The 115,343-nt window shown below is 70.6% G+C and carries 100 protein-coding genes (1 of these 100 running past the window's edge); 44 read left to right on the top strand and 56 right to left on the bottom strand.

Annotated elements, in window-relative coordinates; translation table 11 throughout:
- The 14 genes from ACWICD_RS00500 to ACWICD_RS00435 all read right to left on the bottom strand — a co-directional run.
- Positions 1 to 14: the 5' end (the start) of a DUF5684 domain-containing protein gene (locus tag ACWICD_RS00500; RefSeq protein ID WP_454138980.1), read on the bottom strand. Its footprint begins 1,444 nt before the window's first position; the window shows 14 of its 1,458 coding nt (coding positions 1-14); its start codon is at positions 12 to 14; the stop codon falls past the left edge of the window.
- Positions 11 to 2,524, bottom strand: coding sequence for a transglutaminaseTgpA domain-containing protein (locus ACWICD_RS00495; protein ID WP_454138979.1), 2,514 nt, complete (start codon positions 2,522 to 2,524; stop codon positions 11 to 13). Before ACWICD_RS00495 ends, ACWICD_RS00500 begins: the two co-directional genes overlap by 4 nt.
- A complete protein-coding gene (locus tag ACWICD_RS00490) occupies positions 2,521 to 3,888 on the bottom strand; it encodes a DUF58 domain-containing protein (protein WP_454138978.1) in 1,368 nt (455 codons plus the stop codon). Before ACWICD_RS00490 ends, ACWICD_RS00495 begins: the two co-directional genes overlap by 4 nt.
- Positions 3,885 to 4,850 (bottom strand): AAA family ATPase, encoded by a 966-nt coding sequence (locus ACWICD_RS00485; RefSeq protein WP_376131049.1) that lies wholly within the window; start codon positions 4,848 to 4,850, stop codon positions 3,885 to 3,887. Before ACWICD_RS00485 ends, ACWICD_RS00490 begins: the two co-directional genes overlap by 4 nt.
- Positions 4,851 to 4,885: 35 nt before the next feature.
- A complete protein-coding gene (locus tag ACWICD_RS00480; protein ID WP_454139227.1) occupies positions 4,886 to 10,846 on the bottom strand; it encodes an Ig-like domain-containing protein in 5,961 nt (1,986 codons plus the stop codon).
- A complete protein-coding gene (locus tag ACWICD_RS00475) occupies positions 10,846 to 11,985 on the bottom strand; it encodes a serine/threonine-protein kinase (RefSeq protein WP_454138977.1) in 1,140 nt (379 codons plus the stop codon). Before ACWICD_RS00475 ends, ACWICD_RS00480 begins: the two co-directional genes overlap by 1 nt.
- 126 nt (positions 11,986 to 12,111) lie before the next feature.
- On the bottom strand, positions 12,112 to 12,765 hold the full coding sequence (locus tag ACWICD_RS00470; protein WP_376131052.1) for a spermidine/putrescine ABC transporter substrate-binding protein: 654 nt from the start codon (positions 12,763 to 12,765) through the stop codon (positions 12,112 to 12,114).
- 47 nt (positions 12,766 to 12,812) lie between these two features.
- Entirely contained in the window at positions 12,813 to 13,313 is a 501-nt protein-coding gene (locus tag ACWICD_RS00465) for a hypothetical protein (RefSeq protein ID WP_454138976.1), read from the bottom strand.
- The gene (locus tag ACWICD_RS00460) at positions 13,310 to 14,296 is read right to left on the bottom strand and encodes an ABC transporter (RefSeq protein WP_454138975.1); all 987 of its coding nucleotides are present in this window, start codon (positions 14,294 to 14,296) and stop codon (positions 13,310 to 13,312) included. Before ACWICD_RS00460 ends, ACWICD_RS00465 begins: the two co-directional genes overlap by 4 nt.
- A gap of 98 nt (positions 14,297 to 14,394) precedes the next feature.
- Complete coding sequence (locus ACWICD_RS00455) at positions 14,395 to 15,012, bottom strand: hypothetical protein (protein WP_454138974.1); 618 nt, start codon at positions 15,010 to 15,012, stop codon at positions 14,395 to 14,397.
- 218 nt (positions 15,013 to 15,230) lie between these two features.
- Positions 15,231 to 19,103: a DNA-directed RNA polymerase subunit beta' gene (rpoC, locus tag ACWICD_RS00450; protein ID WP_376130853.1), complete on the bottom strand. Its 3,873-nt coding sequence runs from the start codon at positions 19,101 to 19,103 to the stop codon at positions 15,231 to 15,233.
- Between the two features lie 65 nt (positions 19,104 to 19,168).
- The gene (gene rpoB, locus ACWICD_RS00445) at positions 19,169 to 22,666 is read right to left on the bottom strand and encodes a DNA-directed RNA polymerase subunit beta (protein WP_376130856.1); all 3,498 of its coding nucleotides are present in this window, start codon (positions 22,664 to 22,666) and stop codon (positions 19,169 to 19,171) included.
- Positions 22,667 to 22,914: 248 nt separating this feature from the next.
- Complete coding sequence (locus tag ACWICD_RS00440) at positions 22,915 to 24,606, bottom strand: 5-oxoprolinase subunit B/C family protein (RefSeq protein WP_454138973.1); 1,692 nt, start codon at positions 24,604 to 24,606, stop codon at positions 22,915 to 22,917.
- Entirely contained in the window at positions 24,600 to 25,355 is a 756-nt protein-coding gene (locus ACWICD_RS00435) for a LamB/YcsF family protein (RefSeq protein ID WP_376130862.1), read from the bottom strand. Before ACWICD_RS00435 ends, ACWICD_RS00440 begins: the two co-directional genes overlap by 7 nt.
- A 211-nt stretch (positions 25,356 to 25,566) precedes the next feature.
- On the opposite strand from ACWICD_RS00435, the gene ACWICD_RS00430 reads away from it, so the two are divergent.
- The 3 genes from ACWICD_RS00430 (at position 25,567) to ACWICD_RS00420 (ending at position 27,567) form a co-directional block, all read left to right on the top strand.
- The gene (locus tag ACWICD_RS00430) at positions 25,567 to 26,433 is read left to right on the top strand and encodes a spermidine synthase (RefSeq protein WP_376130865.1); all 867 of its coding nucleotides are present in this window, start codon (positions 25,567 to 25,569) and stop codon (positions 26,431 to 26,433) included.
- 91 nt (positions 26,434 to 26,524) lie between these two features.
- Complete coding sequence (locus ACWICD_RS00425; protein WP_376130867.1) at positions 26,525 to 27,049, top strand: hypothetical protein; 525 nt, start codon at positions 26,525 to 26,527, stop codon at positions 27,047 to 27,049.
- Positions 27,050 to 27,078: 29 nt separating this feature from the next.
- Complete coding sequence (locus ACWICD_RS00420; protein ID WP_376130870.1) at positions 27,079 to 27,567, top strand: SprT-like domain-containing protein; 489 nt, start codon at positions 27,079 to 27,081, stop codon at positions 27,565 to 27,567.
- A gap of 4 nt (positions 27,568 to 27,571) precedes the next feature.
- Here the strand turns inward: ACWICD_RS00420 and ACWICD_RS00415 are convergent, their stop codons facing one another.
- Complete coding sequence (locus ACWICD_RS00415) at positions 27,572 to 28,336, bottom strand: 2-phosphosulfolactate phosphatase (protein ID WP_454138972.1); 765 nt, start codon at positions 28,334 to 28,336, stop codon at positions 27,572 to 27,574.
- A gap of 33 nt (positions 28,337 to 28,369) precedes the next feature.
- Here ACWICD_RS00415 and ACWICD_RS00410 point away from each other — a divergent pair, with 33 nt between their 5' ends.
- The gene (locus ACWICD_RS00410; RefSeq protein ID WP_376130876.1) at positions 28,370 to 28,867 is read left to right on the top strand and encodes a hypothetical protein; all 498 of its coding nucleotides are present in this window, start codon (positions 28,370 to 28,372) and stop codon (positions 28,865 to 28,867) included.
- A 357-nt stretch (positions 28,868 to 29,224) separates the two neighbouring features.
- Here ACWICD_RS00410 and ACWICD_RS00405 read toward each other — a convergent pair whose 3' ends face one another.
- A complete protein-coding gene (locus ACWICD_RS00405) occupies positions 29,225 to 30,694 on the bottom strand; it encodes an ABC transporter permease (protein WP_376130878.1) in 1,470 nt (489 codons plus the stop codon).
- The gene (locus ACWICD_RS00400) at positions 30,691 to 31,464 is read right to left on the bottom strand and encodes an ABC transporter ATP-binding protein (protein WP_454138971.1); all 774 of its coding nucleotides are present in this window, start codon (positions 31,462 to 31,464) and stop codon (positions 30,691 to 30,693) included. The genes ACWICD_RS00405 and ACWICD_RS00400 overlap by 4 nt, the downstream gene beginning before the upstream one ends.
- Positions 31,465 to 31,598: 134 nt before the next feature.
- Between ACWICD_RS00400 and ACWICD_RS00395 the strand changes: the two genes are divergently transcribed.
- Positions 31,599 to 32,288: a hemerythrin domain-containing protein gene (locus ACWICD_RS00395; RefSeq protein WP_454138970.1), complete on the top strand. Its 690-nt coding sequence runs from the start codon at positions 31,599 to 31,601 to the stop codon at positions 32,286 to 32,288.
- Positions 32,289 to 32,314: 26 nt separating this feature from the next.
- Here the strand turns inward: ACWICD_RS00395 and ACWICD_RS00390 are convergent, their stop codons facing one another.
- Complete coding sequence (locus ACWICD_RS00390; RefSeq protein WP_454138969.1) at positions 32,315 to 32,953, bottom strand: response regulator; 639 nt, start codon at positions 32,951 to 32,953, stop codon at positions 32,315 to 32,317.
- Positions 32,950 to 34,122 (bottom strand): sensor histidine kinase, encoded by a 1,173-nt coding sequence (locus tag ACWICD_RS00385; RefSeq protein WP_454138968.1) that lies wholly within the window; start codon positions 34,120 to 34,122, stop codon positions 32,950 to 32,952. Before ACWICD_RS00385 ends, ACWICD_RS00390 begins: the two co-directional genes overlap by 4 nt.
- A gap of 453 nt (positions 34,123 to 34,575) precedes the next feature.
- Between ACWICD_RS00385 and ACWICD_RS00380 the strand changes: the two genes are divergently transcribed.
- The 6 genes from ACWICD_RS00380 (at position 34,576) to ACWICD_RS00355 (ending at position 42,020) form a co-directional block, all read left to right on the top strand.
- On the top strand, positions 34,576 to 35,424 hold the full coding sequence (locus ACWICD_RS00380) for a nitrilase-related carbon-nitrogen hydrolase (RefSeq protein ID WP_376131496.1): 849 nt from the start codon (positions 34,576 to 34,578) through the stop codon (positions 35,422 to 35,424).
- Positions 35,421 to 36,884, top strand: a complete 1,464-nt coding sequence (gene hydA / locus ACWICD_RS00375) for a dihydropyrimidinase (protein ID WP_376131499.1) — start codon at positions 35,421 to 35,423, stop codon at positions 36,882 to 36,884. Before ACWICD_RS00380 ends, hydA begins: the two co-directional genes overlap by 4 nt.
- A gap of 1 nt (position 36,885) precedes the next feature.
- Positions 36,886 to 37,902, top strand: a complete 1,017-nt coding sequence (locus ACWICD_RS00370; protein WP_454138967.1) for a TIGR03842 family LLM class F420-dependent oxidoreductase — start codon at positions 36,886 to 36,888, stop codon at positions 37,900 to 37,902.
- Between the two features lie 188 nt (positions 37,903 to 38,090).
- Positions 38,091 to 39,041 (top strand): ABC transporter substrate-binding protein, encoded by a 951-nt coding sequence (locus ACWICD_RS00365; protein WP_454138966.1) that lies wholly within the window; start codon positions 38,091 to 38,093, stop codon positions 39,039 to 39,041.
- 117 nt (positions 39,042 to 39,158) lie between these two features.
- On the top strand, positions 39,159 to 40,475 hold the full coding sequence (locus ACWICD_RS00360) for an aminotransferase class III-fold pyridoxal phosphate-dependent enzyme (protein WP_454138965.1): 1,317 nt from the start codon (positions 39,159 to 39,161) through the stop codon (positions 40,473 to 40,475).
- A gap of 45 nt (positions 40,476 to 40,520) precedes the next feature.
- Positions 40,521 to 42,020, top strand: coding sequence for a CoA-acylating methylmalonate-semialdehyde dehydrogenase (locus ACWICD_RS00355; RefSeq protein WP_454138964.1), 1,500 nt, complete (start codon positions 40,521 to 40,523; stop codon positions 42,018 to 42,020).
- Positions 42,021 to 42,454: 434 nt separating this feature from the next.
- Here ACWICD_RS00355 and ACWICD_RS00350 read toward each other — a convergent pair whose 3' ends face one another.
- Together ACWICD_RS00350 and ACWICD_RS00345 are read right to left on the bottom strand one after the other, a co-directional pair.
- Positions 42,455 to 43,693, bottom strand: a complete 1,239-nt coding sequence (locus ACWICD_RS00350) for an IS256 family transposase (RefSeq protein ID WP_454139226.1) — start codon at positions 43,691 to 43,693, stop codon at positions 42,455 to 42,457.
- 125 nt (positions 43,694 to 43,818) lie between these two features.
- Complete coding sequence (locus ACWICD_RS00345) at positions 43,819 to 44,265, bottom strand: Lrp/AsnC family transcriptional regulator (RefSeq protein WP_376131455.1); 447 nt, start codon at positions 44,263 to 44,265, stop codon at positions 43,819 to 43,821.
- 79 nt (positions 44,266 to 44,344) lie between these two features.
- Between ACWICD_RS00345 and ACWICD_RS00340 the strand changes: the two genes are divergently transcribed.
- The 3 genes from ACWICD_RS00340 to ACWICD_RS00330 are packed head-to-tail and all read left to right on the top strand — an operon-like array spanning position 44,345 to position 47,827.
- Complete coding sequence (locus ACWICD_RS00340; RefSeq protein ID WP_454138963.1) at positions 44,345 to 45,877, top strand: DUF6421 family protein; 1,533 nt, start codon at positions 44,345 to 44,347, stop codon at positions 45,875 to 45,877.
- Entirely contained in the window at positions 45,870 to 46,652 is a 783-nt protein-coding gene (locus tag ACWICD_RS00335) for an SDR family NAD(P)-dependent oxidoreductase (RefSeq protein ID WP_454138962.1), read from the top strand. Before ACWICD_RS00340 ends, ACWICD_RS00335 begins: the two co-directional genes overlap by 8 nt.
- Before the next feature lie 38 nt (positions 46,653 to 46,690).
- A complete protein-coding gene (locus ACWICD_RS00330) occupies positions 46,691 to 47,827 on the top strand; it encodes a threonine aldolase family protein (RefSeq protein ID WP_454138961.1) in 1,137 nt (378 codons plus the stop codon).
- Positions 47,828 to 47,854: 27 nt separating this feature from the next.
- Here ACWICD_RS00330 and ACWICD_RS00325 read toward each other — a convergent pair whose 3' ends face one another.
- Positions 47,855 to 48,442 (bottom strand): NUDIX hydrolase family protein, encoded by a 588-nt coding sequence (locus ACWICD_RS00325; protein ID WP_376130895.1) that lies wholly within the window; start codon positions 48,440 to 48,442, stop codon positions 47,855 to 47,857.
- Positions 48,443 to 48,481: 39 nt separating this feature from the next.
- Here ACWICD_RS00325 and ACWICD_RS00320 point away from each other — a divergent pair, with 39 nt between their 5' ends.
- The 6 genes from ACWICD_RS00320 (at position 48,482) to ACWICD_RS00295 (ending at position 58,343) form a co-directional block, all read left to right on the top strand.
- The gene (locus ACWICD_RS00320; protein WP_454138960.1) at positions 48,482 to 49,153 is read left to right on the top strand and encodes an alpha/beta hydrolase; all 672 of its coding nucleotides are present in this window, start codon (positions 48,482 to 48,484) and stop codon (positions 49,151 to 49,153) included.
- Positions 49,150 to 49,887: an alanine racemase gene (locus ACWICD_RS00315; RefSeq protein WP_454138959.1), complete on the top strand. Its 738-nt coding sequence runs from the start codon at positions 49,150 to 49,152 to the stop codon at positions 49,885 to 49,887. The genes ACWICD_RS00320 and ACWICD_RS00315 overlap by 4 nt, the downstream gene beginning before the upstream one ends.
- Positions 49,884 to 50,918: an alanine racemase gene (locus tag ACWICD_RS00310; protein WP_454138958.1), complete on the top strand. Its 1,035-nt coding sequence runs from the start codon at positions 49,884 to 49,886 to the stop codon at positions 50,916 to 50,918. Before ACWICD_RS00315 ends, ACWICD_RS00310 begins: the two co-directional genes overlap by 4 nt.
- A gap of 264 nt (positions 50,919 to 51,182) precedes the next feature.
- Positions 51,183 to 52,793, top strand: a complete 1,611-nt coding sequence (locus tag ACWICD_RS00305; protein ID WP_454138957.1) for an ABC-F family ATP-binding cassette domain-containing protein — start codon at positions 51,183 to 51,185, stop codon at positions 52,791 to 52,793.
- Between the two features lie 65 nt (positions 52,794 to 52,858).
- The gene (locus ACWICD_RS00300) at positions 52,859 to 57,577 is read left to right on the top strand and encodes an ATP-dependent helicase (protein WP_454138956.1); all 4,719 of its coding nucleotides are present in this window, start codon (positions 52,859 to 52,861) and stop codon (positions 57,575 to 57,577) included.
- Positions 57,570 to 58,343, top strand: coding sequence for a DNA-formamidopyrimidine glycosylase family protein (locus ACWICD_RS00295; RefSeq protein WP_454138955.1), 774 nt, complete (start codon positions 57,570 to 57,572; stop codon positions 58,341 to 58,343). The genes ACWICD_RS00300 and ACWICD_RS00295 overlap by 8 nt, the downstream gene beginning before the upstream one ends.
- An 832-nt stretch (positions 58,344 to 59,175) precedes the next feature.
- On the opposite strand, the gene ACWICD_RS00290 is transcribed toward ACWICD_RS00295, so the two are convergent.
- Both ACWICD_RS00290 and ACWICD_RS00285 read right to left on the bottom strand, forming a co-directional pair.
- Positions 59,176 to 60,669, bottom strand: a complete 1,494-nt coding sequence (locus ACWICD_RS00290; RefSeq protein ID WP_454138954.1) for an HNH endonuclease signature motif containing protein — start codon at positions 60,667 to 60,669, stop codon at positions 59,176 to 59,178.
- Between the two features lie 528 nt (positions 60,670 to 61,197).
- Entirely contained in the window at positions 61,198 to 61,941 is a 744-nt protein-coding gene (locus ACWICD_RS00285; protein ID WP_454138953.1) for a formylglycine-generating enzyme family protein, read from the bottom strand.
- A 76-nt stretch (positions 61,942 to 62,017) separates the two neighbouring features.
- Here ACWICD_RS00285 and ACWICD_RS00280 point away from each other — a divergent pair, with 76 nt between their 5' ends.
- The gene (locus tag ACWICD_RS00280) at positions 62,018 to 62,425 is read left to right on the top strand and encodes an LbetaH domain-containing protein (protein WP_376130920.1); all 408 of its coding nucleotides are present in this window, start codon (positions 62,018 to 62,020) and stop codon (positions 62,423 to 62,425) included.
- A gap of 439 nt (positions 62,426 to 62,864) precedes the next feature.
- Here ACWICD_RS00280 and ACWICD_RS00275 read toward each other — a convergent pair whose 3' ends face one another.
- Positions 62,865 to 63,320, bottom strand: a complete 456-nt coding sequence (locus tag ACWICD_RS00275) for a MarR family winged helix-turn-helix transcriptional regulator (protein WP_454138952.1) — start codon at positions 63,318 to 63,320, stop codon at positions 62,865 to 62,867.
- A gap of 43 nt (positions 63,321 to 63,363) precedes the next feature.
- Between ACWICD_RS00275 and ACWICD_RS00270 the strand changes: the two genes are divergently transcribed.
- The 3 genes from ACWICD_RS00270 to ACWICD_RS00260 all read left to right on the top strand — a co-directional run bounded on the left by ACWICD_RS00270 (position 63,364) and on the right by ACWICD_RS00260 (position 64,639).
- Complete coding sequence (locus ACWICD_RS00270; protein ID WP_376130925.1) at positions 63,364 to 63,618, top strand: hypothetical protein; 255 nt, start codon at positions 63,364 to 63,366, stop codon at positions 63,616 to 63,618.
- An 82-nt stretch (positions 63,619 to 63,700) separates the two neighbouring features.
- Positions 63,701 to 63,871, top strand: coding sequence for a hypothetical protein (locus ACWICD_RS00265; RefSeq protein ID WP_376130928.1), 171 nt, complete (start codon positions 63,701 to 63,703; stop codon positions 63,869 to 63,871).
- Positions 63,872 to 63,928: 57 nt separating this feature from the next.
- Positions 63,929 to 64,639 carry a LysR substrate-binding domain-containing protein gene (locus ACWICD_RS00260; RefSeq protein WP_454138951.1) on the top strand — a complete coding sequence of 237 codons (711 nt, stop codon included), beginning with the start codon at positions 63,929 to 63,931 and terminating at the stop codon, positions 64,637 to 64,639.
- A 461-nt stretch (positions 64,640 to 65,100) separates the two neighbouring features.
- On the opposite strand, the gene ACWICD_RS00255 is transcribed toward ACWICD_RS00260, so the two are convergent.
- From ACWICD_RS00255 to ACWICD_RS00240, 4 genes are read right to left on the bottom strand one after another with little or no spacing between them, the layout of a single operon-like run.
- Positions 65,101 to 67,590, bottom strand: coding sequence for a CHAT domain-containing protein (locus ACWICD_RS00255; RefSeq protein ID WP_454138950.1), 2,490 nt, complete (start codon positions 67,588 to 67,590; stop codon positions 65,101 to 65,103).
- 37 nt (positions 67,591 to 67,627) lie between these two features.
- Positions 67,628 to 69,304 carry a S8 family peptidase gene (locus tag ACWICD_RS00250; RefSeq protein WP_454138949.1) on the bottom strand — a complete coding sequence of 559 codons (1,677 nt, stop codon included), beginning with the start codon at positions 69,302 to 69,304 and terminating at the stop codon, positions 67,628 to 67,630.
- Positions 69,305 to 69,323: 19 nt separating this feature from the next.
- Complete coding sequence (locus tag ACWICD_RS00245) at positions 69,324 to 69,794, bottom strand: hypothetical protein (RefSeq protein WP_454138948.1); 471 nt, start codon at positions 69,792 to 69,794, stop codon at positions 69,324 to 69,326.
- Positions 69,784 to 70,401: an RNA polymerase sigma factor gene (locus tag ACWICD_RS00240; RefSeq protein WP_454138947.1), complete on the bottom strand. Its 618-nt coding sequence runs from the start codon at positions 70,399 to 70,401 to the stop codon at positions 69,784 to 69,786. Before ACWICD_RS00240 ends, ACWICD_RS00245 begins: the two co-directional genes overlap by 11 nt.
- 200 nt (positions 70,402 to 70,601) lie before the next feature.
- Between ACWICD_RS00240 and ACWICD_RS00235 the strand changes: the two genes are divergently transcribed.
- Complete coding sequence (locus tag ACWICD_RS00235; RefSeq protein ID WP_454138946.1) at positions 70,602 to 71,342, top strand: glutamine amidotransferase-related protein; 741 nt, start codon at positions 70,602 to 70,604, stop codon at positions 71,340 to 71,342.
- A 1-nt stretch (position 71,343) separates the two neighbouring features.
- Here ACWICD_RS00235 and ACWICD_RS00230 read toward each other — a convergent pair whose 3' ends face one another.
- The 6 genes from ACWICD_RS00230 to ACWICD_RS00205 form a co-directional block, all read right to left on the bottom strand.
- Positions 71,344 to 72,150, bottom strand: coding sequence for a tryptophan-rich sensory protein (locus ACWICD_RS00230; RefSeq protein ID WP_376130832.1), 807 nt, complete (start codon positions 72,148 to 72,150; stop codon positions 71,344 to 71,346).
- 54 nt (positions 72,151 to 72,204) lie between these two features.
- On the bottom strand, positions 72,205 to 72,690 hold the full coding sequence (locus ACWICD_RS00225) for a glutaminase (RefSeq protein WP_454138945.1): 486 nt from the start codon (positions 72,688 to 72,690) through the stop codon (positions 72,205 to 72,207).
- Positions 72,687 to 73,886 carry a cation:proton antiporter gene (locus tag ACWICD_RS00220; RefSeq protein WP_454138944.1) on the bottom strand — a complete coding sequence of 400 codons (1,200 nt, stop codon included), beginning with the start codon at positions 73,884 to 73,886 and terminating at the stop codon, positions 72,687 to 72,689. Before ACWICD_RS00220 ends, ACWICD_RS00225 begins: the two co-directional genes overlap by 4 nt.
- A gap of 28 nt (positions 73,887 to 73,914) precedes the next feature.
- Positions 73,915 to 74,784, bottom strand: coding sequence for a class II glutamine amidotransferase (locus tag ACWICD_RS00215; RefSeq protein WP_376130823.1), 870 nt, complete (start codon positions 74,782 to 74,784; stop codon positions 73,915 to 73,917).
- 1 nt (position 74,785) lies between these two features.
- On the bottom strand, positions 74,786 to 75,622 hold the full coding sequence (locus ACWICD_RS00210; protein WP_454138943.1) for a MarC family protein: 837 nt from the start codon (positions 75,620 to 75,622) through the stop codon (positions 74,786 to 74,788).
- A gap of 162 nt (positions 75,623 to 75,784) precedes the next feature.
- Positions 75,785 to 76,597 (bottom strand): transposase, encoded by an 813-nt coding sequence (locus tag ACWICD_RS00205; RefSeq protein WP_454138942.1) that lies wholly within the window; start codon positions 76,595 to 76,597, stop codon positions 75,785 to 75,787.
- Positions 76,598 to 76,750: 153 nt separating this feature from the next.
- Here ACWICD_RS00205 and ACWICD_RS00200 point away from each other — a divergent pair, with 153 nt between their 5' ends.
- Positions 76,751 to 77,362, top strand: coding sequence for a MarC family protein (locus tag ACWICD_RS00200; protein WP_454139225.1), 612 nt, complete (start codon positions 76,751 to 76,753; stop codon positions 77,360 to 77,362).
- Positions 77,363 to 77,389: 27 nt separating this feature from the next.
- On the opposite strand, the gene ACWICD_RS00195 is transcribed toward ACWICD_RS00200, so the two are convergent.
- A complete protein-coding gene (locus ACWICD_RS00195) occupies positions 77,390 to 78,958 on the bottom strand; it encodes an SLC13 family permease (protein WP_454138941.1) in 1,569 nt (522 codons plus the stop codon).
- A gap of 208 nt (positions 78,959 to 79,166) precedes the next feature.
- Here ACWICD_RS00195 and ACWICD_RS00190 point away from each other — a divergent pair, with 208 nt between their 5' ends.
- On the top strand, positions 79,167 to 80,780 hold the full coding sequence (locus ACWICD_RS00190; RefSeq protein WP_454138940.1) for an L-lactate permease: 1,614 nt from the start codon (positions 79,167 to 79,169) through the stop codon (positions 80,778 to 80,780).
- A 380-nt stretch (positions 80,781 to 81,160) separates the two neighbouring features.
- On the opposite strand, the gene ACWICD_RS00185 is transcribed toward ACWICD_RS00190, so the two are convergent.
- Both ACWICD_RS00185 and ACWICD_RS00180 read right to left on the bottom strand, forming a co-directional pair.
- Positions 81,161 to 82,321 carry a cystathionine gamma-synthase gene (locus ACWICD_RS00185; RefSeq protein WP_454138939.1) on the bottom strand — a complete coding sequence of 387 codons (1,161 nt, stop codon included), beginning with the start codon at positions 82,319 to 82,321 and terminating at the stop codon, positions 81,161 to 81,163.
- Complete coding sequence (locus ACWICD_RS00180; RefSeq protein WP_454138937.1) at positions 82,318 to 83,361, bottom strand: PLP-dependent cysteine synthase family protein; 1,044 nt, start codon at positions 83,359 to 83,361, stop codon at positions 82,318 to 82,320. The genes ACWICD_RS00185 and ACWICD_RS00180 overlap by 4 nt, the downstream gene beginning before the upstream one ends.
- Before the next feature lie 229 nt (positions 83,362 to 83,590).
- Between ACWICD_RS00180 and ACWICD_RS00175 the strand changes: the two genes are divergently transcribed.
- Complete coding sequence (locus ACWICD_RS00175; protein WP_376130805.1) at positions 83,591 to 84,055, top strand: CinA family protein; 465 nt, start codon at positions 83,591 to 83,593, stop codon at positions 84,053 to 84,055.
- Between the two features lie 3 nt (positions 84,056 to 84,058).
- On the opposite strand, the gene ACWICD_RS00170 is transcribed toward ACWICD_RS00175, so the two are convergent.
- The 3 genes from ACWICD_RS00170 to ACWICD_RS00160 all read right to left on the bottom strand — a co-directional run bounded on the left by ACWICD_RS00170 (position 84,059) and on the right by ACWICD_RS00160 (position 85,629).
- Positions 84,059 to 84,940 (bottom strand): SDR family oxidoreductase, encoded by an 882-nt coding sequence (locus ACWICD_RS00170; protein WP_376130802.1) that lies wholly within the window; start codon positions 84,938 to 84,940, stop codon positions 84,059 to 84,061.
- Between the two features lie 68 nt (positions 84,941 to 85,008).
- Positions 85,009 to 85,329: a DUF7882 family protein gene (locus ACWICD_RS00165; protein WP_376130799.1), complete on the bottom strand. Its 321-nt coding sequence runs from the start codon at positions 85,327 to 85,329 to the stop codon at positions 85,009 to 85,011.
- 24 nt (positions 85,330 to 85,353) lie between these two features.
- A complete protein-coding gene (locus ACWICD_RS00160; protein WP_376130796.1) occupies positions 85,354 to 85,629 on the bottom strand; it encodes a hypothetical protein in 276 nt (91 codons plus the stop codon).
- 163 nt (positions 85,630 to 85,792) lie between these two features.
- Between ACWICD_RS00160 and ACWICD_RS00155 the strand changes: the two genes are divergently transcribed.
- Positions 85,793 to 86,125, top strand: a complete 333-nt coding sequence (locus ACWICD_RS00155) for a DUF7882 family protein (RefSeq protein ID WP_376130793.1) — start codon at positions 85,793 to 85,795, stop codon at positions 86,123 to 86,125.
- A 75-nt stretch (positions 86,126 to 86,200) separates the two neighbouring features.
- On the opposite strand, the gene ACWICD_RS00150 is transcribed toward ACWICD_RS00155, so the two are convergent.
- Positions 86,201 to 86,791 (bottom strand): hypothetical protein, encoded by a 591-nt coding sequence (locus ACWICD_RS00150; protein ID WP_376129571.1) that lies wholly within the window; start codon positions 86,789 to 86,791, stop codon positions 86,201 to 86,203.
- A 151-nt stretch (positions 86,792 to 86,942) separates the two neighbouring features.
- On the opposite strand from ACWICD_RS00150, the gene ACWICD_RS00145 reads away from it, so the two are divergent.
- Positions 86,943 to 87,971, top strand: a complete 1,029-nt coding sequence (locus tag ACWICD_RS00145) for an alcohol dehydrogenase catalytic domain-containing protein (protein ID WP_376129679.1) — start codon at positions 86,943 to 86,945, stop codon at positions 87,969 to 87,971.
- 41 nt (positions 87,972 to 88,012) lie between these two features.
- On the opposite strand, the gene ACWICD_RS00140 is transcribed toward ACWICD_RS00145, so the two are convergent.
- The 4 genes from ACWICD_RS00140 to ACWICD_RS00125 all read right to left on the bottom strand — a co-directional run bounded on the left by ACWICD_RS00140 (position 88,013) and on the right by ACWICD_RS00125 (position 90,854).
- Positions 88,013 to 88,681, bottom strand: a complete 669-nt coding sequence (locus ACWICD_RS00140) for a hypothetical protein (RefSeq protein ID WP_376129574.1) — start codon at positions 88,679 to 88,681, stop codon at positions 88,013 to 88,015.
- A 421-nt stretch (positions 88,682 to 89,102) separates the two neighbouring features.
- The gene (locus ACWICD_RS00135) at positions 89,103 to 89,678 is read right to left on the bottom strand and encodes a hypothetical protein (protein ID WP_454138936.1); all 576 of its coding nucleotides are present in this window, start codon (positions 89,676 to 89,678) and stop codon (positions 89,103 to 89,105) included.
- Positions 89,679 to 89,734: 56 nt separating this feature from the next.
- Positions 89,735 to 89,980, bottom strand: a complete 246-nt coding sequence (locus ACWICD_RS00130; RefSeq protein WP_454138935.1) for a hypothetical protein — start codon at positions 89,978 to 89,980, stop codon at positions 89,735 to 89,737.
- Positions 89,981 to 90,095: 115 nt separating this feature from the next.
- Positions 90,096 to 90,854, bottom strand: a complete 759-nt coding sequence (locus tag ACWICD_RS00125; protein WP_454138934.1) for a sulfite exporter TauE/SafE family protein — start codon at positions 90,852 to 90,854, stop codon at positions 90,096 to 90,098.
- Between the two features lie 77 nt (positions 90,855 to 90,931).
- Between ACWICD_RS00125 and ACWICD_RS00120 the strand changes: the two genes are divergently transcribed.
- From ACWICD_RS00120 to ACWICD_RS00090, 7 genes are all read left to right on the top strand, one after another.
- Positions 90,932 to 91,618, top strand: coding sequence for a FadR/GntR family transcriptional regulator (locus ACWICD_RS00120; RefSeq protein ID WP_376129585.1), 687 nt, complete (start codon positions 90,932 to 90,934; stop codon positions 91,616 to 91,618).
- Positions 91,619 to 91,650: 32 nt separating this feature from the next.
- Entirely contained in the window at positions 91,651 to 92,580 is a 930-nt protein-coding gene (locus ACWICD_RS00115) for a transporter substrate-binding domain-containing protein (protein WP_376129588.1), read from the top strand.
- Complete coding sequence (locus ACWICD_RS00110; RefSeq protein ID WP_454138933.1) at positions 92,577 to 93,545, top strand: amino acid ABC transporter permease; 969 nt, start codon at positions 92,577 to 92,579, stop codon at positions 93,543 to 93,545. The genes ACWICD_RS00115 and ACWICD_RS00110 overlap by 4 nt, the downstream gene beginning before the upstream one ends.
- Positions 93,542 to 94,300, top strand: coding sequence for an amino acid ABC transporter ATP-binding protein (locus ACWICD_RS00105; RefSeq protein WP_454138932.1), 759 nt, complete (start codon positions 93,542 to 93,544; stop codon positions 94,298 to 94,300). Before ACWICD_RS00110 ends, ACWICD_RS00105 begins: the two co-directional genes overlap by 4 nt.
- Entirely contained in the window at positions 94,297 to 95,550 is a 1,254-nt protein-coding gene (locus tag ACWICD_RS00100) for a M28 family peptidase (protein ID WP_454138931.1), read from the top strand. Before ACWICD_RS00105 ends, ACWICD_RS00100 begins: the two co-directional genes overlap by 4 nt.
- Positions 95,551 to 95,644: 94 nt before the next feature.
- Complete coding sequence (locus ACWICD_RS00095; RefSeq protein ID WP_454138930.1) at positions 95,645 to 96,271, top strand: TetR/AcrR family transcriptional regulator; 627 nt, start codon at positions 95,645 to 95,647, stop codon at positions 96,269 to 96,271.
- Entirely contained in the window at positions 96,268 to 96,888 is a 621-nt protein-coding gene (locus ACWICD_RS00090) for a TetR/AcrR family transcriptional regulator (RefSeq protein WP_376129603.1), read from the top strand. Before ACWICD_RS00095 ends, ACWICD_RS00090 begins: the two co-directional genes overlap by 4 nt.
- A 223-nt stretch (positions 96,889 to 97,111) precedes the next feature.
- On the opposite strand, the gene ACWICD_RS00085 is transcribed toward ACWICD_RS00090, so the two are convergent.
- Positions 97,112 to 99,604 carry a tetratricopeptide repeat protein gene (locus ACWICD_RS00085; protein ID WP_454138929.1) on the bottom strand — a complete coding sequence of 831 codons (2,493 nt, stop codon included), beginning with the start codon at positions 99,602 to 99,604 and terminating at the stop codon, positions 97,112 to 97,114.
- A 120-nt stretch (positions 99,605 to 99,724) separates the two neighbouring features.
- Here ACWICD_RS00085 and ACWICD_RS00080 point away from each other — a divergent pair, with 120 nt between their 5' ends.
- Positions 99,725 to 100,861: a hypothetical protein gene (locus ACWICD_RS00080; RefSeq protein WP_376129609.1), complete on the top strand. Its 1,137-nt coding sequence runs from the start codon at positions 99,725 to 99,727 to the stop codon at positions 100,859 to 100,861.
- A gap of 199 nt (positions 100,862 to 101,060) precedes the next feature.
- On the opposite strand, the gene ACWICD_RS00075 is transcribed toward ACWICD_RS00080, so the two are convergent.
- Both ACWICD_RS00075 and ACWICD_RS00070 read right to left on the bottom strand, forming a co-directional pair.
- Entirely contained in the window at positions 101,061 to 102,371 is a 1,311-nt protein-coding gene (locus tag ACWICD_RS00075; RefSeq protein WP_376129612.1) for an FtsX-like permease family protein, read from the bottom strand.
- Positions 102,368 to 103,063 carry an ABC transporter ATP-binding protein gene (locus tag ACWICD_RS00070; protein WP_376129615.1) on the bottom strand — a complete coding sequence of 232 codons (696 nt, stop codon included), beginning with the start codon at positions 103,061 to 103,063 and terminating at the stop codon, positions 102,368 to 102,370. Before ACWICD_RS00070 ends, ACWICD_RS00075 begins: the two co-directional genes overlap by 4 nt.
- Positions 103,064 to 103,215: 152 nt before the next feature.
- Here ACWICD_RS00070 and ACWICD_RS00065 point away from each other — a divergent pair, with 152 nt between their 5' ends.
- The 5 genes from ACWICD_RS00065 to ACWICD_RS00045 are packed head-to-tail and all read left to right on the top strand — an operon-like array spanning position 103,216 to position 108,298.
- Positions 103,216 to 103,425, top strand: a complete 210-nt coding sequence (locus ACWICD_RS00065; protein ID WP_376129618.1) for a heavy-metal-associated domain-containing protein — start codon at positions 103,216 to 103,218, stop codon at positions 103,423 to 103,425.
- On the top strand, positions 103,425 to 103,592 hold the full coding sequence (locus ACWICD_RS00060) for a hypothetical protein (RefSeq protein ID WP_376129620.1): 168 nt from the start codon (positions 103,425 to 103,427) through the stop codon (positions 103,590 to 103,592). Before ACWICD_RS00065 ends, ACWICD_RS00060 begins: the two co-directional genes overlap by 1 nt.
- Complete coding sequence (locus ACWICD_RS00055; protein ID WP_454138928.1) at positions 103,589 to 105,862, top strand: heavy metal translocating P-type ATPase; 2,274 nt, start codon at positions 103,589 to 103,591, stop codon at positions 105,860 to 105,862. The genes ACWICD_RS00060 and ACWICD_RS00055 overlap by 4 nt, the downstream gene beginning before the upstream one ends.
- 4 nt (positions 105,863 to 105,866) lie before the next feature.
- Entirely contained in the window at positions 105,867 to 107,996 is a 2,130-nt protein-coding gene (locus ACWICD_RS00050; RefSeq protein ID WP_454138927.1) for a heavy metal translocating P-type ATPase, read from the top strand.
- Complete coding sequence (locus ACWICD_RS00045; protein WP_376129629.1) at positions 107,993 to 108,298, top strand: metal-sensitive transcriptional regulator; 306 nt, start codon at positions 107,993 to 107,995, stop codon at positions 108,296 to 108,298. Before ACWICD_RS00050 ends, ACWICD_RS00045 begins: the two co-directional genes overlap by 4 nt.
- 8 nt (positions 108,299 to 108,306) lie before the next feature.
- On the opposite strand, the gene ACWICD_RS00040 is transcribed toward ACWICD_RS00045, so the two are convergent.
- From ACWICD_RS00040 to ACWICD_RS00030, 3 genes are all read right to left on the bottom strand, one after another.
- Positions 108,307 to 108,522, bottom strand: a complete 216-nt coding sequence (locus ACWICD_RS00040; RefSeq protein ID WP_376129632.1) for a hypothetical protein — start codon at positions 108,520 to 108,522, stop codon at positions 108,307 to 108,309.
- Entirely contained in the window at positions 108,509 to 108,844 is a 336-nt protein-coding gene (locus ACWICD_RS00035) for a DUF7882 family protein (protein WP_376129635.1), read from the bottom strand. The genes ACWICD_RS00040 and ACWICD_RS00035 overlap by 14 nt, the downstream gene beginning before the upstream one ends.
- Positions 108,845 to 108,923: 79 nt before the next feature.
- Positions 108,924 to 110,666, bottom strand: coding sequence for an alkaline phosphatase family protein (locus ACWICD_RS00030; protein WP_454138926.1), 1,743 nt, complete (start codon positions 110,664 to 110,666; stop codon positions 108,924 to 108,926).
- Between the two features lie 264 nt (positions 110,667 to 110,930).
- On the opposite strand from ACWICD_RS00030, the gene ACWICD_RS00025 reads away from it, so the two are divergent.
- Positions 110,931 to 112,073, top strand: coding sequence for a DUF1611 domain-containing protein (locus tag ACWICD_RS00025; protein WP_376129637.1), 1,143 nt, complete (start codon positions 110,931 to 110,933; stop codon positions 112,071 to 112,073).
- A gap of 73 nt (positions 112,074 to 112,146) precedes the next feature.
- On the opposite strand, the gene ACWICD_RS00020 is transcribed toward ACWICD_RS00025, so the two are convergent.
- From ACWICD_RS00020 to ACWICD_RS00005, 4 genes are all read right to left on the bottom strand, one after another.
- Positions 112,147 to 112,836 (bottom strand): ABC transporter ATP-binding protein, encoded by a 690-nt coding sequence (locus ACWICD_RS00020; protein WP_376129640.1) that lies wholly within the window; start codon positions 112,834 to 112,836, stop codon positions 112,147 to 112,149.
- A complete protein-coding gene (locus tag ACWICD_RS00015; protein ID WP_454138925.1) occupies positions 112,833 to 113,924 on the bottom strand; it encodes an ABC transporter permease in 1,092 nt (363 codons plus the stop codon). Before ACWICD_RS00015 ends, ACWICD_RS00020 begins: the two co-directional genes overlap by 4 nt.
- 183 nt (positions 113,925 to 114,107) lie before the next feature.
- Positions 114,108 to 114,683, bottom strand: coding sequence for a TetR/AcrR family transcriptional regulator (locus ACWICD_RS00010; RefSeq protein WP_376129645.1), 576 nt, complete (start codon positions 114,681 to 114,683; stop codon positions 114,108 to 114,110).
- Between the two features lie 72 nt (positions 114,684 to 114,755).
- Positions 114,756 to 115,109 carry a hypothetical protein gene (locus ACWICD_RS00005; protein WP_376129648.1) on the bottom strand — a complete coding sequence of 118 codons (354 nt, stop codon included), beginning with the start codon at positions 115,107 to 115,109 and terminating at the stop codon, positions 114,756 to 114,758.
- Between the last annotated feature and the right edge of the window lie 234 nt (positions 115,110 to 115,343).

The raw sequence follows: 115,343 nt of genomic DNA, 5'->3' as shown, positions 1-115,343 counted from the left end.
GCATCGATGGTCATGGCGTGGGACGCAGGGGCCGCAGCCCCGAACGCCTCCCCCTCTCGGCGAAGAGCGTGCGAGCACCTTTCGCGGGTGCCAGCGGGCGGATGATCGATCTCAACGATACGGTCGCGGCGACCCTGCGCCGGATTCCGTTCGCACCGATCAGCGCGTGTCGCTCGGCGTGGACGGTCCGCCAGTAGGCGTCGACCGCTTCGGGCGAGGGCTCTCCCGCCTCCCCCGCGAAGACGGCCTCGTCGGCGGCCGCCGCCAGATCGGCGCCCGCCGACGTGCCCAGGGCGGCCGCGACTTCGCTGCGCGTGGCGCTGCGCGGCACATCACGGCGTGCGTCGATCGCGGCGTCCACGTACTCCTCCCACCCGCCCGCGACGCGCTCCGCGGCCGTCCCCGTCGTCCGGCGGGCACGACGCCGCAGCCGTTTCGCGGTGATGACCGCGAGGAACGGGCCGAGCACGAGGAGCAGCACGAGCAGCACCATCCCGGAGATGCGCAGCACGGGCCACAGCCACGCGAGGTCGGGACCGGCCGCCTCATCGGACGGGTCGGCGGCGACGGAATCCTGCTGCACGGGTTCGGGTGGGATGATCTCCTCGACCGAATCGGGCAGGACTTCGGTGACGACCTCCGGGTCGCGCTGCTGCGTCACCTCGAGGCTCGGCGACTGCGCGTGCTGCGGCGTCGCGTCGATCGGGATCCACTCGCCGCCCGCGGAGCGCACTTCGGCCCAGGCCGCGAGATGCTGCGCGCGGCAGACGCCGTCGTCGCACACGCTCAGGTCCGCGTCGTCCGAGGCCAGGCGCGTGCCGACGACGACGCGTGAGGGGAATCCGAGCTCGCGCGCGATGATCGCGACCACCGTCGCGAACTGCTCGTCATCGCCGATCGCGGCGACGAAGTTGCCGGATGCCGCGGCACGCGGGTCGGCTTCACGCTCGAGCAGCCGCGTGAACAGGGCGTCGATGCGTCCGAGCGAGTGCCCCGACGCGCTCGGCTGGAACCGGTAGCCCGACAGCCCGCTCGCCCATACGGCGGTGCCGTCGGCGCCCAGCGACAGGGCGTGGCTGAGGTATCCGCGCTCGCGCAGCAGATCGACCGCCGCCTCGAGCGCGACGCCGTCCGATCCCGACGCGTGCTCCTCGACCCAGGTCCGCACGCTCGGCGGCATCGTGTCGAGCCCCGGCGCACCGGGCGCCTGCGCCTGCGCGAGCGGGATCCGCGCCGGCTCGACCCCCGTCATCCGGTACGCGTCGCCGGATTCCAGTCCTCCGCCGGCCGCCTGGACGCCCGCGGTCGCCTCCGCGCTGTAGTAGAAGCCGTCCGCCAGCAGCGCCGCCCGGGGCCCGTCGAAGTCGACGCGTGCCAGCCGGCCGGCCGTCGGCATCCACAGTCCGTCCCAGCGATCGATCGTGACGCGCAGTTCGATCGGCTCTCCGTCTCCGGCCTCGAGAGCGGATGCCACGCGGACGAACCGCCCGTCCCCCGTCCCCTCGCTCGTGCGGAACACCTCGCCGTCGTAGTCGTCGAGCGTCGCCAGCCGCACGCGGTCGGGAGTGCGCGCGGTCAGCTCGACGGTGAAGAGCACGTCGTCGGCGCGTTCGTCCTGGAAGAAGCCGCGGTACTGCGTGAGCGGACTGAGCTCGGCCGCCAGATCGATCTCGGGGCCGATGGCGCTGCGCAGCACGTCCCGGTCGATCCCCCGGGCCGCGAACGGCACGACCGCGACCGCGACGACGACCGAGACCGCGATCATCCCGATCCCGAGCGCGGCCCGGCGACGGTCGGCGGGGGTCGCCCGTCGTGCGACGCGCACGCCGCTCGCGACCGCCGCGCGCTGCAGAGCGCGCACCCGCTCATCGTGCGCGCGCCAGGCGAGCCACAGCAGGCACGCGAGCAGGCCGGCGACGCCGAGCGCCGTCTCGACCGGCGCGTGCAGCGTCACGGGCCCGAGCATCAGGGGACTGCTCACGTCAGCGTGGCCGAACACCAGACCGAACGACACCATCGCCAGTGCGACGGGGATCGCGACGTACGCGCGGCGCCCCTCGCGCCAGGACAGCCGCAGCAGCGCGGTCGTGCCGACGAGGAAGACGACGAGCGCCGGCACGAGCAGGTTGCGGTAGGAGCCGACCGGCAGTTCGACCGTGAGAAGGTCCTTCCACGCGACCGCGGTGCCCGCCGTGAGCTCGCCGAGCCCCCGGACGAGCTCCACCGGGGTCCCGAGGCGTGAGGGGACGGCGAGCGGCACGCCCAGCACGATGAACGCTGCCGCGACGACCCCGGCGACGAGCCAGCCGCTCCACCGGCGACGCGTCGCCACCACCGTGATCCCGACCGCGACGCCGACCGAGACCGCCACGAGGACGACGAACGCCGGCTCGCGGTAGATCGGCCACGCCGACACGCCCGCCGTCGCGACGACCGCCGCCGCGAAGAGGGAGCCCGCGACGATGCGCGGCGGCACGCGGCCGCCCGCCTTCGCGGCATCCCGTCGTCGCTGCGCCCCGCTCACCCCGAAGCCCCTCTCAGCAGCAGCCCCCGCAGGTCGTCGAGTGTGCCGATGGTCATGACGGTGAGGCTCGACAGCGTCTGCACGCGGGGGTGCGCGCGCTCGTCGCACACGACGGCGACGACCGCGGTGTCGGCGGGGAATGCGAGGGCGGCCTGCTGAAGACGCGTGAGCGTCATGGCCGAGCCCGTCACCAGGACGGCGATCGAGATCCGCTCGCCGGACTCGGCGGTGAGCCGGCAGACGTCGCCGAGGGCCATCGTGTTCTCGAACATGCGCACGCCGCTGAAGCCGTCGAGCATGGGCCGGGGCGAAGCGGCGGGCAGGTGGCGGATCGTCCGCAGGCGTCCGCGCACGGCGCGCGGGATCTCGGATCCCGTCACGATGACGACATCACGCGCATCGCGGACGGCCTGCACGCCGAACGACGCCGCCGCCGAGACGGCGAGTTCGAACTCGTCGGCGTCGCGGAACTCGTGCTCGGCGACGGCGAGCACGAGCGCCATCCGCGACCGGCGCGACTCCTCGTACTGCCGCACCATGAGTCGGCCGGTCTTCGCCGTCGACTTCCAGTGGATGTGGCGCCGGGCGTCCCCGGCGACGTAGGGGCGGATCGCATGGAAGTTCATGTCGGCGTCGACCGTGCGACGCGTGGGGGCGCCTTCCAGGTCGCGGATCAGCCCCGCACTCGTCGACGGGATCGACGTCGTGCGGGGGTGGACGAACACCTCGTGCGCGTCGGCGAACGCGTGCTCGCGCCGCAGCAGTCCGACGGGGTCGCTGCGCACCGTCGTGGCGGGACCGACGCGCACGACGCCGCGCCGCAGCCGCGGGATGTCCAGCGGCTGGGCGACCGTGTGACCCGGGCGCAGCAGCGGCACGCCGAATTCGACCAGGCCCGGCCCGACCGGGATGTCGATGCGGCCGGGCAGAGCCATCCGCCGGCCCGTGTTGCGGACGACGACGTCGCCCGACAGCCCGTCGCCCGCGATGATCCGCTCGCGCGCGAGCGACAGGTCCACCTCGTACGAACGCGACCCGAACAGGAACGGGATGCTGGCCAGCAGAAGCAGCAGGGCCGCCGCGCCGGCGACCATCCATTCGACCCAGCCGAACACGAGGCCGGCCGCGAGACCCGCCGTGGCGGCCAGCAGCACGAGCGCGCCCGCCGGTCGCACCGTGCGGGCGACCCAGATCGTGCTCGCCGTCGCGGCACGGGCGAGAGCGCGCCAGGCACGCGTCGACCAGACGACGACGTTCACGATCCGCCCCGACGAGATCGACGTCGCGGTCACCGAGGTCGCGTGGGTGCGCCCCGCCGCGCCTTCGGTCGAGGTCCGTGTCAGTCGCGTGTCGGTGAGGCTCATACGGCCTCTCGGCGCGAGGGCGGTGCGATGTCGAGCAGCACCTGCCCGACGACCGCTTCCTGCGTGACGCCGTCGAACTCCGCTTCGGCGTGCAGGATGAGCCGGTGCGACAGCACGGACACGGCGAGCGCCTTGACGTCGTCGGGCGTCGCGTAGGTGCGCCCCTGTGAGACGGCGCGCGTGCGGACGGCGCGGGTCAGGGCGAGCGCACCGCGGATGCTGACCCCGAGGCGCACCTCGTCGGCCGAGCGCGTCGCGTCGACGAGGCGCGCGATGTAGTCGAGCACGAGCGCGTCGACGTACGTCTGCGCCGCGAGGTCTGCCATGCCGACGAGCGCATCGGGGGTGATGACGGGGGCGAGGTCGGCCGTCGGCGTCGCGGCACCGTCGAGGATCCGCACGGTCGCCGCGTGGTCGGGGTAGCCGAGAGAGGTGCGCATCATGAACCGGTCGAGCTGCGCCTCGGGCAGCCGGTAGGTGCCGGCCTGCTCGATCGGGTTCTGCGTCGCGAGCACGATGAAGGGGTCGCCGACCGGACGCGAGACGCCGTCGATCGTGACGCGCCCTTCCTCCATGACCTCGAGGAGCGCGGACTGCGTCTTGGGCGAGGCGCGGTTGATCTCGTCGGCGAGGACGATGTTCGCGAAGATCGGGCCGGCGTGGAACTCGAACACGCCCTCCTTCTGGTCGTACACGCTGATGCCCGTGATGTCGCCCGGAAGCAGATCCGGTGTGAACTGGATGCGGGTGTTGGTCCCTTGCACCGACTGCGCCATGGCGCGTGCAAGCGAGGTCTTCCCCGTTCCGGGGACGTCTTCGAGCAGCACGTGGCCGTCGCTCAGCATGGCCGTGAGGACGAGCTCGACGGCGTGCCGCTTGCCCAGAACCGCGCGCTCGACGTTATCGGCGAGCTGGGCGAACGTCTGAGCGAACCAGGTCGCCTGCTCTGGGGAGATGGTCATCGCGGATTCCTCGATCGATCGGTCGTCGGCATGGGTCAGGGGGCTTCTTCGGGGTCCGGCGGCAGGTTGGGGTTGCAGGACGCGCCGAAGGTCGCCGACGCGGGGCTGAGCCCCCACTGCGACCAGCTCGCCGTCACGCCGATGCCGTCCACGCGGATCGCCCCGACCGGCACGGCCCACGTGCCCGCCTCGTGCGGCACGACGGCGCCCGCCGCGTCGTAGTAGACCACACGGGAGGCGTCGAACTGGAACGCCGCGACGGTGCCGCCGGGACCGTTCGACGATGTTCCCGTCGGCGTGAGCGCGCCGCCGCCGACGCACGGCGACGCGAGCTGCCACGACGCCTGCAACTGGTAGGGAGCGCTGCCCGGGGCAGGCGCGACGGCGGACCAGTCCGTCGCGATGCCCCAGAACTCGTGCACGTAGCGGACGCGGATGCCGGGATCCTGGCCGAACGTGCCGCTGCCCGGGGACCACGCGTCGAACTGCACCCTGTTGCGGTTGGGGACCGGCTCGCTCGAGCGCGGGGTGTCCCGGATCACCCACTGCGCCCGGCCGGCCGACGGCACGACGTCGGGCGTGGCATCCACGACGAAGGTGTACCCGCGCGGAGCACGACCGGACTGCGCGGCGCGCACCGTCTTCGACGTCTCGGCGCGGGCGAAGGCCTCGTCGCCCCAGAAGGATTCGACGCACAGGACGAAGCGGTACTCCTCGCCGTCCGCGAGACCCGAGAAGGTCGCGGACGACCCGTCGGTCGTGACACGGCACGTCTGACCGTCGCGCACGATGCCGTAGCGCAGGCTCGAGCCGGTGCCGTTGAGCTGCGCCGACGCGCGCGCGGTCACGGTCGACGTGCCGTCGCCGTTCGACGTGGACTCGAGCACCAGGTCGGATGCGAGCGGGGCGCCGACGCCGTTGCCCCAGCCGATCGTCGAGGCGCCGGTCGGGCTGCCGCCGAGCCCCGGCGGCAGCTCGAAGCGCGAGTACGGCGTCACCGTGATCGGCGAGCGGGCGTTCGTGCCGAGGCGGTACGAACGCACGTCGAGCGTGCTCGACCCGCGGCCCACGGGCACGCGGACCGTGTCGCCCGTCGCGCTCGTGATCTCGACCGAGCCGGTGTCGCGGTCGAGTCCCTCGACCGTCAGGGCGACGATGCCCCCCTCTGCTCCGGCGGGCACGGGCCGGACGGTGACGGATGCCGGTGCGGCGGGTGCATCGTAGGCCCACGCGACCGTGCGCACGGAGGCGACGGACTGGCCGACCGCATTGCGCGCGAACGCCTCATAGGTGCGCGGTTCGCCGTTCGGCGCCGAGATCTCCGGGCACGCGCCGTCGGCAGGGCAGCGCGCGACCTCTCTGCCGTCGGACACGACGACGAAGCCCGTGAGCTCGGGATACGCCGCGCGCGCCGCGCCGGGGTCGATGCGCAGCGTGACCGATCCGTCGGCGTAGCCGGTCTGCGCGATCGAGGCGGGCCCCTTCGGGTAGCCGAGCAGGTCGAACACGATGCGGCCGTCGCGCTCGCCGTTCGTGCGGCGGCCCTGCGCGTCCTGCACGGAGAAGGCCGCGGTGCACGTCGTTCCCGCCGTGTCGGCGGTCCACGTCGCCGAGACGATGGTCGCGGAGACGCGGGCGAACGTCACGCCGCTGCACGAGCCGGCGTCCCGGATGGCGGCCACCTCGAGCGGAGTGCGCGGCAGCGGATTGACTTCGCCGGCAGCGCCGATGACCGTGAAGGTGCACGAGGACCCGGAGGCCTGCGAGCACTGCTGCGTCACCGAGCCGCCGCGCGGCAGGGTCGACGGCGCAGCGCCGACGCGCAGGATGAGCCGAGCCGGTGTCACATCGGCGTGGCTCGTGACCGACACGACGGCTGCCTCGTCGAGTCCCGGCACGGCGCGATCGGCGCCCGTCACGGTGACGATCGATCCGTCGAGCGAGGCGGTGAACGAGGTGCCGGTGTAATCCAGGGCGTAGGCGATCCCGGCCCAGTCGTCGCGCAGCTGCCAGGTCGTCATCGACCGCAGGTCGAACGTCGTCGTCTCGCCGGGGCCGACGGTCACCGATCCGGCCTTGAGCTCGGGCTGGGGGTCGCGCGCGCGCACGGTGATCGGCACGGACAGCTGCGTCCACTCGTCCTGCCCCTCGAGGCGCACGGCCACGCGACAGGCGTCGGTCCAGGGTGCGCCCGCGCCCGCGTCGTAGCGCACGCGTGTGCCGGCTTCGACGACGCACGCCGAATCGGGGCGCGCACCCGACGCGGTCGCCTCGCCGCCGACCTCGAGCCGGCTTCCGCGCGGCCTGGCGACGAGATCGGCCATGTCGAAGGTCACCGATTCCAGCTCGACGACCTGCGGCGCGGCGATCCCCGCGCGAAGGGCCAGAGTGACGTCGCCGTCGCCGGGCACGCGCAGGAACGCGTACGTGGTCACCTCGCCCGCGGCGCCTTCGCCCGACACGGCGAACGGGATGAGCTGCGTCCGAGCCGTGAGCGGTCCCCGGATCCGGGGCCCCGCGACCGAGACGTCGTCCGGATCGCCCCACAGCGAGAGGTCGAGGTCTTCGACCGTGCCCGCCGACCAGGCGACCTTGCCGCTGAGCACATCGACGCCGGTGGGGAACTCCTCCCGGGATTCGGCCGTCAAGACGGTGTCGCTCACGACGGGGTAGTCCGGCACGCTCTCGCGGACGACGCTGACGACGATGAGCCCGCGCGCCGTGTTGCCCGACGTCGACGCCACGTCATAGAGGAAGGACATCGTGCCCGGCTCCTGACCGGCCTCGACGACGACCGTCTGCTCGTCGACCGACAGCAACCGGGCCGCCAGACGGTCGAACTCGGGATTGGGCTCGCCCTCGACGAGCGTCTGGGGCAGATCCGGCCGCACGTCGGTGAGCGCGAGACGGCCCCCGACGGGGTCGATGTCGTTGGCGAGCGGCCGGACGCGGATCGACTTGCCCTCGCCCGCCTGCACCTGCACGTAGTCGGTGTAGGTCACCGGACTCGGATTCGACTGCGCGTCCAGCACCCCGATGCGCACGCGCGCATCTCCGCTCTCACCCGACGGATCGACGACGCGGTACGTGAACGACACCTGTCCGCGGTCACCCGCGACGCTCGTGTAGACGATGGACGTGCCGTCGGCGGACAGCGACGCCGACCCGCGCTCGGGCTGGGTCACGATGCTGTCGAGCGTCACGGTGTCGCCGTCGGGATCCATCTCGAACGGCGTGAAGTCGATCACGGTGGACTGTCCGCTGAGCACCCGGCCTTCGAGCCGCTCGGGCAGCGGTGCACGGTTCGCCTCGTCGCCCAGCACCTGCACCCGCACGGTCGCGACGTCGGCGAGCGCGGGCGAGCCCGTCGTGAAGACGGCGTAGTCGATCGTGTAGTCGCCCGGCTCGGTCGGGGCGAGATAGCGCAGCAGGTCTCCCGATGCGAACGCGAGGGCGTCGTCGGTCGACGAGACGACTCGCGACGGATCGAGCACGGGCCGCCCTCCCGCGGGAGCGACGTCGTTCTCGAGCACCGGGATGTCGATCTGGGTTCCGGCGCGCACGACGACGCGGTCGTCCACGGCGATCGGCGCGAGCTCGGGCGCGGGGGGCAGCAGATACACGGTCGCTTCGCCCTCGACGCGTGCGCCGGCGTCTTCGGTGCCGTCGCTCACGACGTAGCGCACCGTGCCCAGGCGCCCCGAGGCCCCCGACGCCGTCGCGCCCGAGACGCGCAGGTGTCGCTGACCGACGGCGTCGACCGAGAGACTGGCCCCCGCCTCGGGGGTCGCCTCGACATCGCTGAGCAGAAGCACGCGACGCGTCGGATTGTGCACCGCCTCGAGCACGTCGATCGTGGCGTCCTTCTGCGGGTGCACGAACGCGACGACGGGCGCTGTGGCGAGCTGCGGCGGGGCGTCCTCGGGGAGGATCGTGATGCGCGCCGTGCCGCTGCCCTCCTGAGCGCCGTCGGTCACCGTGAAGTCGACCCGGTACGTGCCGGCCGCACGCGCCGAGAAGTCGAACTCGGTCGTGCCGCCGACGATCGTCGCCGTCGCCGGTGCGTCGTCGAGCACGCGGACGGAAGAGAGCGACAGCATCCCCGTCGTGCCCGTCACGTGAGCCGTGACATCGACCGTCGTGCCGGGCGCCAGCACGTCGACGACGGCGAACGAGCGCACATCCAGCGCGGGCTGCGGTGTGACGCGGACGATCAGCGGCTCGACCGTCGTCGCGCCCCGCGCATCGGCGAAGGTCAGCGCGAGCTCGACGAGCTGCTCGCCGCCCGACCCGTCGTCGTCGTGCTGGTAGACGACCTCGCCACCGGGCGTCGCCGCGACGCTGCCGATGCCCGACGGGTTGTCGACCGACAGCAGCAGGACGGGGTCGCCTTCGGGATCGACCCAGCCGTGCAGCACCGGCACCGTGACGGTGCCGCCGCGGGCGACCTCGGGCTCGGGCCACTCCAGCAGACAGCGTTCGACTCCGCACCACTGCGGGGCCGTGTTGGCGGACTCCGGCGCGACCGTGATCGTCACGGTCGCGGGCTCGGACACGAGCCCGTCGTCGGAGGTGCCGTCGGTCACGGCGTACGAGAACGTGGCGGACCCCGTCGCCCCCGGCGCGACGCGCACCGTGAGCCGCTGCGCGTCGTCGGTGAGCGACACCGTCCCGAACCCCGGGTCGAGCCCGGTCACCGACTCGCCCACGATGCTGAGCACGTCCTCGTTGGGGTCGTGGTCGTTCATGAGCACCGGCAGCGCCGCGAGCGTCCCCGCCCGGACACCGAAGGAATCCGGTTCGGCCACGGGAGGCTTGGGGTCGAGCATGACCGGGAGCTCCTCATCGCTCACGACCGACTCCGCCTCGACGCGGTCGTCGAGGGACCAGTCCTGGCTCGATGGGACGAGCTCGCCGTCGGGGACCGTCCACACCCAGCCCGATCTGGTCTCGTTGAGCAGCAGCGCATCACGGCCCTCGACGAAGGTCGGCCGGCGCTGATCGGACAGCACGGCGTCGCCGTAGTCGAGCGGCACGGCCGCATCGTCGCGCGAGTTCCACAGCAGGCCGCCGGTGCCGCCCTGGCCGAGCCACGCGGCATAGACGTCGCCGTCGTGCACGACCGGTGCCGCCGGCACGCCGAGCACCGTGTCGCCGATGCCGTACGCCCGCGCGGCGGGCCCGTCGTCGACGGGAACCGTCACGACCGAGATCTCATCGGCGAGATACATCGCACCGCCGTGGGCATCGGGCTCGCCCACGACGACCGGCCCCGTCGTCGGGGCCTGCTCGGCGGCATCCGCCCCTCGTCGCCACAGCGTCCCGGTGTCGGTGTCGACGACGGCCCACGTGTCGCCCGCGGCCGTGATCGCGAGCGCTTCGGCCGCGTCGACCGCGACGGCATCGCGACCGCGCACCGTCGACGACGCGATGTCGTACCGCAGCACCGATCCGTCGGCGCGCGAGTAGGCGAACAGGATGCCGCGTTGGTCGACCGCGATCGCATCGGCGGTGTACCGCGGGCTGTCCTCGCCGTCGGCGAAGGGGGCGAGCTGTGCGGCATCGCCGAGCGAGAGCCGTCCGGCGAAGACGGCGCCGGCATCGGTCAGGTACGCGACGAAGTCATCGGCCGCGGCGACGTCGACCGTGCCCGTCGGCGTCGGCGTCGACACGTCGAGCGTCTCGTCGTCGAGGTCGGCGGGCTGCGCTTCGTCGATGCGTGTGATCGTGCTGAGGCTGTCGCTGAGAAGATACGCGGCGTCGGGAGCCTGCACCACGAGGTCGGGATTGCTGATGCTGCGGACGGTGTCGAGTTCGCCGACCGTCGTGTTGACGCGGGCGTAGCCGCGCCCGTCGGCGGTCTGCAGCGCCCACACCGATGCGTCGATCCGCGGGGTCTCCTTGGCGTCGAGACCGGGCCACACGATGCTCGCGGTCGTCACGAGCGCGACCGCGGCGGCCGCCGCGACGAGTCCGGCTGTCGTCCGGCGGCGCATCACAGCACACCCGTCGCGAACAGCACCGCGACGACCGCCGACGCGGCGACGACGACGGCTCCGCCGGCGATGCCCACGACGATCCCGATGCGACGCGGGCTCTCGGAGCCGGGTCCCGAGAACGCCGTGTCCTCGTCGCGTGCCAGGCCCGCGACGCCGGAATCGGTGTGGTCCTTGCGACGGCGCACGTGGTCGACGCTCGATCGAACGGGGCCGCGCAGCCCGGCATCCGAGAAGTCGACGCGTTCGGAGGCGGGCGCCCACTCGGTCTCGGGCACGTCGATCGGCGTCGGGGACACCCCTCGCTCGGTCTGCACCGCCTGCAGAGCCTCGGCGAACGCGCGCGCCGAGGGATGCCGCTTGGCGGGATCACGACTCAGCGCCTGCGCGAGCACGGCCTGGAGCGATGCGGGCACGTCGGTGCGCGCGATGTCGGTATACGAGGCCCGGGCGATCCGTCGCCGCAGGAGCTCCTTCGTGTTCTGGCCCCGCTCGCGGCGTTCGAACGGGCTCCGGCCCGCCAGCAGCGAGTAGACGGTGGCGCCGAGACTCCACACTTCGCTCGCGACGGTGCCCGCCGTCTGCTCGGCGACGACCTCCGGGGCGCTCCACGGGATCGACATGGCGAGCACCTCATCGGCGGTCTCGCGCAGCAGCGACGAGGAGATCCCGAAATCTGCGAGCACCGGCGTGCCGAATGTCGTGATGAGGATGTTGCTGGGCTTCACATCGCGGTGGAGCACGCCGGCGCGGTGCGCCGACTCGAGCGCGCTCGCCATGCGCACGCCGGTCGCGAGCACTTCGTCGACCGGGATCCGCTCGATGCGATAGCGCCGCGCGAGCGAACCGGGGCAGTTCTCCATGACGATGTAGGGACGGCCGTCGGCCGAGATGCCCGCCTGGTACACCGTCACGATCGCGGGGTGCGCGGACAGCCGTGCGAGCACGTCGGCCTCCGCGTTGAACATGCGCCGCAGGTCGGGATCGCGCACGTCGCTCGGCAGCACCTTGACCGCGACGTTGCGCCGGGGCATGTCCTGCTCGTACAGGAAGACGTCGGCGAATCCACCCGATCCGAGCGGGCGGATGTAGGCGAGCCCCGGAAGGAGCGGAGGGGCCGAGGGCAGGCGTGTGGCCACCGTTCCCTCCCCCAGGATCATCGCGCCGAGTGTTCAGCGCGGAGTCCGCGCCCACGCGCGAAGTGGGGCCATGCTAACAAAGCCGAAGCCGCTGATCCTGGTGACAGCGATCGTGTGTGCACAACCTCAGTCGCCGGGCGCGTTCGGGTCGAACGGCGCGTCGAGGGTGCGGGACAGATCCTCGAGCAGAGCGGCGATCTGCGGCTCGACATGCTGAGAGACCGCGGCCTGGATCCGCAGGCGATGCGGCAGCAGGACGGCGCACACTTCGCGGCCCACCATGTTGGCGTAGTCGTCGGCCAGGGCGACCTCTTGGCGCAGCGCCGCTTTGGCCTCTTCGGTGAGCGGTGGAAGCTCGGGAACCTGGGATTCGGCTTCTTCGGCCAGGCCCGAGAGGGTGAACAGGAACGGCGCGCCCGGCTGGGGTTCGGGGTCGAGCGGCATCCCCTCGAACTCGGGGGCGAGTCCCTCGGCGGGGCGATAGCTGCGCGCCCGGTTGCGCGCGGCCTGCTGATCGAGTTCGGCCTGCAGCATGGGAAGGTTGCGCGCCGTGTATTCCGCGACGGCGCGGTCGATGATCGCCTTGACGCGGATCGACAGGCCGTGCTGCACGCCGTGCGGCACATCGGCCCCCAGCCCCGCCGCCGACAGGATCGGAGAGCCGAAGCACCGTCGACACGGGGCGACGCGCCCGCGGTGCGTCGCGGGCTGCCAGCGTGGCAGCCACACGAGCCAGGCGTCCACCGCCTGGCTGACCTGCGTCTCGAGCGACCGCTCCACGCGATAACGCTATCCTCTCGGCACGCCCGATCCGGGTTCTTACGCCGTCACAGCGTCTCTTCGTCGTCGGATTCCCACGGCCAGCGCGGGCGACGAGCCCGCGTGCGCACGAGCGCGATGCCCGACCACGCGGCGACGAGGGCTGCCGCGGCGATCACCAGGCCGAACCCGGTCGTCGCGATGCGGCCCGCGACGGCAGTCGCGATCCCGACCGCCGTTCCCGTCGCGACGGCCATGATCCACAGCCCCGCGAGGTAGGCGAGGAACGACGCGACCATGACCCAGGCCGAGTTCCAGAACGACGGCTGAGTGCGCCGCACAGGACTCCACAGCGTCGCGCCGAACGCGACGATCGACAGCGTCGTCGCGGCCACGCCGGGAAGCGGGCCGAGGCCCGGCTCCTCGATGATGCTCTCATCGAGCGCGAGGGACAGCATCCCCAGTCCGAAGATGACCAGGGCGAGATAGCCCACCGTCGCGAAGACGACCGCGAGCGCCGGCGAGACGGGACCGCGGTCGGCCCCGTCACCCGGACGCCCGGTCGTCATGGCCGGACGAGCTGCGGGCCCGCCTCGAGCGTGCGCTCGTACTCACGCTGCGCTTCGATGTTGAGCTCGGTGACGCGCTTGCCGCGCGCGGCGGCCCATGCCCCGAACCAGATGGTGAGCTCGCGGCCCAGCACGAACGCGACGATCGCGAGCGGGGCGAGCAGCTGCGCTTCGACGAGCTCGGCCCCCTCGGAGGCCGTGAGCATCCAGAACGGCGCCTGGAAGAGCTGCCCGAGCAGGTGGCCGCCGTAGGCGGCGACGCCCACGAGCAGGCCCATGATGACCCAGGCCGCCCAGCGGCCGCGGTTGATGATCGCACCGAGCAGCCAGAACGCGATGAAGAACACGACCGTCGGCACCCACAGCGCCCACGTCGTGAGCCCGGCGACGGCATCCGTGGCGAAGGTCTCGGCGGTGACGTCGCCCTGGATGGCGCCGAAGCCGAGGGTCGCGCCGAGGTAGAGCACCGCGAAGGCGAGGGCCGCGAGCAAGCCGATCGCACCGGCGGCGGCACGATTGCCGCGCAGGCGCGGCGCCTCGGGCGCCTGCACGAAGATGGGCTGCGGCGACACGGCCGCCGGCGGCACGACGCTCTCGGCGATGGGCTCGGCGGGCGCGACGACGGGCTCGTAGACGGCGGTCGGCTCGTCGTCGGCGACGACGGTCTCGTCGATGACGATCGTCTCTTCGACGACGGCGGCTGGTTCCTCGACGGCGGAGGGCGGTTCCTCGTCGAGCGGCGCGTCGGTCGCCCACGAGGGCGGCTCTGCGGCCCACTCGTTCTCTGCCGACGGGGTCTCGTCGGAGAACACGGCCTCTTCTTCGACGACGATCTGCTCGTCCTCGACAGCGGCCGGCTCGTCGACGGCGTCGCGGCGGGCGGCCTCGGCGTCAGCGAGACCTTCGTGAGCACGCCCGACGACGTCGTCGACCGTTGTGGGTTCCTCGACCGGCTCGCCGTAGGACGACTTGGGGTCACTCATCGGAAGCACTCCTCACGCGGGGCCGCTCCCCGCATGTGCGAGGGTAACCCCGACAGGGCCTTCACACGCGTAGCCATGCCGCGCGACGCGCGACTGCGTCATCCCCAGATGTAGGCGGCCAGTCGGTTCGCGTAGTCCTCGGGGCGCCAGCCCGTCCCGACGATCGAGAGCCACACGTCGTCTCGCATGATGTGCTCTTCCCGCACGCCGCCCCTCGCGCGGGCGCATTCCAGCGCCGTCTCGGCGGTCGAGCACGAGAACCCCTGCGCCGAGAGCGCCGCCTGCGCGATGCCGATCGCGTCGGGCGAGATGACCGAGACGGTGGACGTGATCGACTCGTTCCGTCCGAGCGCCCACGCGCAGTTGACGGCGACGGTCGGCGCGAGCGCCTCGACGAGGTCGTCGGCTGCGATCACGGGTCGCGCGGTGTTCTGGCTGAGCAGCACGTCTCCGTGCCAGATGAGCTCGGCCCACAGCTGATCGGGATACAGGTCGCGACAGTCCAGCGGATCGCCGTCGGCGATCAGCTGGACGGGGGTTCGCTGGTTCTCGGCGTCCTCCTGCGCGTCCGCGTTCGCCCGCAGGGTGTCGCCGACCCAGTCCACGGCGGTCGGCACCATGGGTGCGGCGAGCCAGACCAGGCCCGCCACGACGGCGATGCACGCGAGCACCGAGGGTACGGCGATCCAGAGGTTTCGTCCCCCCGTGCGCGCCATGCCGTCCTCCTCCTCCACGGTAGACACCGGATGCCGCGTGGCCGTGTCGGCGCGCTGGGGAGGACTGTTCCCGTGGCTCGGGAACGACGAAGGCCCCCGGCGTGTGCCGGGGGCCTTCGTCGTTATCTCAGGAGATCTCGATACGCCCGCTGCGCGGGCTCCTCGATCTAGACCCGGGTCGCCTCAACGCTGCTTCGCAGCATTGACCCGAACCGCGTCTAGTTGTACGAGGTGAAGTCGCCGTCCGTCGAGAAGCTGTCGAAATCGACGTAGCTCAGGTCGGCGTCCGAGAACGCACCGTCCGAGGCGAAGATGCGGTTGGGGTACCGCTCGCTCTTGGCCTCTTCCGTCGCCTCGACCGTGACGTTGCGGTACTTCGCAAGGCCCGTGCCGGCGGGGATGAGCTTTCCGATGATGACGTTCTCCTTGAGGCCGACGAGCGGGTCGCTCTTGCCCTCCATGGCCGCCTGCGTCAGGACGCGGGTGGTCTCCTGGAACGATGCCGCCGACAGCCACGACTCGGTCGCGAGCGACGCCTTCGTGATACCCATCAGCTCGGGACGACCCGACGCGGGGCGCTTGCCCTCTGCCACCGTCTCGCGGTTGATCCGCTGGTACTTCTTGAAGTCCACCAGCTCACCCGGGAGCAGGGTCGTGTCGGCGTGGTCGACGACGGTGACCTTGCGCAGCATCTGGCGCACGATGACCTCGATGTGCTTGTCGTGGATCGGCACACCCTGCGAGCGGTACACGCCCTGCACGCCATTCACGAGGTACTTCTGCACCTCGCGGGCGCCCATGACGCGCATGACCTCCTTGGGGTCGAGCGTTCCGACCTGCATCTGCTGGCCGACCGTGACACGCTGGCCGTCCTCGACCAGCAGCGTCGCGCGCTTGAGCACGGGGTAGACGTGCGGCTCGTCGCCCGAGTCGGGCGTCAGGATGATCTTCTTCGACTTCTCGGTCTCGTCGATCGTGATGCGACCGTCGGACTCCGCGATCGGCGACGCGCCCTTGGGGGTACGCGCCTCGAAGAGCTCCTGCACGCGGGGAAGACCCTGCGTGATGTCGTCGGCCGAAGCCGAACCGCCGGTGTGGAACGTACGCATCGTGAGCTGCGTACCGGGCTCACCGATCGACTGGGCGGCGATGATGCCGACCGCCTCGCCGATGTCGACGATCTTGCCCGTCGCGAGCGAACGGCCGTAGCACTGCGCGCAGACGCCGACAGCCGAGTCGCACGTGAGCACGGAGCGGACCTTGATGGTCTCGACGCCGGCCTCGACGAGCGTGTTGATGAGCACGTCGCCCACGTCGTCACCCGCGGCGGCGAGCACCTCGCCCGAAGGCGATGTGACCTGCTCGGCGAGGGTCCGCGCGAACACCGAGTTCTCGACGTTGGCGTCCTTGATGAGCGCACCGTCGGTGCCGGGCGCCGCGATCGTGAACTCGAGGCCCTTGGTCGTGCCGCAGTCCTCCTCGCGGATGATGACATCCTGCGAGACGTCGACCAGACGACGCGTGAGGTAACCCGAGTCGGCCGTGCGAAGGGCCGTGTCGGCCAGTCCCTTGCGGGCACCGTGCGTCGCGATGAAGTACTCCGCGACCGACAGCCCCTCGCGGTACGAGGAGATGATCGGGCGAGGGATGATCTCACCCTTCGGGTTGTTCACGAGACCGCGCATACCCGCGATGTTGCGGATCTGCAGCCAGTTACCACGGGCGCCCGAGGACACCATGCGGTTGATCGTGTTGTCGGCGGGGAAGTTGTCCCGCATCGCCTTCTGGACTTCGTCGGTCGCCTCGGTCCAGATCTTGATGAGCTCCTGACGACGCTCGGCGTCGGTCGTGAGGCCCTTCTCGAACTGCGCCTGCACCTTGGCGGCCTGCTTCTCGTAGCCCGCCACGATCTCGCCCTTGTTGGGCGGGGTGAGGACATCCGAGAGCGCGACGGTGACACCCGAACGCGTGGCCCAGTAAAAGCCGGCGTCCTTGATCCGGTCGAGCGAAGCCGCGACCTCGACCTTGGGGTACTCCTCGGCGAGCTTGTTGACGATCTGCGACAGCTTGCCCTTGTCGGCCTGCTCGCGCACGAACGGGTAGCCCTTGGGCAGCGTGTCGTTGAAGATCGCCTGTCCGAGCGAGGCGTCCACGAGACCGTGGCGCTCGTAGCCCTCGGGGGCGTCGCCCTCGAGGAACGACAGGCCGGGGATGCGGATGCGCACCTTGGCCTGCAGGTCGAGCGTGCCTTCGTCCCGAGCGAGGATCGCCTCGCTGACCGAGCCGAACACACGACCTTCGCCCTGGGCGCCCTCGTTGACCGTGGTCAGGTGGTGGAGGCCGATGATCATGTCCTGCGAGGGCAGGGTCACCGGGCGGCCGTCCGACGGCTTCAGGATGTTGTTCGACGCGAGCATCAGGATGCGCGCTTCGGCCTGGGCCTCGACCGACAGCGGAAGGTGCACGGCCATCTGGTCACCGTCGAAGTCGGCGTTGAACGCCGCGCAGACGAGCGGGTGCAGCTGGATGGCCTTGCCCTCGACGAGCTGCGGCTCGAACGCCTGGATGCCCAGACGGTGCAGCGTGGGTGCGCGGTTGAGCAGCACGGGGCGCTCGCGGATGATCTCCTCGAGCACGTCCCACACCTCGGGACGCGTGCGCTCGACGGCGCGCTTGGCGGCCTTGATGTTCTGCGAGTGGCCGAGGTCGATCAGGCGCTTGATGACGAACGGCTTAAACAGCTCGAGGGCCATCTGCTTGGGCAGACCGCACTGGTGGAGCTTGAGCTGGGGTCCGACGATGATGACCGAACGACCCGAGTAGTCCACGCGCTTGCCGAGCAGGTTCTGACGGAACCGGCCCTGCTTGCCCTTGAGCATGTCGGACAGCGACTTCAGCGCACGGTTGCCGGTGCCCGTGACGGGGCGACCACGGCGGCCGTTGTCGAAGAGTGCGTCGACCGCTTCCTGCAGCATCCGCTTCTCGTTGTTGACGATGATCTCGGGAGCGCCGAGGTCGATCAGCCGGCGAAGACGGTTGTTGCGGTTGATGACGCGACGGTACAGGTCGTTGAGGTCGGAGGTCGCGAAGCGGCCACCGTCGAGCTGGACCATGGGGCGCAGCTCCGGCGGGATCACCGGAACGACGTCGAGCACCATCGAGGCGGGCGACATGCCCGTCTGCAGGAACGAGTTGACGACCTTCAGGCGCTTGATCGCGCGGATCTTGCGCTGACCCTTGCCCTCGGAGATCTGCAGGTGGAGGCTGTCCGCCTCAGCCTGCAGATCGAAGGCCTGCAGACGACGCTGGATCGACTCCGCGCCCATGTAGGCCTCGAAGTACTGGCCGAAGCGGTCCTGCAGCTCGTGGAAGATCTCGTCCTCGCCCTTGAGCGAGCCGACATCGAGGGTGCGGAAGTCCTCCCACACGCGCTCGAGCTTGGCGATCTGCTCGTCGGCGCCCTTGCGGGTCTGAGCCATCTCCTTCTCGGCGGCGTCCTTGACCTTCTTCTTCTGGTCGGCCTTGGCGCCCTCTTCCTCGAGCGCCGCGAGCTCTTCCTCCAGCTGCTGGAGGCGGGCTGCGACCTTGGCGTCACGGCGGTCGCCGAGCGTCTTGATCTCGAGACGGATGTTGTTCTCCTGCGTCGCGAGGTCGCGGTGACGCGCCTCTTCGTCGACGGAGATCACCATGTAGGCGGCGAAGTAGATGACCTTCTCGAGGTCCTTCGGCGCCATGTCCAGCAGGTAGCCCAGACGCGAAGGAACGCCCTTGAAGTACCAGATGTGCGTGACGGGCGCGGCGAGCTCGATGTGGCCCATGCGCTCGCGGCGGACCGAGGACTTGGTGACCTCGACGCCGCAGCGCTCGCAGACGATGCCCTTGAAGCGGACGCGCTTGTACTTGCCGCAGGCGCACTCCCAGTCGCGGGAGGGTCCGAAGATCTGCTCGCCGAAGAGGCCGTCCTTCTCGGGCTTGAGCGTGCGGTAGTTGATGGTCTCGGGCTTCTTGACCTCGCCGTACGACCAACGACGGATGTCGTCGGCGGTGGCGAGACCGATGCGAAGCTCATCGAAAGTTGTTGATTCGAGCACTAGTCTCAGTTCTCCTGTGTCGGAATTCTTAGTGAGTCAGTCGTTGATCTGAGCTTGCCGAAGCGTCAGATCTCGTCGATCGAGGATGACTCGAAGCGGCTGGAGATGTTGATACCCAGTTCCTCTGCCGCGCGGAAGGCGTCGTCGTCCGTGTCGCGGAGGTTGACCGGCGTACCGTCGGCCGAGAGCACCTCGACGTTCAGGCAGAGCGACTGCATCTCCTTCATGAGGACCTTGAACGACTCGGGGATGCCGGGCTCCTGGATGTTCTCGCCCTTGACGATCGCCTCGTAGACCTTGACGCGGCCGAGGATGTCGTCGGACTTGATCGTGAGGAGCTCCTGCAGCGCGTATGCGGCGCCGTAGGCCTCGAGCGCCCACACCTCCATCTCGCCGAACCGCTGGCCGCCGAACTGGGCCTTACCGCCCAGGGGCTGCTGCGTGATCATCGAGTAGGGGCCCGTCGAACGCGCGTGGATCTTGTCGTCGACGAGGTGGTGCAGCTTCAGGATGTACATGTAGCCGACCGAGATGGGTGCCGGGAACGGCTCGCCGGAGCGGCCGTCGAACAGCCGCGTCTTGCCCGTCGAGTCGATGAGGCGCTCACCGTCGCGCGTGGGGAGGGTCGAGTCGAGCAGACCGGCGATCTCCTCCTCGAACGCACCGTCGAACACGGGGGTCGCGACCTTCGTGCCGGGGGCGGCCTCACGAGCGGTGTCGGGCAGGCCCATGGCCCACTCCGGCGTCCCTTCGACCTTCCAGCCCTGCTGGGCGATCCAGCCGAGGTGCAGCTCGAGGACCTGGCCGAAGTTCATTCGACCGGGGATGCCGAGCGGGTTCAGGACGACCTGGACCGGCGTGCCGTCCGCGAGGAACGGCATGTCCTCGACAGGGAGGATCTTCGCGATGACGCCCTTGTTGCCGTGGCGGCCGGCGAGCTTGTCACCCTCGGTGATCTTGCGCTTCTGGGCGATGTAGACCACGACGCGGCGGTTGACGCCCGAGCCGAGCTCGTCGTCGCCGTCCTCGGCGTTGAACTCCTTGACGGCGATGATCGTGCCCTGCTCACCGTGGGGAACCTTCAGCGACGTGTCGCGCACTTCGCGGCTCTTCTCGTTGAAGATCGCGCGGAGCAGGCGCTCCTCGGCCGACAGCTCGGTCTCGCCCTTGGGCGTGACCTTGCCGACGAGGATGTCGCCGGGGCGGACCTCGGCGCCGATGCGGATGATGCCGCGCTCGTCGAGGTCCTTCAGCAGGTCGGGGCTGACGTTGGGGAGGTCACGGGTGATCTCCTCCTTGCCGAGCTTCGTGTCACGGGCATCCACCTCGTACTCCTCGATGTGGATCGAGGAGAGGGTGTCGTCCTTCACGAGCTCCTGGCTGAGGATGATCGCATCCTCGAAGTTGTGGCCTTCCCACATCATGAACGCGACGAGGAGGTTCTTGCCGAGCGCGAGCTCGCCGTTCTCCGTCGCCGGTCCGTCGGCGATGACCTCGCCGACCTCGACGCGGTCGCCGGCCGAGACCACGACGCGCTGGTTGTAGGACGTGCCCTGGTTGGAGCGGTCGAACTTGCGCAGGTAGTAGTCCTGCGTGCCGCCCTCGTCGAGCTGGACCGTGACGACGTCGGCCGAGACCTCGGCGACGACACCGGCCTTGGCTGCCGTGACGACGTCACCGGCGTCGATCGCGGCGTAGCCCTCCATGCCGGTGCCCACGACGGGCGAATCCGAGCGCAGGAGCGGAACGGCCTGACGCTGCATGTTCGCGCCCATGAGCGCGCGGTTGGCGTCGTCGTGCTCGAGGAACGGGATGAGCGACGTCGCGACCGAGACCATCTGGCGCGGCGAGACGTCCATGTAGCCGATCTCGTCGGCGTGGAAGAGGTCGACCTCGCCGCCCTGACCGCGACGGGCGAGGACGCGCTCGTCGGCGAACGAACCGTCGTCCGCGAGCTCGACTCCGGCCTGCGCGACGATGTAGTCGCTCTCGACCGATGCCGTCAGGTAGTCGATCTGGTCGGTGACCTTGCCGTCGACGACCTTGCGGTACGGCGTCTCGATGAAGCCGAACGCGTTGATGCGCGCGAACGATGCGAGCGAGCCGATGAGACCGATGTTCGGTCCTTCCGGCGTCTCGATCGGGCACATGCGGCCGTAGTGCGAGGGGTGCACGTCACGGACCTCGACGCCGGCGCGCTCACGGCTCAGACCACCGGGGCCGAGCGCCGACAGGCGGCGCTTGTGGGTCAGGCCCGCGAGCGGGTTGTTCTGATCCATGAACTGCGACAGCTGGCTCGTTCCGAAGAACTCCTTGATCGCGGCGACGACGGGACGCACGTTGATGAGCGTCTGCGGCGTGATGGCCTCGATGTCCTGCGTCGTCATGCGCTCGCGCACGACGCGCTCCATACGGGACAGACCCGTGCGGACCTGGTTCTGGATGAGCTCGCCGACGGCGCGGATGCGACGGTTGCCGAAGTTGTCGATGTCGTCGATGTCCAGGCGGATCTCGGCCGGCTTGCCCTCGCGGACGCCGTCGAAGACGTCGTCGCCGCGGTGCAGGCGCACGAGGTACTTGATCGTCGCGACGATGTCGTCGACGGTGAGCACCGAGTCGCTCAGCGGCGTGTCGAGACCGAGCTTGTGGTTGATCTTGTAGCGACCGACCTTCGCGAGGTCGTAGCGCTTGGGGTTGAAGTAGAAGTTGTCCAGCAGCGCGCGGGCGGCCTCGGCGGCGACCTGCTCGCCCGGACGGAGCTTGCGGTAGATGTCGCGGAGGGCGTCTTCCTTCGAGAGGATCGTGTCCTTCGCGAGGGTCTCCTCGATCGAGTCGAAGCCGGCGAACTCGTTCTGGATGTCCTCCGTCGTCAGGCCCAGGGCCTTGAGGAAGACGGTGACCGACTGCTTGCGCTTGCGGTCGATGCGCACGCCGACCTGGTCGCGCTTGTCGATCTCGAACTCGAGCCACGCACCGCGGCTGGGGATGACGCGCGCCGAGACGATGTCCTTGTCGCTGGTCTTGTCCGGGGTCTTGTCGAAGTAGACGCCGGGCGAGCGCACGAGCTGCGAGACGACGACACGCTCGGTGCCGTTGATGATGAACGTGCCCTTGCCGGTCTGCAGGGGGAAGTCGCCCATGAAGACGGTCTGCGTCTTGATCTCACCGGTCTGGTGGTTCATGAACTCGGCTTCGACGTAGAGCGGGGCGGCGTAGGTCTTGCCGCGCTCCTTGCACTCGTCGATCGAGTACTTCTCAGGCTCGAGGTAGGGGTTGGTGAACGAGAGCTGCATCGTCTCGCTCAGGTCCTCGATGGGCGAGATCTCCTCGAAGATCTCCTCGAGACCGCTGATCTCGGGGACGTCCGTGCGTCCGATGGCCTTCGCAGCCGCGACGCGTGTCTTCCACGCGTCGTTGCCGACGAGCCAGTCGAAGGACTCCGTCTGCAGCGCGAGGAGGTCGGGGACCTCCAGCGTGTCGGAGACCTTGGCGAACGAGAGGCGTGAAGCGCCGCGTCCGCTCTTGGGGGTGGTGGGGTTGGATGCGTTGCGCGCAGCAGCCAAGGGGAATACCTCCGTGAGCCCGTGGGCCCGTTTCCTTGTCGTCAGGTGGAGTGCTCCGTCCTCCCGAAGCCCGGCGCCACGCGCGCGAGACTCCGATGGAGAGTGACGCGGGGGCACACGGGCACAGCCGACCACCATATGAGGGCAGGGGAACCAGAGCGCAACTACCGACTATACGTCTCAGGACGCGCCGTGTCCAGCCGGATTCTTGACGAGCATCCGAAGCTGCGGTATAAACGCGCGCTGACTCACCCGATCGGGGTGCGCGCATGCCGGAACCGCAGGCGTGTCCCCGGCCGCGCTTGCGCGAGCAGATCCAGCGCGGCATCCGTGGCGACCGCGATGACCGGATACCCGCCCGTCACGGGACCGTCGACGCCGAGCACGACGGGGCGTCCGTCGTGAGGCACCTGCAGCGCGCCGGGCACCATGCCCTCACTCGGCAGCTCGTCGCGGCGCGCGCGGACCAGTTCGGGTCCCTCGAGCCTGATCCCGACACGGTCGGCCGCGGGCGAGACGGTCCAGACCGCCGCGAAGAGCACATCGAGGGCGGATGCCGCGAACCAGTCGGCGCGCGGACCGGGTGCCAGGTCGATCTCGAGCTCGTCGTCCTGCGGGGCTCCCCAGGGCGCGATGTCGGCGATCGGGATGGGACGGGCGGGAGCGGGGCCGATCGGGATCACGTCGCCCGCGGCGAGCCGGCGCGGGCCCAGTCCCGCCCGGATGTCCGTCGACCGGGATCCGAGCACCGCCGCGGGCTCGCAGCCGCCGCGCACCGCGAGGTAGGCCCGTGTGCCGTGCGCGAAGACGTCGACCTGCAGTTCGCTGCCCGCGGGCCAGGCCTGCGCGGTGTACGGGTCGATCGGGCGGCCGTCCAGCGTGAGCGACCCCCAGGCCCCCGCGACGGCGATCCACGCGTCGACCTCGGCGACGGCGCGGAAGCCGCCCATCGTGATCTCGATCGCCGCGGCGCCTTCGTCGTTGCCGACGAGCCGGTTGGCCGTGCGCAGTGCGCCTCGGTCGGCGGCGCCGGACCGCGCGACGCCGAGCGCCGCGTTCCCGGTCCGGCCGAGGTCCTGCACGGTCGCGAGCATCCCCGTCGCCTCGACCCGCACCCCCCGCTGCCCGTGACCGCGAGACTGCAACGGCGCGCCGAGACCGTGGGGTTCACCCGCAGTCTCGGCCTGCGTTTGCAGTCTCGCGGTCGATGCGGGGACGGGGGCGGGCGCGGGGACGGGGACGGTCGACGTGGTCGACACGGGGGCGGGGGCGGGCACGGACACGGCCGCCGCGGCGACCGGCGCCGCGGGAACGGGGCGGAACCGCACGCGCGTGCCGGGGGCGAGCAGGGCCGGGGATGCCGCACCCTCCGCCGCCGTACGCCACAGCGGCGCCGAGGTCGTGCCGATGAGCCGCCAGCCGCCCGGCGATTCCCGTGGGTACGCGCCCGTGAACCGGGCGGCGAGGCCCACCGCCCCGGCGGGCACGCGCGTGCGGGGAGTCGCCCGTCGGGGCACGTCGAACGGCCAAGCGTCGCTCACGAGGTAGCCGAACCCCGGCGCGAACCCCGTGAACGCGACCGACCACTCGGCGCTCGCGTGGCGGCGCACGAGCTCATCGGCCGTCATACCGAGGAGCTCCGCCGTCTCGGACAGGTCGGCGCCGTCGTAGACGACCTCGAGGTCGACGGCGGAACCCTCGCCGCGCGGCGGGCCGGCGGCCCCGGCATCCGCGCCCAGCGCCCACGCCCGCGCGGCCGCCGGCGTCAGTCGCGCGGGATCGACGACGACCAGCACCGTCCGCGCGGCCGGCACGAGCTCGACGACCCCTTCGGGGCGGGATGCCGCGAGCCGGCCGTGCAGCGCCAGCACATCGTCGATCGAATCGGTCTCGAGGAGCAGGGCCCGCTCGCCCATCGGCCGCACGCGCACGGTCACCACGGCGATCGCACCTCAACCCCCTCGGCGTCCAGCGCCGCGCGCACGCGCCGGGCGATCGCCACGGCGCCGGGCGAATCGCCGTGCACGCAGAGGGATGCGGCATCCGGTCTGACGAGCCCGCCGTCGACGGCGACGAGGACCCCCTCGACGGCGAGGCGAACGGCGCGATCGGCGATCTCGGCGGGATCGTGCAGCACGTCGCCGGGCGCCCCACGCGCGACGAGGCCGCCCGTCGCGCGGTATCCGCGGTCGAGGAACGCCTCGCGCACGAACGGGATGCCGCGCTGCTCGGCGTTGAAGGCGATCTCGCCGTCGAGTCCGAGGATCGGGATGCCGCGCCCCAATCGCGCCGACAGATCCGCGACAGCATCCACGACGAGGGCTGCTTCGACCGGGTCGCGCGACACGGAGTGGTAGAGCGCGCCGTGCGGCTTGACGTAGCGGACGTCGGCTCCCGCCGAGACGAGCGCGTCCAGCTGGCGGGCGATCGCGTCGGCGAGGTCGCCCGGGTTGATCGCGATGCGCGTGCGACCGAATCCGGCGCGGTCCGGGTAGGACGGATGCGCGCCCACGGCGACGCCGTACCGCGCCGACCGCTCGACGGCCGCGCGCAGCGACGCGGCGTCTCCCGCATGTCCGCCGCACGCGATGTTCGCGCTCGAGATGAGGGCGAACATCGCCTCGTCGTCGGCCGTCGGCACGCCGTCGATCGTCTCGCCCAGATCGGCGTTGAGATCGATCGCCACCATGCGTCCCACGGTAGCCGCGTCGCGCGCGCCCGGCTCCGCTCCGCCGCGCCTCCCCCCGTTGACCCGCCCCCTTCGTTGACTTGCGCCCCGTGTCGATGACACGCCGGCGTGTCGCTGCACGGGGCGCAAGTCAACAAAGCGAGGGAGGGCGCGGAGCGCGGAACAAGAGGGCGGCCCGGCGGCGGCGTGTCCCGCCCAGTACGGTGGGGTCATGGCACGGGCGCGGCTGGAACCCGACGAGGCGCCTCGCGCCCGTCTCTCGGACGGCACGATCGCCCGCGTCGTTCCCGCGCGCTTCGCCGGCGGTCTCGAGCTCATCGTCGACGGCACGCCGCAGTCCCACGTCGACCTCGACGATCCGACTCACCTCCACTTCGAGTACGTCGCGCGCATGGGCGCCGTCATCGACCAGCTGCGGATGCCGCGCCAGCCGCTCACCGCCGTGCACCTCGGCGCGGGGGCGCTCACGCTCCCGCGTTACATCGAGGCGACGCGGCGCGGGTCGCGCCAGCAGGTCATCGAGCTCGAACCTGCCCTCTGGGACCTCGTGCGCGAGCACATGCCGCTCCCCCGCCCAGCGCCGATCCGCGTGCGCATCGGCGACGCCCGCGCAGGACTCGGGCGCCTGCCCGCCGCGCTCACCGGCAACGTCGATCTGCTCGTTTCCGACGTCTACTCGGGGGCGCAGACCCCCGCGCACCTCACGACCGTCGAGTTCTACCGCGAAGCGGCGGCGCTGCTCGCTCCCGACGGCGTCCTGCTGGTCAATGTCGCCGACGGCGCGGGGCTCGCCTTCGCCCGGCGTCAGGTCGCGACCGTGCGCGACGTGCTCGAACACGTCGCCGTGCTGGCCGAGGTGCAGACGCTGAAGGGCCGGCGCTTCGGCAACCTGGTCGTGGCGGCGTCGGCGACGCCCCTTCCCACCGAGTGGCTGCCGCGCCTCATGGCAGCCGGCCCGCACCCCGCCAAGGTGGCGCAGGGCGCCGAGATCGACGAGTTCGTGCGCGGAGCGGCGATCGTGACGGATGCCGCCGCCTCGCCGTCGCCGAAGCCCGCGGCATCCGTTTTCGATCGCTGACGAGGCACCGGATGCTGCACCCCGGCGTGCCGGGCCGACGACCGCGCGGTGCCGGGGCAGACTAGGGGCATCGTGCGCGGAGGGAGTCGTCGTGAGCTATATCAAGGGTTACGACCCGGAGACTCTGCGGGAGATCGTCGATCCGCACGAGTGCGCCGAGCGTCTCGACGAGATCGGCGAGCAGCGCAGTCTGCCGGCACTCCTCGAGCGCGTGTGGCTGCTCAAGGTGCTGGGCCGCACCGAGGATTCGCTCGTGCTGTCGGAGCAGTCCGTGCGCGTGGCGCGCATGGCGGGCACGCGCAAGGACCTGCTGCGGGCGCGCATCCTGCACGCATCCGTCGTGCAGGTGCGGGGGGCGTATGCCGCCGCCGAGCAGGAACTGACGATGTGCGCCGACGAGGCCGAGGGCCAGGGTTGGTCGAGCATCGCAGCATTCGCCTATCAGCACCGCGGACGGACGAACTACGAGGCGGGCGATTTCGAGGCCGCGCGCGTCGATTTCAAGCGCGCGCTGTTCCTGCGCCAGGAGTCCGGTGCGACCGACGCGCAGCTCGAGTCGGCGCTGCTGGCCGTCGACGCCGCTGACCGACGCCGTGCGGCCGCCCTCACCGGGTGAGTGTCGTAGGTCTGTTCTAACGTTTCGGCATGTCGGAACTGCATCGCGTGAGGCGATGGGCCGAGGCGCTCATCGTGACCCATCTGGATTCGTCGTGGACGTTCGCGTTCGATAACGCCAAGCGCCGAGCGGGCCTGTGCGACTACCGCCGCAAACGGATCAGCATGTCGCGCTACCTCACCGCCCGCTACGACGATGACGACAATCATCAGACACTGCTGCACGAGGTCGCCCACGCGTTGGCCGGTCCGGCGGCGGGGCACGGGCGCGAGTGGCTGCGCGTCGCCCGCGACCTCGGCTATGTCGGGGGCACGACGCATCGCGGTGAGACGGCGACCGATCTCGCTCCGTGGGTCGGCCGTTGCCCTGCCGGCCATCTCGCCTACCGGCACCGTCGTCCCGCGAGAGCGATGTCGTGCGCGACGTGCGCGCCGCGTTTCGACGAGCGCAACCTCTTCTCGTGGACGCGTCGCGAGATCACGGCGGCGGCGCGCCTCGCCGCCATGACGCCGCGCTGAGCGTTCAGGCCGCGATGAAGACGCCGTCGACCAGGGTCGGCACGACGGAGACGACATCGACCGCCGCGGCGTCGAGCACGACGTCGCGCGCGCCGCCGTCGAGCAGGGCCTGACCCGATCCGCTCGCCGTGAGCAGGTGACGGGTGGCTCGGCGCAATCCGTGAAACCCCTCGGCCGCGACGGCCGCCTCGGGTGAGGTGTGGTCGATGCCGAGCTTCGTGAGCGCGTCGATGACGGCTCCGGCACCGAGCAGGTCCTCGACGGCGAAGCGCGGTGCGCCGTCTCGGTCACGCTGGCCCACCGCGAGGACGGCGATGCTCGTGCGGCCCCCGCGACGGGTCTGCTCGTCGAGCACGGCGCGCGCCGTGGCTGAGGCGTTGCGCAGGCATCCGAGCAGCACGACGGCTCCCACTCGGGCAGCGGCCCGCAAGACCGCGGTCGCTTCGTCGTCGCTCGCGGCGTCGGGATCGGATGCGGCGCCGCCGGCGTCGGACGCGGTGCCACCGTCGTCGCTCGCGGCGTCGGGATCGGACGCGGCACCGTCGACGTCGGACGCGGCACCGTCAGGGGACGCGGCGTCGGCCGCAACCGCCCCACCACCCGCCGCGATGCCGTCGCCGGCGGCCGCCGCGAGTTCGTTCGTCACGCGCGTCGACAGCCCGAGCACATCGACGACCACGACGACATCGGCGGGTGCGAGACGGGCGAGCCCCTCCACGCCCCACTCGAGCCGGACTTGGTAGCGGTGCTGGTCGAACGGTGACGGCATCCCTCGATGCTAGAGCCGGTGCGACACTGGAGCATGCGCATCCTGCTGAAGCTCGAGATCGATTGCGACCCGGATGCCGCGTGGCGTGCCCTGCACTCGCCACGCGCTGTCGCCGAACTCTACGGACCGTTCCTCGGACTTGAACCGATGGCTCCGGGCGGGCTGCCGACGAGCCTGACCCCCGGAGACGACATCCCCGTCGAGCTGACGGCGCTCGGCGGCATCCCGATGGGGCAGCAGCTCATCCACGTGAGCGAGCGCACCGTCGCCGAGCCTGCCGGCCCGGTGCGGATCTTCCGTGACAGCGGCATCCCGCTGACCGGGCCGCTTTCGAGCCTCGACGTGTGGGATCACCAGATGGCGGTCTCGCCGATTCCCGGGCGACCGGACCGCACGCTGTGGCGCGACCGCCTCGTGATCGGCGGCCCGACCGCCGCCGCCCTCTGGCCCGTGCTCTGGGCGACGTGGCAGTGGCGCGGTGCGCGGATCCGCGCCCTCGCCCCCACCTGGGCGCACGACCCCGCCGACTGACCCGGCGCCCCAACCACCGGCCGCCCCACGCCCACCCATACCGATCCCGTCGAACCCGACGTCGCCGCCGTCCGGTTCGACGCGATTCGTGCGGTTCGCCGCCCGGGCGACCGCGCCCCGCCACCCTGACCCGGCGTCCCCGACCCGGCCCCCCGACCCAGCGCCCCCGACCCGGCGCCCCCGGCCACCAACCACTGGCCGCCCCACGCCCAGCCGTACCGATCCCGCCGACCCCGACGTCGCCGCCGTCCGGTTCGACGCGATTCGTACGGTTCACCGCCCGGGCAACAGGACCACCGGCCGCCCCACGCCAGCACCGCACGGACGGGGCCGCGGGGCGGCATCCGGTCTCGGCGCCTACTCGGCGAGCGCTTCGACGGGGGCGACGCGCGTTGCGATGCGCGTCGGCACGACGGCCGCGACGAGGGTGAGCACCGCCGTCGCGACGACGATCGCGACGATGGGCCACAACGGCACGACGGGCAGCACGAAGGTCGGCGAGAGCCACAGCGGCGGCACGCGCACGGCTCCGAGCAGCGACTGGGCCCCGGCCCAGCCGTAGGCGATGCCGAGCACGAGGCCGAGCGCCGTCGAGGCGATCGTGATGTGCGCGGCCTCGAGCAGCACCATGCGCCGCACCTGGCCGTTGGAGACCCCGAGCGAGCGCAGCAGCCCCAGCTCGCGACGCCGCTGCACGACGCCGAGCGTGAGCAGATTGACCAGTCCGACGGCAGCGATGACCGCGGACACGGCGACCAGGCCCATCATGACCGCCGAGAACAGGTCGATCACGAGGGCGAACTCGGGATCGGGGATGCCGCCCCCCGAGGCGGTGACGACCGCTTTGGCCGTTTCCAGCGCGACGGCGAACATCGTCACGAGTGTGACTCCCATGACGACGCCGATCGCCATGCGGCTCGAACGTTCCGGGTGGCGCAGAGCGTTCTCGGCGGCGAGGCGTGCCGTCGCCGAGCGGCCGAAGGCGCGTCCGACGAGCCGCAGCACGGGCGGCATCACGACCGTCGCCCCGAGGGCGAGTCCGGTGAACGAGAGCACTCCGCCCGCGAAAGCGACGATGACGCCGAGGGGCGAGACGAGCCCCGCGAGGATTCCAACCGCGAGCAGCGCCGCGCCGATGCTCAGCAGCACGACGGCCACGACGTTGCGCCGCGTGCGACTGGCCACGTCGGCGTGCGAGACCTCGACCGAGCTGCCGAGCGCCTGCAGCGGCGTGACCGCCAGGACGCGGCGCGATCCCACCCACGCCGACGCCCATGTCGTGAGCACGACGATCACGGCCGGCGCCAGCAGGTCGGGGCGCACGAGTGTGAAGTCGAGTCCCTTCAGTCCGAGCGCGGTCTCGGCCAGGAGCACGCCGGCCGCCGACAGACCGGTTCCCAGCACCAGCCCGATGAGGGCTCCGACGGCGCCGACGACGAGGCCATGACGCGCGACCTCGGCGCGCTGCGAGCGGGCCGAGGCGCCGATGAGACGCAGGAGCGCGATGCGCCTCGTGCGTCCGGCGATGACGGTCGCGAACGTGTTCGCCGTCACGATCGAGGCGACATAGACGGCGAGACCGAGCAGCAGCCCCGTGAGGATGGAGACGACGATCGCGAGCGTCTCGCTGTCGCCGATGTACGGGTCGGCCCGCAGCATCGCGCCGATGAAGGTCGTCGCCGTGAGCAGCACGACACCGAAGGCGGTGGAGATCCCCGCCACGAGGATGCTGGCACCCATGCCCCGCTCACGCAGGTACCCGAGAGGCGCCGCGCGGGTCGCTGCGACCTCGGGGCGCGGCATCCGATCGATCGCCGTGGCGCTCACGACGAGACCTCGGCGCCGAGCTCGGTCGCGAGCATGTACGCGGCGATCTCTTCGGCGCTCTGGCGGGGCTTGTCGGCGACGATGCGGCCGTCGCCGAGGAACAGCACCCGATCGGCGTGGCTCGCCGCGACCGGGTCGTGCGTGACCATCGCGATCGACTGGCCGTGCTCGCGCGTCGCGGCGGCGAGCAGGCGGAGCACGTCCCGTCCGCTGCGCGAGTCGAGATTCCCGGTCGGCTCGTCGGCGAAGACGAGGTCGGGCGCCGTCGCGAGTGCCCGGGCGATCGCGACGCGCTGCTGCTGACCGCCGGACAGCTCGTGCGGGCGGTGACGCAGCCTGGCGGCGAGACCGAGAGAGTCGACGAGCCCGTCGATGCGCGCGCGTTCGAGCACCGTCGGGCGCCGGCCGTCCAGGTCGAACGGCAGCATGATGTTGGCCAGGGCGTCGAGGGTCGGCACGAGGTTGAAGGACTGGAAGACGAAGCCGACGCGGCGACGGCGCAGGATCGTCAGTTCGAGGTCGGACAGACCCGTGATGTCGGTGTCGCCGATCCAGGCCCGACCGCTCGTGGGCGCGTCGAGGCCGGCCATGATGTGCATGAGCGTGGATTTGCCCGAGCCGGACGGGCCCATGATCGCGGTGAACTCGCCGCGGCGGATGCCGACGCTGACACCGTCCAGTGCGCGGACGGTGCCGGCCCCGGTGCCGTAGGTCTTCGTGAGGTGCTGCACCCGGGCGGCGAGCCCGAGATCGGTCGATGTCAGTTCCATGCTTCGACGGTACGAACCGGGCGAGGTCCACCGCGTCGGTCTGTCGGGGCATCCGTCTACATCTCGAGGATGATCCTCTTCCGCGCGACGCCGGCTGGTCGTAGTCTCTGCTTCGTCAGCGCGAAGGAGCGATCATGGCCGCGACACCCCTCCCCTCCCGCGGAGCCGTCTCCCCGGAACCGAAGACCTGCGACGCGAGTGGCATGGCCGAGATCCACCGCATGTTCCTGGCGGGCTTCCGCGAAGGGCCGTCGCTCGTGCGCGGGGTGCGGACCGGGAACACGGCGCACGCCGAGGTCGTCGCGACGCAGCTCGATCTTCTCTCGAGCGCTTTGCACGCCCACCACGACGGTGAGGACGAGAGGCTGTGGGGTGCTCTCGTCGAGCGCTCCCCCGCCTGCGCCGTCCACGTCGAACGTATGAAGCAGCATCACGCCGCGATGCTCGCCGAGCTGACGGCGATGGATGCTGCGCTGCCCGCGTGGCGCGCCTCCGCGACCTCCGCCACGGCCGCACCGCTGCTCGCGGCGCTCGACGGGATCAACGGGGCTCTGGCGATCCATCTGCCCGACGAGGAGCAGAACATCGTGCCCGTCATGGAGCGCACCATCACCCAGAAGGAGGTCGAGTGGTTCTCGGAGCACGGGCGCGCCTCGACGCCGAAGGGGCAGACGTGGAACGCGCTCGGCGCGATCGTCTCATCCCAGCCCGACGGCGGCGATGCATGGCTGCGCAAGAACCTGCCGGCCCCGGTGCGGGTGATGTGGCGGTGGGTGGGCAAGCCCCGCTACGAGCGCACGCGCGCGGCGCTCGAGGGGCGCTGACGCGCGCCCTCCCACGGGGGCGCGTGTCAGGTGAGCCCGTGCTCGAAAGCGAAGACGACGAGCTGCACGCGGTCGCGCAGGCCCAGCTTCGCGAGGATACGGCTGATGTGCGTCTTGACCGTCGCTTCGGAGAGGTATTCGCGCCCGGCGATCTCGGCGTTGGACAGTCCGCGCGCCGCGAGCGCGAAGATCTCACGCTCGCGCTCGGTGAGCGTCTCGAACGCGGCAGGGACGCTCAATGCCTTCGGCTGCGAGAAATGCGCGAAGAGGTCGCGGGTGGCGGATGCCGCGATGACAGCCGATCCGGCGTGCACGGTGCGGATCGCGGCGAGGAGGAACTCCGGCTCGGCGTCCTTCAGCAGGAAGCCGCTGGCCCCCTGCCGGATCGCGCGCGCCGCGGCCTCGTCGAGGTCGAACGTCGTGAGCATGACGATGCGCGGCGGGTCCGGATCGGCGAGCAGCTCGGCGGTCGCCGTGAGACCGTCCATGACGGGCATGCGGATGTCCATGAGCACGACATCGGGGCGGGTCGCCCGCACGACGTCGATGGCTTCGCGACCGTCGGATGCTTCGCCCACGACCTCGAGGTCGGCCTGCGATGCCACCAGCATCCGGATGCCGGCGCGGAACAGCGCCTGGTCATCCACGAGCACGACACGGATCATCGAGAACCCTCCTGACGGATCGGCAAGGTGGCGGTCACGACGAATTCGGCCCCGTGCGGCGCAGCGTCGAACCGCCCGCCGATGAGGTGCGCACGCTCCCCCATGCCGATGAGCCCGTGGCCGGTCCCGGCGGGTCGCTCCCCCGGCTTCAGCGGGTTGCGCACGGCGAGGTCGACGCGGTCGGGATGCCACGCGAGCCCGACCGAGACCACCCCGGCGCCATGCCGCAGCGCGTTCGTGAGCGCCTCCTGCAGGATGCGGTACACCGCGAGCTGCACGGCGGCCGGCGGCTCGCCCGGCGGCACGGGATCGACGGCGACGCGCAGCTCGACGCCCGCCGCACGCACCTGCGCGTACAGCTGCTCCAGGTCCGCGAGGGTGGGCTGCGGGCCGACGCTCTGGCTGTGACGCAGCTGTGTGAGCAGCATCCGCACGTCGGACAGTGCGGAGCGCGCCGTCGTCGAGATCGTGCCGAGCGCGGTCGTCGCGGCGGAGGGGTCGGCGGCCGCGGCGTAGCGGGCGCCGTCCGCCTGCGCGATGACGACGGCGAGCGAATGCGCGACGACGTCGTGCATGTCGCGTGCGATGCGGACGCGCTCCTGCTCGACCACGGCCTCGGCCTCGGCCCGCTTCTGCGCTTCGCGGTTCGCCCGCGCGCGGCGCGCCGAGCGCGCGAGAGCTCCGATCGTCCAGGCGAGGCCGAGGGCGAACGCGGCGGCGATGAGGATCGCGAGCGCGAGGGGGATCGTCTGCCACGTGATCGCCCCGCCCACGACGAGAGGCCCCGCCAGCAGGTACACCGTGATGACGACCGCACCGACGAACGCGGACGCGAGCCCGATCCAGTACACGCGGTTCGACCCGTACGCGGCCGCGGCGAACAGCACGACGAACACCGCGAGGTCGGCGAAGGTCGGTGGGCGGCCGAGCGTCATCTGGATGACGGCCGCGAGCCAGGCGATCGCGAGGGCGAGGCCCGGAGCGAGCCGGCTCAGCGCGGCGGCGACGGTGAACGGCACGACGAAGGCGAGCGCGCCGAGGACGTCGCCCGAGGGGTACAGCTCTGTGCCGGCCGCCGTGGCGAGCTCGATCGGAAGCGCCACCGCGAAGAAGACCAGCGCCGCCGTCGCGTCGACGACGATCTGGTAGGGCTTCAGGCGACGGAACACGGCTTTCACGCTACGGGAGAGCGCGAGCCGCGGCATCCGTCTGGCGATGTATCCCACGCGACACCCCTCTCCCGTCGACTTGCGCCTCGTGCGCGCGACGCGCCGCGTGTCGCGCGCACAGAGCGCAAGTCGACGGATGGGGCTCACCGCGGGCGGCGCACGGCGCAGCGCGCAGGGCGCGAAGGTCCACGGCGCACGGCGCAGGGCGCAGGGCGCGAAGGTCCACGGCGCAGGGCGCGAAGGTCCACGGCGCACGGCGCTGCCGCTCCCCTTCGTCGACTTGCGCCTTGTGCGCGCGACGCGCCGCGTGTCGCGCGCACAGAGCGCAAGTCGACGGATGGGGGCGCCGGTGAGGGCGGCGTCCTCGCGATGGATCCCGCGAAAGCCCTTGCCCGGGCGCCTGCGGCAGGCTTGACTGTCCCGACACAGGAGCCGTGACTGAACGGAGACACGATGACGACGGTACGCGCGGCGATCTCGCAGACGACCTGGACGGGCGACAAGGAATCGATGCTCGACAAGCACGAGGGCTTCGCACGGGATGCCGCTGCGCAGGGTGCGCAGGTGATCTGCTTCCAGGAGTTGTTCTACGGTCCGTATTTCGGCATCACGCAGGACCAGAAGTACTACCGCTACGCGGAGCCCGCCGACGGCCCGATCGTGCAGCGGTTCGCCGCCCTCGCGAAAGAGCTCGGGCTGGTGTCGGTGCTGCCGATCTACGAAGAGGCCCAGACGGGCGTCTACTACAACACGTCGGTCATCGTCGATGCCGACGGCGAGGTGCTCGGGATCTATCGCAAGCACCACCTACCGCACCTCGAGAAGTTCTGGGAGAAGTTCTACTTCCGCCCCGGCAACCTCGGCTACCCCGTCTTCGAAACCGCGGTCGGCCGTGTCGGCATGTACATCTGCTACGACCGGCACTTCCCCGAGGGATGGCGCGAACTCGGCCTGAACGGCGCGCACATGGTGTTCAACCCCAACGCCACCAAGCCCGGGCTGTCGAACCGGCTGTGGGAGGTCGAGGGCCCGTGCGCCGCGGTCGCCAACGGCTACTTCGTCCTGCAGCCCAACCGCGTGGGCCGCGAAGACAACGAGTACGGCGACGAAGCGGTCACCTTCTACGGCACCAGCCAGATCATCGACCCGCGCGGTGACTTCGTCGGCGAGCGAGGATCGAGCGAGCACGAGGAGCTGCTCGTGCGCGATCTCGACATGGACATGGTCCAGCAGATGCGCGACGACTGGCAGTTCTATCGCGATCGCCGCCCCGACTCCTACACGGGGATCGCGAAGCCATGACCACGACACTCATCACCGGCGGCACGGTCGTCTCGGCGACAGGGCGAACGCAGGCCGACGTGCTCATCGACGGCGAGACGATCGCGGCCGTGCTCGCGCCGGGCTCGCAGCTGCTCGGCACCGATGTCGCAGCATCCGTCGAGCGGGTCATCGACGCGACCGGCAAGTACGTCATCCCGGGCGGGATCGACGCGCACACCCACATGCAGCTGCCGTTCGGCGGCACGAACGCGAGCGACACGTTCGAGACGGGGACGCGCGCGGCGGCGTGGGGCGGCACGACGAGCATCATCGACTTCGCGGTGCAGCGCTACGGCGAGCGCGTGCAGGACGGCCTCGCGCACTGGCACGAACTCGCGGCGGGCAATTGCGCCGTGGATTACGGCTTCCACCAGATCGTCGGCGGCGTCGACGAGGACTCCCTGCGGGCGATGCGCGGCCTCGTCGATGAGGGCATCTCGAGCTTCAAGCTCTTCATGGCGTATCCGGGTGTCTTCTACTCCGACGATGCGCAGGTGCTGCGGGCGATGCAGGTGAGTCGCGACACGGGTCTGCTCACGATGATGCACGCCGAGAACGGGCCCGCGATCGACGTGCTCGCGGCGCAGCTCGTCGAGCGCGGCGAGACCGACCCGTACTTCCACGGCATCGCTCGAGCGTGGCAGATGGAGGAAGAGGCCACGCACCGTGCCATCATGCTCGCGAACCTCACGGGCGCGCCGCTGTACGTCGTGCACGTGAGCGCGAAACAGGCCGTCGAACAGCTCGCGGCGGCACGGGACAAGGGTTGGAACGTGTTCGGCGAGACCTGTCCGCAGTACCTCTACCTGTCTCTCGAAGAGCAGCTCGGCGCATCGAGCGAGCGGTGGGGCGCATTCGAGGGGGCGAAGTGGGTCTGCTCGACGCCGCTGCGCTCCCGCGAAGAGGGACACCAGGACCACATGTGGCAGGCGCTGCGCACGAACGACCTGCAGATGGTCTCGACCGACCACTGCCCGTTCTGCATGAAGGACCAGAAGGAGCTCGGGCTCGGCGACTTCCGCGCCATCCCGAACGGGATCGGCTCGATCGAACACCGCATGGACCTCATGTACCAGGGCGTCGTGACGGGCCGGATCACGCTCGAGCGGTGGGTCGAGCTCACCTCGACGACACCCGCGCGCATGTTCGGGCTGTACGGGCGCAAGGGCGTCATCCAGCCGGGCGCCGACGGCGACGTCGTCATCTACGACCCGAACGGGCACACGAGCATCGGGATGCCGGTGGACGAGAACGGCAACCCGACGGGCCGGACCCACCACATGAACATGGACCATTCGGCGTGGGAGGGGTTCGAGATCGACGGACACGTCGACACGGTGCTCTCCCGCGGTCGGGTCATCGTCGACGGCGGGGAGTATCTCGGCGCGAAGGGCGACGGCCGGTTCCTCAAGCGCGGCTTGTCGCAGTACCTGGTGTGACGTGGACTTCGGCGTCGTTCTGCAGACCAATCCGCCCGCCGCGCGCACCGTGCAGCTGGCGAAGCTCGCCGAGTCGCACGGCTTCAGCCACGTGTGGACCTTCGACTCGCACCTGCTGTGGCAGGAGCCGTACGTCATCCACTCGGCGATCCTCGCCGAGACCCATCGCGTCACGGTCGGGCCGTTCGTCACCAATCCCGCGACGCGCGACTGGACCGTGACGGCATCCGTCTTCGCGACCCTCAACGAGATGTACGGCAACCGCACCGTGTGCGGGATCGGGCGCGGTGACTCCGCCGTCCGTGTCACGGGCGGCAAGCCCACGACGCTGGCGGAGCTGCGCGAGGCCGTGCACGTCATCCGCGAGCTCGGCAATTCGCGCTCCGTCGAGCACAACGGCGCGACGCTGCAGTTCCCGTGGAGCCGCGGGTCGAGCCTGGATGTCTGGGTCGCGGCCTACGGTCCGATGGCCCTCAAGCTCACCGGCGAAGTGGGCGACGGGTTCATCCTGCAGCTGGCCGACCTCGACATCGCCGAGTGGATGATCACGACGGTGAAGGATGCCGCGGCCGCAGCGGGCCGCGACCCCGACGCGCTCGCGATCTGCGTCGCCGCGCCCATGTACATCGGCGACGACGTCGCCCACATGCGCGATCAGTGCCGCTGGTTCGGCGGGATGGTCGGCAACCACGTCGCCGACATCGTCGCGAAGTACGGCCACCACGGCGCGGTTCCCGAGGCCCTCACGTCGTACATCGCGGGGCGCAAGGGATACGACTACAACACGCACGGCAAGTCCGACAACGATCACGTCGACTTCGTGCCCGACGAGATCGTCGACCGCTTCTGCATCCTCGGTACGGCCGACGAGCACATCGCCAAGCTGAAGCGGCTGCAAGAGCTCGGGGTCACGCAGTTCGCCGGCTACCTGCAGCACGACAGCAAGGAGGAGACGCTCCGCGTCTACGGCGAGACCGTCATCCCCGCACTCACGGCGCACGCCCCCGCGAAGCGCTGACTCCGGGTGCGCGGGAGCGCCACCCGGGGCGCTCCCGCGCCGCGCTGACCGCGAGACTGCAGACGACCGCCGAGACTGCGGGGTTCACCCGCAGTCTCGGCCCCCCGTTGCAGTCTCGCGGGTAACGGGGTGCGCGCTGAGGCGGGCGCGGGCTCCCCCGGGTCCGCGCGAGGGGTTAGCGTGGGACGGTGAGCGGAGCGGTGCGGCGCGGAATGAGGCACGGCGCCTGGGGCGCAGCGATCGCGCTCGCCGTCGGGCTCGTCGCGAGCGGATGCACGGCCGGCGGCGAAGGGCCGGCACCGGTCCGCGCGCTCGAGAGCGGCGACCCGGTCGAGCTCGCACCCGTGACGCTCCAGCTGCCCGACACGGGCACGACCCGGTACGCGGGATACCTCGTCGCCGCCGAGCGCGGCTACTACGAGGACGAAGGCCTCGACGTCGAGATCATCGTGTCCGACGACGAGACGCCTCCGTCCGATGAGGGACTCGAGCCGGCGTCCGGCTTCACCGTCGCCGATCTGGACTGGGCCGTCGCGCCCGCCGACGCCGAGACGGATGCCGGTGCCGATGCCACCGACGCGACCCCCGACGCCGCCGAACCCGACGTCGATGCGGATGCGGATGCGGAGGCGGACGCCGATCCGACGGCGGCCGCCGGTTTCGTCGCCATCGCCCATATCTTCGCCGACCCCACGGCATCGCCGCCGTGGTCCGACGCCGTCTGGGCCGACGCGGAGCGGCTCGAGACCGACGAGGCCTATGCCGATGTCGCGGCGCGCTTCCTCGCGGCGACCGCCAAGGGGTGGGTCTTCGCGCGGGATGCCCCCGACGAGACGTCCGAGATCGTCCTCGCCGCCCGTCCCCTCGACGAGTCCGCGAGCCGGGTGCCGACGATGCGCGAGGTCAACGCGCTCATCTGGCCGGCCGTGGCGGGCTTCGGGATCATCGACGACGCGGCCTGGCAGGTCGCGGTCGCCGCTGCCCTCACGGCGGCCGGGGGTCCCCGTCGCCTGCTCGATGGGGATGCTCCGGCCGTGCCCTACACGAACGAGTACATCGAACGCGGACTCGACGCCCTCGAGCGGGACCGCATCGACATCACGGGCGAACGCGTCGCGGGGGCCCGGCAGCCGGATTGAGGCTGCGCGGATGACGACGTTCCGTCTCGGTTCGGCCCCCGTCTGCCGCGCTCTCACTTGACCTCGGGTCGCGGGACGACGAACGTAGCCGAGGAGACCCCGCTGACTGGAGGAACCATGACGGACGATCTGGATGCCGAGACGACCCGACTCGACCGGGCCCACGTGTTCCATTCGTGGTCTGCACAGGGCGCACTGTCACTGCCGGTCATCGCGGGCGGTGAAGGGACGAGGGTGTGGGATCACGCCGGCAACCGCCTGCTCGACTTCTCGAGCCAGCTCGTCAACGTCAACATCGGCCACCAGCATCCGGCCGTCGTCGCCGCGATCCAGGAGCAGGCCGCCCTGCTCGCCACGATCGGCCCCGCGACGGCGAACCTCACGCGAGCGCGAGCTGCCGAGCGCATCGCCGAGAAGGCGCCCGAGGGGATGAACAAGGTCTTCTTCACCAACGGCGGCGCCGACGCCGTCGAGAACGCGATCCGAATGGCACGCCTGCACACGGGCCGCGACACCGTGCTCTCGACCTACCGGTCGTACCACGGCAACACCGGCGCGGCGATCGTCGCGACGGGCGACTGGCGGCGGATGCCGAACCAGTACGCCCGCGGGCACGTGCACTTCTTCGGGCCCTTCCTGTATCGCACCGAGTTCTGGGCGACGACGCCGGAGGAGGAATCCGAGCGCGCCCTGCACCATCTGGAGCGCGTCATCGAGTCCGAGGGTCCGCAGACGATCGCGGCGATCCTGCTCGAGTCGATCCCCGGCACGGCGGGGATCATGCCTCCGCCCCCGGGCTATCTCGCCGGCGTACGCGCACTGGCCGATAAACACGGCATCGTCCTCATCCTCGACGAGGTGATGGCCGGGTTCGGCCGCACCGGCAACTGGTTCGCGTTCGAGGGGCACGGCGGCGAGCCCGACCTCATCACCTTCGCGAAGGGCGTCAACTCGGGCTACGTTCCCGTCGGCGGCGTCATCATCTCGGATGCGATCGCGGCGACCTTCGACGAGCGCGTCTTCCCCGGTGGACTGACGTATTCGGGGCACCCACTGGCCGCGGCATCCATCATCGCGTCGATCGATGCGATGCAGAGCGAGGGCATCGTCGAGAACGCGCGCCGCATCGGGGAGGAGGCGATCGGGCCCGGGCTCGCTCAGCTCGCCGAGGATCACCCGCTCATCGGCGAGGTGCGCGGCGAAGGCGTCTTCTGGGCGCTGGACATGGTCGGCGACCGCGCGACCCGCGAACCGGTCGGCGCCGATGTCATCGCGCGACTCAAGAAGGAGCTCATGGCTCGGGGCCTGCTGCCCTTCACAGCGGAGAACCGCATTCACGTCGTGCCGCCGTGCGTCGTCACCGCCGACGAGGTGGCCGAGGCCATGTCGATCTACGACGAGGCGCTCACGAGCGTCGAAGCCGACCTCGGCTGAGCGCAGCCCCTTATCTCGAAGAAGAGCATCCACGGAGGGAACACCATGACCGCGAACACGATCCTCGACCACTGGGTCGGCGGCGGCGCCTGGACGGGCGCCGGCACCCGCACCGGAGACGTCTACAACCCTGCGCTCGGGACCGTGCAGAAGTCGGTGCGCTTCGCGACCGCCGATGACGTCGCCGCGGCGGTCGACGTGGCTTCGGATGCCGCGCGCTCCTGGCGCGACGCATCGATCGCCAAGCGCCAGACGGTCATGTTCGCCTTCCGTGAGCTGCTCAATGCGCGCAAGCAGGAACTCGCCGAGATCCTCACCGCCGAGCACGGCAAAGTGCTCTCGGATGCCCTCGGCGAGATCGCGCGCGGCATGGAGGTCGTCGAGTTCGCGTGCGGGCTCGGGCACCTGACGAAGGGCGCCTACTCGGAGAACGTCTCGACGAGCATCGACGTGTACACGCTGCGCCAGCCGCTCGGCGTCGTCGGCATCATTAGCCCCTTCAACTTTCCGGCGATGGTGCCGCTGTGGTTCTTCTCCATCGCGATCGCGGCGGGCAACGCCGTCGTGCTGAAGCCCAGCGAGAAGGACCCGAGCGCGGCCAACTGGCTCGCCGAGCTCTTCACCGAGGCGGGTCTTCCCGACGGTGTGCTCAATGTCGTGCACGGCGACAAGGAAGCCGTCGACGCGCTCCTGGCGAACCCCGGTGTGAGTGCCGTCTCGTTCGTGGGATCGACGCCGATCGCGAAGTACGTCTACGAGACCGCGACGGCGGCCGGCAAGCGCGTGCAGGCCTTCGGCGGAGCGAAGAACCACATGCTCGTGCTGCCCGACGCCGACCTCGACCTCGCCGCCGATGCCGCCGTGAACGCCGGATTCGGCTCCGCGGGCGAGCGCTGCATGGCCATCTCGGTCGTGCTCGCCGTCGACTCGGTCGCCGATGTGCTCGCCGCGAAGGTCGCCGAGCGCATGCGCACGCTGCGCACGGGTGACGGCATGCGCGGGTGCGACATGGGCCCGCTCATCACGAAGGTGCATCGCGACAAGGTCGCGTCGTACATCGATGTCGCGGCATCCGACGGAGCCGACGTCCTCGTCGACGGCCGGGATGTCGAGGTCGATGGCGACGCCGACGGCTTCTGGCTCGGACCGACCCTCATCGACCGTGTTCCCACCTCGTCGACGGTCTACACCGACGAGATCTTCGGGCCGGTGCTGTCGATCGTGCGCGTGGAGGGCTATGAACAGGGCCTGTCGATCATCAACGGCAGCCCGTACGCGAACGGCACGGCGATCTTCACGAACGACGGCGGTGCCGCGCGGCGCTTCCAGCGCGAGGCGACGGTCGGGATGATCGGCGTCAACGTGCCGATCCCCGTGCCCGTCGCGTACCACTCGTTCGGAGGGTGGAAGGCATCGCTGTTCGGCGACGCGAAAGCGTACGGGCCCCACGGGTTCGACTTCTTCACGGCCGAGAAGGCCATCACATCGCGCTGGCTCGACCCGTCGCACGGCGGCCTCAACCTGGGCTTCCCCCAGCACGACTGATACGGGCCGGGCCGCCGTCGCCCACCCCCTCTTCGCCGAACCCGACCTTTCCCGTCGAACCCGACCACCACGACGTCCGGTTCGGCAGGAAAGGTTCGGCTCGACCCGTCGCACGGCGGCCTCAACCTGGGCTTCCCCGGGCGCGACCGATACCGGCCGGGCCGCCGTCACGCACCCCCTCTTCGCCGAACCCGACCTTTCCCGTCGAACCCGACCACCACGACGTCCGGTTCGGCAGGAAGGGTCCGGCTCGACCCGTCGCACGGCGGCCTCAACCTGGACTTCCCCAGCACGACCGAGACGGGCCGGGCCGGGCCTCCGTCGCCCCCTCCCCGCCCGAACCCGACCTTTCCCGTCGAACCCGACCACCACGACGTCCGGTTCGGCAGAAAAGGGGTCTGTCAGGTAAACGGTGGATCTGATCTGGCGCATGGTTAGTTGATTCGGCCTTCGAACGTGATCGCGAACGCGTTCAGCGCCGGCTTCCACCTCGTCACCCAGCGTGCCCGGCCGCGCCCTGTCGGGTCAAGCGACCGGGTCACGAGGTAGAGGCACTTCAGCGCGGCGGCGTCGTTCGGGAAGTGCCCGCGGGCTCTCACCGCCCTCCGGTAGCGGGCGTTGAGGGACTCGATCGCGTTCGTTGAACAGATGATGCGTCTGATCTCGACGTCGTAGTCCAGGAACGGGATGAACTCCGGCCACGCGTTCTCCCAGAGCTGCCGGATCGCGGGGTACTTCGTGCACCATTTCTCCGCGAACTCCTCGAACCTCGCCCTCGACGCCGGCTCGGACGGCGCCGTGTACACGGGCCTGACGTCGCGGGCGAGCTCGTCCCAGTGCGCGCGGGACGCGTACTTGAACGTGTTCCGGATCAGGTGGATGATGCACGTCTGCACGGTCGCGAGCGGCCATGCCGTGGTGATCGATTCCGGCAGCCCCTTGAGCCCGTCGCAGACGACGATGCAGACGTCTTCGACGCCCCGGTTTTTGATCTCGGTGAGCACACCGAGCCAGAACTTCGCGCCCTCGCCGCCGTCGCCGGCCCAGATGCCGAGGATGTCGCGTTCCCCGGCAGTGGTGACGCCGACAGCGACATAGAACGGCTTGTTGCGGACCTGCCCGTCACGGACCTTCACCACGATCGCGTCGATGAACACCACCGGGTAGACGCGATCCAACGGACGGTTGGACCACTCCGTCATCTCCTCGATCACCTTGTCAGTGATCTTCGAGATCGTATCCTTCGACACCGACGCACCATAGACGTCGTCGAAGTGCGCCGCGACCTCACCGGTCGTCAGCCCACGCGCTGTCAGCGACAGGACGATCTCGTCGATCCCGTCCAACCTGCGTTGCCGCTTGCGGACGATCTTCGGCTGGAACGACCCGTCCCGATCCCGCGGCACCTCGATCAGCACCGCGCCGACCTCGGTGAGCACCGTCTTGGACCGCGTCCCGTTCCGGGCATTCTCACCCGTGCTGGGCTGGTGCTTGTCATACCCGAGGTGCTCGGTCATCTCCGCCTCAAGCGCGGTCTCCAACACCGTCTTCGTCAGACTCCCGAGCAACCCGCCCGGGCCGACCAGGCTGACGCCCTGCTCCTTCGCCTGCGCGAGCAACTGCTCCGCGATCTGCTGCTGATCGATGATCTCTCCCGTCACAGGATCGATCATCTCGATGACATCGGTCATCGCCCTTCCTTTCGGTCAGGCCAGACCAGATCCACCGTTATTCGGACAGTCCCCAGAAAAGGTTCGGCTCGACGAGCGAAAGGCCCCGAAGGGCAGGCGAGGCTGGATCAGGCGTGCGCGATGGGACGGTTCTCGTAGAACGTCTGCAGCACGACGGTCGTGCGCGTGCTGACGGATGCTGCGAGCCGGATGTCGCGGATGAGCGACTCGAGGTCGCGCGGGGTCGCGACCCGCACGAACAGCATGTACGCCGCTTCACCGGCGACAGAGTGGCACGCCTCGATCTCGCTGAGATGCTCGAGCAGCTCGGGCGCATTGTCGGGTTGCCCCGGGTCGAGGGGCGTGATCTCGATGAACGCCGACAGCGACTTTCCGACCGCCTCGGGATCGAGCAGCGCGCGGTAGCCGACGATGACGCCGCGCTGTTCGAGTCGGCGCAGCCGCGCTTGCACCGCCGACACCGACAGCCCCACGGCGTGGGATATCTGGGCGAGAGTGGCGCGCGCATCGAGCGAGACCGCTTCGATGATGCGGAGGTCGACAGCATCTTCCATACATGGAAGAATACCGGCAGTAGAGCCCATTCGCCGGAATTGTTCCGGCATCCGCAGCCAGGAGCGATCGGAGGCATCCATGTCTATGACCCAGCACGCCCGTACCACGCAGGTCGTCGTCGGTGAGCCAGAGGTCGTCGAGGACGCTTCGACACGCTCGGCGACCGGGGTGGGCGCAGCGACCGGGACGGGCGCAGCGGACGGCGTCGAAACCACGACCGCGTGGCTTCGCCTGAAGGATGCCGCGATCGCCCTGCAGGCAGTCCAGGCGAAAGACGGGTCGGTCCCCGCGGCATCCGACCATGCCGACGCCCGTGTCGCCGTCGCAACGATCGTCGAGTCCATCCGCGAGCTCGCGCCGCGGTTCCCGCACGACGCCGACTACCTCGAGGCCAGCGTGCGCGACTTCGAGCGCTGGGCCGGAACCGACTTCGGCGTGCCCGACTTCTACGACTCGCTCGTGGCGTTCCAGCCGCAGCAGCACCGGGTCGACGGCATCCGTCATCTCGTCGTCTTCCCGATGTATACGCAGAACGGGTCGCCGAACCGCTTCGTCGAGGCGCTCATCGTGCAGGCGATCTGGCCGGAGTTCATCGCGCAGCTCGAGACGGAGTACACCAACCGACTCTTCGTCTCGCTGCGGCTGATCGACTTCACGCCCGGCTACGACACGAACTCGGCCGTGCTCTTTCCCGAGACCGTGGCCATGCGCGAGATCCCGACGTTCACGTGGGGGGCGATCTTCCAGGATCGCGAGGCGGCGCGGTATCGGCGCGTCGTGCGCGCGGCATCCGAGATCACCAAGCTCGAGCTGCCCGCGGACGCGGCGCGCATGCTCGATGACCAGGATCTCGCCGAGAAGACGTTCGTGATGTGGGACCTCATCCACGACCGCACGCACATGCGCGGCGACCTGCCGTTCGACCCCTTCATGATCAAGCAGCGGATGCCGTACTTCCTCTACTCGCTCGAGGAGCTGAGGTGCGACCTCACGGCGTTCCGCGAGAGCGTCGAGATCGAGAAGCGGCTGAGCGCCCTTCGACAGGCTCAGGGACCGGAAGCACACGCTCAGGGGCCGGAGGCACACGCTGAGGGGTCGGGAGCTCTGACCGAGGCTGAGGCCGAGATGCTCGAGCATGCTCGGCTCGTGCAGTACGCCGTCATCTTCGACCGGATCTTCCGGTTCGCGATCACCGGTTCGCGCGTGCGCAACTACGACGGGCTGGGCGGGCAGCTGCTCTTCGCGTGGCTGCACCAGCGCGGCGTGCTGCACTGGACCGACACGGCGCTCGCGTTCGACTGGGACGACGTGCCCGCCGCCGTCGTCGCGCTCGGCGATGCGATCGACGAGCTGTATTGGCGTTCGATCGACCGTCCGAAGACGGCGCACTGGCTCGCAGCGTACGACCTCGTGCGCAGCACGCTGACGCCCAACCCCGCATCGCAGTGGGCACGGGGCTTGCCGGACGACATCCTCGCCGGGCCCCCGAAGGGATACACCGACGCCGTGATGGACGACGAGTTCCCGCTGTCGATGTTCTTCGAGGCCCTCGAGAAGAAGATGCGGCCCGTCATCGAATCGACGACGGGCATCCGGGCGGGCGATGAGTGACGCGGGGGTGCACGGACGCCTCGTCCTGATCGCCGGCGCGACCAGCGACGCCGGCGCCGCGATGACGCGAGCGCTGGCGGCGGCCGGCGCCCGCGTCATCGCGGTGGGACGGGATGCGGAGAAGCTGGCGACCCTTCGACAAGCTCAGGGACCGCGACAAGCTCAGGGACCGCGACAAGCTCAGGGGCCGGGGGATGCCGCGACCCTTCGACAAGCTCAGGGACCGGGGCAGGCTCAGGGACCGGGGGCGGTGCGGACCGAGGTGTGCGACCTCACCGACGAAGCCGCCGTCGCGGCGCTCGCCGAGCGCGTGCACGACACGGACGGGCCGGTCGACGGCATCGCGCATCTCGTCGGCGGATGGCGCGGGGGCGGGGGCCTGGCGGGGCAGTCCGACGCCGACTACCGGTTCCTCGAACGATCGTTCACGGCGCTGCGCCGCGTCTCGCGCGCGTTCGACGCCGACCTGCGCGCATCCGAGGCGGGACGCCTCGCGATCGTCTCGTCGACCGCGGTCGCCCGACCCCTCGCCGGCGGCGCCAACTATGCGGCGGTGAAAGCCGCGAGCGAGGCGTGGGCGCGCGCCGTCGCGCAGGGCTTCGCGAAGGCGGCGCGCGAGGCGGACGAGCCCTTGCGGGCGGCATCCGTCATCTTCCGCGTGAAGAGCCTGTCCGGCCTCGAAGAAGCGCTCGCGCAGCGATTCACGGACCTGTGGATGACCGACGCCGCCGAGACGAACGACACGATCGTCGATCTCACCGACCCGGCGCTCTGAACCGGCCTCGCGGCTGCGCCGAACTAGATTGGATCCTCGTGACCACGCTGCATGATCCCACCGTCCGCGGATTCGCCTCCGACAACTACTCCGGCATCCATCCCGAGGTGCTCGCGGCGATCGCCGCGGCGAACGACGGGCACCAGGTGGCCTACGGCGAAGACGTCTACACCGAGCGCCTGCAGGCCGTCATGGCGCAGCACTTCGGCGAGGGCGTCGAGGCGTTCCCCGTGTTCAACGGCACCGGCGCGAACGTCGTCGGCCTGCAGTCGATGCTGCCCCGCTGGGGCGCGGTCATCGCGGCGGGCACGGCGCACATCAACGTCGACGAGGGCGGTGCCCCCGAGCGGGTCGCCGGCATCAAGCTGCTCACGGTCCCGACCGACGACGGCAAGCTGACCCCCGACCTCATCGACCGTGAGGCGTGGGGCTGGGGCGACGAGCACCGCGCGCAGCCGCTCGTCGTCTCGATCACGCAGTCGACCGAACTCGGCACGCTGTACACCGTCGACGAGATCCGCGCGATCACCGAGCACGCCCACGCGCTGGGCATGCGCGTGCACCTGGATGGGGCGCGCATCTCGAACGCCGCCGCCTCGCTCGGCGCACCCCTGCGCGCCTTCACGCGCGACGCCGGCGTCGACGTGCTGAGCTTCGGGGGCACGAAGAACGGGGCGATGCTCGGCGAAGCCGTCGTCGTGCTCGATCCCGCGGCATCCACAGGTCTCACCTACCTGCGCAAGCTCGACATGCAGCTCGCGTCGAAGATGCGGTTCGTCTCGGCGCAGCTGATCGCGCTGCTGGACGGCGACCTGTGGCTGCGCAACGCGTCGCACTCGAACGCCATGGCGCAGCGCCTGCGCGCGGGCGTCGAGGCGGGACTCGCCGACGGTTCGATCCGCGGCGTCGCGTTCACGCAGCCCACGCAGGCCAACGGCGTCTTCGCGACGCTGCCCGCCGGCGTCGCCGACCGCCTCCGCGAGACATTCCGCTTCTACGACTGGAGCGCCGTCACGGGAGCCGACGGAAAGCCCACGGGTGAGACCGAGGTGCGCTGGATGTGCTCGTTCGACACGACCGAGGCCGACATCGACGCTTTCGTCGCCGCGATCGCACACGAGACGGCGGCAACGGGTGCCAAGCTCGTCACCGACGGCGGCGTCACGGCGGGCTGACCCGCGACGTCAGGCCGGGGCCGCCGTTCAGCGCAGCGCCCCGACGCTCGCCAGCGCCAGGCGGATGAGCGTGCCCCTGCCGCCCTCCATCTCGGCGGCGAGACTGTCCGATGCTGCTTCTTCAGGCGGCATCCACGTCACTTCGAGCGCATCCTGACGCGGTTCGCACGTGCCCGTGACGGGCACGACGAACGCGAGCGACACGGCGTGCTGCCGGTCGTCGTGGTACGGGCTCACGCCCGGGATCGGAAAATACTCGGCGACCGTGAACGGTGTCGGCTGCGGCGGCAGGAGGGGGAACGCCATGGGGCCGAGGTCGTCTTCGAGATGCCGGAAGAGGGCGTCGCGCACCGTTTCGCCGTAGCGCACCCGGCCCGACACGATCGTGCGCTTGATCTCGCCGAGCGGCGTCGCCCGCAGCAGGATGCCGACGTCGATGACCTGCCCCATGCCGTCGACACGCACCGGGATGCCCTCGACATAGAGCATCGGAAGGCGGCGGCGGGACTCGGCGAGTTCGACATCGGAGAGCCAACCCGGGTTCGACACGGCGCCCTGAGAGGAGCCGAACGGCTCGTCGCCTGCCGGTTCGGGGTCGGGGGTGCGCACGGACATGCTTTCTGTATACCTCACGATCACTGGAAAGATGGGCGCATGGCTGAGTTCCCCGCACTCGAGACGCCGGCATTGGATTCCGCGGTCGTGCAGTGGTCGGTTCCGCCCGGCGAGCGCGCCGGTCGTCCGCTGCTCGTGCTGCTGCATGGCTACGGGGCCGATGAGCGCGACCTGTTCGGGCTCGCGGCCTACCTCCCCGACGAGTACGTCATCGCCGCCGTGCGCGCGCCGCTCGCCCCGCCGTGGCCCTCGCCGGGCTATTCGTGGTACCCGATCGAGGGTCTCGACAACCGCGATCCGCGGCGCGTCACCGAGGCGGCATCCCGGTTCATCGAGTGGGTGGATGCCGCGGCCCAGACCGAGACCGTCGGGTTGCTCGGGTTCTCGCAGGGCGCCGCGATCGCCGTGCAGGCGATGCGGCTCGACCCCGCGCGGTTCGCCTTCGCCGTCGCGCTGAGCGGCTACGTCTCCCCCGGCGAACTGCCCCGCGACGAAGAGCTCGCCGAACAGCGACCGCCCGTCTTCTGGGGGCGCGGCACGCACGACGAGGTCATCCCGGAGCCGCTCGTCCTGCACACGACCCAGTGGCTGCCCGACCATGTCGAGCTGAGCGGCCGCGTCTACCCCGGCCTCGCGCACGGGGTGTCCGAGGACGAGATCGCCGACGTGCGGGCATTCCTCGACAAGCAGCTCGAGTCGGGCGACGCGTGACGAGCCTGACGGCGCACATCTCGCGGTCGGCGCTGGCCGGGAATGCGGCATCCGCTCTCGCGGACGGCGACGGCGTCGCCGACCTGCGCCGCGACGCGTGGGGGCACGGGCTGCCCCTCGTCGCCGAGGTGCTCGCGGCGGCGGGCGTGCGTGCGGCGGTCGTCGACGAGGCCGATCGCGCCGCCCTGACCGCGGCCGGGCTCACGGCGGTGGCCGAGCCGACGATCGACGGCGCCCTGCTGTTCGGGCTGCCCGGGTCGGGCGGCATGCCCGTGCTGCGGCTGTCGGCCCGCGTGCTCTCGATCAAGTCGCTGCGCCGCGGCGAGGGCGTCTCGTACGGGTACACCCACCGAGCGGCGAGCGACACGCGCGTCGCGCTCGTCGACGGCGGATACGGGCAGGGACTCCCCCGCGCGATCGGCAACGCGGTGTCGGTCGAGATCGGCGGCCGCCTGCACCCTCTCGTCGGCCGCATCGCGATGGACGTGTGCGTCGTCGATATCGGCGACAGCGCCGTCGGCGTCGGCGACGAGGTCGTGTACTTCGGCGGCTCCCCATCACCGCGAGACTGCAACGGCGCGCCGAGACAGCGGGCTGACCCCGCAGTCTCGGCCTCCCCCTGCAGTCTCGCGGTCAATGGTGGGGTGGCGGGGTGGGCGGCGGCGTCGGGGCTGAGCGCGGCCGAGATCGTCTGCGGCATCGGGCTGCACACCACACGGGTGGATGCCGCATGAGCGGCGCCGTCCTGCGGGTGGACCTCGCCCGGATCCGGGCGAACCTCGACACGCTGCGCGCCCGTGTCGCCCCGGCCGACGTCATGTTCGTCGTGAAGGACGACGCGTACGGGCACGGCGTGGATGCCGTCGTCCGGACCGCCACCGCGGCCGGGATCGACTGGTTCGGCTCGTTCAGCATCGCGACGGGCGTCCGTGTGCGCGCGGCCGCCCCCACTGCGCGCATCTTCGCGTGGGCGACGTCATCCGCCGCCGAGGTCGATGAGGCGATCGATGCGCGACTCGAGCTGGGGGTCGGCGACGCCGGGTATCTCGACCTCGTCGCGACGCGGGCGGCGGGGCGCGGCATCCGGGTGCACCTGAAGATCGACACGGGACTGCACCGCAACGGCGTGCGCCCTGAGGACTGGCCGGCTTTCGTCGCGCGCGCGGCCGCGCTCGAGGCGGGCGGCGACATCGTCGTGACGGGCATCTGGAGCCACATCGCCGAAGCCAGCGACGCCGACGACGACCGCGCCCGCGCGGAGTTCGAGCGCGCCGTCGACCTCGCCCGCGCGGCCGGCCTCACCCCCGGCGTGCGGCACCTCGCGGCGAGCGCCGCGGGTCACGCACGGCCCGAGTTCCGCAACGACCTCGTGCGCTTCGGGGCGTTCGGCTACGGTGTGCGCTCGGCCGACGGCCCCGCGCTGCCGGGCATCGTGCCCGCCGCGGCGCTCGTCGCCCCCGTCGTGCGCCTCGACGGCGACACCGTCGTGGTCGGGCTCGGCGCGCTCGACGGCCTGCCGTCGACGCTCGGCGGTCGCGTCTCGGTGGGCACTCCGGCCGGTGCGCGCGCGCTGCGTCGCGTCGACCTCGCCGAGAGCGCCGTAGAGGCGTGGCCCGACGCGCAGGTCGGCGACGAGGTCACGTTCTTCGGTCCCGGGACGCACGGCGAATCCGACCCGACGACGCTCGGCGAGGCGATCGACACGGTCGGCGAAGAGCTCCTCGTGCGCGTCTCTCCGCTCGTGCCCCGCGAGTACTCGGGCTGAGCCTCGTGGACGCCGGGGTGCGGCATCCGGTATCGTGTCGTGCGCTCCTGTCCCGAGTGTGAGGAAGTCCGTTGAAGAGAATCGACGCGCCCGCGCTGTAATCGCGCCGCATCCGTCGTCCTTCGACGCAGCCACGGCTGCTCAGGACCGACCGTCGGCGCCCCTTCCTTCGCGCTGACCGTCGATCCTCCGCTGTGCACCCGGCTCCGCCGTGCGTGCTGCGCCGGTGTCGCGCGTCCGCGCACCCGACGCGAACGGAGCCGCATGCCTGCTCACACCCTCACCCCCTCTCTCATCCTCGACCGCGTCTCGTACGCCTGGCCCGACGGCACGATCGCTCTCAGCGACGTGTCCGGGGCGTTCGGCTCGGGCCGCACCGGGCTGGTCGGCCGCAACGGCTCGGGCAAATCGACACTGCTGCGGCTCATCGCCGGCGAGTTGACGCCCGACAGCGGGCACATCACCAGAACCGCGGATGCCGCATACCTTCCGCAGCGCCTCACGCTCGATGTCGCGCGCCCCGTCGCCGATCTGCTCGGTGTGGGCGACGCGCTGCGCGGGCTGCGGGCGCTCGAGTCCGGCGACCCCGACCCGCGGCACTTCGACGCCGTCGGCGACGCGTGGGACGTCGAGGCGCGCGCCCACGTCGCCCTCGCCGAGGCCGGGCTCGCACCCGCCATGCTCGACCGGCACGTCGGCGAGCTGTCAGGCGGCGAGGCCGTGCTCACCGCGATCGCCGGCATCCGCCTCGCGGCGGCGCCCATCGTGCTGCTCGACGAGCCGACCAACAACCTCGACCGCGACGCACGGGCACGGCTGTACGACATGGCGGGCGCGTGGCGCGGTGCCCTCGTCGTCGTCAGTCACGACACGACGCTGCTCGACCTCATGGACGACACCGCGGAGCTGTATGCCGGCGAGCTGTCGGTGTTCGGCGGCCCGTACTCCGCGTGGCGGGCGTGGCTCGACGCGGAGCAGGATGCCGCGCGCCAGGCGGAGCGCGCGGCCGCGCAGGTCGTCCGCCGCGAGAAGCGCGAGCGCATCGAAGCCGAGACGACGATCGCCCGGCGGCAGCAGGTCGGGCACAAGGCGTACGCCGAGAAGCGGCTGCCGAAGATCATCATGAACGCGCGCAAGCGCGAGGCTCAGGTGTCCGCCGGCAAGCTCCGCGGAGAGAAGGCCGAGAGCGAGGCCGCGGCGCGCGACGTCCTCGACGCCGCCGAGCGGCGCGTGCGCGACGATGACGCGGTCGTGATCGATCTGCCCGATCCCGGTGTCGCGGCGGCGCGCCGCATCGCGACGCTCGGCGACGGCGACCGCGCCTGGATCGTGCAGGGACCCGAGCGCGTCGCCCTCACCGGCCCGAACGGGAGCGGCAAGACGACGCTGCTCGAGCGGCTGGTCGGGTCTTCCTCGTCTCACACCGGCGCGCTCGGCGAGATCCGGGCGGAGCTGCACACCGATCGCGTGGGCTACCTGCCGCAGCGCGTGGACGGACTCGACGAGGCGGCATCCGTCCTCGAGAACGTCGCGGCGGTCGCTCCCGGGATCGGCACGGTCGAACTGCGCAACAGGCTCGCCCGCTTCCTCATCCGCGGCGCCGCCGTCGACCGACCGGTCTCGGCACTGTCGGGGGGCGAACGGTTCCGGGTCGCGCTGGCGCGACTGCTGCTGGCCGACCCGTCGCCGCAGCTGCTCGTCTTCGACGAGCCGACGAACAACCTCGACCTCGACACGGTCGACCGGTTCGTCGCGGCGCTGTCCGCCTATCGCGGCGCCGTGCTCGTCGTGAGCCACGATGACGCGTTCCTCGACCGGATCGGTGTCGATCTCACGCTCGAGCTGTCGCGCGATGGGACGCTGTGCGAGCGCTGACCCCGGTGGCGCCCTCCCCGGCACGTTCCGGGCCCGATGTCGGCGACAGCGACGAAGATGGAGGGATGAGCGACGTGCTCGAGCGCTTCGGCCCCGCAACCCAGGACTGGTTCCGCGGCGCCTTCGCCGCGCCGACCGATGCCCAGGCGGGTGCCTGGCGGGCGGTGTCGGCCGGAAAGCACGCGCTCGTCGTCGCGCCGACCGGTTCGGGCAAGACGCTCGCGGCGTTCCTGTGGGCGATCGACCGGGTCTTCCGCGAGAAGGATGCCGCGCCCCCGCCCGCTGCCCCGCGCCGCCGCCGTGCCGAGCCGGCGCCCGGCACGCGCATCCTGTACATCTCACCGCTCAAGGCGCTCGGCGTCGACGTCGAGCGCAACCTGCGTTCCCCCCTCGTCGGCATCGACCAGTCCGCGCGGCGACTGGGCATCGCGGTGCCGGGCGTCTCGGTGGGCGTGCGGTCGGGTGACACGACGTCGTCGGATCGCCGCAAGCTCGTCACGGCGCCCCCCGACATCCTGATCACGACCCCCGAGTCGCTCTACCTGATGCTGACGAGCCAGGCGCGCGAGACGCTGCGCGACGTGCACACCGTCATCATCGACGAGGTCCACGCCGTCGCGGCGACGAAGCGGGGCGCGCACCTGGCCGTGAGCCTCGAGCGCCTCGATGCTCTGCGTCGGGCGCACGATCCGCAGGCGAACGCTGCGCAGCGCATCGGGCTGTCGGCGACGGTGCGGCCGATCGACGAGGTCGCGCGGTTCCTCGGCGGCGCCTCGCCCGTCGAGATCGTCGCACCGCGGGCGACGAAGGCGTTCGACATGTCGGTCGTCGTGCCGATCGAGGACATGCTCAATCCGCCGCCCCCGCCCGGCGCCCCGGAGCCGGGCGGCGAAGACGCCGACTGGTTCGCCGAGGGCGGCGGCCAGACCGAAGTGACCGGATCGGTGTGGCCGCACGTCGAAGAGGCCATCGTCGACCGCATCCTGCAGCACCGGTCCACGATCGTCTTCGTGAACTCGCGCCGGCTCGGCGAGCGCCTCACGGGCCGTCTCAACGAGATCTACTCCGAACGCCTGGGACTCGACCTGCCCGAGCCGACCGTCCCCGCGGCGACGGGGGCCCAGGCGGGCACCTCGGGCGGCGCCGACCCCGTGCTCGCGAAAGCGCACCACGGGTCGGTGTCGAAAGAGCAGCGCGCGCAGGTCGAAGAAGAGCTCAAGAGCGGCGCCCTGCGCTGCGTCGTGGCGACGAGCAGCCTCGAGCTCGGCATCGACATGGGCGCGGTCGACCTCGTCATCCAGGTCGAGGCCCCACCCAGTGCAGCATCCGGTCTCCAGCGCATCGGGCGTGCCGGCCACCAGGTGGGCGAGGTCAGCCGTGCGGCCCTGTTCCCCAAGCATCGCGCCGACGTCCTGCACACCGCGATCGTCACAGAGCGGATGCTGGCGGGCCAGATCGAGTCGATATCGATCCCGCAGAATCCGCTCGACATCCTCGCGCAGCAGACGGTGGCGGCGAGCGCGCTCGAGCCGCTCGATGTCGAGGAGTGGTACGACACGCTCAAGCGCTCGGCGCCCTTCCGGTCGCTGCCGCGGTCGGCCTACGAGGCGACGCTCGACCTGCTCGCGGGGCGATTCCCCTCCGACGAGTTCGCCGAGCTGCGGCCGCGTCTGGTCTGGGATCGCGACCGCGGCACACTCACCGGCAGGCCCGGATCGCAGCGCATCGCCGTCACGAGCGGCGGCACGATCCCCGACCGCGGGCTCTTCGGCGTCTTCATCGCGGGCGAGTCGCAGAACGCGCGCGTCGGCGAGCTCGACGAAGAGATGGTCTACGAGTCCCGCGTCAACGACGTCTTCACGCTCGGCACGACCAGCTGGCGCATCGTCGAGATCACGCACGACCGGGTCAATGTAGCACCGGCGTTCGGGCAGCCCGGAAAGCTGCCGTTCTGGCACGGCGACGGGCTCGGCCGGCCCGCCGAGCTCGGCGAGGCCCTCGGAAAGTTCTCGCGCGAGCTGTCGACCGTCGACCCCGAGAAGGCCCGTGCGCGGCTCGACGACGCGGGGCTCGACAACCTCGCGCAGGGCAACCTGCTGGCCTATCTCGCCGAGCAGCGCGAAGCGACCGGCACGTTGCCGACCGACCGTTCGCTGACGGTCGAGCGTGGCCGCGACGAAGTCGGGGACTGGCGTGTCATCCTGCATTCCCCATACGGCATGAAGGTGCACGCACCGTGGGCTCTCGCCGTCAACGCGCGGATCCGCGAACGCCTCGGTGTCGAGGGCTCGGCGGTCGCGAGCGACGACGGCGTCATCGCCCGGGTTCCGGATGCCACGGCCGAACCCCCCGGTGCCGAGCTCTTCGTCTTCGAGCCCGACGAGCTCGAACAGCTCGTCACCGACGAGGTCGGCGGATCGGCGCTGTTCGCCTCGCGCTTCCGCGAATGCGCCGCACGCGCCCTGCTGCTGCCGCGTCGCAATCCCGGGCGACGCAGTCCGCTGTGGCAGCAGCGCCAGCGCTCGGCGCAGCTGCTCGAAGTCGCCCGGCGTTACCCGACCTTCCCGATCATCCTCGAGACGCTGCGCGAAGTGCTGCAGGACGTCTACGACCTCCCCGCGCTGCTGCGCGTCGCGCGCGGCATCGGCGATCGCCGCATCCGTCTGGTCGAGACGGAGCCGGCCCAGCCCTCGCCGTACGCGCGCGATCTGCTGTTCGGCTACGTCGGCGCGTTCATGTACGAGGGCGACTCTCCCCTCGCCGAGCGGCGTGCCGCGGCTCTCTCGGTCGATCCGGCGCTGCTGGGCGAGCTGCTCGGCAAGGTCGAGATGCGCGAGCTGCTCGACCCCGACATCATCGCCCAGTTCGTGCTCGAAGCGCAGCGGCTCGACCCCGAGCGCCGTGCCCGGGGGATCGAGGGAGTCGCCGACCTGCTGCGACTGCTCGGACCGCTCGACGCCGACGAGACCGCCCTGCGCGTGCAGAACCCCGAGACGCCGACCGACGAAGAGGCGACGCCGGGACCGGTCACGGTCGACGGGGCGGCGACCCTGCTCGACGAGCTGGTCGACGCTCGACGGGCGATCCGGGTGACCATCGCGGGCACCGCCCGCTACGCCGCGATCGAAGACGCCGGGCGCCTGCGCGATGCGCTCGGGGTTGCCCTTCCCGTCGGCATCCCGACGGCCTTCCTCGAACCGCTGCCCGACCCGCTCGGCGACCTGATCGCACGCTTCGCGCGCACCCACGGCCCGTTCACCGCGGATGCCGCAGCCCGGCGGCTCGGCATCGGCTCGGCCGTCGCCCGCCTCACGCTGCAGCGGCTCGAGTCGCAGGGCCGGGTCACGAGCGGGTACTTCCTTCCCGAGGCCTCGGCGGAGGCGAGGATCGAGGCCGCCGGAGACGACCTCGAGTGGTGCGACGTCGGCGTGCTCCGACGTCTGCGGATGCGCTCGCTCGCCGCCATCCGCGGAAGCGTCGAGCCCGTGCCGCCCGACGCGTTCGCTCGGTTCCTCCCCGTGTGGCAGCACGTCGCCCGCCCCCTCGAGGGCGTCGACGGCGTCGCCGCCGTCGTCGAGCAGCTCGCGGGCGTGCCGATCCCCGCCAGTGCCTGGGAGTCGCTCATCCTGCCGGCCCGCGTCTCCGACTACACGCCCACGATGCTCGACGAGCTGACCTCCTCGGGTGAAGTCGTCTGGTCCGGCCACGGCACGCTGCCGGGTCGCGACGGCTGGATCGCATTGCACCCCGCGGATGCCGCATCCCTGACTCTCGCCCTTCCCGAAGACGATGTCGCCCCCGGGTCGCTCGAAGATCAGCTGCTGCACGCTCTCTCGGCGGGCGGGGCGTACTTCGCCGGTCAGCTCACGCAGCTCACGGGGGCTGCCAACGAGCAGTCGGTCATCGACGCACTGTGGAGCCTCACGTGGGCGGGGCGCATCACGAACGACACGTTCTCGCCGGTGCGTACGCTCCTCGGCGGCGGCGCGCAGACCCACCGGGTCGCGCGCCGGGCACCGCGTGCGCGTCTCTACCGGGGGGCGGCCGCGCGCACGCTCGCGACATCCGTGCCGCCGCGGCCCCCCGCCCTCGGCGGTCGTTGGTCGCTGCTGCCCGGCGCCGAGGCGGATCCGACGCTGCGGGCCACCGCGACCGCGAGCCTGCTGCTCGACCGGTACGGGGTCGTCACGCGCGGGTCGGTGCAGTCCGAGGGTGTGCCGGGCGGGTTCGCGCAGGTGTACCGCGTGCTGGCCGGTTTCGAAGAGGCGGGGCACTGCCGGCGGGGATACGTCATCGAGAAGCTCGGCGCCGCGCAGTTCGCCGCCTCGGCGACCGTCGATCGGCTGCGCGAGTTCGCGGGGTTGTCCGACCCTCCGCCTCTGCGGGCCGTCGCGCTCGCGGCGACCGATCCGGCGAACCCGTACGGAGCGGCGCTCGCGTGGCCCGCGCTCGAGGGGGTCTCGCATCGTCCCGGACGCAAAGCCGGCGCGCTCGTCGTGCTCGTCGATGGTGCGCTCGCGCTCTATCTCGAACGCGGCGGCAAGTCGGCATTGGCGTTCACCGGCGACGAGCAGGCGCTGGCGGCTGCGACCCGCGAGCTCGCGGCGACGGCGCGGGCGCGCCGGCTCGAGACTCTGACGATCGAACAGGTCAACGGTGCGCTCGTGTTCGGCACGACGGTGGGCCGTCTGCTGCGCGAGGCGGGTTTCGTCGAGTCCCCCCGGGGGCTGACGCTGCGCCGCCTCACGGCGGGCGACGCCGCACGGCAGGCGACGCGTGCCTGAGGGCGACACCGTCTTCCGCGCGGCGCGACGGTTGAACGATGTGCTCGCCGGTGCCGAAGTGACGCGCTTCGAGCTGCGCGTACCGCAGGCCGCGACGATCGACCTCTCGGGGCTGACGGTGCACGGGGTCGTCCCGCGGGGAAAGCACCTGCTGCACCGCATCGGCCCCTGGACGCTTCACTCGCACCTGAAGATGGAAGGCGAGTGGCACGTGTACCGCCGTGGCGAGCGCTGGCGCGCACCCGGCTTCCGCGCGCGGGCCGTGGTCGGCACCGCCGGGTATGAGACGGTCGGATTCGACCTCGCCGAGATCGAGGTCGTGCCGACGGCGCGCGAAGACGATCTCATCGGCTATCTCGGCCCCGACCCGCTTTCGGCCGAGTGGAATCCCGTCGAGGCGGCACGGCGGGTGCAGGCCGACTCTCGTCCGGTGCACGTCGCGATCCTCGACCAGCGAAACGTCGCCGGTTTCGGCAACGTGTACGCGAACGAGATGCTGTTCGTCCGCGGCATCCTGCCGATGACCCCGGCGAACGAGACAGATGCCGCTGCGCTCATCGACACGGGCGTCCGCATGTTGCGCGCGAACCGCGACCGCTCCGCGCGCACCTTCACGGGTGATGCGCGCCCCGGGCGCCGCACCTGGGTGTACCGGCGTGAGAACTCCCCGTGCCGCCGCTGCGGCACCGCGATCCTCGCTACGACGCTCGGCGTCGACGCGACCCGCGAGCGCAACGTGTTCTGGTGCCCCGTCTGCCAGACCTGAGCATCGTCGGAATGGTCCGCGCGGCATACGCCAGCCGTGCCCGAGCATTGCTCGCCTGTCAGGCATCGCGACCCTCGTCAATCGCCGCCCGTCCAGACAGCCAACGCCCGCCCAGTCAGTCGCCCTCCGTCCAAACAGCCATCGCTCGACCCGTCCGTCGCCGCCGGTCCATACAGCCATCGCTCGACCCGTAGCGCACCGTCTTCTGGCGCACCGTCTGCCCGACCTGAACATCGTCGGAAGGATCCGCATCGTATACGCCAGCCGTGCCCACGCATCGCTCGACCTGTCAGGCATCGCTCGCTCTGTCAGTCGCCGCCCATCCAGGCAGCCATCGCCTGCCCAGTCAGTCGCCCTCCGTCCAAACAGCCATCGCTCGACCCGCAGCGCAACGTCGTCTGGTGCCCGGCATCGCTCGCCCTGTCAGGCATCGCCCGCCCGCGCACCCCTCGCCCTGTCACGCATCGCCTGCCCCGTCCGTCGCCGCCCGTCCAGACAACCACCGCTCGACCCGTCCGTCGCCGGGCGAGCCCCCAGAGCGTGTTGCCACTTCCTGCGGGGGCTCTCGTCGCCGGTGACGTCGAAGGGCCATCGTGGATGACCAGTTGTTTCCGGCAAGAAGCACAGCAGAGATCCCACGATGACCCACAACCAGGTCTGTCCCGACGACTCCGCTCGGTGAAGTCCTCGCCGATCCCGCTCCCGACCTCGCCCACCCCGGCGCGTTCCGGCGGACGCTGCAGGCCGGGTTGCAGGACCTGACCAACGCGAAAGCGAAGTCGGTGCCGCCAGACACCGCCCATCGCCCTGCCGAATCACGGCGCCATCCGCGCTACGCCGCCTCTCGCCAGCCAGTCCGTTCGGGTGGCGGATCCCAGAGCCATCGCAGCGCCGATCTCGATCGGAGCGGTATCGGTTCGCCCGCGATACCCGGTGGAAGATGCAGAACGAAGCCGCCATCAGCTCGTCCGATACGCCATCCGCCGTTGTGCAGGTTCAGATGGTGGAAGCGACAGAGCAGTACACCCGACGTGCAGTCGGTCCGGCCACCGTCGGCCCAGTGCTCGCAATGATGCGCCTCACAGTAGGCGGGAGGCCTGTCGCATCCGGGCCACAAGCACCCTCCGTCTCGCACGGCGAGCGCGATCCGCTGCTTCCGGGTGAACAGGCGTGCTTCGCGGCCGACATCCAGCGGGTTGCCGGAGGTGTCGACGGTCAGATTCACGGATCCATTCACGCAGAGCGCCCGATCGAGCACCGATCCGGGGAGCGTGACGAGTCCGTCCTCGGTGTGAGCAGTCGTGCGCAGTCGGTCGAAGGCATCACGCTGGGACGCGCCACCCGACACGGCATCCTGGATCGCGACGAGGCGCACGCCGGCTTCTTTCACGCCGAAGACGTCGTCGGCGCTGGCCAGCGCTCCAGCGCGGAGGACATCGGTGAACAAGTCATAGGCGAGCTGCTCGTTCGTGCGCGGATCGGTGACGAGTGCGTCGGCCGCGGCCTTCTCCTCTGCCGCGACGAAGCGCGGGCCACCGCGGCGGGGCGACAGCGCAGCATCCATCACGCCACGCACCCACTCGCCCATCTCGTCGTCGAACGTTATGTGCGCCTGCCGCTGGCCGTCGGACGTCGTCGACCACCGGAACGATCGCTTGGCGTACCTCGCGGCGAAGCGCTCCTCGGCGCCGGCCGGATCGAGCATGTCTCGCAGCGACCGAGCACGGGCGCCGAGGTCTTCGACCGTGCACTCGGCGGCTTCGAGTGCGAGCTCGCGCGCCGCCGCCCGCCACACGTCAACCACCGCTGCGCAGTCGCGACCATCGATCTGCGGGGGCTCGCCGAGACCACCTCGGATCGCATGGTGCTGCGCGGTGGAGAGCAGCCCGCCCAGCAGTGCGTCGCTCAGCGGCTGATGCCACGACGGAGTGGCGGGTGCGGCATCCGGATCGGGAGCATCAGTCGAGTCGCCCGGCACTCCGGCCCCGTCGAGCAGGGCCTCGCCGACCTTGACGGCGCGGATCGCCTCGCCGCGCGTCGTGCCGGTCAGGTCGCGGATGAACTCCACCGCGTTACGATGCCCGGTCTCTTGCGTGAAGCCCTTGTGCCCTCGTTCGCGCCCGGACCGCGCAGAGGCGATGCCTGCCAGGATCGATTGCAGAGTGGTCGCCTGCTTGATGAGTCCTGTCGCCTCGGAGAGCAGGTCGCGCACGGAAGAATCGCTGAGTTGGGTCGCGGATGCCGGCAGCTCGGCAGTGGCCACATCGAGCTCCGCGAACACGGCGAGCCTTTCGACCCTGTCGCGAAGATCTTCGAGGAAGCTCATGCCACAAGTATGACCACACCCTCCGACATTCGAAGCGGTGTTCCCATGCATTGTGGATAACTCCTCGAGCGGCGCCGGTGTGGACGAAGTCGGCAGCGGCGTGAAACCCCACCGTTATCTGCACGCGCCGACGCGACTTCACCAGCTGTTCGTCGACCATCGGCCCCCCCCTTCTATCGAGAGGAGGCCGAGAGGCATCAGCACCCGCTGGAGCCGCCCTGGCACAAACACCCCAGGGTGACCACGCGTGACGGGTGCTCGAGACCCGTCATCCGCCGCCGCACACATCGGTCGGCAAATCGCCCAGATTCGACGGCGCCACAAGAAGACGCACGACATGCGCACCGGGATCGACTCCTCCGCAGGCACGCGCGCGATCACGCCACGCCGAGTATCCACACCCTCGTCCGCATCGCCGTCGCGCAGGACATCGCGCCCGCAGACTTGCTGAAGGGGCTCACTCTCGGGCAGTTCGTCGCCAAGAAGCGCGACCGCAAGACTGGATGACCCCGACGCCACCGCACCGACTCAGCGCCGCGGTGTCCATCCCGGCGGCAGCGGCCCTCCGAGGGAGGCCCGCTCGTCGTCGACACGCGCCGACCATCCCTGCGCCGCGTCGGTCCCGTCGAAGCCGCCGCGCGCGAAGCGCAATCCGACATCGTCGTGGTGCATCCGGGGCGCGCCGCCGCGCCGCACCGACGCCCGCACACTCCACGCGTCGTCGGCGAATCCGCCCCCGCGGAACACGCGGTAGTCGTCGTAGCGCGCGGGATCGAGCAGATCCCAGCACCATTCCCACACGTTGCCGAGCGTGTCGAAGAGTCCGAAGAGATTGGGATGCCGCCCGCCGACCGGCTGCGGGGCGCTCACGCCGTCGGCCGCGGTCCAGGCGACGTCCGCGAGCGGGCCGTAGTGGGCGCCGGTCGAGCCCGCACGGCACGCGTACTCCCATTCCGCCTCGGTCGGCAGCCGGTAGCCGTCGGAGTCGACGTGCCACGTGACCTGCTCGCCGTCGAACGTGTAGGCGGGATCGAAGCCCTCCCATTCGGATGCCGCGTTGCACAGTCGCACGGCGCGCAACCAGCTGACCTCGACGGCCGGACGCCGCGGCTGCGTCGCCGTCTCGCCGAGCAGTTCGGCCACCTGCGCCTGCGTCACGGGATACACCCCGATCTCGAACGGCTCGAGGGCGACGCTCCACCGCCGGGTACGGCGCGCATCGTGCAGGACGACCGATCCCGCCGGAATCGTCGCCATCTCGATGTCCGCCACGGGCGAAGTATGCCACGCGGGAATGGAACGGGGCTCGGCGAGGTTATGTCATTGTTCGCTTGATCGGGAGGGATCTGTGGGCAAGAACTACATCGACATCGAGAACGACCACGGAGAAGTGCTGCGCTACCGCAAGCACGTCAACGGCCGGGGACTCGTCGCGCACGGCGCGAAGGTGCACCCGTCGGCCGTCGTCGAGGCGGGTGCGTATGTCGAACCGGGTGTGCAGATCGCGGCCGGCGCACGCGTCAGCCGCGGAGTGTGGGTCGAGACGGATGCCGTCATCGGCCCAGAGGCGCAGATCGCGCCGCACGCGCACATCTGCACGGGTGCCGCGATCGGCGCGGGCGCGAAGATCGGCATCCGCACGCAGGTCGGCATCGGTGCCCGGGTCGCCGTGGGGTCACTCATCGGCGACGACGAGACGATCGCCGACGGCGAGCGCGTCGCGACCGACCAGCGAGGCCTGCGCCTGGCGGCCTGATCCCGACCCGCCGTCGCCGCGGTTCCGGCCTGCTCTGCCCCCGCGTTCGGGGCGGTGTCCTGACCCGAACCCGCATCTCAGGCGAGCTCGCGCAGCCGTGCGGCCAGACCCGCCTGCACGCCGGCGCGACGGTCGTAGGTCACCGCGATGATGAGCAGCACGGCGCCGACGACCGCGAGGGTGATCCACCACGGCATCGACGCATCCCGCGTCCGATCTGGACGGCGAACGCGAAGACGTTCTCGACCGGCAGCACGACGATTCCGATGAGGAACGGCGCCGCGAGACGCCGCGATGCTCCCACGAGGATCGCGAGCAGCGAGAGAGATGACGAGGATCGCCCGCCACGTCAGCGGGTCGGTGAACGTCGCCGCGATCGACGCGCTGAGCATCACGACGACCCCGGGAGCAAGCAGCGCCCACGCCCCCGTGCGAGCCGTCAGTCCGACCGGCGGCGACCGGCGAAGGGAACGAGCCCGTCGCGCAGCCGCACGAGGTCGGCCACGTCCATCCCGACCGCTTCGAGAATCTGCTCCGGGACGCGCAGCGCCTGAGCCCGCAGCGCACGACCGGACTCGGTCAGAGTGATGTCCAGCATCCGCTCATCCTCGGGACGGCGCGAGCGCGCCACCCGCCCCTGCGCCTCGAGGCGCTTCACGAGGGGCGACAGCGTCGCCGGCTCCATGGCCAGGTCTTCTGCCAGGTCGCGCAGCGAGCGCGGCGAGCGCTCCCAGAGCGCGAGCATGACGAGGTACTGGGGGTGGGTGAGACCGAGCGGCTCGAGCACGGGCCGATAGAGCGCGACGATGTTGCGTGCCGCCGTCACGATCGCGAAGCACAGCTGGTTCTCGAGCAGGAGAAGGTCGTCGGCGACGTCCGTGGACGGTGAGCTCATGCCCGGATTGTATCGCACCCTGATGATTAGTACACTAAGCATCATGAGCGAGAGAACCGACCGACCCGAGCCGCGGCGTCCGCTCCGACAGCGGGTGAAAGAGGCCGGCGGCTGGTACGCGTGGTGGAACTCGAAGCTGATCCGATACGCGGGTCCCGCTTCGGTGGGGCCCTACGAGACGACGCCCCCGCCGAGCGCCGCCGTTCGGGCCGAGCGGGCGTGCCCGCTGTGCGGTCACCCCGTGAATCAGCACACGTTCGACCGGTCGGGGCCAAAGCCGCTCATGCACTGTCCGTGACGGCTTCGATACGGGGTGGCCTCAACAGGGCGCCGGCCCTAGAGTGAGGATCACCAAGGGAGGTGGCGCGATGTTGTTTGCGTTGAGTTTCATCCTGCTCATCGGCGGAATGTACGTCATGGGCTTGTCGTTCAACATCCCCGAGTTCGGTGGCGTGCTCTTCGTCCTCGGAGTGCTGCTGGTTTCGGCGGCTCTCGCCACACCGCTCACCGCCAGCGCGATCGACTACCGCGGCGAGAAGTCCCCGCGCTGATCTCTCTTCGCGACGCCGCGGAAGGATGCGGCGGACCCCGGCGATACGCTGGAGCACATGGCGAAAGGCGCGAAGGCCCGAGGGAATGGGCGCAAGCCGGCGCCGAAGTCGAAGCGCGCGGCATCCGCATCTCGTGAGTCCCGAGCGCAGGTCGCTCCGGCCCGCCCGGTCTCGACGGGCCCCTTCCGCCTCGGGATGATCCCGGGCGCGACGCCCGGCACGTGGGTCGATCGCTGGATCGAGCGGATGCCGCATGAACCGATCGACCTCGTACCGCTGGCCGTCGCCGACCAGCGCGCGGCGCTCATCGCCGGCGAGGTCGACGCCGCGCTCGTGCGACTGCCGATCGACCGCGACGGGCTGCACGTCATCGCGCTCTATGACGAGGTGCCCGTCGTCGTCTCCTCGAGCGAGTCCCATCTCACGGCGGCCGACGAGCTGACCCTCGCAGACCTCGCGGGCGAGGTCGTGATCACGCCCCTCGACGATGTACTGCGCGTCACGGTGCCGGATGCCGTCACGCCGGCCTTCGAGACTCCGGCGACGACCGAAGACGCGATCGCGACGGTCGCCGCGGGTGTCGGCGTCCTCGTCGTGCCGATGTCGCTCGCCCGGCTGCACCAGCGCAAGGATGCCGCCTCGCGCCCCCTGCGCGACGGACCCGCCTCGACCGTGGCCCTGGCCTGGGTCGCCGATCGCACGACGCCGTCGGTCGAGACATTCGTCGGCATCGTGCGCGGTCGCACGGCGAACTCGTCCCGCTCCTGACCCCTGGCGCGGCGCCCTGGCACGTGGCGAGGGGCCCGGCACATGGCGCGGGGCCCGGCCCGTAGCGCGGGGCCCGGCCCGTGGGTCGGGGCCCGGCCCGTAGCGAGGGGCCCGCACCCTTGGCCTGCGCCCTCCCCCGTGGTGAGGCTCCGCCCGCCCCGGCCGGAGCCCCGGCCGGAGCACCGGCCGCGAGACTGCAACGGGCGGCCGAGACTGCGGGGTTCACCCGCTGTCTCGGCGTGCCGTTGCAGTCTCGCGGTCAAGTGATCCGGGGGATGTCGCGAGCGGATCCGAACCGCGACATCCCCCGACGGATCGGCCTCCGACGACACGCACGAACGTGCGCCCCAGTGTCTTCGGTGCCCCCGACGACGAGAACCCCTGCGTCTCGTCGGCATAGACCGTCCGCTATGAGAAGAGCACCCTCATGTCGCGCTGATACATGCCGCCGAGAAGATTTCTCAGAATCCCGTCCCGTGCACTTGGAAGGGCGCGAGGATGCCGGTGCGCGACGTCGCCGACGCGAGCGCCGCCGAGGGTGTCTCACCCGCCGCGAGGCCCGCGTGCATCGCGCCGAGCACCTCGCACGCGACGTCGTCGGCGGCGGCGACGGGAGCCGCGACGACGGCCCGCGCGCCGGCGTGCAGCCAGACGCGCGTCATGCCGACCGCCTCCTCACCCCAGCGCACCGTCGAGCGGCCGACTTCGCACGCCGACAGCACGACCGTCTGCGGCACGTCCGGGATGAGGTCGACGTCGTAGCCGAACAGGGTGCCGTCGGCGAGCTCGAGACCGGAGAAGAGGGGATGGTCGGCGGCGTGCCGGCCATGCGCGGCGATGTGCAGCACGTCGGCGGTCGTCGCCGACGCCGTGACGGCGGCGACCGTCGCTTCGGCGCCGTGCAGCACGACGTGCTCGCCCCACGTGCCGGCGGCGGTGAGGACCTCTTCGTCACCGCGCGCGACGCGCGGACCGGCAGCGAACACGGCCCGCGCCGCGCGGCGAGGGCGCGCCGCCGACTCGGCCACCCAGCGCGACGCCGAAGGCGCGATCGTGAGCGCGCGCCCCCGCATGGCGGGCAGCATCGTCCACGGAATCCCGGCCAACAGCCCGGGCGCCGTCAGCACGACGCGCGCCGGATCCCGTGCACCGGCCAATGCTCGCCCGACGGTCTCGTGCGAGAGCTGCTCGAGTCGCCCGGCGAGCGCCTGCTGCACGACGGCCGCCATGGGGCCCGATCGCACCGCCGCCGAGACGTCGAGGTCGGCGCGCAGACCTTCGATCGCGGTCCGCACGCGCGATGCGTCGATGTCGACGAGCCGGGCCGAATCGCGATCGACGACGAGAGCGACGAACGCCCGCCCGTCGAAGACGAACGAGATGAGCACGGTGTCCTCGTCGAGGGCCGCCTGCGCGCGGCCCAGCGTGACGCGGTCGTGCACGGCGGCCGTGCGCGTTCGGGCCCACTGCCGTTCCCGCGCGCGAGCGCGCAGCACGTCGACGCGCGCATCGGTCAGCCAATCGCCGTCCGGGTCCGCGAGACGGATGCGGCGCAGCTCTTCGAGCTCGGACGCCAGCACGGGATCGGGCGGCGGTCGCAGCGGCACGACCTGCGTGTGCAGGTGCCGCGAACGCTCGGACCACTCGAACACGATGTCGGGTCGACCCGATCGCAACGCCGACGCGAGCCCCGTCATCATGAGGCCGAGCCCCTGCCGCGCGATCGAGCCGGACTGCTCGAGGCTCGCCCCGAGCCGCTGCGACTGCTCGAGCAGGTCGATGCCCTGCGCCGCGCGCCGTCGCGCGTCACTCTCGCGACCCGCGCGCCGGGCGCGCTCGGCGGCGACTTCGTGCGACAGCATCGCGATGTCCAGCGGTGTGCCGGCGCGCAGGCGCGGACCGCGGATGCCGGGGTCCCCACCACGTCGCAGCGCGTCCAGCGCCGCGGTCAGGCGCAGCGCGGCGGCGTCGTGCGGAAACCCGTGCGTCTCGAGCGCCTCGACGACCGCCGCGACGGCGACCGGGGACGGGGGACGACCGGGCGTCAGCGGCGTCCCCGCGCGGTCGAGCCGACCGTGCGACAGCCGGGCGCGCAGCCGGATCCCGTCGGCACGCGCCGCCCAGGCGTGACTGCCCTGCCCCCGGAACCGGCGCGCCGATGCGTGCGCGACGGCCGCCGCGCGCGCCGGATCGTGATCGAGCAGCGAGCGCGCGAGCTGGTATTCGGCGCGAGCGCGCTCGCCGGGCGCGCGGTGCCGGCCGAGGACATGCACGACGTTCGCGAGCGCGTGCTCCGCCTCGGTCTGCAACCCCGCGTCGCGCAGGACCTCGGCGTGGTCGAGCTCATTGACGGCCGCCCAGAAGTCGGACTCCCCATCGAGCGGCTCGCGGACGGACTGCATGAGCGACAGCGCCGTCACGAGGTCGCCCGAGAGCATCGCGACATAGCCGCGGTTGTGCACCGCCTGCTCGGCTTCCAGCGCGCGACCTGCCGCCCGGTAGGCGGCTTCGGCCCAGTGCAGATCGTCGGCGGCGGCCTCCCACCGTCCTCGCTGCATGTCCGCCACGCTGCGGTTCATCCGCATGTTGGCCGAGCGCACGGGGTCGCCGTCGAGGGCGTCGATCGCGTCGGTGAGCCACGAGACGGCGCTGTCCAGCGCGCCTCGCTCGAGCTCGAGCGCACCCATCTGCCCCGCGAGGATCGCGCGGGTGTCCTGGCCGAGGTCGGTGCGCGCGATCGCCTGGCGGCACAGCGCGACGCCGCCGTCCACATCTCCGAGTCGCGCGAGCAGGTACGCCGTCGTGCCGGTCACCCTGGCCTGCACGTCGCTGTCGCCGTCGCGCGCGGCCGCGGCCGCGGCATCCGCCAGCACCGCCCGGGCCGCGGTGTACCGGCCCGCGTTGACGAGCTCGACACCGCGCGCGGAGAGGTCTTCGGCGCTCGCGGTCACCTTCACATGATGGCCCGTCGCGGCGGGCCGCGCATCGTCAGGGCTCGATGCGCGAGCCGTCCTCGGCCGCGATCTCGGCGAGCGCCTTCCCGACGATGTCGCGTGGCTTGTGCGCGGAGTTCGCCATGAGCCCGGGCACGAGCGCCGTCGCGATGCGGGCCGCGACGTAGGGTGCGGCGAACGAGGTGCCGCTCCAGATCGCGTATCCCGCCGAGTAGTCGTCGGGGTCGAGGCTCTGCCGCCGGCGACCGAGCAGGTCGGCGCTCGACCCCGATTGCACGCCGCCCATCAGGGCGGGGAAGGCGCTGAGCACCGAGGTGCCGCGTCCGTAGGCGTTCACCCACGGGCCGATGTTGCTGTACAGCGCGACCGACGTGCGCTGCGGATTGAGCGCCCCCACCGCGAGGTGCCGCGCGAGCCCCTTCTTCTCGGTGATGCCGAGATCGGTGTCGCCCCAGCCGTAGAGCGCCGCGGGAAAGGTCGGGCGGTCGGTCGCGTCGTTGCCCGCCGAGCACACGACGATGACCCCGAGCGCGCGCAGGCGCCGCAGCGCGTCATAGAGCCGCAGTGAGAACAGGCCGTCCTCGGGGGTCTCGTGGTAGTAGCCGAGCGACAGGTTGACCACGTCGAGCGGATTGCTCTCGGCCCACACCGCGAGCTCTTCGACCGCGTCGATGAGTTCGCTCTCGAGCACCGTGCCGTTGCTGTCGGCGACCCGGATCGAGACGAGGTCGGCCTCGGGGCACACCTGCCGCAGGATGCCGGCGACGAACGTGCCGTGGCCGGCAGCGTCGTCGAGGTAGCCGTCGCGCGGACCGGTCTGATCGCCGTACACCTCGGGGTCGGTGAGCGGGTCCTCGACGCCGATCACCTCGCCGGGGCGCGTGGGCGACGGCAGACGTCGCCGGACGATGTCGCCGGATCCGGTCTCGGGCGGCAGCCACGGGTCGTGCACGCCGCATCCCGTGTCGAAGTACGCGATGACGGGGCGGCGCCCGCCGCGGGCGAGCGGCCGGGTGCGCACGGGTGCCGGGCCGATGTAGTCGACGACCTCGAGGCCGCCCGTGCCCGGGTAGGCGTATCCGTCGGTACCCGACGGGTTCGTCTTGCCGTGCGGATTGGTCTTGCCGTGCGGGTTCGTCTTGCCGTGCGGGTTGAGTCCGATCGGCGCGACCGAGAGCACGTGGTCCAGACCCGTGCGGCGCAGGGCCGCGTCGCCCGTGATGGCGTCGCGCTCGGACTCGGCGGTCCGCTCCCGCACCGAGCGATCGAGGGATCGGGATGCCGCGAGCGAGATGCGGCGCTTCGCGTCGGCCAGCTGCGGGTCCTCGTCGCGCTTTCCTCGCTTCTTGCGGCGCGGCTCGAGCGCTCGTCGGCGCGCGTGCTGCAGAAGCCGCCACGCGTCGATCGGCGGCACGGGCTCGTCGTCGCGCTGCGGGTTGGGCGCCTGCACGATGCGGGCCCGCGTGAGCTGCTCGCCGTTCTTGCGGATGGTCTCGAGCTCGACGTCCCAGCCGAGCTCGGCGGCGGCCTCCCGCAGCACCGCGTGCGCGTCGCCGGGCTCGCCCGAGATGATCAGGTGCCCCGCGGCGTACACCGTGCCGAAGGCCGGGATCCCGGGAACCGGGTCGCGCCGCGGATCCAGCGCGACACCGCGAGGCAGCGCGGCCGCCTCACGCTCCCGCCAGGACCGGAAGCCGGGGTCGTCCGCCATGAGCACGCCTTTCGTCGGGTCAGACCTCGAACTGCGGGGTCTGGAAGTCGCGGATGTCGCCCGCGGCATCCTTCACCGCGAGCCGCAGCCGCCAGAGGCCGGCGGCGACGTCGGCGAAGGCGAACCGTCCGTGCTCGCTCGACTGCGCCGTCTCCTCGTGTCCATCCTGGACCAACCGCACGGCGAGTGCGGGGACGTCGACCCAGCCGTCGATGCGGCGGGTCTGCCCGGCCGCCTTGGTGACGTGCAGCAGGACGGTCGTCGTGCCGTCGCTGAACTGCAGCGTCGAGGCGTCGCTCCCGGTGCGCACGGCTGCGCGCTCCGACGCCTCGACGAGGGTCAGCAGCGCGTACTCGTGCGACAGGTCCTCGACCGCGACGGCCGCGACCATGCGGTCGACGAGATCGGCCGGTGCGGGATCGACGGCCTCCCACACGCCGCGCAGTCGTGCGAACAGTGCCGCGTCCGCGGCGAAATCCTCAGTTGCCATGACGGCCCTCTCCCCATCCTTCGCCCTCGAGCTTCTTGCGGAGCTTGCCGAGGCACCGCTGTCGGGTCGGCCCGATCGATCCGACCGGCATCGACAGGTCCTCGGCGATGCGTGCGTAGTCGGGGCGCTCCTCGAACGCCACGACGCGCAGCAGCCGGCGACATCGCTCATCGAGCGAGCCGACGCCCGCCCACAGCCGGCGGGTCTCGTCGTCGCGCACGGCCGTGCGCTCGGCGGATTCCCCCGTCGGCAGGTGCGGTTCGAGGGTGTCGGCATCGGTGGCATCCGCTCGTCTGTGCAGTCTGCTCACCCGCCATGCTTCGCGGCGCGCGCACATCGTCAGCCAGCCGGCAACGGCACGCGGCTGCGTGATCGTCGCGTGACGGCGCACGAGCGTGAGCCAGGCCGTCTGCACGACGTCTTCGGCGAGCGTGCGTTCGAGGCCGTACGCACGCACGACGTGCCACAGCACCGGTGTCATGAGGCGCACGAGATCGTCCATGGAGCGACGATCGCCCGCCCGCCACCTCTCGAAGAGGTCGGCGGCGCGCTCCCAGCGACTCGGCTCGGTCGAAGGGGCGGATGCCTCGGAGCCGGTGTGCGTCATGACGCCCATTGTGTCCACACCGATCCAGAGCACGAAACCCCGAGTCTGATACATCGGCCCGAGCAGCGCGGAACGGGGTTCTCTATACCGGGGATGCGCAGCACGCTCACGTCTGGGACTGTTCAGGGTCGCGCCGCAGCCCCGTGCGGCGACACAGCGTCCGACTCGCAACCCCGCACGGGTCGACCTAGACTCGCGCCATGACGACCGCCCCTCTGCTCTATGTCTGCGTGCGACCGCAGCGCGAGGCCGCCGAGGCCGAGTACGAGTCGTTCCGGGCCGGGGCACGGCTCGATGTCGACGGCATCGACTCGCACGACCTCGTCGGGGCGCCCCTGCCCGGTGACGCCCTCGAGCGCTACAGCGGGTTCGTCGTCGGCGGCAGCCCGTTCAGCGTGACCGACCCCGAATCGACGAAGCCCGACACGCAGCTGCGCGTCGAGCGCGAACTCGCCGAGCTCGCGCAGGCCACGCTCGAGGGCCGCACCGCGTCGCTGTTCACGTGCTACGGCATCGGCATCGTGACGCGGCTCCTCGGCGGCGAAGTCAGCCGCGCACACCCCGAAGACACCGGGCCCACGGTCGTCGAGCTCACCGATGACGGCGCGACGGACCCCCTCTTCGGCGGCCTCGCGCACCGGTTCACGGCGCTCACGGCGCACAAGGAGGGCGCCGGTGTCGCCCCTCCGGGGGCGGTCCTGCTCGCGACGAACGAGGCCTGCCCCGTGCAGGCGTACCGCGTCGGCGACAACCTCTATGCGACGCAGTTCCACCCCGAGCTCACCCCGCGCGCGCTCGTGGATCGCATGGCGGTGTACCGCGACGACGGCTACTTCGACACCGACGACTACGACGTCGTCGCGGGGCGCGTGCTGGCGGCATCCGTCACCGAGCCCCCGCGTCTCTTGCGCGCGTTCGCGAAACGGTTCAGGCCGGCCTGATTCACGCCTCGGCGTTGCGGGCGCCGACGACGCGGCTGGCGAGCGTCGCGACCACCGGTACGAGGATCACGAGGACGCCGACGATGATCGCCGTCACACCGATCGCGGTGTCACGGGGTTCGAGCGCAAGTCGGTTGTAGGCGACCCACCCCAGGCCCCACGCGAGGGCGAGACCGGGGGACACATGCCAACCCGACCGCCACGCGACGGCGAGCCCGATCAGCCCGACGACGATCACGACGGCGACCCCGATAGGCGTTCCGGCATCAGCCCACTCGGCCGGACCCTCTTCGGTGAGCCAGGCCGACACGTTGGCCACCGTCGCGAGCGACACCCACCCCAGATGCAGCCCCACGCTCAGGTCGGTCAGGAACGAATCGAGGAAGCCTTCGGCGGGGTAGGCCACCGTGCGCTGGAAGGCGATGCACAGCACGATGAGCAGCGCGACGATGCCGATGACGCTCACAAGCAGCGTCGTATACAGGGCGAGCAGAATCCAGACGCCGTTGAGCACGGCCGACAGCGCGATCCACCAACCGATGGCACGCTGCCTCTCGCGCGTGCGCTGGTTCGGCAGCGCCTGCCAGATCGCGTACCCGATCATCAGCACGTAGATGGCGCTCCAGATCGCGAACGCCGTCGAGGCGGGGGTGAGCAGCGTCGCGTCGGAATCGAGCGCGCCGCCCTGCGCGTCTTCGACCGGGGTGTCGCCGATCAGCCCCCTGCCGGCGAGCGAGGAGATGACCATGAACACGGTCGCGGAGATGACGGCGATCTGGCGGGTGAGGTCCTTCGACGAAGCGGCCATCCTGCGAGCGTACGGAATCCCGCGCGTGCGGTCAGGGGCTTGACACGTGGCGAGTCACCCATCGAGCGGGTGGTCGAGCAGCAGCGCGATGCGGTCATCGAGGTAGCCCTGCAGCGGCGTGTAGCCCCCCGAGGCACTCCACTTCACGCTCGGCACGCCATCGACGAGCGCGAGAGGACCGGAGGCCCCACCCGTATCGACGGCGACAGGATCCAGCATCCGCCAGCCGATGTGCACGGTCGCGCCCTCGGCGAATCCACCGCGGCGGGCGGCCGCGGCCAGGGCTGCGCGGCGGCGCTGCGCTTCGGCCGTGAATCCGCGGCGCACCTCTTCGCGCGCCCGCAGGATGTCGCCGACGGCATACACCGCGTCCTCTGACAGCAGCAGCACGCCCACGCGCCATGCCGAACCCCGCGGCACGATCCGCGGCGCCCGAGCGATCCCGAGGATGCGGCGCGGGTGGACCTGTTCGCCGAGCCCTTCGCGCGGGGCATCCGCCAGCCGCCGGCGCGCGTCGGCGAGGATCGCCGCGACGCTCACGCTTCGGCCTCGGACGGCACGACGGTCTCTTCGGGCTGCGGGCGACGCAGCGCCATGGCGACGAGGGGGAAGACGAGCACCGAGAGCATGCCGGCGCCGACGAGCACCGACGCCGCGGCCGACGTGAGCACGCCCTCGGCGACGCCGATCGCGGTCACGGCGACGATGATCGGCAGTCCCGTCGCACCGAGGAGGCCCAGGGCGACGCGGTCGCGGCGGGACGACCCGTCCGGCGCCGCGAACAGCGACGGGATGCCGCGGACGATGACGAGCACGAGAGCGGTGACCGGCACGGCGGCGAGCAGCAGGGGCTCGGCGAGCAGAGCATCGAGGTCGAACGTGATGCCGGTGTAGATGAAGAAGATCGGGATGAGGAAGCCGAAGGCGACCCCCTCGACCTTGCTCTCGACCGCCTCGCGGTCGGCAGGCGCGGCATCGCGCATCATGAGACGCCACACGATGCCCGCGGCGAATGCGCCGAGGAGCATGTCGAGGTCGAGCACGATGCTCAACACGACGAGGGCGGCGAGCACGAGGAAGACCAACCGGATCGCGAACTGTCCCGACGTGTGCAGGGTGGCGTTCACGGCGCGGTGCATCGCTCCGACGGGCACGCGGAACGCGAGCCAGATCGCCGCGCCCGCGACGACGGCGAAGAGGGCGAGGACCACGGTCGACAGCCCCGGGTCGCGTCCGCCGAGGAAGATCGATATCGCCACGAGCGGCCCGAACTCGCCCACCGCTCCCACCGCGCCCACCGCCCGGCCGAACGGCGTGCGCAGCTCGCGCGCATCGCGCAGGATCGGAAGGATCGTGCCGAGCGCGGTCGAGCACAGTGCGACGCCGATGATGACGGCGGCTTCGCCGGGCGCGATCATCCAGCCGAGGCCGATGCCGGCGGCGAGGCTCACGAGCCAGCCGACGCCCGCCGTGCGGCCGCCGCGACCGCGGAAGGACGCGACGTCGATCTCGGTCCCCGCGACGAAGAACAGCATCGCGACGCCGAACTGCGCGAGGGTGTCGACGAACGCCGACGGCTGCGCCCAGCCGAGCAGGCTCGGACCGACCGCGATGCCGAGCACGAGCTCGAACACGACGATGGGGATGCGCACCCAGCGGTGCAGCCCTCGGGCGAGGATCGGAGCCAGCACAGCGAGCAGCGGGATCACCAGCAGCGTCGGCTCGAGATCGTCCACGGCATCACATTAGCGATGCCGTGTCCGCTCAGACGACGAGCGGTGAGAACCGCGGCGGCGCGCCTCGCGTGAAGACGCCGACAGTCGCCTCGGGCACCTCCTGCCAGTGCCGCCTGCTCCAGTGCAGCTCGAGCGGTTCGGAGACGACGATCTGAGCGTCGGCGGGCAGCGGCTCGACGACACCCGTGGCCACGTGCAGCGTCTCCGGCCCGACGCTGTGGAAGAGCGAGGGAGCCGGCCCCGCGTCGGGGCTCGTCCACCGCAGCACGACGAGCCGATCACCGTCGGACGCGCACATCGTGGCGTGGAACGGCTCCGCGATGCCGTGCTCTTTCCGCGCCCGCTCGACGCGACCGACCATGCGGGTGAGCGCGGCGACCGGGTCGGCGGCGAGGCCGTAGGTGAGAGCGAGGAAGAAACACACCTCGCTGTCGGTCGTGCCGAGCAGACGGGGGTATAGACCGGGATCGATCTCGAACGTCAGCTCACGGCGCACCTGATCGAACCCGCTGATCTCGCCGTTGTGCTGGAACATCCACCCGTCGTGCACGAACGGATGCGTGTTCTGCTCCGAGATGGTGCCGCCGGGCGCCGCGCGGACATGGGCCAGGAAGCATCCCGACTCGATGTGGGCGGCGAGGTCCCTGAGGTTGCGGCTGTCCCACGCTGGCGTGATCTGGCGGTACTGACCGAGCGCGCCGCCGCGACCCGACCACGCGATACCGAACCCGTCTCCGTTGGTCGGAAACGCCCGGCGGCGGAACTGCGATGCCATCGCGGCGCCCGGCAGGTACAGCTCGCGCGCGAGCAGGCTCTGGTCGATGAGCGAGTGGTCGGGTTTGACGAGCACGTCTTCGAGGGCGACGGGCGTTCCCAGATAGGCCAACCAGCGGCACATGTCAGCTCGCCGCCCCGGCCAGACCCGGCAACAGCTTCACGAGGCCCGCGGCCATGATCTCGAACGCGAGCACGATGACGATGAGACCGACCAGGCGCAGCAGGATGTTCATGCCGAACGTGCCCAGCACGGCCCGGATCGGAGTAGCGAGCAGGAAGACGACGAACGCGATCCCGACGTTCACCGTGAGCGCCAGCAGCACCGTCAGTGAGGGGTTGTCGGCCGTCGCGATCAGGATCGTCGACATGAAACCGGGTCCGAGGATCATCGGCACCGCGAACGGGAACATGAGCGTCAGGAACGCGGCTCGCCGGCCCGCGGCGGACTCCTCGCTCGTGGGCGGCGGCGGCGCCGATCCCGCGACCGCCTGCGTCACGGCCGTCGAAACGGCGTCCGGCCCGCCCTTGACCGCGTTCGTCGCGAGTGAGGATGCGGCATCCGTCGATGATGCGTGCACGGATGCCGCGGCGTGCACGGCCGTGTGTCCGCGCTTGACGAGGTCGTGGACGACCCGCCACAGGCTGCGCCCCGCCTTCTTCGTGTCGTCGGCGTGCGTGTTCATCATCGCGATGCCCGAGAGCAGGATGACGAAACCGCCGCCGACCCGCAGTCCCGCGATGTCGATCCCGAAGAAGCCGAGCACGGCGTTGCCCGCGTACAGCACGATGACGCCGCCGACCCAGACCGTCGCGACCGTCAGCACGGCGCCCAGCAGCTTCTGCTGCCATGTCGTGAGCGGCGCGGTGTAGCCGAGGAAGAACGGGATGCCCGAGAAGGGATTGGCGATCGCGAACATCGCACCGAAGACCGCGACGAAGCCGACGATATGGGAGTCCATGGTTCCTCCTGCCCGTGCCGATGCACGTGAGCACCAGCATGGCGGCCCGGCGGGGCGCAGCCCGGCACCGGCGTCGCGGACACGCGGATCTGGCACGGATCGTCTCACCCTCACCGCCCGGACGTGCCGCGGATCGGGGCACCCGATGCCCGCCGAGGCGGTTCAGGTGAGCGCTTCGCGCGCGGCATCCGCCTTCTTCTCGGCCGCGCGGGCCTGCTCGGCCGCGGCGGCATACTCGGCGTCGCGGAGGCGCAGCTGCTCGTCGGCGGCTTCGGCGTCGGCCTCGAGCCGGTGCAGGTCGCGCCGCAGGTCTTCGATGCGCTCGGACAGGTGATCGACGCGCTCCTGCGCCTTCTCGCGCTGTGCGGCGGCACGGCGGAGCTCCCGATCCGCCTCGCCCGCGAGCCGCTCGGCCTCGCGCGCGGCTTTCTCGGCCGCCTTGCGGGCACGGCGCTCGGCGAGGTCGTCGCGAGGCGCCGGCCGCGGGACGCCGGCGAGCGACCCGCCGACAGCGCCCGCGAGGTCGCCGATCGCGCCCGCCTCGAGCGGCTTCACGAGGCGTCCCGTCAGGACGGCCGAAGCTGCGGCAGCATCCATGATCGCGGCATTGATGGTCTTCTCGATGTCGTCGCGTGCTGCGGCGCTGACGGTCGTCCCGGCCTGTTCGGCGAGGCGCACGGCCTCTCCCGCGAGGGCGGCGACGAGCGCGCGGCGCTGGCGGCCGAGCTTCGCGAGCTCCGCCGCGTCGAGGTCGTCCTGCGCGTCGCGCAGTGCGGCCGACAGCTCGACCGCTTCGGCGAGCTGCCCGTCGCGAACGAGCAGGTTGACCGCCCACGCCGCGACCGTGGGCTTGCGCAGCGCCTTCACCGACCTCGCGTGCGGCCCCGTCGCGCGTGCGTTGCGGGCCGCGGTGAACTCGTCCGGCGGCAGGACGTACAGCTCCGCGGCGATGTCGTCGACGTCATCGGCTCCCACACCCCCATTCTGCGTCCTGGACCGTGCGACTGCAGGACGGTGCCGCCGCGATCGGGCCGTGCCGAGTTCGAGCGGATCCTGCGCCGCGTGCTGTTGGAGGCGTGGACGCGACTCGGAGCGCCTCGCTAGGGTGATCGGCGACGAGAGGACCGGATCATCGACGAGACCGCGCTCATCACGGCCGGGGTTGCGCTGTTCACCATCTGCAACCCGGTCGGGACTCTGCCCGTCTTCCTGAGCGTCACCGAGGGCATGACGGTCGCGAAGCAGCGGAGGGTCGCGCTGATGACGGGGGTCGGCGTGTTCGCCGTGCTCGCCGTCTCGCTCGTGCTCGGCTCGCTCATCCTGCAGTTCTTCGGCATCAACGTGCCCTCGCTCAAGATCGCGGGATTCCTCTTCGTCTCGACGATCGCGTGGGCGATGATGACCAGAAGCGGGTCGATCCTGCCGAAGCAGAACGACGGCGATCCCGCGATCGTTCCCCTCGCGATGCCGGTCGTCGCCGGCCCCGGCGCGATCGCCCTCGTCATCGCGTTCGCGAAGGACAACCCTGCCCTGCTCGACTATCTGTGGGGGCTGCTCATCGTACTGGTGTCGGCCGTCGCGACGGCGATCATCTACTTCTTCGGCCCCTACCTGGCCAAAGCGCTCGGCCCCGCGGGCATGGACATCTTCCAGAAGCTCTTCGGCCTCATCCTGCTCGCGATCTGCGTCGAGCAGATCCTGACCGCGATGCCGAAGATCTGGCCGGGGCTGGGCGGCTGACCGACGGATGCCGCGGCGCGACCGGCGTCAGAAGGGCCACACGAGCGGCACGTAGAGCACCGCGACCACGAGGAACAGCACGACCAGCGGCAGCCCGAGCTTCCAGTAGTCGCCGAAGCGGTAGCCGCCCGGCTCCATCACCATGAGGTTGACCGGCGTCGCGATCGGCGTGAGGAACGCCGCCGCGCCGGCGACCGTGAGCGCCATCATGAACGGCTGCACCGAAACGTCGAGCGTCGCGGCGATCGATACGGCGACGGGCGCGACGATGAGCACCGTCGCGGTGTTGCTGATGAGCTGGCCGAGCACGACGGTCACCAGGCACAGGGCGAGCAGCGCCACCTGCGCGCCGCCGTCGCCGATCATCCCGAGCAGGCCTCCCGCGATCAGGTCGGCGGCGCCGGTCTGGATGAACGCCGTCGCGAGCGGGATCATGCCGGCGATGAGCACGATCGTCGTCCAGGGGATCGCCTGATAGGCCTGCGCGACCGGAACCGTGCGCGTGACCACCAGGACGCAGGCCGCGATCAGGGCGACGGCGGCGGGCGGCACGAGTCCCGTCGCCAGGGCGACGACCATCGCCGCGAGCACGGCGAGGGCCACCGGGGCGCGTCTGCCCAGCGGCACCGAGCGTCGCAGCCGGGCGGGCGCGTCGACGGGGATGATGGATGCCGCCGGCGACTCGGTGTGGCGCGCGAGGTCGTCCCACGTGCCCTGCAGCAAGAGGGCGTCGCCGGCTTGCACGACGATGTCCTGTCCGGTCAGATGCTCCGTGCCGCGCCGCGCCGCGAGCAGCACGAGGTCGCCGCTCGGCGTCGCCATGCCGGTGCACAGCCGCGCGCCGATGAGCGGAGAGCGCGGCGGCACGACGACCTCGGTCACGCCGTTGACCGGCCCCAGCATCGTGCCGGTGTCCAGGGTGACGTCGTACTGCGCGCGCAGCAGCCGGGCATGCCGGGCCAGGTCGGTCGGCATGAGCGCGCCGTTGCGCGAGGGCAGCAGCCGCGAGCCGAACAGCCCGATGATGATGAGGGTGCCCGCCAGCAGCGGCAGCCCGACCAGCGCGAACTCGAAGTAGCCGAACCGGCGTCCTCCGCTGTCTGCGGCGATCGACGAGACGATGACGTTCACCGGCGTCCCCGTCAGGAGCAGCATCGATCCGGCATGCGACGCGAAAGCGAGCGGCATGAGCAGCTGCGAGGTCGGGATGCCGGCACGCGCGGCGACGACCACCACGAGCGGCAGCAGGGCGGCGACGGCCCCGTTGAGGCTGATGAACGCCGTGAGCACGGCGACGAGCACGCCGACGACGAGCAGAAGCCGTCGGCGTCCTGTGCCCGCCCGACCCATCACCACCTGACCCGCCCACGCCGTCACCCCCGTCGCATCCAACGACTCGCTCACAACGAACAGCGCCGCGATGAAGAGCACGATCGGGTCGCCGAATCCGGCGAGCGCCTGCGGAAGCGTGAGGACGCCCGTGAAGAACAGTGCGAGCGACACCCCGATCGCCACGACGCCGAGGGGAACCCTGTTGCTGACGAACCCGATGACCGCGAGCACGAGGATGACGAGCGTTGCGACGACGGGGTCCACGCGACCGAGCGTACTCACGCGGCCCGCGGTGCGGCAGGTGTGCGACGGGCAGGACCGGGTGTGACGGAAGCCGCCTCACACCGTGCACGGAGCGGGAGGACGGCGTCGGAACGTCGTGTTTGCGCCTGACTTCGTCCCGTCTCCCCCCGCTGGCGGCGCCGCCGCTAGCGTGGCGGTCAGCGCTGACCGTCCAGAGCAGGAGCCGCCCATGTGGATGCAGTCGATCGACCCGACCGGACAGCTCTGGCTGTCCGCCCTGCTCGCCGTCGCCCCGATCCTCGTGTTCCTGGTGTGCCTCGTCGTGTTCAAGCTGAAGGGCATCACCGCCGGGCTCATCGCCGTCGGCCTGCAGGTGCTCGTCGCCCTGTGGCCGTTCGGGATGCCGGTCGGCTCGATCGCCGGGGCGGGACTGCTCGGCATCCTCACGGCCGTATGGCCCATCGCGTACATCATCGTGATGGCGGTGTGGCTCTACAAGCTGGCCGTCGCGAGCGGTCGCTTCGACGTCATCCGCGCGAGCATCTCGGGCATCTCCCCCGACCAGCGGATCCAGGTGCTGCTGATCAGCTTCTGCTTCGGCGCGTTCCTCGAGGGTGCGGCGGGCTTCGGCGTGCCCATCGCGATCTGCGCGGCGCTGCTGGTTCAGCTGGGGTTCGGCCCGATCAAGGCGGCGATGCTGTCGCTCGTCGCGAATGTGGCGGCCGGTGCGTACGGTGCGATCGGCATCCCGGTGATCGTCGGTGCGCAGGTCGGCGAGGTCGAGCTGATGGACCTCACGCTCGACATGGTGGTCGTGCTGCAACTGCTGACCTTCGCCGTGCCGTTCATCCTCGTCATGATCCTCGACGGGTGGCGCGGCATCCGTGAGACCTGGCCGGCGACGCTCGGAGTGAGCGCGGTGTACAGCGGCACGCAGGCCGGCATCCTGATCTTCCTCGGCCCCGAGCTCGCCGACATCGTGCCGGGTCTGCTCGGGATGGTCGCGATCTTCGCGATCGGCCGAGCGTGGCAGCCGAAGCGTATCTACCGCGAGGACGGGGGCGAGCCGCCCGCCATCGAGAAGCACGAGTTCGGCGACGTCGTCGTCGCCTGGAGCCCGTTCTACATCCTCACGGGGGTGATCTTCGTGTGGAGCATCCCCTGGTTCAAGTCCCTCTTCGCCGCGGACGGGCCGTTGTCCTGGCTCGTGGTGACCGTGCCGATCCCCGGCATCACGGGCGTCGTGCGTCCTGAGGGCGCCGAGACTGCGGTCACGACGACCTGGGCGCTCACGCCGATCAACGCGACGGGCACGGCGATCCTCATCGCGGTGCTCATCACCTTCTTCACGACACCGCAGCTGTCGGCGTCTCAGCTCGGCGCGCAGTTCGCCGCGACGGTGCGCGAGCTGTGGCGGCCGATCGTGCTCATCGCGCTCATCCTGATCGTCGCGAACATCGCGAACTACTCGGGCGGTTCGGCCTCGATCGGCAACGCGCTCGCGGCGGTGGGCATGCTGTTTCCGCTCTTCGCGCCGATCATCGGGTGGTTCGGCGTCTTCATCACCGGCTCGGTCGTCAACAACAACACCCTGTTCGCGCACCTGCAGACCATCACCGCCGAGCGGATCGACGTCGACTCGACGCTGCTGGTCGCCGCGAACACCGCCGGCGGCACGGTCGCGAAGGTCGTCTCACCGCAGTCGATCGCGATCGCGGCCGGTGCTGTCGGCCTGACCGGACGCGAGGGCGACATTCTGCGCGCATCCGTCAAGTACAGCCTCGGCATGCTCGCCTTCATCTGCGTGTGGGTGTTCGCCCTCTCGCTCGTGCTGCCGCACTGACCGGCAGCATCCGCCCGCCCCGTTCCCACCCGTCCACTTGCGGCCTTTGTCACCGACACGCCGAAAGATCTCCGCACAAGGCGCAAGTCAACGGGCGGAGGGAGGTGGTGGCGGTGGTGGAGCAGCATCCGCCCGCCCCATTCCCCCTCGTCCACTTGCGGCTTGTGTCGCCGACACGCCGGAACATCTCCGCACAAGGCGCAAGTCAACGGACGGAGGGAAGTGGTGGCGGTGGTGGCGGTGGTGGTTGGAGCAGCATCCGCCCGCCCCGTTCCCCACCCGCCCACTTGCGGCCTCTGTCGCCGACACGCCGAAAGATCTCAGCACAAGGCGCAAGTCAACGGGCGGCGGGGGCGGTGGGGACGGCGGGGCGCGGAGGGTCAGAGGGTGGCGAGAGCGCGGTCGAGGTCGGCGATCAGGTCGTCGACCGACTCGATGCCCACCGACAGGCGCACGAGGTCCTCGGGCACCGCGAGCTCGGTTCCGCGCACCGACGCGTGGGTCATCGCGTCGGGGTAGTTCATGAGCGACTCGACGCCGCCGAGCGACTCGGCGAGCGTGAACAGGCTCGTCGACTCGGCGAAACGACGGGCCGTCGCGGCATCGGCGAGCGAGAGCGAGACGATGCCCCCGAAGCTCGACATCTGGCGGGCGGCGAGCTCGTGACCGGGGTGCGATGTCAGCCCCGGGTAGTACACGCGCTGCACCTTCGGGTGGGCCTCGAGATGTTCCGCGATCGCCTGGGCGTTCTCGCTGTGCCGCTGCATGCGCACATCGAGCGTCTTGATGCCACGGGTCGTGAGCCAGGCATCCATCGGGCCCGAGACGGCCCCGGCGGCGAACTGTACGAACTGCACCTCGCCGGCGAGGTCCTCGTCGGCGAAGACGAGTGCGCCCCCGACGACGTCGGAGTGCCCGCCGATGTACTTCGTCGTCGAGTGCACGACGACGTCGGCACCGAGGTCGAGCGGCTGCTGCAGGGCGGGCGAGGCGAAGGTGTTGTCGACGACGACGAGGGCGCCGGCGGCGTGACCGAGCCGCGCGAGCTCGGCGACGTCGCTGATCTTGAGGAGCGGGTTGCTCGGCGTCTCCACCCACAGGATGCGGGCGGGCCGCTCGACGAGCGCCGCTTCGACTGCTGCCAGGTCGCTCATCTCGACGACGCGCACGCCGACGCCCCATGCGCCGAAGATGCGGGCGATCAGGCGGTAGGTGCCGCCGTAGACGTCGTTGCCCATGAGCACCTCGTCACCGGGCTTCAAGATGGCGCGCAGCAGGGCGTCTTCGGCGGCGAGGCCCGACGCGAACGACAGGGCGCGCGGGCCGCCCTCGAGGGCTGCGAGCTGGGTTTCGAGCGCGGTGCGCGTCGGGTTGGCGGCGCGACCGTACTCGTAGCCGCCGCGCAGTCCGCCGATGCCGTCCTGGGCGTACGTCGTCGAGAAGTGCAGCGGCGGGATGACCGCGCCCGTGGCCTCGTCGAACGCCTGGCCGGCGTGCACGGCACGCGTGGCGAATCCGGGGTTGTCGGTGTGGTCGGTCATGCGGATTCTCCTTCGGAGGGGGTCGAAGCTTCGGAGGGGGTCGACGCTTCGGAGGGGGTCGAAGCTTCGGAGGGGGTCGAGGCGGTGACGTCGAAGCCGCGCTCGCGCATCCACCCGTCGTCGAAGACCTTGCTGAGATAGCCGCGCCCGTGATCGGGCAGCAGCACGACCACGACGGCGTCGGCGGGCAGGTCGCGCGCGACGCGCAGCGCCCCGACGACCGCCATGCCGCTCGAACCGCCCACGAACAGCCCCTCTTCGCGCACGAGGCGTCGGGTCATCGCGAACGCCTCGGCGTCGTCGACGCGCTCGATCTCGTGGGCCACGGTCGTGTCATACGTCTCGGGCCAGAAGTCCTCGCCGACGCCCTCGATGAGGTAGCCGTGCAGCGGACCTCCCGAGTAGATCGACCCCGCCGGGTCGACGCCGATGACGCGCACGGCGTCGTCGGAGACATCGCGCAGGTACCGTCCCGTGCCCGAGATCGTGCCGCCCGTTCCGATGCCGGCGACGAAGTGCGTCACGCGACCCTCGGTGTCGCGCCAGATCTCCGGGCCCGTCGTCTCGTAGTGACCGCGCGGTCCGTTCTGGTTGGCGAACTGGTTGGGCTTGAAGGCGCCGGGGATCTCACGCGCGAGCCGGTCCGAGACGCTGTAGTACGAGCGGGGGTCCTCGGGAGGCACGTTCGTCTCGGTCACGACGACCTCGGCACCGTAGGCCCGCAGCACGGCGACCTTCTCGCCGTCGAACTTGTCGGGCACGACGAAGACCATGCGGTAGCCGCGTTCGAGCGCGATGAGCGCGAGCCCGACTCCCGTGTTCCCGCTCGTCGGCTCGACGATCGTGCCGCCGGGACGGAGCTGCCCGTCACGTTCCGCCGCATTGATGATGTTGCGGGCGATGCGGTCCTTCGCCGAGCCGCCGGGGTTGAAGTACTCGACCTTGGCCAGCACGGTGGCCGCGATGCCGTCGGTGACGCGGGTGAGTTGGACGAGAGGGGTGTTGCCGACGAGGTCGGCGACGCTGCGGGCGTATCGCACGGATGGATTCCTCGGTTGAGCGCGGGTCGCGCGGGCTGAAGGGGTCGACTGAGGCGAGCGCGAAGCGCTCAGCGACAACAGCGACAGGTCAGCACGTGATCCACGGTACCCCACTTGCGGGGAGGCCGCTCGGGTGTGTCAGAGGTGCACGGTCCCGTGCGCGGGGAAAGGGGTTGCCACCGGCATCCGTCTCGCGATAGTCACGAAGTCACGCATGCGAAGGAGAGGGATGCCGCACATCGATCGCTTGTCGAGGCTCGCCCGCGACCGGGGGGTCACCCTCGCCGTCGCCGAATCGCTCACCAGCGGAAAGCTCGCCGGCACCGTCGGCGCGGGCGAGAACGCCTCGGAGTGGTTCGCAGGCGGCGTCGTGGCGTACTTCACGTCCGTCAAGGAGTCCGTGCTGGGCGTCGAGCCGGGCGTCGACCCGTGCTCGGGCGCGTGCGCCGAGCAGCTGGCGCGCGGCGTCCAGCAGCTTATGGATGCCGACATCGCCGTGTCGACGACGGGGGTGGGCGGCCCCGACATCGACGGCGGGCACCCGCCGGGGACCGTGCACATCGGCTGGGCCACGCGCGACGACGTGGGGAGCCTCGCGCTGAAGCTGCCGGGCGATCCTGCCGCCGTGCTCGAGGCGACGGTCGACCGTGCGGTCGAGGCGCTCACGCGGCTCGTCGCCGGTGAGCGCCCCTGACCCTTACAGCGGCTTTCCGCCTGTGACGGGCAGCACGGCGCCGGAGACGTAGGACGCATCCTCGGACGCGAGGTAGACGTACGCGCCCGCGAGCTCGGCGGGCTGACCCGCGCGGCCCAGGGGCGTGTCCTGCCCGAACGACGCGAGCCGGTCGGCGTCCCAGCCCGTCGCGGGGATGAGCGGCGTCCAGACGGGGCCGGGCGCGACGGCGTTGACGCGCACGCCCTTCGGGCCGAGCTCTTCGGCGAGCGCCTTCACGAACGCGACCTGCGCCGCCTTCGTCATGGCGTAGTCGATGAGCGAGGGCGAGGGCACGAACGCCTGGATCGACGAGGTGACGATGATCGACGCGCCGGGCTCGAGGTGCGGCACGGCGGCGCGAGCCGTGAACATCAGGCCGTACAGGTTCGTGCGGAAGACCCGATCCATCTCGGCCGTCTCGAGCGTCGCCAGGCTCTCCCGGTCCTTCTGGTAACCGGCGTTGAGCACGACGATGTCCAGACCCCCGAGAGCGCTGATCGTGTCATCGACGATGGATGCCGCGAACTCCTCCTCGCGCCCGTCACCTGCCAGGCTCGTGCCGGTACGACCCTCGGCGGTGATCAGCCGGACGGTCTCGTCGGCGTCCTTCTGCTCTTCGGGAAGGTGCGAGATCGCCACGTCGGCTCCCTCCCGCGCGAACGCGATCGCGACGGCGCGGCCGATCCCCGAGTCTCCGCCCGTAATGAGCGCGCGGCGTCCCTCGAGCCGTCCCGAGCCCCGATAGGAGTCCTCCCCGTGGTCCGGGGCCGGTGTCGTCTCGTCGGTCAGGCCCGGCTGCTTCTGCTCCTGGGCGGGGAAGCCCTCTTCGCGGTGCTTGTCGCGCGGGTCGTTGATGGATGCCATGAGATCTCCTTTCGCGGAGCTCTCAGGCTAGGCACGCGCCCCGAGAGGCGGCATCCCCTTGACAGGACTCACTCCTCGGGAGGGAGGGGCTCCTCTTCGGGGGGTTCGGGAGTGATGGTCAGCCCGTTGGGCCCGCTCGCCGACTTCATGAGATCTTCGACCCAGAACCGGTTGATGCGCGGCTGGCGCGTTCCGTAGAACTGGATCTGAAGCGGGATCGACGGGTGGATCCAGAAGCTGCGCCGGCCCGTGCCGTCGTTGAGGTCGACATCGAACATGAAGGGCTCCGACCGGCGGAGCTTGTTCATGATGACGATCCGAAGGTGCGCGAGTGTGCGGTCCTCGAGTTCGATCGAGTTGCCCGCCGTGTCGTAGATGAACCTGCCCACGACGCGAGCCTACCCCGCCGCGGGTCAGAGGAAGTCCGCGAGCCGGCGCTGCAGATCGTCGACCGCTTCGGAGGCGCCGTCCAGGCCCGCCGGCATGACGTCTGGGGCGTCGAGCACGACGAGGTGCGTGCTCGGGCCGAGCACGACGGCCGCTTTCGCGGCGCGGCCTTCGACCACGGCGGGAAAGCGAACGGTGTCCGAGCGGTGGTACTGGTTCAGCACCGTCACATAGGCCAGCGCCGCATCGGCGATCGCATCCGTCGTCAGAAAGCGCGTGCCGTTGATCAGCAGGTCTTTCATTCGCGCTCACCTCGATGATGGTCCGTACCGGGTCGGATCGGCCCGCAGTCAGTCAAGCCAGAGTGACACCGGCACCGTCCGCGGCGCACCCCGTTGACGCGATCAAGGGCGTTTGATAGCCGCGTGACGTGCTCGTCGAGCGGCGACCCGATACGCTGATGCCGTGGGCACGATCTACTACGGCGGTTCCGAGCCGATCGACATCGAAGACCGTGCGCTCGCGCACCTGAAGATCGTCATCGCGACGAAGCTGCGGCGAGGCGAGAGCTTCACGCTGTCGTGGAAGCACCCCGACGATCAGCCCGGCGGGCGCTCGACCATCTGGCTGCATCCGTCGATCCCGCTCCGCTTCACGTTCGACGAGCCCGAAGCACCCGAGCTGAGCCGCGAATGGCTCGAAGAGCTCGCCAGCTCGGCGCACTCGTCGGGCGGCATCATGCTCATCTCCGAGCACTTCGACACCGGCGCCGTCGAGGTTCCCCCCGTCGAGCAGTAGGTCTCGAGTCGCCGGCCGCGCCGTCACGACGGCGCGGCCTCCCGCATGCATCGAGGATGCACGCGGGAACCTTCGTCAGAGCCCCAGCAGCTGCACCGTCGCCGCGACGGCGGCGGGGCCGTCGAGCGCGGGGTGCTCGCCCCACTTGCCCCCGGTGACCGTGACCTCGGCCCCTGGCAGCCACACCGTCGTGACGGTGACCGCCGCGACGGCGATCTCGGCCGTCAGGGAGTAGGCGAGACCACCGTGGCGCGCGATCGCGGCGTCGTCGATGCGGGAGAAGCCGTCCATCTGCTCGAGCAGGTCCAGTGGCGGCGCTTCGCCACCCTCCTGCGGCGACACCTGCACCCCGACCGAGCGGATCTCGAGCAGGTCGACGGCGCCTTCGGGCGTCTCCCACTGACAATAGGCACCCCACTCGTCGACGGAGTTGCTCTCGACCGGGTCGAGCCCCGCGATGTACGTGCCGAAAACAGCTTCCACCTGATCGCAGCTCGTGATCGATGCGACGGCCGCGCCGCCGTCGAACGCCGTCGTTTCCGCGGGGGGTGCCTCTTCCTGGATCGGGGCGGGCGGGGCGGGCTCGGCTTCTGCTGGACCGGCGGCACAGCCGGTGAGAGTGAACAGAAGCACGGCGGGCAGAGCGGCTCGGCGCAGAAAAATCACGCGTTCGACAGTACCGGCCCGGCGGGACCCTCCGTTCGGCGGCCGGCTCGTGGCATCCGCCCTCTGCAGCCCCCGCGCCTCCGCTCCGCGCCGGCACTGTCGGCTAGTGTGGCTCCGGCCCCTGGAGTTCCCCTTGCCTGATCGCCCCCTGATGTCGGCCGTCGTCTACGACGCCACCGCCGCGCTCCCCCGCGTGGCGACCGTCGCCCGACCGATCTGTCCGCCCGACGGTGTGATCGTGCGGGTCGGCGCGACGGGAGTGTGCCGATCGGACTGGCACGCCTGGCAAGGTCACGACCCGGTCGCCCTGCCCCACATCCCCGGTCACGAGTTCGCCGGCACGCTCGCCGAAGTGGGAGCGGACGTGCGCCACTGGAGCGTCGGCGACCGTGTCACGGCGCCGTTCGTGTGCGGATGCGGCGCCTGCGACATCTGCCGCAGCGGTGACGCGCACGTGTGCCCCGCGCAGACGCAGCCGGGGTTCACCCACGCGGGATCCTTCGCGGAATACGTGGTGGTGCACGCCGCCGACACGAATCTCGTCGCCCTGCCCGACGCGGTCGACTTCGCCACGGCGGCGGCTCTCGGTTGCCGTTTCGCGACGGCGTTCCGCGCCGCGACGACCCACGGCCAGGTCTCTGCGGGTGACGAGGTGGTGGTCTTCGGATGCGGCGGAGTCGGCCTCTCGGCGGTCATGATCTGCGCTGCGCTCGGGGCCCGCGTCACCGCGGTCGATCTGTCGGAGGACGCTCTCACGCACGCCCGCGACCTGGGCGCGACGACGACGATCCGCTCCTCCGACCCGGTCGATCAGGTGCTGCACGCCACCCGAGGCGGCGCGCACGTCACGATCGACGCGCTCGGCTCACCCGCGACCTCGGCGGCGGCTGTTCTGTCACTGCGCCGCCGCGGGCGGCACGTGCAGATCGGCCTCATGCTGGGTGACAACGCGCGGGCACCCCTGCCCTGGGACCGGGTCATCGCCTGGGAGCTCTCGGTCTTCGGCTCGCACGGCATGCCGGCAGTGGACTATCCGGCGATGATCGAGATGGTCGCCGACGGGCGGCTGCGGCCCGAGTTGCTGATCGGGGCCCGCACCGACCTGGCGGGCGCGGGCGCGGCGCTCGTCGCGATGGACGCCCGCAGCACCGGATCGGGCATCGTCGTCGCCATCCCGTGACACCGGCGCCGTCGAGGTGCCGCCGATCGAGAACGGAGACCTCAGTTCTCGGGCCGCAGCGTCACCACGGCGCGCGCCGGGTAGACGAGGTCGGCCGTGCCGTCTTCGCCGACGGTCAGCGTGTAATCGCCGATGCGCACGACGCCGTGGCGACGCGCATCCGGGCGCGGCTCGAGCAGGCTCTCGCCGCCGAACAGGTCGCGCAGTTCGATCGTGGTCTGGGGATTTCGCCGCCGCGGCACCTGCGAGCGCTTTCCCACGAGGTAGTGCAGACGGGCGTCGTCGCGCATGTCGAAGCGGGAGCGGTTGACGCGTCGCGTCTTGCCCTCGCGCGCCGTCAGCGTGCTCTCGCTGCCGGTGACGTGCCACGCGCCGACGATCGTGTCGACGGCGACCGAGACGAGCACCCGCACGCGGTCGGCCTTGGCGCGCTCCATCGCCCACGCTGTGCCCGCGGCATCCTCTCTCCAGACGGCCTCGCTCTGCGACGGCTCGGCATGGATCCGTGACGGCCAGACGAACAGCACGAGGTCGGTCGGATGGAAGAAGTCCTGCTTGAACATGAGGTGCTCCTCGCACGGTGGCACGACCGCGTCGGCATACGCATTTCCGCTCGCGATGGTCACGTCCGGCGCCGATGGGCCGGGCGCGAGGTCGATCGTGTCGATCGCGTCGGCGGATCGGACGGCGAAGACCACGGTCAGTGGCACGGCGCGATTCGCGATGTCGGTGATGATGCCCGACCCGCGATGATCGCGCAATGGTTCGCGCCACGCGGGGACTTCGAGTATGGGCGATTCAGAATCGTCGCAGGCGCTGATGTGGGCCGGCCGCCGCCCCTGGAGTTCCCTGTTCGTCCACCCCACGGTGTCCGCCCGGCGTCTGCAACGTCACCGCCGCGGCGGCGAGGCGCACGTATGCGCGGATCAGACCCCACCCCGGACGGGCCCGCAACAGGCGAACGGCCGGATGCAGGCGGCATCCAGCGACATTCGCCTGCATCCGGGGGATCGCCCGTTCTCGGTGACGCGTCGCGAGTGCCGGCCCGAGCGACGTCGGACCGGCACTGGCCGCGCCACAGCACGGGCGCCGGATCGGATCGGCGCCCGAAGCCGATCCGTCACGCGGTGATCAGCCCCCTACGTCACCGCGTGCGAACACGAGCACGAAACCCCCGTCGTGCTCGCGGATATGGAAGGTCGCCTCAGCGCTCGTACCGTCGAGCGTGTCATAGCCCGTCCCGTTGTCGGTGCCGGGCGTGCGGAACATGTCGTACCCGCCGAGTGAGGCTTCGTAGTGTGCGAAGACGTCGCCGATCGCGGCATCCGTCGCATACGACAGCGTCTCGCTCGAGCCGTCCATTGCGGATGCCGTGATGCACAGCACGGCATCCGCCGGCGGCGCCGCCCAGTTCGCGGGCTGCATCTCGACATCGGTGATGTCGGCGGGGAAGACGGCGAGCGGGAAGGCGTCGCGGCACTCGTCCGGCACGTCACCCGCGGGCAGCGGCTCCTCGACATCACCGGCGGGCAGCGGCTCATCGAGCACGTCGGTCGCGGGGCCGGGGTCGACGAGGCCTCGCTCGTCGGCGGCGCAGCCGACGAGCAGCGCGAGTGCCGCGATGGCGACCCCCGCAGCCAGGACGCGCGGACGACGGAGCGGGCGTGCCCGGCGCAGGAGAGAGGGGCGCCCTTGGCAGCGGATCACGCCCGCGCGTCGACACCCGTCACTATCGGTCCTGCAGACGGCACCCGTGGGCGCGGTCATCGGGCGTTCTCGGCGCGGGTGACGCGGCTGCGGCCGACCGCGAGCCAGATGCCCGCGACGACGAGCCACGCCGGCATGAAGACACCCGGCAGCCCCGGCACGCCCGTACTCAGAACCCCCGCGAAGGTGCCGACGGCGGCGACGGTCGTCACGCCGCCCACGAGGACGATGGCGACGCCCCCGACGCGACGATGCGCCGCGTCGAACGTGCGACTCGGCTTTCCGCCCGGGTCACTGCGCATGGTTCCTCCCGATCGCGCGATGACACGATCTTCGGGGATGCGACGGCCCGAGCGACAGGCACACGTCCTCACTCTTATCCAGGTGCTCCGTGTGCCGCCCGGCCACCCGGCGTCGTCAGATGACGAGGAAGTACACCGCGACGACGCCGATCACGATGATGAGCGTCCGCAGCAGCCACGCAGGCAGGCGCCGGCCGATCGCGGCGCCGATGACCGCGCCGGCCAGTGACCCGAGCGCGAGCGTCGCGATCGCGACCCACGGAAGGGACGCGGCGAAGACGAAGACGACCGTTGCGACGCCGCCGGCGAGTGTCTGCAACACGTTCTTGATCGCGTTGATGCGCTGGATGTCCTGCGTCATCGTCATCTCGAGCACGCCGACGATCAAGACGCCTTGAGCTGCTCCGAAGTAGCCGCCGTACACACCCGTCGCCGCCGTGAGCGGAAACCGCAGCCACGCCGGTGCCGACGTGCGTCCGGGCGTGCGTGTCGCGCGCCGCCGCAGCAGCGGCTGGATGCCGACGAGCACGCAGCCGACGATGACGAGCACGGGGGCGACGATGCGGAAGACGTCGGGCGGCAGCACGAGGAGCGCGAGCGCCCCGATCAGGGCGCCGATAGCCGTGAGGACTGCGAGTGGCACGATGGCCGCGAACAGGCCCCGGAGCTCTCGGCGGTAGCCGATCACCCCGCCGATGTTGCCGATCGCGAGGCCGACGGTGTTGGCCATGTTCGCGGTGACGGGAGGCACCCCGAGGGCGAGAAGCGCAGGGAACGTGATGAGCGTCCCCGACCCGACGACCGTGTTGATGATGCCGGCTGCGATGGCGGCGAGCGCGAGGACACCGAGGCCCAAGGGGCTCATGAGGTCCATGCCTGCTCGCTCTCTACGTGTGCGGATGGCCGAACAGGTGGTGTGGTGGTCGGACCAATTCTGTTACTGTACAACGCATGTCAACCGATGGATGGGCCTCGCTCGGCGTTGTGCCGCGCATGGCGACCTCGAGCGCGATCGCCGCTCGCATCCTCGAACTCGCGGAGCGCGGTGATGTCGGACCGGGCACCGCTCTGCCTCCCGAGCGCGACCTCGCAACGCAGCTCGGCGTCTCGCGTACGACGATCCGCGAGGCCATCCACGAACTGACGCTCAAGGGCGTCGTGCGGCGTCGCCAGGGATCGGGCACGGTGCTTCTGGACACCTCGAGCGCGGCGGCATCCCTGCTTCGCGACATGTCGGCATCCGAGCGGGATGCCACCGAAGTGATCGACTTCCGCACGACCTTCGAGCCGCAGATCGCGGGGCTCGCCGCGGGGCGGCGCACCGACAGCGACCTGCTCGTGCTGGCGAATCACTGCGACTTCGACCCCGCGACGGTGTCGACCGAGGAATCCCTCGAGCACGACCAGCGCTTCCACGAGGCGATCGCCGCCGCGACGCACAACCACCTCATCGTCTCGCTCAGTCGGGCGACGTCGGAATGGGTGAGCGACTTCCGTCGCATCTCCCACGCGAGTCCCACCGGACGCGCCACTTCGCTGACCGGTCACCGCGCCATCCTTGCGGCGATCGAGAACGGCGATTCCGACGAAGCCGCTCGACACATGCGTGAGCACGTGACCATCGTCGGCCGCATCTGACGCGACCGGCTCACCGTTCAGAAAGCACTCACATGAAGTCTCTTCGCCCCCTGCTCGCCGTCGGCATCCTCACTGCGGCAACGGTCGCCCTCACCGCGTGCGGCGGCGGGTCGACAGGCGCCGATGGCGACAGCGCACCCGGCAACACGGCCGACGTCAATTACCACGTCGCCTCGGGTGAGCCGATCGCCGACCTCGTCGCACAGCTTCCGGAATCGATCGCCGAAAGCGGCAAGCTCGTCATCGCGACGGATGCCACGATCGGCGAGCCGTTCGGATCGTATGACGCCGACGGCGCCACGATGGTGGGCATCGCCCCCGATCTGGCCTTCGCGTTCGGCGACGCGCTCGGTCTGGACATCGAGCTGCGGCAGGTCGTCTTCGCGAACCTGATCCCCGGTCTGGCGGCAGACCGCTACGATTTCTCGCTCGCCCCGATGCTCGACACCGAAGAGCGTCAGCAGCAGGTCGACTTCATCGACTTCCTGCGCGGCGGTTCGCAGTTCATCGTCGCGCGCGACGATGCGGATGCACCAGAGAACCTGTCGCCCGACACCGCGTGCGGCCTGGCGATCGGCGTCGCGGCCGGCTCGGTCGAAGAGATCTCGCTGACCGAGAAGAACGAGACGTGCGCTGAGCCGATCAACATCATGGCGTTCAAGACGAACAACGAGGGCGTCCTGGCACTCACGAGCGGCCGCATCGACGCGTACGGCACGGCTGCCGCCCAGGCCGGCTACATCGCGCAGACCGACGATGAGCAGCTGACCCTGAGCGGAGAGCCGTTCCAGGGCGGACTGTCGGGCATGGCGTTCCCGAAGGACAGCGAACTGCTCCCCGTGATCCAGGCGGTGTTCCAGACCTTCATCGATGAGGGCACGTACGACGAGATGCTCTCGGTCTACGGTCTGCAGCAGCTCGCGGTGCCGATGGCAGGCAAGAACAACGAGGCCGCTGGATGAGCAGCCGCGGAGAGCAGACGGCGGCACCGCGCGCACTCGCCGAGGTGAGCGACTACCGCATCGTCGGCCGTCCGCGGCCGATGATGTGGGTCGCGACGGCCGTCGTGATCGCGCTCGCGGCACTCGTGGCGTACTCGATCGTGACGAACCCCCGCTTCGAGTGGGACGTCGTCGGGGAGTACTTCTTCTCGACCTCGGTGCTCAACGGCCTGTGGAAGACGATCGAGCTCACCGTCGTGTCGATGGTGATCGGCATCGTCATCGGTCTGGTGATCGCGCTCATGCGCATCTCGGACAACCGAGTGCTCAACGCCGTCGCCGGCGCGTACGTCTGGTTCTTCCGCGGCACACCGCTGCTCGTGCAGCTGGTCATCCTCTACAACATCTCGGCGCTCTACCCCTCGATCTCGCTCGGTATACCCTTCGGGCCGACGTTCTTCGAGGGCAGCGTCAATGAGATCGTCACGCCGTACGTCGTCGCCGTCGCGGCACTCGCGCTCAACGAAGCGGCCTACATGGCCGAGATCATCCGCGGCGGACTGCTGTCGGTCGACAACGGCCAGCTCGAAGCGTCGCGCGCACTCGGCATGAGCGGACGCCGCGCGATGCGCCGCATCGTCATCCCACAGGCGATGCGGTTCATCATCCCGCCGACGGGTAACGAGGTGCTGTCGCTGCTCAAATCGACATCGCTGGTGTCGGTGATCGCCCTGCCCGAACTCCTCTACTCCGTGCAGGTCGTCTACAGCCGCACCTTCGAGACCATCCCGCTGCTCATGGTCGCGACGATCTGGTACCTCATCGTCACGTCGATCCTCATGGTCGGCCAGCAGGCCCTGGAGCGCTTCTACTCGCGCGGAAGCACGCGCTCGGGTGGACGCGGAACGGGGTCGCTGCAGCGCCTCACCGGCATCCGGTTCCGTCGCCGCGCGGCGACGGCGACCGTGACAGGAGGAAACCGATGAGCTTCGTCAGCGTGCGTGACGTGCACAAGAGCTTCGGCGGTGTCGAGGTCCTCAAGGGCGTCTCCCTCGAGATGGATCGCGGACAGGTCGTCTGCGTCATCGGCCCGAGCGGCTCGGGCAAGAGCACGTTCCTGCGCTGCATCAACCGGCTCGAGACGATCGATGAGGGACTCATCGCGATCGACGGCGATCCGATCGGCGCCTTCGTGCGCGGCGGTCGCCTGCACGAGGCACCCGAGCGCACCGTGCGCGCGCAGCGCGAGCAGATCGGCATGGTCTTCCAGTCGTTCAACCTCTTCCCGCACTTGAGCGTGCTGGAGAACATCATCGAAGCGCCCGTCGGCGTGAAGAAGGAGAAGCGTTCCACCGCCGTCGCGTACGCACTCGAGCTGCTCGAGCGAGTCGGCCTCGCCGAGAAGCGCGACGCGTATCCGAAGCAGCTCTCCGGCGGTCAGCAGCAGCGCGTCGCGATCGCCCGCGCGCTCGCGATGCGGCCGAAGCTGTTGCTGTTCGACGAGCCGACGAGCGCCCTGGATCCCGAGATGGTCGGCGAGGTCCTCGCCGTCATGCGGGGTCTTGCGACCGAGCACACCACGATGATCGTCGTCACGCACGAGATGGGGTTCGCGCGCGAAGTCGCCGACCGCCTCATCTTCATGGACGACGGGAAGGTCGTCGAAGAAGGCGACCCGAAGCAGATCATGGCGGCACCGCAGCATCCGCGCACCCAGGCATTCCTCGACAGCGTCCTGTGACGGGAGACACCTTCATGACCGACATCCGCGACATCATCGGCGACATCTGGCTGAGCGATGAGCTCATGGGCGACCTCACCGCGATCTGCGACACGGGCGGTCGGGTGGCCGGAACCGCGAGCGAGGCAGCGGCGCAGGCGTTGCTCGAGCGACGCGCACGCGACCTGGGCGGCCAGTACAGCGAGCAGACGTTCACGGTCACGGGACTGCGCAGCCAGGGGCACTCCGTGCGCCTGATCGCGAGTGGACGCGAGCTCGAAAGCTACCCGCTGCTCAACTGCGCCGCGGTCGACGACGTTCTCCCCGTCATCGATCTCGGGCGCGGAACCCCCTCCGATTTCGAGGGTGCCCGCGACCTGATCCCCGGTCACGCCGTGCTCGTGCGGCATGAGTTCCCGTTCTCGACCAACCACGTGCACCGTGGCGTGAAGCTCGCCCTCGCGCGGGAATACGGCGCCGCCGCGTTCCTCATCGGCAACAACCAGCCCGGTGCCGGCGCCGTGAGTGGATCGGGCGGCACCGGCGAGCCCGGCGAGATCCCCGCGTTCGGGCTGAGTCACGACGCGACGAGCGAACTCGCGACAGCACTCGCGTTCGGTCCGGCCGAGGTGCACCTGGTCAACGAGGCCACCGCCGCCGAGTGGACCGGTCGCAACATCTTCGTCCGCTTCCCCGGCCGGACCGACGACGTGGTCGTGCTGAGCGCGCACATCGACGGTCACGGCCTCGCCGAGAGCGCCATGGACAACGGCGCGGGCCTCGCGACAGTGCTCGAGGTCGCCAGGCGTCTCGGCCCGCGCGCCGCCGACAGCGAGCGCGGGCTGCTGGTCGCCCTCTTCACCTTCGAGGAGTGGGCTCTGACCGGCTCCGCCGAGTACGTCGCCTCCCTGGACGAGGCCGCGCGCGGCCGCATCCACTGCAACGTCAACGTCGACACCCCCGTCGGCTACCCGCGCCTCTACGGGCTCACCGCCGGCAACCCGGTCATCCTCGATCTGCTGCAGCGGGCGAGCCGGCTGGGCGGCACCCCGGTGCATCCGATCTACGCCCACACGACGAACTCGGACCACGCGAACTTCCTCGCCGCCGGCATTCCCGCCGTCCGGCTCATCGGCGGCTACAACGACGAGTCCGCGGGCAGCCGCCTGCTGCTCACGGCCGCCGACACCCGCCACCGCATCGAGCCGCTCGACCTCAAGCACGGCGCGATCGTCACGGCACTGGTGACCCTGTCGGCGATGCAGGCCTGACCTTCACGGCGTCAGATGCACGTCCTCTGGGCATGCGCGCTCGGGGTTAGGGTGGGCCAGGCCACACGGGCTGGAGGGGACGATGAGTGCGGAGTTGAGCAACGAAGGCCGTCGGGCGCGCAAGCGCCGCGAGACGGACGACGCGATCGCCCTCGCGAGCGTCGAGCTGGCGGTCGAGCGCGGCTACGACCACACGACGGTCGATGAGATCTGCCGGCGTGCCGACGTCTCGCGGAGCACCTTCTTCAATTACTACCCCTCACGAGATGCCGCGATCCTGGGCCGGAGCGTGCCCGTGCTGGACGACGACGCGATCACCGCGGCCTTCGGCGCGTACCGGGGCGATCCTGTCATGGGCGTCATCGCCCTCGCCGTGTCGCACGTGACGTCATCCGATGCGTCCGACAGCCGAGTCACCGCACTTCGCACGCGGCTGCTGGCCGACGAGCCGGTCGCGGTGCGGCAGTATTCCGCGGCCCTCGTGACGTCACAGGCGAACCTCACGGATGCCGCCTTCCGGTGGCTGAGCGCGAACCCGCAGTCCGCGCGCCTCGCGCGCGATCCGCTGCGCGAGGCGACCCTCGCCGTCACGGCGGCGTACGGTGTCCTGTATGCCGCGGCCGAGGGATGGCGCGTGCCCGTGGAGGCCTTGACCGATCCGGCATCCGAGGTCATCCGTCGACTCGGACAGCTGCGCACCGTCCTGGGGACGACCCCGTGAGCGCAGCGCCATCCCCGCGCGAGCGCAGCCGTCGCGACACGGAGAACCGCATCGAGCTCGCCGCGACCTCGCTCGCCCTCGAGCAGGGTTTCAACGATGTCACGGTCGACGAGATCTGCGATCGTGCCGACGTCGCGCGCAGCACCTTCTTCAAGTACTTCTCGTCGCGCGACGCCGCGATCCTGGGACGCGAGCTGCAGATCCTCGAGGGAGAGGACGCCTCGGCCGTGTTGAGCGCGCACGCGGGCTTTCTTCCGCGCGGGGTGTTCGAGCTGATCTTCGCCTCCGTCGGGCACGCCCACGTCCACACCGACGTTGCTCGCGCACGTCAAGAACTCACCCGCACCCAGCCCGACGCACGCGCCGTGGGCACGCTCATCCTGGTCGACTCCGCCGCCCTGCTGATGTCCGGCGTCCGCGACTGGCTCATCGAGCACCCCCAGCACGCGCGGCTTCCCGACGACCCCACCGCCGAGGCATCCCTCGCGACGAATGCCGCCTACGCGGCGATCTCGACGATGGCGGGCGGGTGGATGGCGGCAGCCGGTGACATCACGGCGAGCGCGGAGGAGTTCGATGCCGCGCTGGACGACCTCCGCCGCGTGGCGGGCCACTGACCGGGAAGAACCGGACGAGGCGGCGGATGCCTGGGCCCCACACCCGCATCCGCCACCATCGATTCCCCAGTACCTCGCAGCGCCCCGGGCATCCCCTGCGAGTCGGCGTTCTTCCCCAGAATCACACCGCGTTTCCCTACCCCGTCGGGCACGGGAGGACGCAGTAGACAGCATACAACTTTGGACAGGGTCTACCTGCTCATTCGACCCGCGCCCGGCGGCTTCACGTCCGCGGTGCGAGCAGCGACTCGAGCTTGTCGCGCACCTCAGCGCCCCACGGCGAGTCGATCGCGGCGTGCTCGTCGACGGCCTCCTGCCACCGCCGCCGCGCCTCGGCGATGTCGTTCGCGGCGTGTGCGCAGTCGCCGAGGTCTTCGGCCACCTCTGCCACACCCAGCCGGTCGCCGATCGACTCGATCAGAATGCGCGCCCGCTCGAAGGCCTCACGTGCCTCGCCGAGACGCCCCTCGCCCAGCAGGCTCGCTCCGATCGTGCGCAAGAGCTCGAACTCGGACCGCTTCATGCCGGCCTCGCGGGCGACTGCCAGGCCCGCTTCGGCGATCTCGGCGCACTCGTCGAACCGGCCGAGCGCACACACGGCGGCGGCGAGGTTCGAGTACGCGACGACGACGCCGGGGACATGCTCGAGCTCCTGCATGTCGGCGAGCGCCTGACGCGCCTGTGTCTCGGCGGCGGAATCGTCGCCCAGATCGAGCAGGAGCTTCGCGAGATTGACCCGGCCCCGGGCCGCGGCGCTGGCGTCACCGCATTGCGTGCTGATCTCGATCGATCGGCCGAGCGCCGTGCGCGCCTCGTCGAGCTCGCCGGTGTGCAGGTGCAGCAGCGCGATGTTGTTCCAGAGCATCCCCTCGCGCCAGAGATCACCTGCCGCCCGTGCGGCGACCAGGCCGCCCTCGAACGACGCACGCGCTTCGGCGAACCGGCCCTGCGCGAGCAGGCTCGCCCCCAGGGCATTGCCCACGAGCGGTGCTTCGAGCGGCCATCCGGGCGCCTCCCGGTCGATGCTCGACAGCATCGCCTCCGCTTCGGCGGCACGCCCCGTGAGGGTGAGCGTCGATCCGACGTCGACGAGGGCACGCAGCTCGCCTTCGCGGTCGCCACCGGCGCGAGCCACGCGCAGCGCCTCGCGGAAGAGCCCGAGGGCGTCGTCGGCGCGCCCGGCGCGGTGCAGCGCGTCGTCGATCGTCTCTGCGATGAGGGTGACGGTGGGAGACGTCTCGTCAGCGGACGCCTCGAGCGCGATGTGCAGCAGCAGGTCGATGGCGTCGGCGAAGAACGCCTCGGCCTCGCGCGCGGTGAGCTCGACCTCGCCGACGGGCCATCGGGGCGCACGGCCGGGAGCCCGCCGCGACCGACTGCGCGCGGCGTGCGCCGCCCACGCGCGGGACACGACGCTCTGCCGCAGCCGGTCCGCCGCGGCACGGCGCTGCGACGACGGATCGACCTCGAGCCCCAGATCGACGGCGTGGATGCGCACCGCCTCGTGCATCCGGATCCGCCCGTCGCCCGTGCGCGCGATGAGGCTGTGCCGGGCGAGCAGGTCGAGATCCGCGTCGACGTCGGGTGCGGCATCCGCTATCGCCACGATGCTCTCGCGATCGAGCAGCTCGACGGGGTGCGCGGCAAGCGCACGGAGCAGGCGCTGCGCGGAATCGGGCAGCAGCCCGTAGGTGAGGTCGAGCGACCGGCTGACCGGCTCGTCGAGGCGCAGGTTGGCGCGGCGGGTGCGCGCGAGCTCGAGGTGCTCGGCGAGGGTCCAGGTGTCGCGCGCGGCGACGCGCGCCGCCGTGATGCTGACCGCGAGCGGCTGGTGGTCGGTGAGCTGCAGCAGCGCCTCGGCCGCCGCCGGGTCGCGCTCGATCGTCGCCCGCCCGGCGACGGCGTCGAGCAGGGCGAGGGACTCGTACGGCGCGAACAGCGCGAGCTCGAGCGGACGGAACGTCGTCGACCGCGGCACGATACGACTCGTCACGATGACCGAGACCCCGGCGGGGTGCGGGACGATCGCCTCGACCTGCTCGAGTGACGCGGCGTCGTCGAGCAGCAGCATGGTGCGGGTCGCACGCAGTCGGTCGCGCAGCTGGCGTCGGGCCGCTGTCACCGACAGACCGTTGTTCTTGTCGCCGAGGTGTCGCAGCACGGCGCGCACGATCGCGTGCGGGGCGGCGGGAGGCCCGACGGGACTGTGCCCGCGCAGGTCGACGACGATGACACCCCCGACGTGACCTGAGGCCCGCGCCGTGCGCGCCGCCTGCATCGCGAGGGTGGTCTTGCCTGCGCCGGGCATCGCGTGGATCCAGTGCGCGCTCGTTCCCCGCGTCAGTAGCGCGAGCTCGCGCGTGCGTCCCACGAACGGTGCGACCGCGGCGGGCAGTTCGTCGGTGACGGTGACCAGGCCCGCCGCCGCGGTGCGCTGGCCCAGCGCCGCCAGGGCCGCCGTCCACGCCGAGACGGTCGCCTCGGCGGGTGCGAGGGCGCGCACGATCGCGAGCACGAGTTCGACGTCGAACCGCTTGCGACCCTCGCGGAAGCAGTCGTACACGGTGGCTCGCGAGACGACGGATGCCGCACCTCGCGCGGCACGCTGAGCGGTGACCCGGCGGGCGATCTCGGCGTACGAGGGCTCGCCCGCCTGTGCGCGCATCGCCCGGAGCTGTTCGGGAACGTCGTCGATGCGCAGCGGCGGGGTGATCATCTCGCTCCTCGTCGTCGGGACATCCGTCCTTCAGATTCTGCCCGCTTCGCGCGTCGGAGCCGTGTCCGGGGTTGTTGGGGATATGTGCGCCGCGAACGCCGCACGGGCAGATTGAAGACCATGAGCGAGAACACCGCCTCCCCCACCGCCGAACCCGTGCGCAAGCGGTCCAAGCGCACGCTCGCCTGGGTGGGCGGCGGCCTCGCGCTCGTGCTCGTGGCGGCCGGGATCGCGGTGCCGCAGATCGTGCACGCTCAGCGCGTCGACGAGTATTCAGCGCTCGTGCACGAGCGCGACACGGCTCTGGCCGACAAGGCCGAGGCCGAGTCGCACCTCGAGGCGGCGATCGCCCTGCGCCTCGCACAGGAGGGCGAGGCGCGCTCGCTCGGATCGCGCATGGTCGACCTCGGGCAGACCCCCGCGCCGATCCTGACGGCAGAGCAGGTGCAGCAGCTCACCGAGGCCGGCAGCGCCGTGGGCGAGGTGGTCGGCGAGGCCACCGAGCCGGCCGACGCCGACGCGCGGATGCACGAGAAGCTCGTGGCCGCGGTCGAGGCGCTGCGTACCGAAGACGAAGCCGCCGTCGTCGCCGCGACCGAGGCGGGTGAGGAAGCCCCGCAGCCGGCCTCTCCCGCGTCCTTCCTGACGATCGGAGTCAGCGATGCGGTCGAGCTGATCAGCGCGGAGCGGGCGCCCGGCAAAGCGCAGACCGTGGCCGATGAAGACGTCACGCCCGAGATCATCGACGAGACCGGTGCCCAGGTGGCATCCATCAGAGCAGAGACGGGCGAGCTGCTGGCGCTGATCCAGGCAGAAGAGAAGCGGATGGCCGAGTTCGACGCCGCCATCGAGTCGGCCATGCCCGTGCTGCAGGCGGTCGCGGAGGGCGCATCGGCGCAGGCGGCGGAAGTGACCGCGCAGACAGCGAAGGCACCGGATGCCTCGGGTGTCGCGGTCGCGGCGGCGCAGCAGGTGAACGAGCAGGCCTCGACCGACGACGCCGACCGGATCCTCACCGGCCTTGCGGCCTACGTCGAGGCGACGAAGAAGGCGCAGGCCGATCACGCCGCCGTCGTGCAGCGCGAGAAGGAGGAAGCCGAAGCCGCCGAGGCAGCCGCCCGCGCCGAAGCCTCGCGCCGGCAGGCGTCGGTGGGCGGAAACGGCGGGGGAGGCGGAGGCGGCAAGAAGTCGCGGCTCTGCTCGCGGTACCGCCCCTCCCCCGGCGGCGGCGGAAGCCTCGTGCTCGTGTACTGCTGAGGGCCGCGCCCCGGGGGTCCGGGGGTCTGGGTCCGGGGTCTGGGTCCGGGGTCTGGGCCCGGGGTCTGGGTCCAGGGCCCAGGCCCTGGGCACGATGTCGGACCCCCGCCCCGACACGCCGGGCCGGGGCATCCCGACACCGGCGTGTCGCCCCCACGGCCCGACACGGTGCACGCGCCCTCGACCACGCCGCCCCAACTCAGGCGAACGCCCGCCCCAGGATCGGCCGCGTCACGCGGGTGCTGAGCCACATGACGGCGAAGCCGACGGCGATGACCGTCGCGATCGTGAGCAGCGAGACCGGAGCCGTGATCAGTGCGATGCCCAGCAGCGGGAAGATCATCACACCGGCGCACAGCGCCGAGCCGACCGCCGTGAGCAGCAGAGGGCGCATGATGGCGTTGCGGCGCGCGCGCTCCACCGTCTCCATCGGCATCCCGAGGCGGTGCAGGCTCGCGTTCAGCTCTTGCCGGTCGAGGATCTCTGCGGCCTGGTTCACGCCGACCGAGGCGGCGACCATGAGGAAGGATGCGACGAGGGTGATCACGACGCCCGTGCGGATGTCGACGGCGAGCTGGATGTCCTCGATCGAGCCGTTGCCCATGACATCGAGCAGGGCGACGCCCGTTCCGGCGAACACGGCGATGAAGCTCGCCATAGCGATGCCGCCCACCTGACGCCACGCCGCCTTCGGCGCTTCGAGCACGGTGCGCGCCGAGAGCAGCTGATCGGCCCGCGTCGCACGGCGCAGCCGCCGGCGCGCCTGCAGACGGATCGCCCAGGGACCGATGACGTTGAGCACGGCGAAGGCGATGGCGAAGACGGCGGAGAGCACGATGATGGTCGGCAGCATCTCGGCCGCGCTCGGAACGGCGGAGATGAGCACGTAGGCCACCACCAGCGCGACGACGGTGATGACGGCGCGGATCCAGTGCGATGTGCCCGCGGTTGCCCGAGTGCGGACGCCGAGGGGCGAGATCACGACCTTGCGCAGTCCGATGGCGGCGCTCGTGGCGGCCAGCAGCACGATCGCGACGATGATGCCCAGCACCGCGCCCGCGGGCAGCAGCACAGACCCCGCTCCGAGAGCTTCGCCGCGGAACGGGATGAGTCCCACGAGGGGCACGAGTACGAGGTACAGGAGGAACCCGGCGACGGCACCGACGGCGGCGACCAGGGCCGACTCGGCGACCGTCGCCCCGACGACGCCCGCGGGAGAGACCCCGAGCAGTCGAAGCGTCGAGAGGCGCTCGTCGCGGCGGCGTGCGGACAGCCGCGCCGCCGCTCCACCCAGCGTGACGAGGGGGACGACCAGCAGCACGAGCGCGATCGCGGCGAGCGCGTGGTAGATCGGCGCTTCGGGGTCCTGCCATGCCCAGAACGACTGGGCGCCGCCCACGACCGTCAGCACCAGGGTGCTCACGACCGCGAACGCGAAGACGGGAAGCGCCAGCACGTCGTACTGCCCGCGCGTCGGCCGCATCAGCAGCAGGAAGACGCGCGGGTTCATGCCGAGACCCCCTCGGGCATCAGGCGGCCGTCGCGCACCGAGAGCGTGCGCGAACAGCGAGCAGCGACATCGGCGTCGTGCGTCACCACGACGAGCGTGCGCCCCTGCTGCGTCGTCGCCCACAGCAGGGCGTCCATGACCTCGACCGACGTGCGCGAGTCCAGCGCGCCGGTCGGCTCGTCGGCGAACACCACTTCGGCACCGGTGACCTGCGCGCGGGCGATCGCGACGCGCTGCGCCTGACCTCCCGAGAGCTCGCCGATGCGGCGCTCCTCCATGCCGGCCAGCCCGAGGGCGGTGAGCCAGGATGCCGCGCGCTTCATCGACTCGTCGCGCCCGCATCCGGTGATCATGAGGGCGATGGCGACGTTCTCGATCGCTGTCAGCTCGGGGATGAGCAGCCCCTGCTGGAAGACGAATCCGAAGCTGTCGCGACGCAGCTTCGAGCGTCGCGTCTCGCTGAGGCCGGTGACCTGCGCGGCGGGCCCGGATGCCGGCGCGAACGTGACGGCCCCCTGATCCGGGGCGGTGATACCGGCGAGGACATGCATGAGTGTCGTCTTGCCCGATCCCGAAGGCCCCATGACGGCGACGGACTCGCCGCGGCGGATCGAGAGGTCGACACCGGCGAGAGCCATGGTCGACCCGTATGTCTTGACGAGTCCTTGGGCGTGCAGCACTGGAGCGTTCATGCTTCCAGCCTCGTCGCGGGCGGCATCCGTGCCATCGGCCTCGGGAGTGAACGGCGTCATCCTCGCGATGTATCCCGCCCCGCAGGAATACCCGCCGCTGGTATGCGTTATCCTGCGTGGATACCCACGGGGGGTATCGAAGGAGGAGCATCATGGCGACGACCGAGTACCGGGTGACCGGAATGACCTGCGGGCACTGCGAGATGTCGGTTCGCGAAGAGGTCGCTGAGATCGCCGGCGTCGACGAGGTTCAGGTCAGCGCCCAGACCGGCAAGCTCCTGGTCACCGCGACGCAGCCGCTCGATGACGCCGCCGTGCTGGCCGCCGTCGACGAGGCCGGCTACACGGCGGTGCGTGTCTGATGAACACCGCGGGACGACTCAGCCTCTACGCCGCCGGCCTGGTGGTCGCCTTCGCGGCCTCGTACGGCATCGCTGCGGCCGTCGTCCCCGACAGCGTCGTCACCGACTGGAACCAGCGGGCCGAGATCGACCAGGCCCCCACCCACTCCGAGGAGCCCCCGCGATGAGTGCCGTCGATCCCCGCGCGACGCCCGCCGGTGACCGCGTCGAACTCACGATCGGCGGGATGACCTGCGCCTCATGCGCGAACCGCATCGAGCGCAAGCTGAACAAGCTCGATGGGGTCGCCGCCACCGTCAACTACGCCACAGAGAAGGCCCGGGTCACCGTGCCCGCCGGGTACGACCCCGCGCAGCTGATCACCGAGGTCGAGAAGACCGGCTACACCGCCGCGCTGCCCGCACCGAAGACACCGGCGACGGATGCTGCCGAGCCTGCCGATCCCGAACTGACATCGCTGCGCACCCGACTCGTCATCTCAGCCCTCCTGACCGTGCCGGTGATCGCGATGGCGATGATCCCGGCGCTGCAGTTCCCGTACTGGCAGTGGGCGTCGCTGACGCTCGCCGCGCCCGTCATCGTGTGGGGCGCGTGGCCGTTCCACAAGGCCGCGTGGGCGAACCTGCGCCACGGTGCCGCGACGATGGACACGCTCATCTCGATGGGCACCCTCGCCGCCTTCTTCTGGTCGCTCTACGCCCTGTTCCTGGGCACCGCCGGCATGCCCGGGATGACCCACGCGTTCGAATTCACGATCGCCCCGTCAGACGGTGCCGGCAACATCTATCTCGAAGTCGGCGCCGGGGTGACGACGTTCATCCTGCTGGGCCGGTACTTCGAGAAGCGCTCCAAGCGGCAGGCGGGAGCGGCTCTGCGCGCTCTGCTCGAGATGGGCGCGAAGGACGTGTCGGTGCTGCGCGACGGGATCGAGACGAAGATCCCGACCGACGATCTGCAGGTCGGCGACGAGTTCGTCGTGCGTCCGGGTGAGAAGATCGCGACCGACGGCGTCGTCGTCTCGGGCACGTCCGCCGTGGACGCGTCGATGCTCACGGGTGAATCCGTGCCGGTCGAGGTCGGCGCGGGCGACCCCGTCACCGGCGCCACCGTGAACGCCGGCGGGCGCCTGGTCGTGCGCGCCACCCGGGTCGGGTCGGACACGCAGCTCGCCCAGATGGCGAAACTCGTCGAGGATGCCCAGACCGGCAAAGCCGAGGTGCAGCGACTGGCCGACCGGATCTCGGGTGTCTTCGTGCCGATCGCGATCGTCATCGCGGTCATCGCCCTCGGCGCGTGGCTGGGCGCCGGATTCCCGGCATCCGCCGCCTTCACCGCCGCCGTCGCCGTGCTCGTCATCGCGTGCCCCTGCGCGCTGGGCCTCGCGACCCCGACCGCACTGCTCGTCGGCACAGGTCGCGGCGCTCAGCTGGGCATCCTCATCAAGGGCCCGGAGGTGCTCGAGTCCACCCGCAAGGTCGACACGATCGTCCTCGACAAGACGGGCACGGTCACAACCGGCAAGATGACGCTCGTCGAGGTCATCGCCGAGCCCGGAACCGACCCCGACGAGCTGCTCCGCCTGGCGGGCGCGCTCGAAGACGCGTCGGAGCACCCGATCGCGCAGGCCATCGCGAAGGATGCCGCGCAGCGAACCGGCGCCCTGCTCCCGGTCGAGGGCTTCACCAACATCGAGGGCAAGGGCGTTCAGGGCATCGTCGACGGGCGCGCCGTGCTCGTCGGCCGCGAGTCGCTGCTGGGCGAGGGGTCGCAGCAGCTGAGCGCCGAGACCGCTGCCGCCAAGGCGCGGGCCGAGGACGAAGGCAAGACCGTCGTCGCCGTCGGGTGGGACGGCGCCGCGCGCGGCGTGCTCGTCGTGGCGGACACCGTCAAGCCCACGAGCGCCGAAGCGATCGCGAAGATGAAGGCGCTCGGGCTGACCCCGATCCTCCTGACCGGTGACAACGAGGCCGTCGCCCGCCGCATCGCCGCCGAGGTCGGCATCGAGCATGTCTCGGCCGAGGTGCTGCCGAAGGACAAGGTCGACGTCGTGGCGGCGCTGCAGCGCGACGGGAAGGTCGTCGCGATGGTCGGAGACGGGGTCAACGACGCGCCCGCCCTCGCGCAGGCCGACCTCGGGCTCGCGATGGGCACCGGCACGGACGTCGCGATCGAAGCGTCCGACATCACTCTCGTCCGCGGTGACCTGCGCAGCGCCGTCGACGCGATCCGCCTCTCGCGCAGGACACTCGGCACGATCAGGTCGAACCTGTTCTGGGCCTTCGCCTACAACGTGGCCGCCATCCCGGTCGCCGCCCTGGGTCTGCTCAACCCCATGCTCGCCGGAGCCGCCATGGCGCTGTCCAGCGTGTTCGTCGTGGGCAACAGCCTGCGACTGCGCGGCTTCCGGAGCACCGCCGCCCGGCCGCAAGGGAAGTGAACGCATGACCGATCCGCACGCGCCCCACCACGCATCCCCGGAACACGCCGAACACGGCGGGCACGCCGAACACGACGGGCACGCGGATCACGACGGCCACGCCGAACACGACGGGCACGGCGGTCACGGCCATGCGGGGCACGGCGACCACGTCGGGCAGTTCCGCCGGCTCTTCTGGATCAACCTGATCATCGCCGTGCCGGTCGTCGCGCTCTCGCCGATGTTCGCGATGATCCTCGGCTACGAGGTGCCGGGCTGGGCGCTGTGGGTCGCCCCCGCCCTGGGCACGGTCATGTACGCGTGGGGCGGATGGCCGTTCCTCACGGGCGCCGTCAGCGAGCTGCGCTCGGCCAGACCCGGCATGATGCTGCTGATCGGTCTGGCGATCACCGTCGCGTTCCTCGCGTCGTGGGGCGCGACGCTGGGCCTGCTGCACCACGAGCTGGAGTTCTGGTGGGAGCTCGCGCTCCTCATCGTGATCATGCTCCTCGGTCACTGGATCGAGATGCGCTCGCTCGCGCAGACCAGCTCCGCCCTCGACAGCCTCGCGGCACTGCTGCCCGATGAAGCCGAGCGCGTCGAGGGCGACCAGGTCGTCGCTGTCGCGCCGGCAGATCTGCGGGTGGGCGACGTGGTCCTCGTCCGGCCGGGTGGCAGCATCCCCGCAGACGGGACGATCGTCGACGGTCGCGCCGATGTAGACGAATCGATGGTCACCGGCGAATCCCGGGCGGTTGCGCGCACGGTGGGGGATGCCGTCACGGCGGGCACCGTCGCCACGGACTCCGGCCTGCGGGTCGAGGTCACGGCGATCGGCGACGCGACGACCCTCGCGGGCATCCAGCGACTCGTCGCCGAAGCACAGAGCTCGTCGTCCCGGGCGCAGCGGATCGCCGACCGGGCCGCGGGATGGCTGTTCTGGTTCGCCCTGCTCTCCGCCGCCGTCACCGCCATCGTGTGGACGCTCGTCGGCAGTCCCGACGACGCCGTCGTGCGCACGATCACGGTGCTCGTGATCGCGTGCCCGCACGCGCTCGGGCTGGCGATCCCGCTCGTGGTGGCCATCGCGACCGAGCGTGCCGCGCGAGGCGGAGTGCTCATCAAGGACCGGCTCGCCCTGGAGAGCATGCGCACCGTCGATACGGTCCTGTTCGACAAGACCGGAACGCTCACGAAGGGCGAGCCGACCGTGACCGCCGCGCATCCGGTCGGCCAGTGGGATGCCGCCGACGTGCTCGCCCTCGCGGCGGCTGCGGAGAGCGACAGCGAGCATCCGCTGGCGAAGGCCATCGTCCGCGCCGCGCAGGACGATGACCTGCGCGTGCCGAGGGCGACCGATTTCTCGTCGTCTCCTGCGGTCGGGGTGACGGCCACGGTCGACGACGCGCAGATCCGCGTCGGTGGACCGCACCTGCTCGAGGAAGTCGGTCAGGGCGAGGTCGACGAAGCCGACGCCTGGCGCGCCGAGGGCGCGATCATCCTGCACGTGGTCCGCGACGGCGCGGTGATCGGCGGCCTCAAGCTCGCCGACGAGATCCGCCCCGAATCCCGTGCGGCGGTCGACGCGCTGCACGAGATCGGGGCGCAGGTGGCCATGATCACCGGCGACGCCGAGGCCGTCGCACACGCGGTCGCCGCCGAGCTGGGCATCGATCGCGTATTCGCGCAGGTGCGCCCCGAAGACAAGGCCGGCATCGTCGCCGACCTTCAGCGCGAGGGGCGCAAGGTCGCGATGGTCGGCGACGGCGTCAACGACGCACCCGCCCTCGCGCAGGCCGATGTCGGCATCGCGATCGGCGCCGGCACAGACGTGGCGATCGCGTCGGCCGGGGTGATCCTCGCCGGCTCCGACCCCCGCAGTGTGCTGTCGGTCATCGAGCTGTCTCGCGCGGCGTACCGCAAGATGACGCAGAACCTGTGGTGGGCCGCGGGCTACAACCTGATCTCCGTGCCGCTGGCCGCCGGTGTCCTCGCCCCCGTCGGGTTCGTGCTGCCCATGTCGGTCGGCGCGATCCTCATGTCGCTGTCCACCGTCGTCGTCGCCCTGAACGCACAGCTGCTGCGCCGCATAGACCTCACCCCGGAAAGCAGCACGCGCGCCGTTCTGCAGCACCACCCGAAGGAGCCCGCATGACCACCGTCGACGTCCCTCACACCCACGGCTACATCACCGACAAGGACCGGTACCTCAACCGGCTCAAGCGGATCGAGGGTCAGGCGCGCGGCATCTCGAAGATGGTCGACGATGAGAAGTACTGCATCGACATTCTCACGCAGATCAGCGCGCTCAAGAGCGCCCTCGAGGCCGTCGCGATCGGGTTGCTCGACGACCACCTCACGCACTGCGTTCTCGACGCCGCCCGGCAGGACGACGATCAGGCCGCCGCGAAGATCAAAGAGGCCAGCGACGCCATCGCCCGACTCGTCCGTTCCTGATCGGGCGGTCAGTCATCCTCGGCGGGAACGGGGATCAGCGCGATGTCGATGCCCGGGGCGAGCAGGAGATGCGCCGGTCGATGCGCGCCTTCCCCGTCGTTGATGACCAGCCAACGCGGAACGTCGGACGTGATGCCCTCGGCGACCTCGCGCTTCAGATCGTCGAGATCCCGCCCGCCGATGCTGTACTGACGGCCGCCATAGAAGACATCAATGCGCTTCATTCGCGGTGCCGTTCTGTGACGCCGGGTCTGGCGGTTCCGGCACGACGTACAGTCCGGTCGGAGAGTTCGCTGTATACATGAGCGCCTCGAGCCAGGCGCGGTTCAGCTGCGGCATCCGGCTGCCATAGAACTTGTAGACGATCGACAGGCCCGGGTGCAGCCACACCATCGTGCGCCCGTCGCCGATGCTGGTGTCGTCCTTCCACACGAAGGTGAACGGCTCGCCCCGGCGCAGCTTCGTCGTGATCGTGACCTGCAGATGCGCGAGCAGACGGTCTTCGAAATCGACGCTCAGCCGACCGTCGTAGAGGAACTTTCCCATGGAACCCCTTCAAGAATGGGCGATCTTCGGGTGTTGCTGGGATGAGCGTAGCGGGCCGGTGACGTCGCGTACACGTCGTTCAGCGTGCCCCCATGATTCCGTAGCCGAGTCGGTGCAGCTGCTCATACGCCTCGGCATACGTTTCCGCCTCGGGCATGTCGCCGTCACCGAACCTCGCCTGCAGCAGGCCGACCAGACCGCGTCCGGGCGGACTGAGCGGCTTCGTCCGGTGCGCATGGGCCGGGTGGGGCGGTTCCTCCTGCGGATTGGCGGGAAGCCACTGCGGCACGGTGACCGGCCAGTCATCCGGATGCCGCGGGGCATCGAGGTTCACGATCGAGAAGAGATCGTTCGCCCCGGCGTCGCGACGGGTCAGCGGCTCCAGGCCGTGCAGTTCGCTCAGCGTCTTGATGACCGCGCCGTGGTGCATCTCGTCGTTGATCACGGTTCCCCGGCGGGTGTACGCCGATACGGCGATCGCCGGGACGCGGCATCCGAGTCGGTCGAAACCGAACCCCATCTCACCGGGAGCGGCATCGGCGTGGGGTGGCACGGCGCTCGGGGGCGCGACGTGGTCGTAGGTGCCGCCGTGCTCGTCGAACGTGATGAGCAGCAGCGTGTTGACGGCGTTGGACCCCGTGTCGGCGCGGGAGTTCCTCACAGCGCTGTAGATGTCGTGGATCAGCGCCTCTCCGGCGCGCACATCCGACACCGCGCTGTCGACGACGTCGAGACCATCGACGTCGCTCTCGCGGAGCGCGCCGAACGGCGGGTGGAAGTCGTTGTGATTGAACGCCATCCGCGGCTCGATGAACGAGTACGCCGGCAGGTTTCCGTTGGCGGCGTCGTCGTAGAACTGCTCCATGGTCGCGAAGTGGTTCGTCTTCCAGTACTTCTCCAGCACGGGCGCGTGCAGAACCCCCGTGAACGCGATGAGCTGCAGCTCGTCGTAGTAGATCCTCCAGTCCAGCCCGGCGTCTTCGAGGCGGTTGAAGATCGTGGGAGCCGCGGGCGCGTCGATCCACTTGTCGTACCCGCCGCCGTGCTTGTTCGTGACGAATCCGTGCGACGTGGAGGCGTGGAAGAACGACCGGTTGCAGAAGGTCTGCGACGGCACCGCGCAGAACCAGTTGTCGAACACGGCGAACTCGCGCGCCAGCGTCGACAGCACGGGGAGCATCCCGGGTGAGAAGCTGCCCATGATGGGGCGCAGCTGCTCCGCCGAGGGCTCGGTGCCCTTGTTCAGCCGTCGATAGTTGATGAAGTAGTCCCGCACGAAGCCTGCGTTGGTCGGAGTCTCGTCGGCCCTCGGGGCGTTGTAGGGCGAGGCCATCTGCTCGACCCACAGATGCTCGTTGCCGGGCGGCTCGACGCGGTCGAACAGCTGCGTGTCGACGTGCGGGTACTCCTCACCCGGGTCGGGATTGGGAAGGCCCATGACGGTGTCGGTCGGCCCCTCGTACACGTGAGCGGGTATCGCCGTGCCATCGGGCGCGGCGTTGGCGTAGTCGCCGAATGCCAAGCCGTTGAACGATGCGCCCTGCGGCGGGTCCTCGGGCGTGTACAGGTAGCCGAGCAGGTTGTCGAAGGAGCGGTTCTCCCCCATCACCACCACGACGTGATCGAAGCCGGGGCGTGATCTCGGCTCGAGAGCTCCGAAGTCCTCCGACCCGGCGGCGAATCCGCTGCGATAGCCCGCTGCCGCGCCGATTCCGGCGCCCACACCTCCGCCGGCGAGGGCACCTGCCGCTGCGACACCGCCGAGCTTCAGGAAACCGCGCCGGGACGTGTCCGCCGGCGCGGGGTGATCGTCACGCTTCATGGGAGTCCCTCCACGACTCAGACAAAGATACTCAGCCGCGCTCCCTGCTTCGCGCGCCGTGCGTCCGGGCGGCAGACACGTGCGCGGCGGCCGCGTTACCACTGTCGTGACGATTCACAGCGGGATGCCGCGCCCGGCCGGCAGCACGAGCGTATGGTGGGGGTTCCGGCAGACGTCGGATCAGGGAAGACTTCTCGTTGACCGTTGGGCCTCTCGGCCCGGCCACGATTCCGTCGCCTCCTCTGAGTGACTCAGAGGAATGACATGCTCCTGACCGATCCCGATTCCAGCCCGGTGCCGCTCGGCACGACCGCCATCGTCTATTGCGAAGGGCAGTTCGGCGAACAGGACGGCAAGACCGCGAACGGGCTGGTTCGCCATTCCGAGAAGTACGAGATCCTCAGCGTCGTCGACAGCACCCGGGCAGGAGCCGACGCCGGCGCACTGCTCGACGGCGACCCGAACGGCATCCCCGTGCTGGCGAGCCTCGAGGAAGCCATCGCCCACGCCGGCCGCGTGCCCGATTACCTCATCTGCGGCGTTGCGCCCGCCGACGGCCTGCTCACAGCGGCCCAGCGCCTCGTGCTGCTCGACGGTGTCGCCCGGGGAATGCACATCATCAACGGCCTGCACGAATTCCTGAACGACGATCTCGAATTCGCGGCCGCCAGCCTCCGCGCCGACGTGACGATCACCGATGTGCGCCGCCCCAAGGCGAAGAGGGATCTTCACCAGTTCTCCGGCCGGATCTTCGATGTGACCTGCCCTCGAATCGCCGTCCTCGGCACGGACGGGGCCATCGGAAAACGCACGACGGCGACGCTCCTGGTCCAGTCCCTCAATGCGCGAGGGATCAAGGCTGTCCTCGTCGGCACCGGCCAGACGAGTCTCATCCAAGGCGGCAAGTACGGCGTCGCCCTCGATGCCCTGGTCCCGCAGTTCTGCTCAGGCGAGGTGGAGAACCAGGTCGTCGCAGCATACGAAGGCGAGAACCCCGACATCATCGTCGTGGAAGGGCAGGGTGCGCTCAGCCACCCCGCCTACTTGACCTCTGCCTACATCCTGCGCGGAAGCCGGCCGTCCGCGGTCATCGTGCAGCACGCTCCGGGCCGCGAGACGCTCGGGGACTTCCCGATGATCCCGATGCCGACCGTCGCCAGCGAGATCGCGTTGATCGAGACGTTCGCCGACACCAAGGTCATCGGCGTCACGATCAACCACGAGCACATGAGTGACGATCAGGTCGGTGAGGTCATCGTCGATTACGAGCTCGCCCTCGGCCTGCCCACGACCGATCCGCTCACTCGTCCGCTCGACCGGCTCGTGGACATGGTCCTGCTCGCGTTCCCGACGCTGGCGGCACCGTGTGCCTCAGCGGCGGCTTCGCGAGCTGCCGCTGATCGCTGACGCCTCGTATCCGCGAGTCCGGTCGCGCGAGTCGACCCGTCGGCATCGGCGCCCGAGGCTTCATCGCGGAAGGTCAGTGGGCGAGGACTGGCGCTCCGAGGCGTCCGTCGACCATCTCCAGGATGCGATCGCAATGCTCGAGCACGTCACGGTCGTGCGTGACCATGACGACGGCGACGTCGGAGTCGTGTGCGCGGTCGGCGAGGAGTTGGACGACTTCGTGGCTGCGCCGACGGTCCAGTGCGGCCGTCGGTTCGTCGACGAGAAGCAACGTCGGGTCGTTGACGAGCGCGCGCGCGATACCGACCCGCTGGCGCTCGCCTCCAGACAGCTCCCCCGGACGGTGCCCGGCCCGGTGCGCCATACCGACGGAGTCCAGCAGTGCGTGAGCCTCGACGTGGCGGTTGCCCGCGAGCTTCCCGGCCAGCCGGAGCTGATCGGTGGCGGTCAGCGAGGGCAGGAGGTTGCCCGACTGGAACACGAAGCCGATGTTGCGCAACCGGAAGCGTGCGGCCGCGCGCTTGGACATCGTTGCAAGGTCGGTGCCGTGCACCTCGACGGTGCCGCTGTCGGGGCTGGCAAGGGCACCGGCGATCGCGAGCAGGGAGGACTTGCCTGAGCCGGACGGGCCGACGATGGCGACCAGTTCGCCGGGCATCGCGGCGAGCGAGACGTCGTCGAGCGCGCGGACGCGGGAGTCTCCGTCTCCGAGTTCGAGGACGGCGTTGCTGATCTTCAGGGCGGGGGTGGTTGCAGAGCTCATCGTTGTCCTCCCAGGGCACGAAGCGGGTCGACGCGGGCAATACGGAGAACGGCGATGGCGGCGCCGATCAGGCCGAGCGCGATCGTCGTCGCCGAAGCGATCGCGATCGGAACCAGTTCGAGGTCGAAGGGCATCGCCGCGGGCATCGCAGCCCCCAGCCCGATCCCGGCTGCGACGCCGAGCGCGGTGAACCCGAAGAGCAGAATCGCGGCCTGCGCGAGGCTGTCGCGCAGCAGATAGTTGCTCGAGGCGCCCACGGCGCGGAGCACGGCGATGTCGTGCGAGCGCTGGATCGTCCACACCGTGAAGAAGGCGCCGACCACCAATGCGCAGATCGCGTAGAGGAAGACCTGGATCATGCTCAGCGTGAGGGTCTCTGCCTCGTATCCGGGCGACGCGTTGAACGATTCGGTGAGGGTCATCGTCGTTGTGCCGGCGTCGGCGTCGACGAGTTCGTAGTCCGGCTTCGCGCCGTCTTCGGCGAGGAGGGCCACGACGCTCGCGTACGGGAAGTCCATCGCGTCCACCTGCGCGGCGGTGGGTTCACCGGGCTGGGCCTGACCTGCAGCCATGAGCCGCCAGGTGTCCAGCGGCAGGTACGCGACGTCGACGTGTCCGAACGTGGCCTGCCCTTCGGTGAATCCGACGACGGTGAGTTCGATATCGAGCCGGTCCAGGGTGACCACCGTCCCGAGTTCGATTCCCTCATCGCGCAGCGGTTCGGATACGACGATCCCGCCGAGAGATCCCAAACCCTCCCCGGTGGAGACCGCAGGCGCGAGGAACCCGCCGGGCTCCACGCCGAACAGCGTGAGGTCGATCTGCGTGCCGTCATCGGTCACACCGTTGACGATGTTCACGCCCATCGGCTCAGCCTCGGCGATGCCGTCGGCCTCCTGCCACACGGCGAGCTGTTCGTCGTCCACCACGGAGCGGCTGAAGGCGTTGTCCTTCATCGTGCCCTCGTCGAATGCGAAGGCGCTGGCCGGCATGGCCTTGAGGCCGGAGACGCCGTCGTTGACGAGGCCCGACGACAGGCCCGAGAGCAGAACGACGAGCACCGAAATCAGGGCGATCACAACGCCCATCAACGTAAATCGTCCGCGGGCAAAGCGCAGTTCGCGCAACGCAAGAAACATGGGGGACTCTCCAAGAGCGGATCTTGCCGACAGTGCGTCGACAACATTCCGACACTATGTCGCGAATCGGCGATCGCCAAATTGACCACGACGACGCGAAGAGGCACCGTCGCGCCGGCATTGGGGGTCGGTTCAGTCGGTCAGACCGCGCGTGAGAAGGCGGAAAGCATCGTCCGCGACGGTCCGATGATCCACACCGTGGGTAACCAACTGCACACCGGCACTGAGGACGCCCTGCACGAGCATGATGGCGGATCTCGACGCTGACATCCCCAAGTCCGAGAGAACTCGAATGAGCGGCCTCAGGAGCGCGTCATGCAAGGTCATCAGATCCTCGCGGCGACTAGGGCTCAGATTCGCGTCACGGAGCGCATCCGCGATCGCGTGCTTGCCCGCCGCGGTCATCGACATCGTCGCGTCGATGAATCGGCGCAGTTCTTCCAGGCCCGGCTCGGCCCCGGACAACTCTTCGTCGATCTCGGCATCCCACCGTTCGATCGCATCGATGGCGATCGCGACGAGCAGGTCATCCTTGGTCGCGAAGTAGTCGTAGAAGCTCGACCGCGCCATCCCCGCATGCTCACCGACGCTGCGTGGCGTGACGGCCGCGAGCCCCGACTCGAGCAACACCGCTTCGCCCGCACGGATAAGCGCCGCGCGCTGATTCGCGCGGTGCTCGGCCACTGTGGGCGCGGAGATCTTCGGCATCTCGCAATTATGGTCGGCGCTCGCGCACCGGTCGAGTCCTCGGCACGCTGCCCCCACTCGGGCGGCGCGGGCCTACCGCCATACGGTAGCCAGGAGAACGTTGACCACGGTCAAGCCTCCGATCACCGGGAGCACCCATGACGCGACGGTCTCACGCTTGCGGTTGATGAGAGCGATCACGATGATCGCGACGAGGACGGCGAGCTTCACGGAGATCTTGGCGTTGTTCACGTCGTTGCCCAGCGGATACTGCAGCCCCACGAGCAGCACTCCGGTGATCAGCATCGTCCACGCGCCGTGCATCATCGCGGGAAGCACGCGGGCTTTGCCCTTGCGCATCGCAGCGGTCTGATAGAGGACTCCTCCCAGCAGCGCCACGACGCCGATGATGTGCAGAGCGAGGATGACGTTCTTGAGAATCTCCATGACTCCACCTTACCGACATGCTGTCGGCTTAATTGCACAGCCCCCTCACCGACGTCACCCCACAGGCTGGCCGTCGACCGCCGCGCTCGCGGTGTCGCGCCGCACACGATCTAGGGCGTGTCTGACAAATTGTTCGAGGGTGGGCTGAGAGTCTGGACGCGTGTCGCGGTTCCAGTTGCTTTCGGATGCTCAGTGGTCGTTGATCGAGGGGATGCTGCCTCGTCCGACGGGTCG

Source organism: Microbacterium sp. NPDC055357, assembly GCF_053644835.1.
Note: the sequence above shows the minus strand (reverse complement) of the source record. Positions and strands in the feature narration are given on the sequence as shown.

Excerpts from the sequence above, each read along its gene's own strand:
- ACWICD_RS00185 (WP_454138939.1), bottom strand. The coding sequence starts at position 82,321 with ATGACCGACCACACCGACAACCCCGGATTCGCCACGCGTGCCGTGCAC.
- ACWICD_RS00245 (WP_454138948.1), bottom strand. The coding sequence starts at position 69,794 with ATGGCAACTGAGGATTTCGCCGCGGACGCGGCACTGTTCGCACGACTG.
- ACWICD_RS00105 (WP_454138932.1), top strand. The coding sequence starts at position 93,542 with ATGAGCTTCGTCAGCGTGCGTGACGTGCACAAGAGCTTCGGCGGTGTC.
- ACWICD_RS00010 (WP_376129645.1), bottom strand. The coding sequence starts at position 114,683 with ATGCCGAAGATCTCCGCGCCCACAGTGGCCGAGCACCGCGCGAATCAG.
- ACWICD_RS00310 (WP_454138958.1), top strand. The coding sequence starts at position 49,884 with ATGAGCGGCGCCGTCCTGCGGGTGGACCTCGCCCGGATCCGGGCGAAC.
- ACWICD_RS00360 (WP_454138965.1), top strand. The coding sequence starts at position 39,159 with ATGACGGACGATCTGGATGCCGAGACGACCCGACTCGACCGGGCCCAC.
- ACWICD_RS00210 (WP_454138943.1), bottom strand. The coding sequence starts at position 75,622 with ATGGACTCCCATATCGTCGGCTTCGTCGCGGTCTTCGGTGCGATGTTC.
- ACWICD_RS00305 (WP_454138957.1), top strand. The coding sequence starts at position 51,183 with ATGCCTGCTCACACCCTCACCCCCTCTCTCATCCTCGACCGCGTCTCG.
- ACWICD_RS00270 (WP_376130925.1), top strand. The coding sequence starts at position 63,364 with ATGAGCGAGAGAACCGACCGACCCGAGCCGCGGCGTCCGCTCCGACAG.
- ACWICD_RS00130 (WP_454138935.1), bottom strand. The coding sequence starts at position 89,980 with ATGCGCAGTGACCCGGGCGGAAAGCCGAGTCGCACGTTCGACGCGGCG.
- ACWICD_RS00115 (WP_376129588.1), top strand. The coding sequence starts at position 91,651 with ATGAAGTCTCTTCGCCCCCTGCTCGCCGTCGGCATCCTCACTGCGGCA.
- ACWICD_RS00460 (WP_454138975.1), bottom strand. The coding sequence starts at position 14,296 with ATGAGTGACCCCAAGTCGTCCTACGGCGAGCCGGTCGAGGAACCCACA.
- ACWICD_RS00075 (WP_376129612.1), bottom strand. The coding sequence starts at position 102,371 with ATGAACCCGCGCGTCTTCCTGCTGCTGATGCGGCCGACGCGCGGGCAG.
- ACWICD_RS00215 (WP_376130823.1), bottom strand. The coding sequence starts at position 74,784 with ATGTGCCGCTGGTTGGCCTATCTGGGAACGCCCGTCGCCCTCGAAGAC.
- ACWICD_RS00485 (WP_376131049.1), bottom strand. The coding sequence starts at position 4,850 with ATGACCATCTCCCCAGAGCAGGCGACCTGGTTCGCTCAGACGTTCGCC.
- ACWICD_RS00430 (WP_376130865.1), top strand. The coding sequence starts at position 25,567 with ATGGCACGGGCGCGGCTGGAACCCGACGAGGCGCCTCGCGCCCGTCTC.
- ACWICD_RS00395 (WP_454138970.1), top strand. The coding sequence starts at position 31,599 with ATGGCCGCGACACCCCTCCCCTCCCGCGGAGCCGTCTCCCCGGAACCG.
- ACWICD_RS00120 (WP_376129585.1), top strand. The coding sequence starts at position 90,932 with ATGTCAACCGATGGATGGGCCTCGCTCGGCGTTGTGCCGCGCATGGCG.
- ACWICD_RS00240 (WP_454138947.1), bottom strand. The coding sequence starts at position 70,401 with ATGACGCACACCGGCTCCGAGGCATCCGCCCCTTCGACCGAGCCGAGT.
- ACWICD_RS00480 (WP_454139227.1), bottom strand. The coding sequence starts at position 10,846 with ATGCGCCGCCGGACGACAGCCGGACTCGTCGCGGCGGCCGCCGCGGTC.
- ACWICD_RS00465 (WP_454138976.1), bottom strand. The coding sequence starts at position 13,313 with ATGACGACCGGGCGTCCGGGTGACGGGGCCGACCGCGGTCCCGTCTCG.
- ACWICD_RS00085 (WP_454138929.1), bottom strand. The coding sequence starts at position 99,604 with ATGATCACCCCGCCGCTGCGCATCGACGACGTTCCCGAACAGCTCCGG.
- ACWICD_RS00350 (WP_454139226.1), bottom strand. The coding sequence starts at position 43,693 with ATGATCGATCCTGTGACGGGAGAGATCATCGATCAGCAGCAGATCGCG.
- ACWICD_RS00035 (WP_376129635.1), bottom strand. The coding sequence starts at position 108,844 with ATGGGAAAGTTCCTCTACGACGGTCGGCTGAGCGTCGATTTCGAAGAC.
- ACWICD_RS00355 (WP_454138964.1), top strand. The coding sequence starts at position 40,521 with ATGACCGCGAACACGATCCTCGACCACTGGGTCGGCGGCGGCGCCTGG.
- ACWICD_RS00490 (WP_454138978.1), bottom strand. The coding sequence starts at position 3,888 with ATGAGCCTCACCGACACGCGACTGACACGGACCTCGACCGAAGGCGCG.
- ACWICD_RS00080 (WP_376129609.1), top strand. The coding sequence starts at position 99,725 with ATGAGCGAGAACACCGCCTCCCCCACCGCCGAACCCGTGCGCAAGCGG.
- ACWICD_RS00040 (WP_376129632.1), bottom strand. The coding sequence starts at position 108,522 with ATGAAGCGCATTGATGTCTTCTATGGCGGCCGTCAGTACAGCATCGGC.
- hydA (WP_376131499.1), top strand. The coding sequence starts at position 35,421 with ATGACCACGACACTCATCACCGGCGGCACGGTCGTCTCGGCGACAGGG.
- ACWICD_RS00340 (WP_454138963.1), top strand. The coding sequence starts at position 44,345 with ATGTCTATGACCCAGCACGCCCGTACCACGCAGGTCGTCGTCGGTGAG.
- ACWICD_RS00020 (WP_376129640.1), bottom strand. The coding sequence starts at position 112,836 with ATGAGCTCTGCAACCACCCCCGCCCTGAAGATCAGCAACGCCGTCCTC.
- ACWICD_RS00320 (WP_454138960.1), top strand. The coding sequence starts at position 48,482 with ATGGCTGAGTTCCCCGCACTCGAGACGCCGGCATTGGATTCCGCGGTC.
- ACWICD_RS00260 (WP_454138951.1), top strand. The coding sequence starts at position 63,929 with ATGGCGAAAGGCGCGAAGGCCCGAGGGAATGGGCGCAAGCCGGCGCCG.
- ACWICD_RS00025 (WP_376129637.1), top strand. The coding sequence starts at position 110,931 with ATGCTCCTGACCGATCCCGATTCCAGCCCGGTGCCGCTCGGCACGACC.
- ACWICD_RS00230 (WP_376130832.1), bottom strand. The coding sequence starts at position 72,150 with ATGGCCGCTTCGTCGAAGGACCTCACCCGCCAGATCGCCGTCATCTCC.
- ACWICD_RS00275 (WP_454138952.1), bottom strand. The coding sequence starts at position 63,320 with ATGAGCTCACCGTCCACGGACGTCGCCGACGACCTTCTCCTGCTCGAG.
- ACWICD_RS00145 (WP_376129679.1), top strand. The coding sequence starts at position 86,943 with ATGTCGGCCGTCGTCTACGACGCCACCGCCGCGCTCCCCCGCGTGGCG.
- ACWICD_RS00290 (WP_454138954.1), bottom strand. The coding sequence starts at position 60,669 with ATGAGCTTCCTCGAAGATCTTCGCGACAGGGTCGAAAGGCTCGCCGTG.
- ACWICD_RS00005 (WP_376129648.1), bottom strand. The coding sequence starts at position 115,109 with ATGGAGATTCTCAAGAACGTCATCCTCGCTCTGCACATCATCGGCGTC.
- ACWICD_RS00325 (WP_376130895.1), bottom strand. The coding sequence starts at position 48,442 with ATGTCCGTGCGCACCCCCGACCCCGAACCGGCAGGCGACGAGCCGTTC.
- ACWICD_RS00380 (WP_376131496.1), top strand. The coding sequence starts at position 34,576 with ATGACGACGGTACGCGCGGCGATCTCGCAGACGACCTGGACGGGCGAC.
- ACWICD_RS00390 (WP_454138969.1), bottom strand. The coding sequence starts at position 32,953 with ATGATCCGTGTCGTGCTCGTGGATGACCAGGCGCTGTTCCGCGCCGGC.
- ACWICD_RS00060 (WP_376129620.1), top strand. The coding sequence starts at position 103,425 with ATGAACACCGCGGGACGACTCAGCCTCTACGCCGCCGGCCTGGTGGTC.
- ACWICD_RS00110 (WP_454138933.1), top strand. The coding sequence starts at position 92,577 with ATGAGCAGCCGCGGAGAGCAGACGGCGGCACCGCGCGCACTCGCCGAG.
- ACWICD_RS00050 (WP_454138927.1), top strand. The coding sequence starts at position 105,867 with ATGACCGATCCGCACGCGCCCCACCACGCATCCCCGGAACACGCCGAA.
- ACWICD_RS00300 (WP_454138956.1), top strand. The coding sequence starts at position 52,859 with ATGAGCGACGTGCTCGAGCGCTTCGGCCCCGCAACCCAGGACTGGTTC.
- ACWICD_RS00410 (WP_376130876.1), top strand. The coding sequence starts at position 28,370 with ATGCGCATCCTGCTGAAGCTCGAGATCGATTGCGACCCGGATGCCGCG.
- ACWICD_RS00055 (WP_454138928.1), top strand. The coding sequence starts at position 103,589 with ATGAGTGCCGTCGATCCCCGCGCGACGCCCGCCGGTGACCGCGTCGAA.
- ACWICD_RS00070 (WP_376129615.1), bottom strand. The coding sequence starts at position 103,063 with ATGAACGCTCCAGTGCTGCACGCCCAAGGACTCGTCAAGACATACGGG.
- ACWICD_RS00015 (WP_454138925.1), bottom strand. The coding sequence starts at position 113,924 with ATGGGCGTTGTGATCGCCCTGATTTCGGTGCTCGTCGTTCTGCTCTCG.
- ACWICD_RS00415 (WP_454138972.1), bottom strand. The coding sequence starts at position 28,336 with ATGCCGTCACCGTTCGACCAGCACCGCTACCAAGTCCGGCTCGAGTGG.
- ACWICD_RS00175 (WP_376130805.1), top strand. The coding sequence starts at position 83,591 with ATGCCGCACATCGATCGCTTGTCGAGGCTCGCCCGCGACCGGGGGGTC.
- ACWICD_RS00420 (WP_376130870.1), top strand. The coding sequence starts at position 27,079 with ATGTCGGAACTGCATCGCGTGAGGCGATGGGCCGAGGCGCTCATCGTG.
- ACWICD_RS00345 (WP_376131455.1), bottom strand. The coding sequence starts at position 44,265 with ATGGAAGATGCTGTCGACCTCCGCATCATCGAAGCGGTCTCGCTCGAT.
- ACWICD_RS00455 (WP_454138974.1), bottom strand. The coding sequence starts at position 15,012 with ATGGCGCGCACGGGGGGACGAAACCTCTGGATCGCCGTACCCTCGGTG.
- ACWICD_RS00435 (WP_376130862.1), bottom strand. The coding sequence starts at position 25,355 with ATGGTGGCGATCGATCTCAACGCCGATCTGGGCGAGACGATCGACGGC.
- ACWICD_RS00125 (WP_454138934.1), bottom strand. The coding sequence starts at position 90,854 with ATGGACCTCATGAGCCCCTTGGGCCTCGGTGTCCTCGCGCTCGCCGCC.
- ACWICD_RS00065 (WP_376129618.1), top strand. The coding sequence starts at position 103,216 with ATGGCGACGACCGAGTACCGGGTGACCGGAATGACCTGCGGGCACTGC.
- ACWICD_RS00335 (WP_454138962.1), top strand. The coding sequence starts at position 45,870 with ATGAGTGACGCGGGGGTGCACGGACGCCTCGTCCTGATCGCCGGCGCG.
- ACWICD_RS00045 (WP_376129629.1), top strand. The coding sequence starts at position 107,993 with ATGACCACCGTCGACGTCCCTCACACCCACGGCTACATCACCGACAAG.
- ACWICD_RS00250 (WP_454138949.1), bottom strand. The coding sequence starts at position 69,304 with ATGGCGGACGACCCCGGCTTCCGGTCCTGGCGGGAGCGTGAGGCGGCC.
- ACWICD_RS00030 (WP_454138926.1), bottom strand. The coding sequence starts at position 110,666 with ATGAAGCGTGACGATCACCCCGCGCCGGCGGACACGTCCCGGCGCGGT.
- ACWICD_RS00400 (WP_454138971.1), bottom strand. The coding sequence starts at position 31,464 with ATGGAACTGACATCGACCGATCTCGGGCTCGCCGCCCGGGTGCAGCAC.
- ACWICD_RS00160 (WP_376130796.1), bottom strand. The coding sequence starts at position 85,629 with ATGAAAGACCTGCTGATCAACGGCACGCGCTTTCTGACGACGGATGCG.
- ACWICD_RS00190 (WP_454138940.1), top strand. The coding sequence starts at position 79,167 with ATGTGGATGCAGTCGATCGACCCGACCGGACAGCTCTGGCTGTCCGCC.
- ACWICD_RS00235 (WP_454138946.1), top strand. The coding sequence starts at position 70,602 with ATGACGACCGCCCCTCTGCTCTATGTCTGCGTGCGACCGCAGCGCGAG.
- ACWICD_RS00170 (WP_376130802.1), bottom strand. The coding sequence starts at position 84,940 with ATGGCATCCATCAACGACCCGCGCGACAAGCACCGCGAAGAGGGCTTC.